Annotated in this window: 98 protein-coding genes, 1 tRNA gene and 5 pseudogenes (2 of these 104 running past the window's edge); 38 read left to right on the forward strand and 66 right to left on the reverse strand. The window is 72.0% G+C overall.

All coding sequences use genetic code 11. The annotated features are described in order from the left end of the window. On the reverse strand, window positions 1-261 hold the 5' end (the start) of the coding sequence (gene map / locus CC117_RS01760) for a type I methionyl aminopeptidase (protein WP_071081931.1). The gene continues 522 nt to the left of window position 1, outside the view; 261 of the gene's 783 nt are visible here — the first part of the coding sequence; its start codon is at window positions 259-261; the stop codon falls past the left edge of the window. A 66-nt stretch (window positions 262-327) separates the two neighbouring features. Between map and CC117_RS01765 the strand changes: the two genes are divergently transcribed. After that, window positions 328-630: a helix-turn-helix domain-containing protein gene (locus CC117_RS01765; RefSeq protein ID WP_071081932.1), complete on the forward strand. Its 303-nt coding sequence runs from the start codon at window positions 328-330 to the stop codon at window positions 628-630. Between the two features lie 3 nt (window positions 631-633). Here CC117_RS01765 and CC117_RS01770 read toward each other — a convergent pair whose 3' ends face one another. Next, window positions 634-1,176 carry a MarR family winged helix-turn-helix transcriptional regulator gene (locus CC117_RS01770; RefSeq protein ID WP_241829729.1) on the reverse strand — a complete coding sequence of 181 codons (543 nt, stop codon included), beginning with the start codon at window positions 1,174-1,176 and terminating at the stop codon, window positions 634-636. Between the two features lie 37 nt (window positions 1,177-1,213). Here CC117_RS01770 and CC117_RS01775 point away from each other — a divergent pair, with 37 nt between their 5' ends. Next, window positions 1,214-1,993 carry a pirin family protein gene (locus CC117_RS01775; RefSeq protein WP_071081933.1) on the forward strand — a complete coding sequence of 260 codons (780 nt, stop codon included), beginning with the start codon at window positions 1,214-1,216 and terminating at the stop codon, window positions 1,991-1,993. Window positions 1,994-2,175: 182 nt separating this feature from the next. On the opposite strand, the gene CC117_RS01780 is transcribed toward CC117_RS01775, so the two are convergent. The 4 genes from CC117_RS01780 to CC117_RS01795 all read right to left on the reverse strand — a co-directional run bounded on the left by CC117_RS01780 (window position 2,176) and on the right by CC117_RS01795 (window position 5,748). Then, window positions 2,176-3,312, reverse strand: a complete 1,137-nt coding sequence (locus CC117_RS01780; RefSeq protein WP_407673451.1) for an RNA-guided endonuclease InsQ/TnpB family protein — start codon at window positions 3,310-3,312, stop codon at window positions 2,176-2,178. A 111-nt stretch (window positions 3,313-3,423) separates the two neighbouring features. Then, the gene (locus CC117_RS01785) at window positions 3,424-3,735 is read right to left on the reverse strand and encodes a hypothetical protein (RefSeq protein WP_071081935.1); all 312 of its coding nucleotides are present in this window, start codon (window positions 3,733-3,735) and stop codon (window positions 3,424-3,426) included. Window positions 3,736-4,364: 629 nt separating this feature from the next. Continuing rightward, complete coding sequence (locus CC117_RS01790; RefSeq protein WP_018640283.1) at window positions 4,365-4,649, reverse strand: GNAT family N-acetyltransferase; 285 nt, start codon at window positions 4,647-4,649, stop codon at window positions 4,365-4,367. Window positions 4,650-4,677: 28 nt separating this feature from the next. Further along, complete coding sequence (locus tag CC117_RS01795; protein WP_071081936.1) at window positions 4,678-5,748, reverse strand: Acg family FMN-binding oxidoreductase; 1,071 nt, start codon at window positions 5,746-5,748, stop codon at window positions 4,678-4,680. A gap of 208 nt (window positions 5,749-5,956) precedes the next feature. Here CC117_RS01795 and CC117_RS01800 point away from each other — a divergent pair, with 208 nt between their 5' ends. Beyond that, a complete protein-coding gene (locus tag CC117_RS01800; RefSeq protein ID WP_071081937.1) occupies window positions 5,957-6,592 on the forward strand; it encodes a response regulator in 636 nt (211 codons plus the stop codon). An 84-nt stretch (window positions 6,593-6,676) separates the two neighbouring features. On the opposite strand, the gene CC117_RS01805 is transcribed toward CC117_RS01800, so the two are convergent. Together CC117_RS01805 and CC117_RS01810 are read right to left on the reverse strand one after the other, a co-directional pair. Beyond that, entirely contained in the window at window positions 6,677-8,314 is a 1,638-nt protein-coding gene (locus tag CC117_RS01805) for an AAA family ATPase (protein ID WP_071081938.1), read from the reverse strand. A 124-nt stretch (window positions 8,315-8,438) separates the two neighbouring features. Next, window positions 8,439-10,175, reverse strand: coding sequence for a sensor histidine kinase (locus CC117_RS01810; protein ID WP_241829730.1), 1,737 nt, complete (start codon window positions 10,173-10,175; stop codon window positions 8,439-8,441). A gap of 568 nt (window positions 10,176-10,743) precedes the next feature. Here CC117_RS01810 and CC117_RS01815 point away from each other — a divergent pair. Both CC117_RS01815 and CC117_RS01820 read left to right on the forward strand, forming a co-directional pair. Beyond that, on the forward strand, window positions 10,744-11,349 hold the full coding sequence (locus tag CC117_RS01815) for an NUDIX hydrolase (protein WP_071081939.1): 606 nt from the start codon (window positions 10,744-10,746) through the stop codon (window positions 11,347-11,349). Between the two features lie 268 nt (window positions 11,350-11,617). Continuing rightward, window positions 11,618-11,905: an FDXHR family putative zinc-binding protein gene (locus CC117_RS01820; protein WP_071082058.1), complete on the forward strand. Its 288-nt coding sequence runs from the start codon at window positions 11,618-11,620 to the stop codon at window positions 11,903-11,905. A gap of 140 nt (window positions 11,906-12,045) precedes the next feature. Here the strand turns inward: CC117_RS01820 and CC117_RS01825 are convergent, their stop codons facing one another. Next, entirely contained in the window at window positions 12,046-13,032 is a 987-nt protein-coding gene (locus CC117_RS01825; protein ID WP_071082059.1) for a helix-turn-helix transcriptional regulator, read from the reverse strand. 61 nt (window positions 13,033-13,093) lie between these two features. Between CC117_RS01825 and CC117_RS01830 the strand changes: the two genes are divergently transcribed. The 6 genes from CC117_RS01830 to CC117_RS01855 all read left to right on the forward strand — a co-directional run bounded on the left by CC117_RS01830 (window position 13,094) and on the right by CC117_RS01855 (window position 18,118). Beyond that, the gene (locus tag CC117_RS01830) at window positions 13,094-13,648 is read left to right on the forward strand and encodes a pyridoxamine 5'-phosphate oxidase family protein (protein ID WP_071081940.1); all 555 of its coding nucleotides are present in this window, start codon (window positions 13,094-13,096) and stop codon (window positions 13,646-13,648) included. A gap of 125 nt (window positions 13,649-13,773) precedes the next feature. Beyond that, entirely contained in the window at window positions 13,774-14,967 is a 1,194-nt protein-coding gene (locus tag CC117_RS01835) for a thiolase family protein (protein WP_071081941.1), read from the forward strand. Between the two features lie 88 nt (window positions 14,968-15,055). Next, entirely contained in the window at window positions 15,056-16,156 is a 1,101-nt protein-coding gene (locus CC117_RS01840) for a CaiB/BaiF CoA transferase family protein (RefSeq protein WP_071082060.1), read from the forward strand. A 101-nt stretch (window positions 16,157-16,257) separates the two neighbouring features. Beyond that, window positions 16,258-17,016, forward strand: coding sequence for a TetR/AcrR family transcriptional regulator (locus CC117_RS01845; RefSeq protein ID WP_084131250.1), 759 nt, complete (start codon window positions 16,258-16,260; stop codon window positions 17,014-17,016). Between the two features lie 20 nt (window positions 17,017-17,036). Continuing rightward, window positions 17,037-17,765, forward strand: coding sequence for a sulfite exporter TauE/SafE family protein (locus CC117_RS01850; RefSeq protein WP_071082062.1), 729 nt, complete (start codon window positions 17,037-17,039; stop codon window positions 17,763-17,765). A gap of 140 nt (window positions 17,766-17,905) precedes the next feature. After that, window positions 17,906-18,118 carry a hypothetical protein gene (locus tag CC117_RS01855; RefSeq protein ID WP_018639502.1) on the forward strand — a complete coding sequence of 71 codons (213 nt, stop codon included), beginning with the start codon at window positions 17,906-17,908 and terminating at the stop codon, window positions 18,116-18,118. 124 nt (window positions 18,119-18,242) lie between these two features. Here CC117_RS01855 and CC117_RS01860 read toward each other — a convergent pair whose 3' ends face one another. Then, window positions 18,243-18,971, reverse strand: coding sequence for a DUF4232 domain-containing protein (locus tag CC117_RS01860; RefSeq protein WP_071081942.1), 729 nt, complete (start codon window positions 18,969-18,971; stop codon window positions 18,243-18,245). Window positions 18,972-19,413: 442 nt separating this feature from the next. Between CC117_RS01860 and CC117_RS01865 the strand changes: the two genes are divergently transcribed. Both CC117_RS01865 and CC117_RS01870 read left to right on the forward strand, forming a co-directional pair. Beyond that, window positions 19,414-21,036, forward strand: coding sequence for a hemolysin family protein (locus CC117_RS01865; RefSeq protein WP_071081943.1), 1,623 nt, complete (start codon window positions 19,414-19,416; stop codon window positions 21,034-21,036). Then, window positions 21,033-22,079, forward strand: a complete 1,047-nt coding sequence (locus CC117_RS01870; RefSeq protein WP_071081944.1) for a hemolysin family protein — start codon at window positions 21,033-21,035, stop codon at window positions 22,077-22,079. Before CC117_RS01865 ends, CC117_RS01870 begins: the two co-directional genes overlap by 4 nt. 84 nt (window positions 22,080-22,163) lie before the next feature. Here the strand turns inward: CC117_RS01870 and CC117_RS01875 are convergent, their stop codons facing one another. Together CC117_RS01875 and CC117_RS01880 are read right to left on the reverse strand one after the other, a co-directional pair. Continuing rightward, entirely contained in the window at window positions 22,164-23,462 is a 1,299-nt protein-coding gene (locus CC117_RS01875; RefSeq protein ID WP_071081945.1) for an ABC transporter substrate-binding protein, read from the reverse strand. 249 nt (window positions 23,463-23,711) lie between these two features. Beyond that, window positions 23,712-24,524: a methyltransferase domain-containing protein gene (locus CC117_RS01880; RefSeq protein WP_071082063.1), complete on the reverse strand. Its 813-nt coding sequence runs from the start codon at window positions 24,522-24,524 to the stop codon at window positions 23,712-23,714. Between the two features lie 384 nt (window positions 24,525-24,908). Between CC117_RS01880 and CC117_RS01885 the strand changes: the two genes are divergently transcribed. Continuing rightward, window positions 24,909-27,578 (forward strand): WD40 repeat domain-containing serine/threonine protein kinase, encoded by a 2,670-nt coding sequence (locus CC117_RS01885; protein WP_071081946.1) that lies wholly within the window; start codon window positions 24,909-24,911, stop codon window positions 27,576-27,578. A 186-nt stretch (window positions 27,579-27,764) separates the two neighbouring features. Here the strand turns inward: CC117_RS01885 and CC117_RS01890 are convergent, their stop codons facing one another. From CC117_RS01890 to trpC, 15 genes are all read right to left on the reverse strand, one after another. Then, on the reverse strand, window positions 27,765-30,470 hold the full coding sequence (locus tag CC117_RS01890) for an Hsp70 family protein (protein ID WP_071081947.1): 2,706 nt from the start codon (window positions 30,468-30,470) through the stop codon (window positions 27,765-27,767). A gap of 542 nt (window positions 30,471-31,012) precedes the next feature. Further along, window positions 31,013-31,999 carry a methylmalonyl Co-A mutase-associated GTPase MeaB gene (gene meaB, locus CC117_RS01895; RefSeq protein ID WP_071081948.1) on the reverse strand — a complete coding sequence of 329 codons (987 nt, stop codon included), beginning with the start codon at window positions 31,997-31,999 and terminating at the stop codon, window positions 31,013-31,015. Window positions 32,000-32,004: 5 nt separating this feature from the next. Then, window positions 32,005-34,290, reverse strand: coding sequence for a methylmalonyl-CoA mutase (gene scpA, locus CC117_RS01900; RefSeq protein WP_071081949.1), 2,286 nt, complete (start codon window positions 34,288-34,290; stop codon window positions 32,005-32,007). Further along, entirely contained in the window at window positions 34,290-36,179 is a 1,890-nt protein-coding gene (gene mutA, locus CC117_RS01905; RefSeq protein WP_071081950.1) for a methylmalonyl-CoA mutase small subunit, read from the reverse strand. The genes scpA and mutA overlap by 1 nt, the downstream gene beginning before the upstream one ends. A gap of 393 nt (window positions 36,180-36,572) precedes the next feature. Then, window positions 36,573-36,872 carry a chorismate mutase gene (locus CC117_RS01910; protein WP_071081951.1) on the reverse strand — a complete coding sequence of 100 codons (300 nt, stop codon included), beginning with the start codon at window positions 36,870-36,872 and terminating at the stop codon, window positions 36,573-36,575. A gap of 162 nt (window positions 36,873-37,034) precedes the next feature. After that, a complete protein-coding gene (locus CC117_RS01915; protein WP_071081952.1) occupies window positions 37,035-37,907 on the reverse strand; it encodes a sulfite exporter TauE/SafE family protein in 873 nt (290 codons plus the stop codon). Window positions 37,908-38,107: 200 nt separating this feature from the next. Next, entirely contained in the window at window positions 38,108-38,563 is a 456-nt protein-coding gene (locus tag CC117_RS01920; protein WP_018638159.1) for a tellurite resistance TerB family protein, read from the reverse strand. A 149-nt stretch (window positions 38,564-38,712) separates the two neighbouring features. Continuing rightward, window positions 38,713-41,115, reverse strand: a complete 2,403-nt coding sequence (locus CC117_RS01925; protein ID WP_241829731.1) for a PI-PLC domain-containing protein — start codon at window positions 41,113-41,115, stop codon at window positions 38,713-38,715. Window positions 41,116-41,221: 106 nt separating this feature from the next. Next, complete coding sequence (locus CC117_RS01930) at window positions 41,222-41,821, reverse strand: adenylate kinase (protein ID WP_071081953.1); 600 nt, start codon at window positions 41,819-41,821, stop codon at window positions 41,222-41,224. Between the two features lie 253 nt (window positions 41,822-42,074). Then, on the reverse strand, window positions 42,075-43,520 hold the full coding sequence (locus CC117_RS01935; protein ID WP_071081954.1) for a glutamate synthase subunit beta: 1,446 nt from the start codon (window positions 43,518-43,520) through the stop codon (window positions 42,075-42,077). Between the two features lie 64 nt (window positions 43,521-43,584). Continuing rightward, the gene (gene gltB / locus CC117_RS01940; protein WP_071081955.1) at window positions 43,585-48,177 is read right to left on the reverse strand and encodes a glutamate synthase large subunit; all 4,593 of its coding nucleotides are present in this window, start codon (window positions 48,175-48,177) and stop codon (window positions 43,585-43,587) included. A 404-nt stretch (window positions 48,178-48,581) separates the two neighbouring features. Beyond that, the gene (gene lgt, locus CC117_RS01945) at window positions 48,582-49,805 is read right to left on the reverse strand and encodes a prolipoprotein diacylglyceryl transferase (protein WP_071081956.1); all 1,224 of its coding nucleotides are present in this window, start codon (window positions 49,803-49,805) and stop codon (window positions 48,582-48,584) included. Window positions 49,806-49,840: 35 nt separating this feature from the next. Next, window positions 49,841-50,758, reverse strand: coding sequence for a tryptophan synthase subunit alpha (trpA, locus tag CC117_RS01950; RefSeq protein WP_407673452.1), 918 nt, complete (start codon window positions 50,756-50,758; stop codon window positions 49,841-49,843). Window positions 50,759-50,839: 81 nt separating this feature from the next. Further along, window positions 50,840-52,159: a tryptophan synthase subunit beta gene (trpB, locus tag CC117_RS01955; RefSeq protein ID WP_321572568.1), complete on the reverse strand. Its 1,320-nt coding sequence runs from the start codon at window positions 52,157-52,159 to the stop codon at window positions 50,840-50,842. Window positions 52,160-52,263: 104 nt separating this feature from the next. Continuing rightward, a complete protein-coding gene (trpC, locus tag CC117_RS01960; RefSeq protein WP_071081957.1) occupies window positions 52,264-53,070 on the reverse strand; it encodes an indole-3-glycerol phosphate synthase TrpC in 807 nt (268 codons plus the stop codon). Between the two features lie 682 nt (window positions 53,071-53,752). Between trpC and CC117_RS01965 the strand changes: the two genes are divergently transcribed. Further along, on the forward strand, window positions 53,753-54,088 hold the full coding sequence (locus CC117_RS01965) for a hypothetical protein (protein ID WP_071081958.1): 336 nt from the start codon (window positions 53,753-53,755) through the stop codon (window positions 54,086-54,088). On the opposite strand, the gene CC117_RS01970 is transcribed toward CC117_RS01965, so the two are convergent. From CC117_RS01970 to priA, 7 genes are all read right to left on the reverse strand, one after another. Further along, a complete protein-coding gene (locus CC117_RS01970) occupies window positions 54,089-54,736 on the reverse strand; it encodes a Trp biosynthesis-associated membrane protein (RefSeq protein ID WP_071081959.1) in 648 nt (215 codons plus the stop codon). Continuing rightward, window positions 54,733-56,328, reverse strand: coding sequence for an anthranilate synthase component I (locus tag CC117_RS01975; RefSeq protein WP_071081960.1), 1,596 nt, complete (start codon window positions 56,326-56,328; stop codon window positions 54,733-54,735). Before CC117_RS01975 ends, CC117_RS01970 begins: the two co-directional genes overlap by 4 nt. Beyond that, window positions 56,325-56,747 carry a phosphoribosyl-AMP cyclohydrolase gene (gene hisI / locus CC117_RS01980; protein ID WP_071081961.1) on the reverse strand — a complete coding sequence of 141 codons (423 nt, stop codon included), beginning with the start codon at window positions 56,745-56,747 and terminating at the stop codon, window positions 56,325-56,327. The genes CC117_RS01975 and hisI overlap by 4 nt, the downstream gene beginning before the upstream one ends. 145 nt (window positions 56,748-56,892) lie before the next feature. After that, on the reverse strand, window positions 56,893-58,656 hold the full coding sequence (locus CC117_RS01985; RefSeq protein ID WP_071081962.1) for an ABC transporter ATP-binding protein: 1,764 nt from the start codon (window positions 58,654-58,656) through the stop codon (window positions 56,893-56,895). Beyond that, complete coding sequence (locus CC117_RS01990; protein ID WP_241829732.1) at window positions 58,653-60,962, reverse strand: ABC transporter ATP-binding protein; 2,310 nt, start codon at window positions 60,960-60,962, stop codon at window positions 58,653-58,655. The genes CC117_RS01985 and CC117_RS01990 overlap by 4 nt, the downstream gene beginning before the upstream one ends. 487 nt (window positions 60,963-61,449) lie before the next feature. Beyond that, complete coding sequence (gene hisF / locus CC117_RS01995) at window positions 61,450-62,214, reverse strand: imidazole glycerol phosphate synthase subunit HisF (RefSeq protein WP_071081964.1); 765 nt, start codon at window positions 62,212-62,214, stop codon at window positions 61,450-61,452. Then, entirely contained in the window at window positions 62,211-62,951 is a 741-nt protein-coding gene (gene priA / locus CC117_RS02000; RefSeq protein WP_071081965.1) for a bifunctional 1-(5-phosphoribosyl)-5-((5-phosphoribosylamino)methylideneamino)imidazole-4-carboxamide isomerase/phosphoribosylanthranilate isomerase PriA, read from the reverse strand. Before priA ends, hisF begins: the two co-directional genes overlap by 4 nt. Before the next feature lie 122 nt (window positions 62,952-63,073). Between priA and CC117_RS02005 the strand changes: the two genes are divergently transcribed. Genes CC117_RS02005 through CC117_RS02015 form a run of 3 tightly spaced genes read left to right on the forward strand, consistent with a single transcriptional unit; the run spans window position 63,074 to window position 65,819 of the window. After that, window positions 63,074-63,937 (forward strand): ABC transporter permease, encoded by an 864-nt coding sequence (locus tag CC117_RS02005; protein WP_084131259.1) that lies wholly within the window; start codon window positions 63,074-63,076, stop codon window positions 63,935-63,937. 6 nt (window positions 63,938-63,943) lie between these two features. Then, window positions 63,944-64,828 (forward strand): ABC transporter permease, encoded by an 885-nt coding sequence (locus tag CC117_RS02010; RefSeq protein ID WP_084131262.1) that lies wholly within the window; start codon window positions 63,944-63,946, stop codon window positions 64,826-64,828. Window positions 64,829-64,832: 4 nt separating this feature from the next. Beyond that, window positions 64,833-65,819, forward strand: coding sequence for an ABC transporter ATP-binding protein (locus tag CC117_RS02015; protein ID WP_071081966.1), 987 nt, complete (start codon window positions 64,833-64,835; stop codon window positions 65,817-65,819). Window positions 65,820-65,860: 41 nt separating this feature from the next. Here CC117_RS02015 and hisH read toward each other — a convergent pair whose 3' ends face one another. From hisH to hisD, 4 genes are read right to left on the reverse strand one after another with little or no spacing between them, the layout of a single operon-like run. Continuing rightward, the gene (gene hisH, locus CC117_RS02020) at window positions 65,861-66,475 is read right to left on the reverse strand and encodes an imidazole glycerol phosphate synthase subunit HisH (RefSeq protein WP_071081967.1); all 615 of its coding nucleotides are present in this window, start codon (window positions 66,473-66,475) and stop codon (window positions 65,861-65,863) included. Then, window positions 66,472-67,059, reverse strand: a complete 588-nt coding sequence (gene hisB, locus CC117_RS02025) for an imidazoleglycerol-phosphate dehydratase HisB (RefSeq protein ID WP_071081968.1) — start codon at window positions 67,057-67,059, stop codon at window positions 66,472-66,474. The genes hisH and hisB overlap by 4 nt, the downstream gene beginning before the upstream one ends. A 58-nt stretch (window positions 67,060-67,117) precedes the next feature. Further along, window positions 67,118-68,344 carry a histidinol-phosphate transaminase gene (locus CC117_RS02030; RefSeq protein WP_071081969.1) on the reverse strand — a complete coding sequence of 409 codons (1,227 nt, stop codon included), beginning with the start codon at window positions 68,342-68,344 and terminating at the stop codon, window positions 67,118-67,120. Then, entirely contained in the window at window positions 68,341-69,642 is a 1,302-nt protein-coding gene (hisD, locus tag CC117_RS02035) for a histidinol dehydrogenase (RefSeq protein WP_071081970.1), read from the reverse strand. The genes CC117_RS02030 and hisD overlap by 4 nt, the downstream gene beginning before the upstream one ends. 189 nt (window positions 69,643-69,831) lie before the next feature. Here hisD and CC117_RS02040 point away from each other — a divergent pair, with 189 nt between their 5' ends. Beyond that, window positions 69,832-70,533, forward strand: a complete 702-nt coding sequence (locus CC117_RS02040) for an O-methyltransferase (protein WP_198541685.1) — start codon at window positions 69,832-69,834, stop codon at window positions 70,531-70,533. Between the two features lie 52 nt (window positions 70,534-70,585). On the opposite strand, the gene CC117_RS02045 is transcribed toward CC117_RS02040, so the two are convergent. The 6 genes from CC117_RS02045 to CC117_RS02075 all read right to left on the reverse strand — a co-directional run bounded on the left by CC117_RS02045 (window position 70,586) and on the right by CC117_RS02075 (window position 77,426). Beyond that, complete coding sequence (locus CC117_RS02045) at window positions 70,586-71,413, reverse strand: YqjF family protein (protein WP_071081971.1); 828 nt, start codon at window positions 71,411-71,413, stop codon at window positions 70,586-70,588. Window positions 71,414-71,498: 85 nt separating this feature from the next. Then, window positions 71,499-72,983: an LPXTG cell wall anchor domain-containing protein gene (locus tag CC117_RS37215; protein WP_071081972.1), complete on the reverse strand. Its 1,485-nt coding sequence runs from the start codon at window positions 72,981-72,983 to the stop codon at window positions 71,499-71,501. Window positions 72,984-73,076: 93 nt separating this feature from the next. Next, window positions 73,077-74,048: a polyphosphate kinase 2 gene (gene ppk2 / locus CC117_RS02055; RefSeq protein ID WP_071081973.1), complete on the reverse strand. Its 972-nt coding sequence runs from the start codon at window positions 74,046-74,048 to the stop codon at window positions 73,077-73,079. 346 nt (window positions 74,049-74,394) lie between these two features. Continuing rightward, window positions 74,395-76,137, reverse strand: coding sequence for a serine/threonine protein kinase (locus CC117_RS33975; RefSeq protein ID WP_084131265.1), 1,743 nt, complete (start codon window positions 76,135-76,137; stop codon window positions 74,395-74,397). A 106-nt stretch (window positions 76,138-76,243) separates the two neighbouring features. Next, window positions 76,244-76,675 (reverse strand): PaaI family thioesterase, encoded by a 432-nt coding sequence (locus tag CC117_RS02070; RefSeq protein ID WP_198541686.1) that lies wholly within the window; start codon window positions 76,673-76,675, stop codon window positions 76,244-76,246. Window positions 76,676-76,934: 259 nt separating this feature from the next. Further along, window positions 76,935-77,426 carry a MazG-like family protein gene (locus CC117_RS02075; protein WP_131802993.1) on the reverse strand — a complete coding sequence of 164 codons (492 nt, stop codon included), beginning with the start codon at window positions 77,424-77,426 and terminating at the stop codon, window positions 76,935-76,937. On the opposite strand from CC117_RS02075, the gene CC117_RS02080 reads away from it, so the two are divergent. Beyond that, window positions 77,416-77,976: a hypothetical protein gene (locus CC117_RS02080; RefSeq protein ID WP_198541687.1), complete on the forward strand. Its 561-nt coding sequence runs from the start codon at window positions 77,416-77,418 to the stop codon at window positions 77,974-77,976. The two genes, CC117_RS02075 and CC117_RS02080, sit on opposite strands and share 11 nt — an antisense overlap. 18 nt (window positions 77,977-77,994) lie before the next feature. Here CC117_RS02080 and CC117_RS02085 read toward each other — a convergent pair whose 3' ends face one another. The 3 genes from CC117_RS02085 to CC117_RS02095 form a co-directional block, all read right to left on the reverse strand. Beyond that, complete coding sequence (locus CC117_RS02085; RefSeq protein WP_084131268.1) at window positions 77,995-79,392, reverse strand: lamin tail domain-containing protein; 1,398 nt, start codon at window positions 79,390-79,392, stop codon at window positions 77,995-77,997. 168 nt (window positions 79,393-79,560) lie between these two features. Next, the gene (locus CC117_RS02090) at window positions 79,561-79,923 is read right to left on the reverse strand and encodes a DUF6204 family protein (RefSeq protein ID WP_071082073.1); all 363 of its coding nucleotides are present in this window, start codon (window positions 79,921-79,923) and stop codon (window positions 79,561-79,563) included. Between the two features lie 88 nt (window positions 79,924-80,011). Further along, complete coding sequence (locus CC117_RS02095; protein WP_071082074.1) at window positions 80,012-80,899, reverse strand: TIGR03620 family F420-dependent LLM class oxidoreductase; 888 nt, start codon at window positions 80,897-80,899, stop codon at window positions 80,012-80,014. Between the two features lie 261 nt (window positions 80,900-81,160). Between CC117_RS02095 and CC117_RS02100 the strand changes: the two genes are divergently transcribed. Both CC117_RS02100 and CC117_RS02105 read left to right on the forward strand, forming a co-directional pair. Then, window positions 81,161-81,505, forward strand: a complete 345-nt coding sequence (locus tag CC117_RS02100; protein ID WP_071081976.1) for a PadR family transcriptional regulator — start codon at window positions 81,161-81,163, stop codon at window positions 81,503-81,505. After that, a complete protein-coding gene (locus CC117_RS02105) occupies window positions 81,502-82,554 on the forward strand; it encodes a hypothetical protein (protein WP_071081977.1) in 1,053 nt (350 codons plus the stop codon). The genes CC117_RS02100 and CC117_RS02105 overlap by 4 nt, the downstream gene beginning before the upstream one ends. Before the next feature lie 80 nt (window positions 82,555-82,634). Here the strand turns inward: CC117_RS02105 and CC117_RS40210 are convergent. Then, window positions 82,635-83,026 (reverse strand): annotated as a pseudogene (locus tag CC117_RS40210) (winged helix-turn-helix transcriptional regulator). Window positions 83,027-83,127: 101 nt separating this feature from the next. On the opposite strand from CC117_RS40210, the gene CC117_RS02115 reads away from it, so the two are divergent. The 4 genes from CC117_RS02115 (at window position 83,128) to CC117_RS02130 (ending at window position 88,254) form a co-directional block, all read left to right on the forward strand. Further along, window positions 83,128-84,024 carry a zinc-binding dehydrogenase gene (locus CC117_RS02115; protein WP_071081978.1) on the forward strand — a complete coding sequence of 299 codons (897 nt, stop codon included), beginning with the start codon at window positions 83,128-83,130 and terminating at the stop codon, window positions 84,022-84,024. 88 nt (window positions 84,025-84,112) lie between these two features. After that, window positions 84,113-87,154 (forward strand): helix-turn-helix transcriptional regulator, encoded by a 3,042-nt coding sequence (locus CC117_RS02120; RefSeq protein WP_071081979.1) that lies wholly within the window; start codon window positions 84,113-84,115, stop codon window positions 87,152-87,154. Window positions 87,155-87,283: 129 nt separating this feature from the next. Next, complete coding sequence (locus CC117_RS02125) at window positions 87,284-87,649, forward strand: hypothetical protein (RefSeq protein WP_071081980.1); 366 nt, start codon at window positions 87,284-87,286, stop codon at window positions 87,647-87,649. 164 nt (window positions 87,650-87,813) lie between these two features. Then, a complete protein-coding gene (locus CC117_RS02130) occupies window positions 87,814-88,254 on the forward strand; it encodes a VOC family protein (protein WP_198541688.1) in 441 nt (146 codons plus the stop codon). Window positions 88,255-88,261: 7 nt separating this feature from the next. On the opposite strand, the gene CC117_RS02135 is transcribed toward CC117_RS02130, so the two are convergent. Next, entirely contained in the window at window positions 88,262-88,699 is a 438-nt protein-coding gene (locus CC117_RS02135) for a WapI family immunity protein (protein WP_131802994.1), read from the reverse strand. A 239-nt stretch (window positions 88,700-88,938) separates the two neighbouring features. Here CC117_RS02135 and CC117_RS02140 point away from each other — a divergent pair, with 239 nt between their 5' ends. Beyond that, window positions 88,939-89,928, forward strand: a complete 990-nt coding sequence (locus CC117_RS02140; RefSeq protein ID WP_131802995.1) for a hypothetical protein — start codon at window positions 88,939-88,941, stop codon at window positions 89,926-89,928. 62 nt (window positions 89,929-89,990) lie between these two features. On the opposite strand, the pseudogene CC117_RS02145 reads toward CC117_RS02140, so the two are convergent. Then, a pseudogene (locus tag CC117_RS02145) lies at window positions 89,991-90,314 on the reverse strand (response regulator transcription factor); the annotation flags it as partial. Between the two features lie 65 nt (window positions 90,315-90,379). Continuing rightward, the gene (locus CC117_RS02150; protein WP_071082076.1) at window positions 90,380-91,030 is read right to left on the reverse strand and encodes a formylglycine-generating enzyme family protein; all 651 of its coding nucleotides are present in this window, start codon (window positions 91,028-91,030) and stop codon (window positions 90,380-90,382) included. A gap of 392 nt (window positions 91,031-91,422) precedes the next feature. Between CC117_RS02150 and CC117_RS02155 the strand changes: the two genes are divergently transcribed. The 3 genes from CC117_RS02155 to CC117_RS02165 all read left to right on the forward strand — a co-directional run bounded on the left by CC117_RS02155 (window position 91,423) and on the right by CC117_RS02165 (window position 94,327). After that, window positions 91,423-92,751, forward strand: a complete 1,329-nt coding sequence (locus CC117_RS02155) for a hypothetical protein (RefSeq protein ID WP_071081983.1) — start codon at window positions 91,423-91,425, stop codon at window positions 92,749-92,751. A 107-nt stretch (window positions 92,752-92,858) separates the two neighbouring features. After that, the gene (locus tag CC117_RS02160) at window positions 92,859-93,203 is read left to right on the forward strand and encodes a PadR family transcriptional regulator (protein ID WP_071081984.1); all 345 of its coding nucleotides are present in this window, start codon (window positions 92,859-92,861) and stop codon (window positions 93,201-93,203) included. Next, window positions 93,200-94,327 carry a serine/threonine-protein kinase gene (locus CC117_RS02165; RefSeq protein WP_241829734.1) on the forward strand — a complete coding sequence of 376 codons (1,128 nt, stop codon included), beginning with the start codon at window positions 93,200-93,202 and terminating at the stop codon, window positions 94,325-94,327. The genes CC117_RS02160 and CC117_RS02165 overlap by 4 nt, the downstream gene beginning before the upstream one ends. Window positions 94,328-94,992: 665 nt before the next feature. Here the strand turns inward: CC117_RS02165 and CC117_RS02170 are convergent. From CC117_RS02170 to CC117_RS02200, 7 genes are all read right to left on the reverse strand, one after another. Continuing rightward, on the reverse strand, window positions 94,993-95,205 hold the full coding sequence (locus CC117_RS02170) for a hypothetical protein (protein WP_071081985.1): 213 nt from the start codon (window positions 95,203-95,205) through the stop codon (window positions 94,993-94,995). Window positions 95,206-95,444: 239 nt separating this feature from the next. Further along, a complete protein-coding gene (gene lnt, locus CC117_RS02175) occupies window positions 95,445-97,112 on the reverse strand; it encodes an apolipoprotein N-acyltransferase (protein ID WP_071081986.1) in 1,668 nt (555 codons plus the stop codon). A gap of 72 nt (window positions 97,113-97,184) precedes the next feature. After that, the gene (locus CC117_RS02180; RefSeq protein WP_241829735.1) at window positions 97,185-97,850 is read right to left on the reverse strand and encodes a hypothetical protein; all 666 of its coding nucleotides are present in this window, start codon (window positions 97,848-97,850) and stop codon (window positions 97,185-97,187) included. Window positions 97,851-98,021: 171 nt separating this feature from the next. Further along, window positions 98,022-98,642: a TIGR03086 family metal-binding protein gene (locus CC117_RS33980; protein WP_321572573.1), complete on the reverse strand. Its 621-nt coding sequence runs from the start codon at window positions 98,640-98,642 to the stop codon at window positions 98,022-98,024. 467 nt (window positions 98,643-99,109) lie between these two features. Next, on the reverse strand, window positions 99,110-99,379 hold the full coding sequence (locus tag CC117_RS02190; protein ID WP_018635908.1) for a phosphopantetheine-binding protein: 270 nt from the start codon (window positions 99,377-99,379) through the stop codon (window positions 99,110-99,112). 41 nt (window positions 99,380-99,420) lie between these two features. Then, window positions 99,421-101,127: a pyridoxal-dependent decarboxylase gene (locus tag CC117_RS02195; RefSeq protein ID WP_071081989.1), complete on the reverse strand. Its 1,707-nt coding sequence runs from the start codon at window positions 101,125-101,127 to the stop codon at window positions 99,421-99,423. Window positions 101,128-101,150: 23 nt separating this feature from the next. Beyond that, on the reverse strand, window positions 101,151-101,825 hold the full coding sequence (locus tag CC117_RS02200) for a GNAT family N-acetyltransferase (protein WP_071081990.1): 675 nt from the start codon (window positions 101,823-101,825) through the stop codon (window positions 101,151-101,153). A 602-nt stretch (window positions 101,826-102,427) separates the two neighbouring features. Here CC117_RS02200 and CC117_RS02205 point away from each other — a divergent pair. Both CC117_RS02205 and CC117_RS02210 read left to right on the forward strand, forming a co-directional pair. Beyond that, window positions 102,428-103,183, forward strand: a complete 756-nt coding sequence (locus tag CC117_RS02205) for an AfsR/SARP family transcriptional regulator (RefSeq protein WP_071082078.1) — start codon at window positions 102,428-102,430, stop codon at window positions 103,181-103,183. A 268-nt stretch (window positions 103,184-103,451) separates the two neighbouring features. Further along, entirely contained in the window at window positions 103,452-103,772 is a 321-nt protein-coding gene (locus CC117_RS02210; RefSeq protein WP_198541689.1) for a hypothetical protein, read from the forward strand. 527 nt (window positions 103,773-104,299) lie between these two features. On the opposite strand, the gene CC117_RS02215 is transcribed toward CC117_RS02210, so the two are convergent. The 5 genes from CC117_RS02215 to CC117_RS02235 all read right to left on the reverse strand — a co-directional run bounded on the left by CC117_RS02215 (window position 104,300) and on the right by CC117_RS02235 (window position 108,949). After that, entirely contained in the window at window positions 104,300-104,578 is a 279-nt protein-coding gene (locus CC117_RS02215) for a ribbon-helix-helix protein, CopG family (protein ID WP_241829736.1), read from the reverse strand. Between the two features lie 14 nt (window positions 104,579-104,592). Continuing rightward, complete coding sequence (locus tag CC117_RS02220; RefSeq protein ID WP_241829737.1) at window positions 104,593-104,793, reverse strand: hypothetical protein; 201 nt, start codon at window positions 104,791-104,793, stop codon at window positions 104,593-104,595. 379 nt (window positions 104,794-105,172) lie between these two features. Beyond that, entirely contained in the window at window positions 105,173-106,216 is a 1,044-nt protein-coding gene (locus CC117_RS37805) for a hypothetical protein (RefSeq protein ID WP_198541690.1), read from the reverse strand. 68 nt (window positions 106,217-106,284) lie between these two features. Then, the gene (locus tag CC117_RS02230) at window positions 106,285-106,980 is read right to left on the reverse strand and encodes a vanadium-dependent haloperoxidase (RefSeq protein WP_241829738.1); all 696 of its coding nucleotides are present in this window, start codon (window positions 106,978-106,980) and stop codon (window positions 106,285-106,287) included. A gap of 145 nt (window positions 106,981-107,125) precedes the next feature. After that, the gene (locus tag CC117_RS02235; RefSeq protein ID WP_241829739.1) at window positions 107,126-108,949 is read right to left on the reverse strand and encodes a glycosyltransferase family 2 protein; all 1,824 of its coding nucleotides are present in this window, start codon (window positions 108,947-108,949) and stop codon (window positions 107,126-107,128) included. A gap of 691 nt (window positions 108,950-109,640) precedes the next feature. Here CC117_RS02235 and CC117_RS02240 point away from each other — a divergent pair. Continuing rightward, on the forward strand, window positions 109,641-110,768 hold the full coding sequence (locus tag CC117_RS02240) for a glycoside hydrolase family 53 protein (protein ID WP_241829740.1): 1,128 nt from the start codon (window positions 109,641-109,643) through the stop codon (window positions 110,766-110,768). A gap of 59 nt (window positions 110,769-110,827) precedes the next feature. On the opposite strand, the gene CC117_RS37220 is transcribed toward CC117_RS02240, so the two are convergent. After that, on the reverse strand, window positions 110,828-110,995 hold the full coding sequence (locus tag CC117_RS37220; protein WP_157905334.1) for a hypothetical protein: 168 nt from the start codon (window positions 110,993-110,995) through the stop codon (window positions 110,828-110,830). Between the two features lie 65 nt (window positions 110,996-111,060). Here CC117_RS37220 and CC117_RS33985 point away from each other — a divergent pair. The 5 genes and pseudogenes from CC117_RS33985 to CC117_RS02260 all read left to right on the forward strand — a co-directional run. After that, window positions 111,061-111,333: pseudogene (locus tag CC117_RS33985) on the forward strand (type II toxin-antitoxin system RelE/ParE family toxin); the annotation flags it as partial. Next, window positions 111,330-111,644: pseudogene (locus CC117_RS02245) on the forward strand (helix-turn-helix domain-containing protein); the annotation flags it as partial. The pseudogenes CC117_RS33985 and CC117_RS02245, both read left to right, overlap by 4 nt. A gap of 524 nt (window positions 111,645-112,168) precedes the next feature. Beyond that, window positions 112,169-112,525: a hypothetical protein gene (locus CC117_RS02250; protein WP_071081994.1), complete on the forward strand. Its 357-nt coding sequence runs from the start codon at window positions 112,169-112,171 to the stop codon at window positions 112,523-112,525. A 56-nt stretch (window positions 112,526-112,581) separates the two neighbouring features. Next, window positions 112,582-113,478 (forward strand): annotated as a pseudogene (locus CC117_RS02255) (tyrosine-type recombinase/integrase); the annotation flags it as partial. A gap of 145 nt (window positions 113,479-113,623) precedes the next feature. Beyond that, window positions 113,624-113,914 (forward strand): cell division protein SepF, encoded by a 291-nt coding sequence (locus tag CC117_RS02260; protein ID WP_071081995.1) that lies wholly within the window; start codon window positions 113,624-113,626, stop codon window positions 113,912-113,914. Between the two features lie 179 nt (window positions 113,915-114,093). On the opposite strand, the gene CC117_RS02265 is transcribed toward CC117_RS02260, so the two are convergent. Both CC117_RS02265 and CC117_RS02275 read right to left on the reverse strand, forming a co-directional pair. After that, window positions 114,094-114,165, reverse strand: a tRNA-Val gene (locus tag CC117_RS02265). A 921-nt stretch (window positions 114,166-115,086) separates the two neighbouring features. Further along, window positions 115,087-115,343: the 3' portion of a peroxiredoxin gene (locus CC117_RS02275; RefSeq protein ID WP_018635884.1), read on the reverse strand. 202 nt of this gene lie beyond the right edge of the window; only the last 257 of its 459 coding nucleotides appear in the window; the start codon falls outside the window, past its right edge; the stop codon is at window positions 115,087-115,089.

A 115,343-nucleotide genomic window follows, 5' to 3' on the forward strand; every position in this document is an offset into this window, starting at 1 on the left:
GTGGGGTAGCCCGTGGAGCACGGCGTCGTTGACGGCCGTGCAGATGTAGTGGCCGAACGGCCCACGCCCGAAGGACGGCGCGTAGTCGACGTAGCAGGACTGCGCTCCGGCCTGCGCGATCATGGCCTTGGTCCACCGATCGATGTCCAGGAGGCTCGTGCCGACCGCGCTACGGCTTCTCAGCGTCTGGAGAATGTCGGCGACGAGGGCACCTGTGTCCTTTGCTCGGGCCACTTTGGCGGGGCTCAGGATCTCGATCATGCGGCACCCCTCTCGCGCTACCAATAATTATCCCGGCCATATTATACCGGTACTATAATCGGAACCATGGTCAGGTTGCCGCTCACCCCTGCAGAGGTCGAGCGTGGGAAGCGCCTCGGTGCCTTCCTACGCCGGGCCAGGGGCGAGCGCTCGATACTCGACACCGCGCTGGACGCAGGTGTCTCACCGGAGACCCTTCGAAAGATCGAGTCCGGTCGCGTGGCCACCCCCGCCTTCCCGACCATCGCGGCGATCGCCGATGTCCTCGGGCTCTCCCTCGACGACGTGTGGGCAGAGATCAAGCAGCCCGGCAGCGAGGTCGAACCCACGGGCTCAGGCCGCGGYGCACGCGAGCGGTTGGCCTCGTAGGGCTCAGTCGGCGGCGGCGGGCGGGTGCCCGTCGGCGGCGAGGCTGTCGAGGACGGTGGTCGCGATCGCATCGAGGGCGTCGACCTGCGCGTCGGTGAGGGCGTCGAACACCCGCTCGCGGACGAAGGCGACATGGGCGGGGGCGGCGCGCTCGATCACGGCACGGCCCTGCGCGGTCAGCACGACGAGGGCCCCGCGGCCGTCCTCGGCGCACTCCTCGCGGGCGACCAGCCCGCGCCGCGTCATCCGCGCCACCTGATGGGACAGGCGGCTCTGCTCCCAGGACAGTTCCCGGGCGAGCCGGGTCACCCGCAGGCGGCCGCCCGGCGCCTCGCTCAGGTGGACCAGGATGTCGTAGTCGGCCAGCGAGATCCCGGCGTCCGCGGTGAGCTCGCGGCCCATCCGCGCGGACAGCTGGCTCGCCATCAGCAGGTAACGGCGCCAGGCCTGCTGCTCACGCGGGTCGAGCCAGCGCGGATCGCCCTGCCCCCGCCCGCCCGCCGGACCCTGGAATGCCCCGCCCCCGCCTCTGGTTGACACGCACATATCTTAATGACACATCATGGAATGGGAAGGGGCAGCCATGGCCGGCGCGACAACGAGGCCGCAGGTCGACATCCGCCGTGCGGACGACCGGGCGAAGACGAGGCTGCACTGGCTCGACTCCAAGCACTCGTTCTCGTTCGGCCATCACTACGACCCGTCGAACACCCATCACGGGCTGCTGCTGGTCAACAACGACGACAACGTCCGCGCCGGAACGGGCTTCGAGACCCACCCGCACACCGACATGGAGATCGTCACCTGGGTTCTGCAGGGCTCGCTGGTCCACCAGGACTCGACCGGGACCTCCGGGGTGATCTATCCGGGTCTCGCGCAGCGGATGAGTGCCGGGCGGGGCATCCTGCACTCCGAGAAGAACGACGCCTGGCGGCTCGCGGGCGGCGGCGACCCGCACGACGAGCCGGTGCACTTCGTCCAGATGTGGGTCCTCCCCGACGAGCAGGGCATCGACCCGGGGTACGAGCAGCTCGAGATCGACCACGAACTGCTCCGCGGCGGACTCGTCACCGTCGCTTCCGGGATGGACCGGCACGACGGCGCCACCGCCATCCGGATCAGGAACCGGCACGCGGCGCTGCACGTCGCCCGGCTCACGCCGGGGCAGAGCGTGGAGCTCCCCGACGCGCCTTACCTGCACCTTTTCGTCGCCCGCGGCGAGGTCGCGCTGGAAGGGGYCGGCCCCCTGCGGGAGGGGGACGCGGTGCGGTTCACCGCGGTCGGCGGCCAGCGGGTCACCGCCGTCGAGCCGGCCGAGGTGCTGGCCTGGGAGATGCACGCCGGCCTGGCCGTTTCCGCCTGAGGCGGCCGTCCGTCACCGCCCGCTGCTCCGCGGAGCCGCCGGTGGTGGCGGTGGCGGCGTGGAGCGTTGCCCGCGGGCACGTGGAGTCGCAGACTGCCGTCCCATTGACATCCTCTCCGGCCTGAAGGCCGAAGATTCCTGTACCTCGCGACACAGGTTCCTGCTTCACCAACGGACGCCTCTCACTCCTGGGAGCGAGGTGGTCTCACTCCCTCTCCACAGGCAGCAACCGCGAGCCCCGCGGCCAGAATGTTCGTCGCCGCGTTCACGTCCCGATCGTGGACCGTGCCACAGCGATGGCAGGCCCATTCCCGGACGTCGAGCGGCAGCTTCCCCACCCTCGACCCGCACACCGAACAGGTCTTGGACGACGGATAGAACCGGTCGATCGCGATGACGGTGCGGCCATACCAGTCGGCCTTGTACTCCAGCATCCGCCGCAGCTCCGACCAGGACGCATCGGAAATCGCGCGCGCCAGTGAGTGGTTGCGGACCATGGAACGCACAGACAGGTCCTCGATGACCACCGTTTGGTTCTCACGGATGATCCTCGTGGACAGCCTGTGCAGATGATCGCGCCGCCGGTCCGCGATCCGACCATGGATCCTCGACACCCGGGCGCGGGCCTTCGCCCGGTTCGCCGAACTCTTCTCCTTGCGGGACAGTACCCGCTGGGCGCGGGCGAGCCGGGCCCGGTCGGCCTTCTCATGCCGAGGGTTGGTCACCTTCTCCCCGGTGGAGAAGGTGACCAGTGACGTGATCCCCGCGTCGATCCCGACCTGCCCCGACGACACCGGCAGGCCGGCGACGGTCTCCTCGACCAGGATCGAGACGTGGTACTGGCCGCGGGCGTCGCGCGACACCGTCACCTGCGACGGCACAGCCCCCTCCGGCAGGGGACGCGACCAGACGACGTCCAACGGCTGCTCCTGCTTGGCCAGTCTTACCTGCCCGTCACGGAAAGAAAAGCAGTTACGGAAACAGGTCGCCGCGTCAAGCGCCCTGCCTTTCTTCTTGAACGACGGGGGGCCGTCCCGTTTCTCCCAGAAGTTCACGAACGCCGCCTGCAGATGCCGCAACGTCGCCTGCAACGGGCCCTTCGACGGCTCGGCGAGCCACGCCGTCCCGGGATCGCGTTTCCACCCGGTGAGCATCCTGTCCGTCTCGGCGTGGCTGATCCGACGCCGTTTCCCAACCCACGCCCGGCGCCGCTCGGACAACGCCCGATTGTACACGTAACGCACACAACCAAACGTTTTCGCTAACTGTTCCACCTGATCGGGGGTCGGGTAGAAACGGTACCGATACGCCCGCTTCACCACCCGACTCCCCACGACCGGCAGAATACACCTATCCACCGCCACCCTGATATCGGAGTTGACGCGCTATCCCTGCCCTGAAGGACGGGGCCTGCGCGCTACATTTCACGGTCACCCGGCTCCGCGCTCCCGCGGAGCCGTCCGGTCACCGCCACTGACCCGCGGCAGTCCGCCCGCCGGTGCGGCGGAGCCGAAAGGATCACAGGTGCGGGTAACACTCGCCTCGGCCATGTTGACGTCGGCGATGACGTCTGTCCTTGTCGCCCCGGCGGTGTCCGCCCCGGCGGTGTCCGCCGCGGCGACCGGGACGTCCGAGCCCAGGTCCTCCGGCAGCACGGCAGCCTCGGCCGGTGCGGCGGACGCGCTGGTCGTCGGGCTCGGCACCGAGGATCTGGTCGGGGACATCGACATCGAGGTGGACATCGATCCGTTTCACATCGACCTGGAACCCGACCGTGAACCGCCGGATCTGGCCGGCCTCCCCGGCCGTGTGGACGGCCAGCCGACCGGCACGCGCCCAGGGCCGGCCGGCCGGCCGACGCCCAGCGGCTCCACGCCCGCGCCCGCACCCGCACCCGCACCCGCGCCCGCGCCCGCGCCCGCGCCCGGACAGGCTGCCGGGCCGCTGCCGGGCCCCCGCGACAGGCCTCTGGACCCGGGCAGCCGTGAAATTGTCGGCGCCGCAGGCGCGACCAGCGTGGGTGGCTCCGCCCCTTCCACGAGCATCGCCGGTTCCGCTACCCGTGGGCCGGTTGGTCCGGTTGGTCCGGTTGGTCCGGTGGGCCGGGTCGAAGCGGCTTTTCAGGACGGCGACCGCACAGCCCCGGCCGCGGGCCGGGGAGGCGCGGGTGGTAAGGCGGAGCGCTCGCCGGCGGAGCGGGTACTGCTCGCCGGGACGAACTCCCTCGGGGTTGCGCTCGCCGCGCTCGGGCTGGCCGGCGCGCCGCTGGCCCGCGGTCTGCGTCGCGGGCCAGCGGGCCGCGGCAGCCGCCCGGCGTCGGGTGGTCACCCGGGCCGGGCCCTCGCCCGCGCCGCGGAGCCCACGACCCTGGTCAGTGCTGCACGAGGTCCGCGTATTCGGGGTGGCGGTCGATGTAAGCGCGGATGAACGGGCACTGCGGGATGACCGCGAGGCCCTCGGCGCGCACCGCGGCCAGCGCGGCGGCGGCCAGCGCGGAGCCGACCCCGGTCCCCTCGAAGGCCGGTTCGACCACGGTGTGGGTGAAGGTCACCGCCCGGTCCGAGCGGGTGTAGGCGGCGAAGCCCGCCACCTCCCCGGTCGGGGTGCGGGCCTCGAACCTGCGGGCGGCGGCGTTGTCGACAACAGTTACGTCCATGGGGTCATCCTGGCCCGCGTGCCTGCGCTCAGGCGACGTCCAGGATCTCGTCGACGGGGCGGCGCGGGGTTGCGGGCAGTGGCGGCAGGTCCGGATCGGGGCGGCCCACCCGCAGCAGCATCTGCACGTGCCCGGCGAGGCCGAAGGACGCACGCAGCTGCTCGCGGAGTGCGGGGAGGTCCAGGACCTGGCCGAGCGGCGAGGCTGCCAGGCCCCGTTCGGTCGCGGTGACGAGCACCCTGCCGGTGGCGGCCCCGCCGAGCAACCGGTCGACGGGCCGGTCGCTGTCGGTGCCGATGGCCAGGAGCACCGGATGCTCGACCGACGCCGACGCCGACGCCGACGCCGCTCCCCCGCCGGCTGGCGTGCCGCGGGACGGAGCCACCGAGGAGGTGTCGCCGCGGGCCACGTCGAAGTCGCGCAGCACGAACTCCGACTGGCGGGACTCCGCCACACCCCCGACCACCTCTGTGGGCAGGCCGTCCGCCGCGGTGGGCGAGTCGCGGCGCCAGCGCCGCAGCTCCTCGGCGTAGGCGGGGTCGTGGGTCTCCTGCCAGTCGGCGCGGGAGAGCAGGACCGACGCCGTGATCCGCGAGTCCGTGTCCTCGACGAACCAGGCCCAGGCCGCCTCGGTCTCGGCGGCGCGGCGCAGCGCGGACACGTCGTCCGGGCCGAGCCGGCCGCGTTCCCCCGCCAGGAACGGGCGCCGGTCGGTGTGCCGCGCGGCGATGGCCTGCGCCGGGTCCTTCTCGGCGGCGGTCGCCGGCTGGCGGCCGGTCACCGTGATCGTGGCGAGCGGGTCGCGGGCTGTCGGCGGGCCGGTCTCCTCGAGCGGCCCGTACGTCACCTCGGGCACCAGGCCGCGGGACCGCACCGCGAAGCGGGCGAAGGCCAGCGCCGCGCCGCAGCTGATCAGCAGTTGGCGCCCCTCGTGGTCGGCCACCTGCAACAGCCGTTCGGGATCGGCGAACAGGTGCAGGCCGGTGCCGTCCAGCCGCCACCGCCAGGGCTGGGTGTTGTGGATGGACGGCGCGAGCGCGGCCAGTTCGACGATCGCGCGGGCATCCTGCTCCGTGAGGCGTACGGCGGTGTCGACCATGGGCCCTCTCCTGTCCGTCAGTCCTCTCGCCGGGTGCTCCGGCTGGCATGCCCCCGGACCGGTCCCTACCCCGGAGTCCGCCGGATCCTCCTCCGCCGAGGAGGACACGCATGCGCGAAGGCGCGCACGCACGGATCGGCGCCCCCTGCTGCTGCCGACCATCGTTTCACCAGCACGGGGCCGATGCGCGGCGGTTATCGTTGCCGGAGTGGAAACGGTCCGTGTCTTCCTCCTCGACGATCACGAGATCGTGCGTCGGGGGATACGCGAGGTGCTCGCCGACGCCGGCGGGATCGAGGTGGTCGGCGAGGCCTCGACCGGCGCGGAGGCGGTCTGCCTGGTGCCGCGCCTGCGCCCGGACGTCGCCGTGCTCGACGCCCGGCTGGAGGACGGCAGCGGCATCGACGTCTGCCGTGACATCCGCGCGGCCTGCCCGGAGGTCGGCTGCCTGATCCTCACCTCGTTCGACGACGACGACGCGCTCTTCGCGTCGATCATGGCCGGGGCCGCGGGCTATCTGCTCAAGCAGATCCGGGGCACGGATCTGGTGGGCGCGGTCCGCACCGTGGCCGCCGGGCGCTCGCTTCTGGACCCCGCCGTCACCGACCGGGTGCTGCGCCGCCTGCGCGAGGGCTCCGGGGCCGACCGGGCCCAGAGCGCGCTTGGCGGGCGGGAGCAGGAGATCCTCCTGCTGATCGCCGAGGGACTGACCAACCGGCAGATCGCCGGGCGGGTCCAGCTCTCCGAGAAGACGGTCAAGAACTACGTCTCGTCCATCCTGGACAAGCTGGGCCTGACCAGCCGCACCCAGGCTGCCGTCTACGTGACCCGCCACCACTCCTGAGGCCTCCTCGGCGCGGCAGCCCTCCTCGGCCGGCACCGTGCCCGACCGCCCACGCGCCGGCGGCGACACTCAGACCACCGACACTCAGACCACGCAGCGCTCGGCGGCGTGGAACGCCTCGCCCTCCGGGACCGCCGTCTGGATCACCCGCGCTGTCGGCCACGGCTCGGCCCAGGAACTCATCGCCCGGTGGACGGCGGCCGTCGCGCCGGCCTGGTCTGCCTGGGTCGCCCCCGGACGACCGGCCGCGTCGCGGCGCACCAGGCGCGCCGCCGCCACCTCGGGCGAGGTGACGCACCGCAGCTCGATCAGCTCCGCGGAGGTGTCCCGCGCGAGGCGGGCAGCCGCCGCCCGGTGGCGCCCGTCCGACCAGGAGGCATCGATGACCACCGTCTCGCCGTCGTCCAGCGCGCGGCGGGCCTGGGCCAGCAGCTGCTCGTAGGTCCGCGCCGTGGTCTCCGACGCCAGTGGCCAGACGTACGACTCCGTGGCGTCGTCCGGGCCGTCGGAAGTCAGCCCTGCCCGCACCAGGTCGGAGCGCAGCAGCACCCGGCCCTCGTCACCGGCGGCGAGCCGGCCGGCCAGCGTCGTCTTCCCGGTGCCGGGCAGGCCACCGACCAGGACCAGCCGCACCCGGGCCCGGCGCAGATGCCGGTAGGCGATGTCGGCGAGCCGCCGTGCCTGCTCCCCCTCGCGCGGGTCGCCCGCGTACGTCGCCGCCGCCTCCTGCAGGGCACGACAGGCCAGGTGGAGGTGCTCCAGCGAGCGGGGGTGGGCCGCCCCGGCGTACTCGCGGTACCGGCGCAGGAGGGTGTCGGCGTCCTCGGGAGCACCGAGTCGCTCCAGGTCCACCGCGAGCAGGGCGATGTCGGCCAGGACGTCCCCCGCACGCCGGCCGCGGACGGGACGGCCCAGGATGCGCGGGCCGTCGTCGAGGCAGTAGACGGTGTCGGCCCGCAGGGCGCCGTGGCCGTCACGGATCCATCCGCCACGATCACGCCGGGCCAGCAGCCCGCGCCGGCCGGCCAGGTAGGCCTGGGCGAGCCGGCCGATCTCGTCGACCAGGTCGGCGTCGAGGACGGTGCCGCGCAGGGCCTGTGCGGCGACGAGCGCCTCCCGCCACTGCCGCTCCGCTCCGCTCTCCCCCGGCCCCACCACCGCGGCCGACGCCCCGACCACGTTCGGGCCGCCCACAGCGGCGGGGAGCGGGAGGGCGGCGATGYCGGGGCTGACGATGGCCGGGCAGATGGTGGCCGAGGTGATGACAGCCGGGGCGCACCGCTCGTGGAACGAGGCGATGGCACGGGCGACGTGCCGCAGCTGCTCGTTCAGCGGGGCACCGGCGCGGACCAGCGCGGACAGCTGCCGGCCGGCCGGCAGGCGCCGCATGACCACCGCGTGGTCGCACAGGGCGCCTCTGCTGTCCACGACGTCCGCCACGCCTGCGTAGACGCCCGGTGCGAGCGGCTGGTTCAGCCGCACCTCGGCCCGGCAGGCAGCCAGCCGCGCCAGCCGGCCGTGGAACGCCGGCGCCTCGGCTCCCGCCGTGGCGGGGACGCCGGGCGGGCCGGCGGGCGGGCCTGCGGGCCGGTGCCGCTTGAGGACGCGATCGGCGTCCAGGTAGAGCAGCGCGGTACCGGTCTCGATGACCCGCCCCGCGCTGCGCGGCCGAAACCACAGATCCGCCGGAACGGACGTCGCAGTCACCTGCTCGACCGGCATCGCACCTCCCCGTGCACGCCTGGCGCCAGGTACTCATCGTGGCGCTCCGACGTCCCGGCGGAGGCCTCTCCCAGGCACGGGTCGGGGGGCCTTTCGGACCCCGCAGAGCGGTCGTCCGGCCCGGTCAGCTCAGGGGAACCGACCAGCGCAGGCAGGTCCCACCGGCCGGCCCCGGGGCGATGTCGAACGTCCCGCCGAGCTCCTCGGCCCGGCTGCGCAGGTTCTGCAGGCCGCTGCGCCGACCGGTGCCGCCCAGGCCCACCCCGTCGTCGGTGACCTCGACGTGGAGCCGGCCGTCCCGGACCGACACCGACAGCTCCACCGCGCTGGCCCGCGCGTGCCGGGCGACGTTGGACAGGCTCTCCCGCACGACGGCGAGGAGATGGTCGACGACACCGCCCTCGAGGAGGGTGTCGAGCGGGCCGTCGATCCGCAGCCGCGGGCTGAACCCGAGCGCCTCGCCGACCTCCTCGACGATCTCGACGAGGCGGGAACGGACGCCCGGGCCCCCGGCGGTCCGCCGCCCACGCAGCTCGAACACGGTCGAGCGGATCTCCCGGATGGTCGCGTCGAGGTCGTCGACGTAGGTGGTGAGCCGCCCGGCCGACTGCGGGCGGTCCTCCGCCGCGGCCATGCCCTGCAGGCCGAGCGCGACCGCGTAGAGGCGTTGCATGACGTGGTCGTGCAGGTCACGGGCGATGCGGTCGCGGTCCTCGAGGACGAGTAGCCGGTCCCGGGTGGCGCGGGAGGTGGCCAGGTTGAGAGCGACCTGGACGTGCCCGGCGAACGTCGCCGCCATGTCGAGGTCACTGTCCGCGAACGGCCGGCTGCCCGGGCCGCGGGCCAGTACCACCGCGCCGGTCCGAGCCTGCGCCCCCACCAGCGGGATGACCATGAGCGGGCCGGTGGCGGCCGGGCCGACGCCCGAGGTGCCCGGCTCGGTCGCCGCGTCGTCGACGAGCAGCGGCCGCCCCTGGGCGACCGCCCGGCCGGCGAGGGTTCCGGCGAACGGGACGGCGGTGCCGATCAGGGCGTCGGCGACCGCGGTGTCGGCCGCGGCGGCGGCGTCGACCAGGAGCTCCCCGCTGACCTCGTCCGCCAGCAGGACGCAGGCCAGTTCGGCGTCCGCGACCTCACGGGCCCGGGCGACGATGAGGGAGAGCGGCTCGACGCCGTCCGCCAGCAGGTGGCGCATGATGTCCGCGGACGCCTGCAGCCACTGCTGCCGGCGCTGCGCGGCACCGAACAGGCGGGCGTTCTCGATCGCCACCCCGGCACTGGCGGCCAGGGCCAGCACCAGCTCCTCGTCCTGCGCGGTGAAGAGACGCCCACCGCGCTTCTCGGTCAGGTAGAGGTTGCCGAAGACCTCGCTGCGCACCTTGATCGGGACGCCGAGGAAGGTGCGCATCGGCGGATGCCCCGAAGGGAAGCCGACAGCGTGGCCGTGTGCGGCGATGTCGTCGAGCCGCACGGGCCGGGGCTCGGCTGTCAGCAGCCCGAGCACGCCGTCGCCCCGGGGCAGGTGGCCGATGTCGCGGACCAGGTCGGCGTCCATGCCGACGTGGATGAACTGTTCCAGCCGGCCGTCCCGGGCGATCACACCGAGGGCACCGTAGCGCGCGTCGACGAGCTCGCAGGCGGCTTCGGCGATCCGCCGCAGCACGACCTCCAGGCTCAGGTCGGCGGCCACCGCACGGTGCGCCCGCAGCAGGCCCCTCAGCCGGCCCTGCGTGGTCATCACCTCGTGGGCGCGTTCGACCAGCTGCGCCATCAGCTCGTCCAGTTCGAGACGCCCGGGCCGGGGCGCGGCGACGTCGCCGAGCAGATCCGGGACGTCCAGGAGCTTCGCACTCTCGATCATCCCCCTGTCCTCTTGTCCGTCCAGAAGCTCCGCGGACGGTGGACTGCTCCGCGGCTCCGGCGGCCCGCCGCCGGAGCCCTCACCGAGCCCGGCCGCGGCGGCGCCAGGGGCGGCTCCGGAACCGGCTACAGGGCCGGCGCCGCCGCCACCACGATGATCACCGCCCGCACGCTCGGGCCACGGGTCCATGGTCCAGACGCTATCGAACATCAGCGCGCGATCACCGCACTCCGCACAGGCCCGCGGCACTCCCGCGGCCACTCCGACGCGCCCGCGGACAGGACCCGGCTCCCGGCGGCCGGTGGAGTCGCTGGTCATCACCGCCGCCCCCGGGATACCGAGACAGGGACCACAGGGACCGTTTCCTCGGGCCTTCCGGCACCCCCGGCGACAGCGGCACCACTCACGGCGGCGCGACCGTGCGCTTGCACGTGCACGGCGAACCCGTGATGATCTGTCGTCGGGCCGAACCGTGACGGCGCCGATCGACCTGGAGGAAGCGTTGTCCCCTGATCGCCACCCGGCCCGCCGTGCCGCCGCACGGCCCGGGCCCCGCCGGTAGGCGGCCTTGTATCCGTCTCGCTCGCACTGCCTCCCCGTCGACCTGCGGCTGATCATCATCCGGGATGACGCCGTACTGCTCACCACCGGCGAGCCCGGGCCCGGGAGCGGTACCGGTACCCGCCCCGGCGGCCGGGCCCCGACCGGCACCGGAGCCCCGACCACCGCCGGGTATCCGCGTACTCCCGGCAGCACCGGCCCGCCGGAGCGACCCACGCAGGCCTGGCGGCTGCCCGGCGCGGCGCTGCGGCTGGGGGAACCGGCCCGCGAGACGGCGCTGCGGCTGGCCGCCGAGGTGGCCGGGATCAGGGTGAACGAGTCGGAGCTGATGCTGGCGCATGCGGCGCATCACCAGCTCGGCGGCGGCGAGCAGGTCTCGCTGTACTTCCTTCCACCGACGTGCGTTCCGCCGCAGCCGGCCGAAAGGCACGCGGACGGCGCCCGGGAGCACTGGCGGCCACTCGGTGATCTCCCCACCGGGCTGGACCCGCTGGACCAGGCCGTCCTCGCCTGCTGGCAGCGGACCGAGTCCTATTCCGAGCCCGGCTGGAACCCCGTCCGGCCACCGTCGCCCGGCGGCCTCTCCCCGTTGCCGGCGCTGCGCGCCCGCTGACCCCACCGGCGGCGCCGCGCGCTCCGCCGACCCCGGCATCGGCGGAGCGCCGGTCGCACACGTACAGTTCGCCCATACGCACCATGAGCGAAACAGCTACGGAAAGGTGCCCTCCCAGGCGCCCCGTATGGTGGACCGGCCAGTGAAATCGTTACGGTCGATGCCGCATATACGGCCCGGACCTGGCAGCAGGCGTAAAGAATCGGCTCGACGGCGACCGGTCCGTCGGAACGCGGATTCGTCCGTGAACAACGAGGGGGGGCGGCTCTTGCCCGGCCGCGACATCGACTATGACCGCCCGACCCTCATCGGATGCGGTCGCTGCGATGTACGTTGGACGGCGCTCACCGCGGCGCACTGCCCAACCTGCCATGAGACCTTCGTCGGGTGCGCCGGCTTCGACGCCCACCGGGACAGCGGGCACTGCCTGCCCCCCGGGGACGCGGGCCTCTGCGCGGACGGCGGCTACTGGCGCCGCCCGGACGAGCGGGCCCCGGGCCGCCTGCTCACCATCCCGCGGCAGATCGCGAACGCCCCGTTCGTCCGACCTGCCTGACCGCGGCGCGACGCGTCACCGGCAGGATTGCGAACACCGCAAGCCCCTCGTCTCGACCGAGCCCCCGGACGGGTGCAATGCCCACCGGTTCCGTGGGCATGGGTGACGCCATTGTCGCCGCCTTCCGGCGGGCGCGGAAATCAGTCGTCCGGCGCGTTCAGGGCCGCGGTCCGACGGGCCGCCGCGGCGAGGGCGGCCCGCAGGGAATCCGGGGCGAGCACGCGAACATGGGGGCCGAATGCCCAGAGCTGGGACTCGGCGACCTGCGGCCCCTCGAACCACACCTCCGCCTCACGCCAGCCGTCGGCGTCCGGCTCGCCGGCCGCCGCCAGCGCCCGCCGGGCGGCCAGCGGCTCGAGCACCTGCGGGAGGATCCGCATCCCGCGCGGTGACAGCGCCAGCCGCGCCGGCCAGCGCAGCAGCGAGCGGGCGAAGTCCTCGTTCGACGCCGCCCACCAGCGCGCCAGGTGAAAACCGTCAGGCCGGGTGAAGCGGTCGGACGGCCCCTCGCCGGCGCTGGCCGCGCCGATCCGGGCGACCCGGTAGCTGCGGATGTCGTCGCCGTGGCGGGCGACGAGGTACCAGACACCCGCCTTGAGGACGAGGCCGAGCGGGTCGACCCGACGCTCCACCACCCGGTCGGGCCGTCCGTACCGGAGGTCCAGCCGGTACCCGGACCAGACAGCGCCCGCGACCACCGCCAGCCACGGCGCCTCGTCCGCACCGGTGAACCAGCCGGGGGCGTCGAGGTGGAACCGCTCCTGGACCCGCCCCGCCCGGGACCGAAGCTCCGGCGGGAGGGTGGCCAGCACCTTGCTCTGGGCGGCCGCGGCGACCGCGTCGAGGCCCAGCCCGGCGAGGGCGTCACCGCCGGCGCCGGCGAGCAGCAGCGCGGACGCCTCGTCGCCGGTCAGGCCGTCCAGCCGGGTGCGCCACCCCGCGACGAGCCGGATCCCGCCGCGCGGCCCCGGCTCCGACCACACCGGCACCCCGGCCGCGGCCAGGGCGGCGACGTCACGCCGCACCGTGCGGACGGACACCTCGAACCGGGCGGCGAGGTCGGTGGCCGTCGCCCCGCCGTGGGCCTGCAGATGGAGCAGGAGTGCCATCAGGCGACTGGAGCGCACCTGGCGAACGTAGCCGCTGACCCTGACGGAAGATGTCAGGGTCAGCGGCGAGGCTGGGCCCATGACGACGACCGGGAACACTCCGACCCCGACATCCTGGAGCACGTTCGAGGCGGCCGAGCCGACCTTCGCCCGCGGTCTGGGCGAGCGGTTCACCGCCTTCCGCCACCACATCCTCGCGACCGTGCGGGCGGACGGCTCACCGCGGGCAAGCGGCATCGAGGCGATCTTCTCCCTGGGCGAGCTCTGGCTCGGCGGCATGCCGGGCGCACGGAAGTCGGCCGACCTGATCCGCGACCCGCGGTTCGCGCTGCACGCGAATCCCGGTCCGGGCACCGACATGCACGGCGGCGACGCACGGGTCGCCGGCCGAGCCCTGCTGGTCGACGATCCGGACGTCCGGCGCCGGTTCGTCGAGGAGGTGGATCCTCCGACGCCGTTCGACCTTTTCCGCGTCGAGCTCACCGAAGCCGTCCGGGTGCGGGTCGAGGGCGAGGAGATGGTGCTGGAGCTCTGGCGGCCGGACGGTCGTGGCCTGCGGGTCCTGCGCCGCGGCAACGACGACGCGCCCGCCCGGGAGGAGCCGGCCGCGCCGGCTACGCCGGCCGCGACCTGACAACCCGCCCAGACGGGACGTCCACGGCGCCGGTGGCATTTCTTGACCCTGCGACGGGCCGCTCATACGTTTCTGCTGAGCGAGCGCTAGAAAAGTTCCGTGTTGGCGTCCGGTGAGGGAGTGCCATGGAGAACGCAGTCATCGTCGACGTCGTGCGTACCGCGTCCGGTCGAGGCAAGCCGGGCGGTGCGCTGTCCGAGACGCACCCCGTGGAGCTCCTCGCGGCGACGCTGAAGGCTCTCGTCAGCCGCAACGACTTCGACCCGGCGATCATCGACGACGTGATCGCCGGATGTGTCAGCCAGGCGGGCGAGCAGACAGCGAACATCGCCCGCAACGCCGTGCTCTCCGCCGGCTACCCGGAGTCCGTGCCGGGAACGACCATCGACCGGCAGTGCGGATCGAGCCAGCAGGCGATGCACTTCGCCGCCCAGGGCGTCATCGCCGGCGCCTACGACGTGGCGATCGCCTGCGGCGTCGAGTCGATGAGCCGGGTACCGATGCGGTTCGCCGCGGTCGGTCGGGACGCTACCGGGCCGGGTGTCCGCGCCCGCTACCCCGAGGGCCTGGCCAACCAGGGTGTCGGCGCCGAACTGATCGCGGCGAAGTGGAAGCTGAGCCGCGAGGAGCTCGACGAGTTCTCCGCCCGGTCGCACCAGCTTGCGGCGGCGACCGCCGCGGCGGGTGGCTTCGACAACGAGATCATCCCGATCGAGGTCCTCGCGCCGGACGGCAGCACGATCGTCCACACCACCGACGAGACCGTCCGCCCGTCAACCACGCCGCAGGGCCTGGCCGGGCTGAAGCCGTCCTTCCACACCGAGCAGTTCGCGCAGCGGTTCCCGCAGATCGGCTGGCACATCACCCCGGGCAACTCCTCGCCGCTGACCGACGGGGCGTCCGCCGCGCTGATCATGAGCGAGTCGAAGGCCTCGGAGCTGGGGCTGCGTCCGCGGGCCCGTTTCCACGCCTTCTCCCTGGCCGGCGACGACCCGCTGTACATGCTGACCGCCCCGGCGCCGGCGACGCGCAAGATCCTCGCGCGCACCGGCCTGAAGATCGACGACATCGACGCCTACGAGGTCAACGAGGCGTTCGCGTCTGTGCCGCTGTTCTGGGCGAAGGAGCTGGACGCCGACCCGGCGAAGCTCAACCCGCGCGGTGGCGCGATCGCGCTGGGCCACCCGCTCGGCGGTTCCGGGGTGAAGCTGATGGCCACGCTCGTCAACCACCTCGAGGCCACCGGCGGACGCTTCGGCCTGCAGACGATGTGCGAGGGTGGCGGCATGGCCAACGCCACCATCATCGAGCGGCTCTGAGCCATCGCACGGATCCGCACCATCGCACGGCGCTGAACACCATCGCATGGCGCTGAACCATCGAACAGCGCTGAACAAGGAGGGCAGTGTGACCGGTCCGCTCAGCGGGCTGCGTGTCGTCGAGCTCGCGGGCATCGGCCCCGGCCCGCACGGAGCGATGATCCTCGCCGACCTCGGCGCGGATGTCGTGCGGATCCAGCGGCCGAAGCTCGGAGACGGGCCGGACGACTGGCTGCTGCGCGGCCGGCGCCTGCTGGAGATCGACCTGCGCGACCCGGACGGGCTCGCCCGAGCCCTGGACCTGATCGCGCGGGCCGACGTCCTCATCGAGGGCTACCGGCCCGGCGTCGCCGAGCGGCTCGGGCTCGGCCCCGACGAGTGCCTGGGCCGCAACCCCCGTCTGGTCTACGCCCGGATGACCGGATGGGGCCAGACGGGCCCGTTGGCCCGCCGCGCCGGGCACGACATCAACTACATCTCGCTGACCGGTGCGCTGCACGCCATGGGCAGCGCGGACGAGCGACCGCCCCCGCCGCTGAACCTCGTCGGCGACTACGGCGGCGGATCGATGTTCCTGCTGGTGGGGATCCTCTCCGCGCTGCTGGAGCGGGAACGGTCCGGCCAGGGGCAGGTCATCGACGCGGCGATCGTGGACGGCACCAGCGTCCTGCTGCAGATGATGTTCGCCTGGCGCGGCATGGGTGACTGGCACGGCTACGGCCCCTGGACCGACGAGCGCGGCACCAACCTGCTCGACGGCAGCCGACCTTTCTATGACACCTACACCTGCTCCGACGGCCGCCATGTGGCCGTGGGGCCGCTGGAGCCGCAGTTCTACGCCCAGCTCCTGAAAGGCCTGGGCCTGGCCGAGGCGGACCTGCCCGACCAGTTCGACCCGGCCGGCTGGCCGGTGCTGCGGGAGGCCTTCACGGCCGCTTTCGCCGCACGCACCCGCGACGAGTGGGCGGCGTTGTTCGACGGAACCGACGCCTGCGTCACCCCGGTGCTCACCCTCTCCGAGGCCGGCGAGCACCCGCATCTGGCCGCCCGGGGCGCGATCGTCGACGCCGACGGGGTGCCGCAGGCCGCTCCGGCACCGCGGTTCTCCCGCAGCGGCACGCCGCTGCCCGGCCCCGCGGCCTTCAGCGACGCCGGCGCCGTCCTGGCCGAATGGTCCACCGCGCCGTGAACCCACGCACCCCGGCTCCCCTGCCTGCGCCGCCGGGCCGGGCTGGTCGGCCCTGGGCCGCCCGGCCGTACCGGTACGTCTGACGGGCGGAAGATCACAGCATGGGGGCTGGCCTGAGCGCGAATCCGGAGCTCACGGGGCCTCCGCGGGCTGCCGGGCAGGCCCGGGCGGGGCTCGGTGCGGCCGAGGCCGCGGGTGCCGAGCTCGTGGGCATGGTCCCGACGGACTGGCGCAGCTATGACCCGCTCGACCTGCACCCCATTCTCACCGGCGCGCTGGCCGCCTTTCACGAGCACGGCTACCACGGCACCACCGTCCGCGACATCGCCCGGCGGGCCGGGGTGACGGTGCCCGCGCTGTACTACCACTACGAGAACAAGCAGGGCATCCTCGTCGCGCTCCTCGAGATCACGATCGCCGAGGTGCACGGGCGCGCCTGTGCCGCCGTCGCCGAGGCCGACGACGGCCCGGTGCCCCGGCTGACCCGGCTGATCGAGGCGGTCGTCCTGTTCATGTCGAACCGCTTCGACCTGGCCTACCTCGACACCGAGCTGCGCTACCTGGAGCCGCCGAACCGCCGTCGCTACGCGGCGCTGCGCAAGCGGCTGGAGAGCCTGCTGCTGGACATCGTGGAGGACGGCGCCGCCCGCGGCCAGATGGCGGTCGCCAGCCCGCGGGACACCGCCCGGGCTTTGCTGGGCATGTGCCAGGCCGTCGCGGGCTGGTACAAGCCGTCCGGCGAGCTCACACCCGCGCAGATCGCCGCCCGCTACGTCGACATCGCACTGCGCACCGTCGGCGCGGCAGGTTCGGTGGGTTCGGTGGGTTCGGTGGGTTCGGTGGGTTCGGTGGGTCGCTGAGCTCGGCAGAGGTCCTGCTACTGGTCGGCGCCGGCGTCCTCGCCGGAATCATCAGCACGGTCGCAGGTCTCGCCTCCCTCGTCTCCTATCCCGCGCTGCTCGCCGTCGGCCTGGAGCCGCGGACCGCGAACATGACGAACTCCGCCGCGCTGCTGTTCGTCGCCGTCGGCGCCGCGGTCGGCTCGCGGCCCGAGCTCGTCGGCCAGAGCGGGCGGGTGGCCCGTTTCGGCGCGGCGACACTCGTCGGCGGGGCGGTCGGCGCGGTCCTGCTGCTGACGACCCCGGGCCGCACCTTCGAACTGGTCGTGCCCTGGCTGATCGTCGCCGCGGCCGCGCTCCTGCTGCTGTCGCCGCGGATCGTGCCGGCGTCGGGCGGGGCGGCGTCCTCACCCAGCCCGCTGCCGCTGGCCGCGGTCTTCGCGGTCGCGATCTACACCGGCTACTTCGGTGCCGGCGCGGGCGTCGCGCTGCTGGCCGTGATGGCGGTGATGATCCCGGAGCCGCTGGCACGGGTGAACGCGGTGAAGAACGTCGCATCGGGCTTCTCGAACGCCGTGGCCGCCGCCCTGTTCACCCTGATGGGCTCGGTCGCCTGGGACGCCGCGGCCCCCCTCGCCGCCGGCCTGCTGGTCGGCGGCACCCTCGGGCCCCGGATCGTCCGCGTGCTGCCGGCCAGGCTGATGCGCTGGATCATCGCGGCCGCGGCGGTCGGCCTGGCGGCCTCGCTCGCCCTCGACGCCTACCGCTGACCCGACTGGACGTTCCACCGGAGCTCCGGACGGCAGGTGGCGGGGCCCGCACGGACCAGATCCACACCAGAAGATTAAGGCCGGCACATGCGGGTATTCGCCGGTTCAGCGGATAAATGCCCTTTCGAAAGGAGCCCCCGATGGCGACCCGGGTACGCACTCGGACCTACAGCAGCATCAGTCTCGGATTTCTTCTCTATCTGGCCATCGGACTCATCATCACGATCAGCCAGGACTACTGGGATGTCACTGACTGGGACGGCGCGACCCTGCGTCACTTCTTCACCGCGGTGGTGGCGACCCTGGGCTGGCCGCTCGCGATCTTCTACACCTTCGGTCTGGCTCCGCGGTAGGCGCCGACGCCGCCGACAGATGGACGACCGGTCCCGCCGGTGCGCCCGGGCGCACCGGCGGGACCAGGTATGAGAGCACGCACCGCAGGCCGGACCCGGGGCTCGGGATCCCGGTCCGAGGGGGTCACCCGGCGGCGAGGGCGGTGACCCGCATCATGGTCGGCTCGGGCTCCGCGCAGCCGCGGTCGGGCCCGGCGTCCGGCGCACCACCGGAGGTGTCCGCGAGGGTTGACGATCCCCCCGACGCCGGATTCCTCCCACCCTGCGCGGACCAGTCCGTCGGCAGAACATCAGCGAAGCCCGCCACCGGCAGGGCCCTCCGGCCCCCGGGCGGGATGACCTGCAGGTCGGCCACGTCGGCCACCGGGCCGCCATCCCCGCACCCCGGGAAGAGCCCCGCGGCGCTCAGCGTCAGCCCCGCAACGGCCCGCCCGCCTGCCGCCAGCAGCACCGGGGAGCCGTCCGGCCCGTCGGCCGCCGCCGGTGCCCCCAGCCGGCGGCCGGCCGCGTCGACCCGGAACACGGCGGGGTGCCCAGCTACCGTGCAGGACCGCCCGCTCATGTTGACCAGGACCAGTTCCGCGTGGGTCTGGCCTGCTCCGTGCTGCGCCCCGGTCAGCTCCGCCCGCAGGTCGCCGGAGGCGCAGGACGTCTCCGAGGTGGTCCGGTAGGCGGACGACGGGCGGGTGGGCAGGGTTGTCTCGGAACCCGCACCGGCAGACTCCGCACCGAAGAGTGAAAAGGCCGCGACAGCGGCCAGCGCGGTTCCGGCCGCGGTACGCCCAGGCCTTCTGCGCGGCATTTCCGCCGGATGAATCAGAAACAGGTCGAGGGTGCGCGGAGAAAGACGCATGTCGCCCTCCCGGATCCCCCGATCTGGGCTCCGCCCCGGAGTTCCCGGGGTGCTGATCACTTTCCCCGCCCGGGCTCGTGCCACACCCGACGGACGTCCTGTCTTCCGGCCGGGACCATCGACCGCGTAAAACGCCGCGGCGCGGGCAGGCCGATTCGGGCGGATACGGACAGGCACCGAGTGGCTGGCCGGGCGCCGTTCCGTGCCGATCCGCCCTGCCATGCTCAAGCCCTCTGGACCGATACACATCCCACAGGTCATCGTGAAACGGTCCGCTCCCGGCGAGCGTTGAACCTGCGCGACGGGGGTAGTCAGAATGCTGGGCGACTGGGCGGGCCCGACGGCCGTCCCACCCGACGGAAGGGATCATGAACAGTTCCGACGACGCCGGATGTAGTTCCGGCCGACCCACGCGTAGGGAAGCGCCCGCGGGGGTCGATCGGTGACAGAGGCGCTCCTACTGCTCCTGAGTCTTGTGCTGATCGCCGCCTGCGGCGTCTTCGTGGCGGCGGAGTTCGCGTTCGTGACGGTCGACCGGCCCACGGTCGAGCGGGCTGCCGCCGGCGGAGACAAAGCCGCCGCCGGGGTCCTGAGCGGGCTGCGAACCCTCTCCACCCAACTCTCCGGAGCACAGCTCGGCATCACCGTCACCAACCTGGCTATCGGTTTCCTCGCCGAGCCGGCCATCGCGGACCTCATCGAGGGGCCGATCATCGGCCTGGGCGCGTCCCGGAGTGTGGCCGGTGGTCTCTCGGTGGCACTGGCACTCGTCCTCGCGACCGGCTTCACGATGCTCTACGGGGAGCTCGTCCCGAAGAATCTCGCGATCGCGAAACCGCTGGGCACGGCGCGGGCCGTCCAACGCCCGCAGCGCCTGTTCACCCGGGTCACCGGGCCGGCGATCCGCTCGCTGAACAGCACGGCGAACTCGCTGCTGCGGCGGGTCAACATCGAGCCGCAGGAGGAGCTCGCGTCGGCGCGGTCGCCCCAGGAGCTGTTCTCGCTGCTCGGGCGGTCAGCCGAGCACGGCACCCTGCCGCGGGAGACCGCGACGCTCATGCAACGTTCCCTGACCTTCGGTGACCGCGTCGCCGAGGACGTCATGACCCCGCGGATGCGCATGCAGTCGATCGACGCGAACGCCCCGGTCGCCGAGGTGATCAGGGCGGTCCGGCGCACCGGCCACGCCCGGTTCCCGGTCATCGGGGACGGCAGCGACGACGTCGTCGGGCTCGTCCACGTCAAGCATGCGGTGAGCGTGCCCGAGGAGGCACGTGACAGCACGGCGGTGCACAGCGTGATGGTGCCCGCGGCCACGGTGCCGTCCTCGATGGCGCTCGAGCCACTGCTGGAGACCCTCCGTTCGGGCGGCCTGCAGATGGCCATCGTCGTCGACGAGTTCGGCGGAACGGACGGGCTGGTCACCGCGGAGGACCTGATCGAGGAGATCGTCGGCGACGTCATCGACGAGCACGACCGGGTCAGCCCCCGTGCCCTGCGCCGCCGGGACGGCAGCTGGCTGCTGTCCGGCCTGCTGCGGCCCGAGGAGGCCAGCGAGGTCACCGGCCTGCCCATCCCCGGCGACGACGCCTACCAGACCCTGGGCGGGCTGATGTCCAGCATGCTGGGGCGCATCCCCCGCGTGGGCGACACGACCACGGTGGACGGCATCCGTTACGAGGTCGAGCGGATGGACGGCCGGCGGGTCGACCGCGTCCGGCTCGCGGACGGGGCCGGGGCCGCGCCGGGAGGCGGAGCACTCCCAGCCCAGGGCCCTGACGCCGAGAGCGCCGAGGACGTCAGGAGCGCCGGCTCCACTCCCCCGGGCACGCCGCCGGGCAGGGCCGACGCAGCGGCGACCGACGGCGCACGGCCCACGGCGGACGCACCGGCGGCGAGCACCGCACCCGCGGACGACCACGCGCCCGCCTCGCCCGCCTCGCCCACCGCGGGCGGCGCACCGGTGGCCGACGGCGACGACGCGCGGGCGGCCGAAGGAGCACCGCGCCCGACCGACGGCGACGCGAGCGCGGTGCACGCCGGCACCCGCGGAGCGGGCCGATGAGCGATCTCCTGGCGTTGGCCGTCACCGTCCTGCTGCTGGCGGGCAACGCCTTCTTCGTCGGGGCGGAGTTCRCCCTCATCTCCGCGCGCCGCGACACCATCGAGCCGCGTGCGGAGGCCGGTTCCCGCGCGGCCAAGGTGACGCTGCACGCGATGGAGAACGTGTCGCTGATGCTGGCGGGCGCGCAGCTCGGCATCACCATCTGCACGCTCGGCCTCGGCGCGCTCAGCGAGCCCGCCATCGCGCACCTGCTGGAGGGCCCCTTCGAGGCGGTCGGGCTGCCGTCCTCGCTGCGCCACCCGATCGCGTTCGCCATCGCGCTCGGCCTGGTGACGTACCTGCACGTGGTGATCGGCGAGATGGTGCCGAAGAACCTCGCCCTGGCACTGCCGGACCGGGCGGTCCTGTTTCTCACCCCACTGCTGGTCGCCGTCGTCCGGGTGGTGAAGCCGGTGATCTCGATCCTGAACCTGATCGCGAACCTCACGCTGCGGGCGGTGCGGGTCGAGCCGAAGGACGAGGTGACCAACGTCTACACGCGGGACGAGGTGGCCGGACTGATCGAGGAGTCGCACCGGGAGGGCCTGCTCGCCGCGGACGAGCGCGACCTGCTCAACGGCGCGCTGTCGTTCGACGAGCGCACCGCGCGCAGCGTCCTGCTGCGCCCGGACGGGCTGGTCACCGTGCCGCCCACCATCACCCCCCGGGAGGTGGAGCAGCTCGCCGCCGAGACGGGGTTCACCCGGTTCCCCGTCCGCGGGGAGGGCGACGACCTCGTCGGCTACCTGCATCTCAAGGACGTCCTGGAGAACCGGGAGGACCGGCGGTCCGCACCCGTGGCCGCCAAGTGGATCCGGCCGCTGGTCCGGGTGGGGGCGGACGACAGCCTGCGCACCGCGCTGGCGACGATCCAGCGCTCCGGCTCGCACCTGGCGCGTCTGTCGGACCCGTCCGGCCACATCCTCGGTCTGGTGGCTCTGGAGGACATCCTGGAGGAGCTGGTGGGTGAGATCCGCGACGAATCGACCCGCCACCACGCCTGACGAATGACGCCTGACGTCACGCCGACGCCCCGCCCGGTTCGCCGGGCGGGGTGGGCGGGGGCGACCCTCGGAGCCGGACGTCGGCTAGCGGACGGTCTCTCCGCACAGGGCCATCGGCATCTGGACCTGGAAGGAGTCCCCGGCCTGGGACACCCGGACCATGCTGACGCAGGCCTTCGGCGCGGACTTGTCCGCGAGGTTCACCCCGCTGGGCAGCAGCCCGTCCGCGGCGTAGTCGCGCACGGCGCGCAGGCCGGCGATGTAGCCGGCCCGGGTCGGGCAGGGGCCGGCCTCGTCCAGGCCGCGCAGGAACAGGTCGGCGGTCATCCAGCCGACCAGGCCGGTGGTCTGCTCGGGCTGTTCGATCTGGGGCGCGTAGCGGGCCATCGCCTCGAGGTAGCGGCGATGCGCCGGGGTTCCCGCCTCGAACGGCACGAAGTCGACCAGGAAGAAGCTGCCGGCGAGCTCGGGCCGGGGCTTCGTCAGCAGGACCGGGTCGTAGCCGATCGGCTGCATGGCGACCTTGATCGTCGCGCCGGCCTGGCGCGCCGCGGCAAGCACGTCGGTGAAGGCCCGGACCGGCACCACTCCGGTGATCATGTCGGCGCCGACGGCCTGGACGCGGGCGGCCGCCGCGCCCAGGTCGAAGCCTGCCGGCGTCCAGTCGATCGTGTCGACGACCTCGACCGAGCCGGCGCGCAGGCTGCGGCCGAGGCGCTCGGCGATCTGCCCGGAAACCGGGATCGCCTCGGTGCGCAGGATCACCGCGCGGGTGGCACCGTGGGAACGGCCGAACACGCCGAAGACCGAGGTGCCGAGGTCGCCGCCGAGCACGTTCGAGTAGCCGAAGGTGTTCTCCCCGCCGGCGGTCAGGTCCTGGCCGATGGTCGGGACACCCCGCTCGGCCAGGTAACTGGCGGCATCGGCCGCGATGCCGCTGGTGCCGACGACCGCGAACGAGTGCGAGTGGTCCACCAGCATGCGCGCGGCGTCCAGGGCGCCGTCCGGGGTCGACTCGTCGTCGCGCCAGTCGTAGTGGACCTGCCGCCCGTGGATGCCACCGGCTGCGTTCGCCGCGCCCAGCCGGGCGTCGATGCCGGCCCGGAACGCCCGGGAGACCCCCGCCCCGGACCCGGTGTCCGGGTAGAGCGCGCCGAAGCGGACCTCCGACGGCGTCACACCCTCCTCGGCGGCGCAGCTCGGTGACGGCCTCGCCGCCGAGCTGTCGGCCGCGGAGTCCCCCACGCACCCACTGGCCAGGAGCGCGAGGGCCGCCCCCAGCGCCACCACGACGCCGGCCCGCCGGCGTGGGCCGGGTAAGCCGCGCCCGCTGGCGCCGCTGCCGCCGCGGTCCGGCGGGGCGGGGGGCGCTCCGGGGGTCATCGGCGTCTCCTGATGTCCGGGCGCCGCGGCGCGGCGCTCACAAGCCTCCTGCGGACCGGGCCCAGCCCTGCAACTTCAGGACAAAAAGGATTATTTGTACTTTAACCCTGATCAGGGGGCAAACCGGTGCGGCAACCGTACAACATCACGCGTACGGCGCACACCGTCCACCGCGCCGCGGCTCGCGGGCCCGCCGAGGTCATCCCCCCTGCCACCGGCCCCCCGGTCCCCCATCGCGGGGGATCCGGGTCACCGACGCGGACCCGAGGCCACGATCACCGCCATCGACGGGGCCCACCAGTAGCTGCAGTCCGCCGGGGGCCGCAGGCCATCCACCACCCGCACGGAGAACGTCTCGAAATGCCGCAGCAGGGAACGTTGGTGACGCCGGGAGACCGAGTCGATCTCGTTCGAGTAGTAGGTGAAGGACCCGCCGTCGGTCAGGTGAGCGGCGGCGTGCGGGAAGAAGTGCTCGGCGAAGGTGGCGTCGCGCACCACGTAGTCGTCGACCTCGCGTTCGTCCAACGGGTAGGTGTCGAACAGGATCCCGTCGAACCTGCCGAGGCCGGGCAGCACATCCTGCCAGCGGCCGACGGCGATCTCGGCCCCGGCCCGCCCCGCCGCCCACTCCCGCGCGGTCACCGCGACGTCCGGGTTCGCCTCGATGACCGTGTGACCGGAGGGGCCGTGTTCCTGGACGAATCCCGCCGAGATCCCGAGGCCGAACCCGACCTCGCACACGGTCCCGCCGGGCCGGGTGACGGCGGTGGCGAGGGTTCGCATCAGCGGCTCCTCCCAGGTCTGCATCACCTCCTGGCCGGAGACCAGCAGCGTTCCGCCGGTGACCGCCGGCACCGCCTCGTCCACGGCGACGTCGATCTTCGGACGGGTCCCCCCGGGGACCATCTGCCCGGCGACCTCGTCGAGCGCGCCGACATCGGCGGCGAACTCGTCCAGCGCCCGGCCCAGCAGCCACTGCCGCGGCTCGTCGGCCACCGGCGACAGCAGGGAGTCGGACGTCGGGGTGAGACTGACCTCGAACTTCGCCGCACGGCGGAGCACGTGACCTCCCAGATTCGACACGAGCGAACCGGCCGGGGAAATCCGGCGGAACCGGAGGCCGGCCGGATGCACGGTATATGGCGCGCGCGGGGAATCCGGCCCGTTCGGGAATGACGTTCACGGATCACTTCTCCGGCCCGGCACGCACCTGTCCGGGAACCCGTCAGGCCGTCGAACGGAGGGCGAAGGATCATGCCGTAGGATCGGTCACGGTGTGATGTGTGCAGGCGTTCGCACCGACCACCAGTRCCGGCCGCACGAGTGCCAGACCGAACGAGTACCAGGTCGCACGGGTACCAGATCGGTCATGCTCAACGGCCCCGGGCCCGGTCGTCGGCCCCGGTAATCTGAGGGCAACCGTGACGAACGCAGGAGTGGGGCCGCGTGACCGGGTATACGCCACCACCGGTGTCCGGCAACACCGCGCGACCGCTGCGTGCGGAGGACCCCGTCCAGCTCGGGGCCTACCGCGTCGTGGGCCGCCTCGGCCAGGGCGGGATGGGTGYGGTCTTCCTCGGTCAGGCGCCGGACGGCACCRCGGTCGCCATCAAGGTCATCCGGCCTGAGCTGGCGTCCCGTCCGGAGTTCCGGGCCCGGTTCGCCCGGGAGGCCGAAAGCGCGCGCCGGGTGCGACGGTTCACCACCGCGGCCGTCCTCGACGCCGACCCTGACGGCCCCCAGCCGTATCTGGTGACGGAGTTCGTCGAGGGCCCGACATTGTCGCGGCATGTCTCGGCCCGCGGGCCGATGCGCCCCGCCGATCTCGAACAGCTCGCGGTCAGCGTCGCCACCGCGCTGTCGGCGATCCACGCGGCCGGCATCGTCCACCGGGATCTCACCCCGGCGAACGTCCTGCTTTCCCCGGTCGGCCCGAAGGTGATCGATTTCGGGCTCGCCCGGGAGTACGACACCGTCAGCGACCTGTCCCGCAACGTGAAGCAGGCGATCGGCACCCCCGGGTACATGTCGCCGGAGCAGATTCTCGATCAGCCGATCACCGCCGCGGTCGACATCTTCGCCTGGGGCTCGATCATGATCTTCGCGGCGACCGGGCAGCCGCCGTTCGGGCAGGGCCGGGTGGAGGCCGTCCTCTACCGCATCGTGAACGAGCAGCCCCGGCTGGACGGCGTGACCGGCGAGCTGCGGGAACTCGTCGAGCTGGCGATGCGCAAGGAGTTCGCGACCCGTCCGACCGCCGAGGAGCTGCGCGCGGCGCTGATCGGCGGCGTGCCGATCCCCGACCGGGCAGCGGGCCCGGCAGCTGCCGACAGCGCCGAGAGCGCGGGTGACGCCGGCCCGGGACGCGGACGCCGGTGGTCGCTGGGCGGCCGCAGATCCGCGGCGGCAGCGCCCTCGTCCACCGCGGCCGGAGTCGCCGGAGTCGCCGGAGCGGCTGATGGTGGTTCGGCCGCGCCGCTCTCCCCCGCCCCGCAGGCGCACCCCGTCCCGCAGCCGCACCCGGCGCCGCCTTCACCGGTCTCCCGGGCGGGCACTCCGCCGCCCTCGGCGGCCTCCTTCCCGTCACTCCCCTCCGTCCCGCCGTCGCAGGTCCCACCGGTGTCCCGGCCGCCGGCACCACCCCATCCGGGTGCATCGCCGTACTCGCCCGCGCCCCACACCTCGTGGGCGCCCCAGCACTCGCCGGCACCCCAGCACTCGCCGGCACCGCAGCACCCGTCAGCACCGCAGCATCCGCCGGTGCCCGGGGCTCCCGCCGCCTTCGGCGGCAGTCGCGGCGGGCCGGAGCAGCCGGCTCCGGACGCCGGCACCGGCCGCCACCGGACGGGCCGAACGGTCGCCCTGGCCGGCTTCGCGGCGGCACTGGCCGCGGCCATCACCATCCCGCTGGTCACCCTCGGCGGTGACGACACCCCGTCGAGCGCCGACCGGGCGGCCGTCGCGGCCCGGCTCGCCGCCGAGGCGGCGGGCAGCCGCGCCACCGATCCAGCCCTGGCCGCGCGGCTGAGTCTCGCGGCCTACCGCATCGCGCCTGCCGGCGCCGCCCGGGATGCGCTGATCGCCTCGTTCGGCGCGAGCACGGCGGCACAGACACCAGCGGCGGGCAGCCCCGCCCGGGATGTCGCGTTCAGCCCGTCAGGCTCGGTGCTCGCCACGGCCGGGCCGGATGGTGTCCTGCGGCTCTACCGGCTGGCCGACGGCGCCGAGCCGGCGCTGCTCAGCGAGCGGCCGACCGAGGACCCGGCCATGGCCCTCGCCTTCGACCAGGACGGTGACCGGCTGGCCGTCAGCGGCACCGCGGACCCGGCGCGGCTGTGGGACGTCCGCGACCCGGCGGACCCGCGGCGGCTGGCCGTGCTGGCCGGGCTGGGCACGCCGCTCCAGGTGGCGCTGTCCGCGGACGGGACGCTGCTCGCCGCGGCGACCGGGGACGGTACGTTCGCCCTCTGGCGGCTCACCGACCCGGCGACGCCGGACCCACCGCGGCTGCAGCGCACCATGTCCGTCCGGACGGACATGGCGCTGAGCCCCGCCGGCGACCTGCTGGCGGTGGCGGGCATCGGCGGCGAGGTCCAGCTCTGGAACATCACCGACCCGGAGCGCCCGGTCCGCGCCGGGGTGGCCAGCGGTGCGGGGGGCGCGGTCAACGCGATCGCCTTCAGCGCCGACGGGAAGCGCCTGGCCACCGGCGGCGACGACCGGACCGTTCGGGTCTGGGATGTCGGCAACCCCCAGGAGAGCCGCGTCACCGCCGAGCTGACAGGGCACGACACGCCTGTCACCGCGCTCGCGTTCGGCGCCGCCGGCCAGATCGTGAGCGGTGACCAGGCCGGCGTCATCACCTACTGGAGCGACTCCGGGCCGTCCGCGATGGCACGCGTCGACGATGTCGGCAGCTCGGTCCTGGCCCTGGCGGTCGACCAGACCGGTGACCGGCTGGCGACGACCACCGAGGACGGCCAGACCACGGTGTGGTCGGTCAACCCCGACCGGCTCACCGCCGCCGCCTGCGCGGACCCGGCGGCGCGGATCAGCCAGGACGAGTGGGACGAGCGCATCCCGGAGCTTCCGTACACCGATCCCTGCCGCGTCTGACCCCTTCCCCGCCACGCCTGACCCGCTCGGCCCAGCCGGCTGCGGGCCGCGACTGCCGTCTGAAACACCCTCCCCCGCAAGCCACCGCAACGACGTCCGGCCGCCACGCCCTGGAGCTGCGTGACGGCCGGACGAGGACTGCGAGAGTCCCGGCAGGGATGACGGGCGGCGGCGCCCGCCGGGCGGTCAGGCCGTGACGGCGGGTACGCCCTGGGTCAGCTCGTCGACGCGGGCGACGTTCTCGCTGATCGTGCTGTCGGTCCGCGGGACGTAGTGCGCATCGAACGCGATGTCCTTGCCGTTCTCCATGTAGTAGCGCATGAAGGCGGCGGTGCCGGGCTCGCGCAGCGCGTCCTTGCGGGCGTAGACGAACACCGGCTTGCACAGTGGCAGGTAGAAGCCCGTTCCGGCGGTCACGGCGTTCGGCTCGACGCAACCGTCACCATTGTTGATCTCCAGGCCGCGCAGGCGCGGCCCGAACGTCTCGTAGGTCGGGAAGTCGAGGAAGCCCATCGCCAGGCGGTCGCCAGCCACGTCGTTCGCCACGCCGCTGAGGTCGGTCTCCTGATACTGGCGGGAGCGGTCGCTGGCGTCGTTCACGGTCGCGTTGAACACCTGGGCCTGCACGGTGTCGCGCGACGGCCCGACGAAGGTGATCGGCTCGTCCGGGAAGGAGGAGTCGATCTGGCTCCACCGGGTGATGCTCGAGCCGGCGTCCCAGATCTCACGGACCTGGTCGAGGGTCATGCACTGGGCCCAGGTGTTCTCCGGGTTCACCACGATCGGCAGGGTGTGGTGGGCGACCTCGAAGCCGACGATCTGGTCCGCGCACCCCGCGTCCTGCGAGAAGCTGGGATCGAACTCGAAGGACGCACCGGCGACGTCGACGTCACCCGCGCACAGCTTCGCGAAACCGTCCTCGGTGGTCGAGGCGTTGACGCTGACCGTCACGTTCGGCTGTACCTGGCGGAAGCCGGCGTAGGCGGTCTCGCTGATCGGCGCGACCTCGGCGGAACCGGCGACCAGCACCGTGTTCGGCCCCCGGGTAACCGGGGTGGGCGCAGCGCTCGCCACCGGCTGCTGCGTGACCTGCGGCGCGGCGGCGGGCAGCACGCTGCTCGGCGACTCGTCATCGTCGCCACCGGCCAGGACCAGGCCGAAGGTCGTGGCCGCGGCGACGAACACGACCGCGGCCGCCGCGGCGGCGATCGTCGTCCGTGACCAGCCCGCGAACGGGCCGCCACGGGCGGCCGACGACCGCCGCGCGGCCCTGCCCCCGGGACCCCCGGCACCCCCGGCACCCCCGGCACCGGCCGCGGCCGTGTTCCCGGGCCCTGCGCCGGTCCAGGACGCCCCGGGGGGAACCGGCCCCGACCCGGTACCGGCGCCGGTCGGGTGGCCGCCCGACGGTGCGACGACCTCCATGCCGCCGAGCACCGTGGCCATGCTCGTGTCGTAGGCGCCGGCGGACGTCGCCGCCGTGTCGCCGGACCCCCACAGGCCCCCGGAGGTGCCCGCGCCGGCAGCCTGGCCGGAGCGGTCGCCGCCGCCGATCACCGTCGCGTCGGGGTCGGATCCCTGGTGGCCGGGCACCGGCCCGGTCGACGGGTAGGACCCGGCCGGCGGGACGGACGTCACCGGCGGAAGCGAGAACGCGGGGGGCACGGAACCCATCGGCGGGACGGAGGCCAGCGGCGGCACGGAACCCGCGGGCGGGTAGGCGCCCGGCTGCGACACCGGGCCCCACGGCGGCACGGAGGAGGGCGCCGGCGCGTTGGCGGGCGGCCGGATGATCGAGGTGATGTCCTCGCCCGACGCGCGTTCGGCGAGCCCGGCGGCGATCAGCGCGGCTCCGGTGGCGATGTCGTCGTCCGAGCCGTACTGCCAGCGGCCGACGGTCGGGAACGCCGCCCGCATCTGGGCTCCGACCAGCGGCATCCGCGCGGTGCCGCCGTAGAGGATGACGGTCGACAGGTCGGCGGCGTCGGCCTGGCCGCTGCGCAGCGCCTGCCGGAACGCCCGCACCGTGTCCTCCACGACCGGGGCGACGAGCATCTCCAGGTCGGCCCGCCGCAGGGTGGCCGAGGTCCCCGTGACACCGGGAACGGCGAACGCGACCTCGACCTCGTCATCCTCGGCGAGGTACTCCTTGGCCTGCGCGCACTCGTCCCGCAGCCGGCCGAGCGCCACCACGACAGCGGTGTCGGCGAGGTCGAGCCGGTCGCGGCTGCTGCCCGCCTGGGCCAGTACCCGGTCAACCAGCAGGTCGTCGATGGCGGTGCCGCCGGCGCGGCTCAGGCCGGCCGGGGACCCGAGCTTGTCGAACCCGAAGGGGCTGAAGGACAGCACCGCCGTGTCGAGATGGCCGGCGCCGAAGTCGTAGAAGCCGACCAGGTCGACGGTCCGGGCCGACCGGCGGCTCAGCAGCAGCGTGCCGATCGCGTCCGCCGAGGCGCAGGTCGTGACGGGCGCGGAGACGTCCGACAGCTGGCTGACCGCCTCGGCGAACGCCTCGCGGCGGTGCTCGGGCCAGAAGGTCGGGTGCGCGATGACGATGTGGTCGGGCTCCTCGCCGCGGGCCGCGACGACCTGGCTGACCAGATGCCCGACGAGCCGGGCCAGCAGGCCCTCCGGGCTGTAGGCCGCGCCGCCGACCAGGATGTGGCCGGTCTCCCCGACCCGGTRCAGGAAGCCGCTCGCCGCCCGGTCCGGGTCGGCCGTGGCCCGCCGTGCGGCGGACCGGCCGACCAGCACGCCCCCCGCCGGGGGCATGTAGAGCACGGACGGCACCTCCCGCCCACCGCCCACGGCGAGCACAGCGGGCCAGCCTCCGTCGGCAACCGCGAGAACCGTCGTCGCCGACCCGACATCGATACCTAGTTGGTAGCCCACTGGATCCTCCGGCTTTCATTCGTCCGCCGTCCGCCGTGGCTGATGCGGACGGACGCCGCGTGCTCCCCCCGGTTCCCCTCGGTGCATCCGACGCCATCGGCATCCGATCGGGTCGTTCACACAACGACGAAAGATCCGGCGGCCACATCGTAGGCCTTCCGACCAGGTGCGCCGTATCCGGTAGCGGACATCCGTATCAGAAGGCGGACACCATCAGGAGTCCCGCGCCCGACCGGCCACGCGGGCTCGGTGTATGTCGTCGGGTCGGAAACGACGCCGGAGAAATGCCGCAGGCCGGCAGCGACACGATGAAGCAGAGACGCGGCGCGGAGTATCGGGTGCGGATCCGCGCTAATCAGTCCCGTTCGCGGCGATCAGGGTGCACAAACGAAAAGACCTCCGTGTCGACCAGGATCTTTTCCGTGCACCGGCGCCGGCCGGTGTCCGGGTCGACATCCGCGAATGCGCGACGCTTCGACACACCTCGATACCCACGCCCAGCTTCTCACTCCCGTCCGCGGCCGCACGGGCACGGACGGTGCCTACGCGTCGAACGCCTCGAGGATCGCGTCGGCGGCGAGGCTGGGGGTCAGCACGCCGTCGCGGACCCGGCGCTCGATGTCGGCGGTCACCGCCTGGACGCCGGGGTGGTCGCGCAGGCGGGTCAGCAGCCGGTCCTGGACCATCGCCCACGTCCAGTCGACCTGCTGGCGGCGGCGGCGGGCGGCGAGCTCACCGGAGGCGTCCAGGGTGTCCTGATGCTTGATGACCTGCGCCCACACCGTGTCCAGGCCGGTCCGCTCCGCGGMGCTGCAGGTCAGTACCGGTGTCTGCCAGTCGCGGGCGCCGCCCTGCAGGAGCCGGATCGCGCCGGCGAGCTCGCGGGCGGCCCGGCGGGCGTCCAGCTCGTGTGGCCCGTCGGCCTTGTTGACGGCGATGACGTCCGCCAGCTCCAGGACGCCCTTCTTGATGCCCTGGAGCTGGTCGCCGGTCCGGGCCAGGGTCAGGAACAGGAACGTGTCGACCATGTCGGCGACCGTGGTCTCGGACTGGCCGACCCCGACCGTCTCGACGAGGACCACGTCGTAGCCGGCCGCCTCCATGATGACCATGGCCTCACGGGTGGCCTTGGCGACACCGCCCAGCGTTCCCGCGGTCGGCGACGGGCGGATGAAGGCCGCCGGGTCGGCTGACAGATCCGCCATCCGCGTCTTGTCACCGAGGATGCTGCCGCCGGTGCGGGTGGAGGACGGGTCGACCGCGAGCACGGCCACCTGGTGGCCCTTCGCGGTGAGCGTCGTCCCGAGCGCGTCGATGAACGTCGACTTGCCCACCCCGGGCACGCCGGTGATCCCCACCCGCCGCGCCTTGCCGGCATGCGGGAGGAGGGTCACCAGCAGCTTCTGCGCGGCCTCGCGGTGGTCGGGCCGGCTCGACTCGACCAGCGTGACGGCCCGCGCGATCCACATCCTGGACGACGCGAGGACGCCGTCGGCGTACTCGGCGACGTCGACGACCCGCCGTGCCACCGCGGTCAGGAGGCCTCGACGGGCCCGGCCGCCCCAGCCGAACCAGCCCGCTCGGCCGGCTCGTCGTGGCCGAGCTGCTCGGACAGGGTCGCCAGCAGCTCGATCGCCGCGTCCGCGATGACCGTCCCCGGCGGGAAGATCGCGGCCGCGCCGGCGGCCCGCAGCGCGTCGAAGTCCTGCGGCGGGATGACCCCGCCGACGACGACGAGAATGTCGTCGCGTTCGAGCGCGGCGAGCTCCTCCTTCAGCGCCGGGACCAGCGTGAGGTGCCCGGCGGCCAGCGAGTTCACGCCGATGATCTGAACGTCCGCCTCGACGGCCTGGCGGGCCACCTCGGCGGGCGTCTGGAACAGCGGGCCGACGTCCACATCGAAGCCGATGTCGGCGAAGGCCGTGGCGATCACCTTCTGGCCGCGGTCGTGGCCGTCCTGGCCCATCTTCGCGACGAGGATGCGGGGGCGCCGGCCCTCGGCCCGTTCGAAGGCGGCGGCGGCATCGCGGGCCGCCGCGAGGTTCCCGGCCGGCCCGGCTTCGTCCCGGTACACACCGGAGATCGTACGGATCTGGCCGGAGTGGCGCCCGTAGACCTTCTCCAACGCGTCGGAGATCTCCCCGACGGTGGCCTTGGCGCGGGCGGCGTCCACGGCGAGCGCGAGCAGGTTGTGGGCCAGGTCGGCCGGCCGGCCACCACCCCGGGCCGCGTCCGCGGAGGCGGTGAGGGCGTTCAGGGCCGCCTCCACGGCGGTGCTGTCACGCTCCTCGCGCAGACGGCGCAGCTTCTCGACCTGACCCACCCGGACAGCCGAGTTGTCGACCTTGAGGACGTCGATCGCCTCGTCCGCGGCCACCCGGTACTTGTTGACGCCGACCAGCGGCTGGCGGCCGGCGTCGATGCGGGCCTGGGTGCGGGCCGCGGCCTCCTCGATGCGCATCTTGGGGATGCCGGCGTCGATCGCCTGCGCCATGCCGCCGGTGGACTCGACCTCGCTGATGTGCGCCCAGGCCTTGCGGGCCAGGTCGTAGGTCAGCCGCTCGACATAGTGGCTGCCGCCCCACGGGTCGACCACCCGGGTGGTGCCGGACTCCTGCTGCAGCAGCAGCTGGGTGTTGCGGGCGATCCGCGCGGAGAAGTCGGTGGGCAGCGCCAGCGCCTCGTCCAGGGCGTTGGTGTGCAGGGACTGGGTGTGCCCCTGGGTGGCCGCCATCGCCTCGACGCAGGTGCGTACCACGTTGTTGAAGACGTCCTGCGCGGTCAGCGACCAGCCGGAGGTCTGCGAATGGGTGCGCAGGGACGTCGAGCGCGGGTTCTTCGGCTCGAACTGGTTGACGAGGCGCGCCCACAGCAGCCGGGCGGCGCGCATCTTGGCGACTTCCATGAAGAAGTTCATGCCGATCGCCCAGAAGAACGACAGCCGCGGCGCGAAGGCGTCGATCGCGAGCCCGGCGCCCAGGCCGGCACGGATGTACTCGACGCCGTCGGCGAGGGTGTAGGCGAGCTCCAGGTCGGCGGTCGCTCCCGCCTCCTGCATGTGGTAGCCGGAGATGGAGATCGAGTTGAACTTCGGCATCCGCTGCGAGGTGTACGCGAAGATGTCCGAGATGATCTGCATCGACGGCTGCGGCGGATAGATGTAGGTGTTGCGGACCATGAATTCTTTGAGGATGTCGTTCTGGATGGTCCCGGCGAGCTGCTCCGGTGCCACTCCCTGCTCCTCGGCCGCCACGATGTAGAGCGCCAGCACCGGCAGCACGGCGCCGTTCATGGTCATCGAGACGCTCATGCGGTCCAGCGGGATGCCCTCGAACAGCTGGCGCATGTCGTAGATCGAGTCGATGGCGACGCCGGCCATGCCCACGTCACCGGTGACCCGCGGGTGGTCGCTGTCGTAGCCACGGTGCGTCGGCAGGTCGAAGGCCACCGAGAGGCCCTTCTGGCCGGCGGCCAGGTTGCGCCGGTAGAAGGCGTTCGACTCGGCGGCGGTGGAGAAGCCGGCGTACTGGCGGATCGTCCACGGCTGGGTCACGTACATCGCCGGGTAGGGACCGCGCAGGTAGGGAGCCATACCCGGGTAGGTGCCCAGGAAGTCGAGGCCGGCGGTGTCGGCCGCGGTGTAGAGCGGCTTCACCGCGATGCCCTCGGGGGTGTCCCAGGTCAGGGCGTCGACGTCCTTGCCGGTGGCCTCCTCCAGCGCGGCCCGCCAGCGGGCCTCGTCGGCGTCGGCCCCCGCGGGCGCGCCGAGGGCGATCTCGGAGAAGTCGGGGATCCCGGAGAAGTCGGAGATCGAGGACATCAGGCCACTCCCGCCTCTGCCAGTGTCGTGCGCAGCACCTCGACGGCGTTGCAGCCGGCGAAGACGTACCCGGTCACCCCGGCGGCGGCATCGGTCTCCGCCCGGGCACCGGCCTTGCCGGCCAGCCACACCCGCGCGGCCCCCGCCGCACGCAGCGCCTCGGCGACCGGGGCCGCCCATTCGGCGTACACCTTGTCCGCCGAGCACAGGCAGGCGACCTTCGCGCCGGACGCCGTGAACGCGGCGGCGACGGCTGCCGGGTCCGTGCCCGGACCCCCGGCCGGGGTCTCCAGGCCGCCCGCCTGGAACAGGTTCGCGGCGAACGTCGACCGGCCGGTGAACGCCGACACGCTGCCGATCGTCGCCAGGAAGACCACTGGACGGGCACCAGTCGCCGCGAGGTGGGCGTCGGAGCGGGCCCGCAGCTCCTCGTAGTCCTGGTCATAGGTGATCGCCGGCAGGCCACCGGCCGCCACCGGTTCCGCCGGGGCAACCGTGCGGCTGGGAAGAGACTCGGCCAGGTTCGGGAACTCGCTCACCCCGGTCAGCGGATCCCGGCGATGCGCCAGCGCGTCCGCGCGGGCCGCCCAGGTGGCGGCCAGGCGGGCCCGCAGCGACCCGTCGGCCAGCGCGGCCGCGATGCCGCCGGCCCGCTCGATCTCGGTGAAGACGGCCCAGGCCGCCGCCGCGAGCTGGTCGGTGAGCGACTCGACGTACCAGGACCCGCCGGCCGGGTCGACCACCCGGATCAGACTCGACTCCTCCTGGAGCAGCGTCTGGGTGTTGCGCGCGATCCGTCGGGAGAAGTCGTCGGCGAGCCCGAGGCGGGCGTCGAACGGCAGGACCGTCACCGCGTCCGCGCCGCCGACCCCGGCGCCGAAGCACGCCACCGTCGTGCGCAGCATGTTCACCCAGGGATCGCGGCGCGTCATCATCGCCGACGAGGTGACCGCGTGCTGGCGCTGGGCCCGCTGCTCGGGCGCCGCCCCGCAGACCTCCGCCACCCGCGCCCACAGCCGCCGCGCCGCCCGCAGCTTCGCGATCGTGAGGAACTGGTCGGCGCTCACCGCGTAGCGGAACTCCAGCTGGCCCAGCGCCTCGGCCAGCCCCAGCCCAGCCCCGGTCAGCTCACGCAGGTAGGCGACCCCGGCGGCGATCGAGGCACCGAGCTCCTCGGCGTCGCTGCCACCGGCATCGTGGTACGCGCGGGCGTCGACGACCACCGTGCGCAGCCGCGGGTACTCCGCGGCCACCCGCGGCGCCAGCGCCCGGACCGCCGTGAAGTCGGGCGCGGCCCCCGTCCGCGCCGTCAGCCCCAACGGGTCAGCGCCGAGCACTCCGCTCAGCTGGGACGCCGGGACACCCCGCTCGCCGGCCAGCGCCAGGAACGCCTCCGCGGCCGGCCCGGTGAGCGGGCCGGCGTCCAGAACGACCGGGGCCAGGTCGAGGTAGACCTCGCGCAGCACCTCGGCGAGCCCGTCCACCGGCAGGCCCGCCGGACCGAGCCGCAGCCACAGGGACGTCACGCCGTTCTCCAGGTCGGCGAGAACCGCCTGGGCCGTGGCCTTCGGATCAGGATGCGCGTGCAGGGCACGGACGTCCCAGCCGTCGGTGTTCGCGCCCTGCGGTCGCCCGCCGCGCACGAACGGGGCCAGGCCCGGCAGGCCGGCCGGGTCGAGCGCCGCGCCATCGGCCGCGTCGTAGAGCGGGCGGATGCTGATTCCCTCGTAGGTCGAGGTCGCGATCAGGTCCTCGGCCTCGCCCGGGCCGGTGCCCTCACCCGCGATCCCGGATTTACGCAGCACGCCGAGGACGAGGCGGCGCCACTCGTCCCTCGTCACGTCCGGAAAATCGGCGGCCAACTCCAGCTCCACCGGTGGAACGGTCATGGGACGGAATCGTAGGGGCCCGTGGCCCCACGAGCCCGGAATGTTCTTCCCGTCACAACCCGTCGGGCCCGGTCAGAAGCCTGCCGGGCGGCCACTGACGCACCGCGGCGGACGCCAGCCGTCGGCGCCCAGCCACGCACGAGCAGCACCGGTGGGACGACGACGCCCGGAACGACGACAGCACGACCCGCCGCACCGAGGCAGGAAGAAGCAGGTCACCCGGGCGCCCAGGGCGCCGCGCCGCACGCGGGCGTCACCAGCCAGCGTCCCGGCGAGCGCCCAGAAAGCCTGTGCGGTCACCAGGAACACCACGACACCGGATCGCGTCCACACCGGACGACAGCAGTGCCCTGAGCCCGCTCGCCCGCCTGTCCTTCCGAGGTGACATTCCGCCTATCCGGGGTGGCGATCGGCGCGATGGACAGCCAGCTCCAGGTCGATGAAGGCCGAGATCATCGCACGGTAGATGCGGTCGACGACCTCCGGGGAGGCACCTGCCTCCTTCGCCAGACCGCGGACACGCTGGACGACCTGTTCCACACGGTCGGGCGCCCGGACCGCCGCGGTGTCCGACTTGAGCCGGCCGGCCGCCCGGACCAGATCCTCCCGCGCGGCGAGCAGCTGGACGATCTGTTGGTCAAGGAGGTCTATACGCGAGCGGATGTCACGGAGCACGTTGCCAGCATCGGTCACCGTGACATTAACACCCACGGGCGCCTTTCAGGTCACGAGCGGCGACCACGCCTCCCTGGTCGCGTAGCGCGTTGCCGGTCCTGCGGCGGACGACGTCGACGGCGTGTCCGCTGTCGGCGGCCCCGTCTTCGGCCGGCGGTGGCCCGCGCGATTCCCGCCGGGTCAGCCGCGAATCAGCAGCACCGCGGCGACGACGACACCCAGTACGACCACGGCCGTGCGCAGGACCGCCGCGGGCAGCAGCCGCGCCACCCGTGCCCCGAGCACCCCGCCGCAGGCCGAGGTCACCAGCAGGATCCCGGCGAACGCCCAGGCCACCTGCGCCGTCACCAGGAACACCACGACCCCGACCGCGTTCACGCCGAACGAGAGCAGGGTCTTGAGCGCGTTCGTCCGCTGCAGCTCGTCGACGAGCAGGATGCCGAGGACACCGAGCAGCAGCACCCCGAGCCCGGCGCCGAAGTAGGACCCGTACGCCCCGGCGACGAACACGCCGATCCTCGTCGGCCAGGTGATGCCGGAGCCCGCGGCCGCCGCGATGGGAGGGTCAGCCGCCCCGGTGGCCGCTGCCGCCGGTGCCGCCGACGCTGGCGTGCCGCTCAGTGCCGCGGCGGGAGGGCGGGCGGCGGTCGGCGCCACCGCGGCGGCCCGGCGGCGCGCGACCAGCGCGGCCAGCCTGGACTGCACGGCCAGCAGCAGGCAGGCGGCCAGGACGAGGAACGGTGCGGCGGTCTTGAAACCGTCGGACGGCGTCTGCAGCAGGATGACGGCACCCACCAGGCCGCCCAGCAACGCGGCCGGGCCCAGCGCCTTCAACCGGTAGGCCTGCCCGCGCAGCTCGTTGCGGTAGCCGAGCGCGCCGCCGGCGTAGCCGGTGACGAGACCGACCGAGGAGGTGATGTTGGCGGTCAGCGCCGGCATTCCGGTGGCCAGCAACGCCGGGAAGGCGATCAGGGTGCCTCCGCCGGCGATGGCGTTCACGGCACCGGCGAGCAGCCCACCCCCCGCGACGAGGGCCGCGTCGGCTGGTCCCACGGGTACTCCGTCCGGTCGTGGCGGGCCGCTGTGGGCCCGCCACGCGCCGGACCCGCCGCGGCGCAGCCACGCGTCGGTGACCGCCGGCCTCACCCTGGTCCGATGGCTCCGCTTCTGCCAGGGATTGCGGCCCAGTTCACGGACCCACCGGCCCGGAAGACCCAGGCGGTCACCGAGACCACCAGCGACCTGGCACTGGGTCAGAGATCGAACTCCTCCGGGTTGATCCCCACGGCGAAGCACGCCTCGCGGACGATCGCCTGCTCGGTCTTGTCGAAGTTGCCGTCGGCGCCGCCGATGACGATCCCGATCTGGATCACCGCGCGCGCCTCGGTCGGCTTCTTCTTGACCTTGCCGATCTCCTGCAGGACGGACACCTTGCCGAAGTCGAAGTCGGCCTGCAGCTTGCCGAGGTAGTCGTTGAACCGGCGCTGAAGATCGTCCGCGGCGAAGTTGGACAGGACGTCGTTGCTGACGATCAACGAGGCGACCCGCTGGCGCTCGGCCGGGTCGATGGTGCCGTCCGCGGCGGCGACGAGCGCGCACATCGCCATGCTCGCGTCCCGGAACGCGCCGCTCTTGAGGTCGTTCTTCTTCGCGTTGAGCTGGCCCTGCATGCTCTGCGCGGACTGCCGTAGCTGGTTCCAGATCGGCACCTGTGCTCCTTTGCCGGTGGCGTGTCCGGTGTCGGTGGAGACCCAGCGGTCTCCGGTACGGATCAGGTCAGGGCCGGGCCCCGCCCGAGCCAGGTCAAGCGTCCCACGAGGTCAACGGACGACAACCGGGCATCGCTCCCCCGCCGTGATCATCCCGCACCGTTCAGGCGGTCGATCGCCAGCGAGGCGTTGCCGATGTTCACGAAGTCGACGGCGATGAACGTCGGGCGCCGGCCCTGCGCGGACTCGCAGGCCCGCGCACGGCCGAGGATGCTTTCGGCGCTGTTCGCGACCAGCGCCGCCTGGCGGCTCGGCGCCGCGTCTGTCACCCAGTGGTTGAGCAGGAGCAGCGGGGCGCCCGCGGGGCCGCGTTCCCGGGCGCAGCCGGTGAGCTTGTCTGTCGTGTCGATGGAGAACGGTGTGTCGGAGGCGTAGCGGTAGAAGCTGCGCAGGAAGGTCCCGGGCAGATCCTGGCTCTCGGTGAAGACGACCAGCCGCCGCCCGCTCTCGATCATCTCCCGCAGGCGGGGCCACCGGTCCCCCTCGGCGGGCGGCGTGACGACCAGGGGTGACAGGCCGGCCTGCGCCACCGCGCCGGCGATCTCCGGCGCGGGCACCTGATCCTGGATGAGGAGGGTGACCACCTCGGTCGGGTTGCGGGCCATCCACTCCCCGACCCGGGCGAGCTCGGCGGAGAGCTCCAGGGCGCCGAGCTGGCACAGGTTGTGACACAGCCACAGCCCGGGCCGCGACGACCGCGCGTTGCGGGTCAGCGGCTCGATCGCGGACCGGGTCGACGGCGGCAGGGTCGCGAGGACCGCGTCGACCTGCTCCGGTGTCGTCCAGTGGTGGACGTCGATCAGCAGCCCGCGCACGCCGAGATCAAGCTGGTGCACCAGCGACGGGTCCTGGGTCGGGCCGAGGAAGCGGTCCTCGCTGGTCGCCATGGCGTTGTGGGCGGCGAGGTTGGTCACCTCGTCGTAGCGCCGGTCACACAGCGCCGTCTGGCTGTTGCACAGGTCGCGCGCGTTGGCCGCGGCGCCCGGGAACGCGAGCCAGGTCAGCGCGGTCATCACCGGCACGGTCACCGCGAGGCCGGCGACCAGCCGACGCCGGCGGCCCGCCTGGCTCCACGCCCGCGACACCCGCAGCAGGAACGCGGCGCCGAGGACCACCCCGCCGACGGCCAGCGTCCAGCCGACGATGCGCAGGTAGTCGGCCTCGATGTCGCCGTAGGCGTGCCGGGAGAAGTCCGCGAGGACGGCGCCGGCGCCCGGCGGCAGCGGGCCGCCCGGCTTCTCCAGCGCCAGCAGCGGATTCGGCAGCGCGATCCGTAGGGCGAGCCCGAGCAGGGCCGCCCCGACGCCGGCGGTGAGCACGGCGCCCGCCACCGCGCGGATCCGCGAGCGCCCGCGCGCGCCCGCGACCATGACGATGCCCGCCCCGATCATCCCGACCAGCGCGAGCAGGGCCACCGTCAGCCCGTCGAGCGCCGCCGCCACGTCGTGCAGCCGGGACACGGTGCTGATCGCGGGTTCGTCGCGCAGGTCGGAAAGCCGCAGCCCCAGGTCAAGCACGGCGCCGTCGGCGAGGTGCGTCTGGAGCTGGCTGATCGCCTGCTCGTCGCCCTGGAACAGCAGCGGTCCGATCAGCGCCAGTGCGCCGGCGATGTTCCCGGACCGCAGGTCCGCACGCAGCGGGCCGGCCACCTCCTCGCGCTCGGCGGGCGGCAACCGGCCGAGGACTGCGTCGATCACCCGGTCGGTGTCCTGCGCCGACAGCTCCATCGTGGGCAGGTCCGCAGGGGGGCGGCCCGCCATGATCTCGTCGATGGCGGTCAGCACGGCGCGGGTGAACTCGGTCACGGACTCGACCTGGTAACTGGTTCCCGACCCGAGCTCGCCGGCGATGTACCGGTTGGCGAGACCGGAGATGTTGCCGAAGATCGGGGTCAGGTCGACGCTGAACGCCAGGTCGTCCTCACGCGCGGCCAGGTAGTCGACGACCCGCCGGATCTGTTCGTTGGTCATCTCCTCCACCGTCGACGGCGGGAGGACCGTCCGCAGGTTCGCGGTGACGAGCGTCGAGTCGATCGGCAGGCCGGAGAGCAGCCCGTCCACCGCCGGGTCGGGCAGGACCTCGGTGTAGAGGCGGTCGTAGGCGTCCGCCCGGCTCAGCGCCTGGGAGTAGAAGTCGGCGCTCAGCACCGTGGTGCGGGCAGTGGTCAGCACGACCACCGGTAGCCACACCAGGGCGAGCAGCACGGCGAGGGCCCACTGCGCGACCCGGAGCCGCTTTCCGCCCGTCGGCGGCTCGCCACCCGCGGCACGCGGGCGGCCCGGGCCCCCGCCTCGCCGCGGCCGGCCCTGCGCGCTCTGCCCGCGGCCACCGCCACCGGCACCGGGCCCGGCCTGTCGGCGTGGTTCGGGAACCGCGGCCACCCCGGAGCCAGGCTCGGCCGCGGGGCCGGGCGTCTCCGTCGAGAAGCCCCCGGCGGCGGGACCAGGCGGCGTGGAGCGGCGCAGGAGACGCCCACGGAGCCCAGAAGCCATCGGTCATCCCCGACCTGTCACCGTGTCCGTCACTGACGGCTCCAACTTATCCCGCATCTCCCGGTCCGAGATCACCTGACCGGTTTCGGGGCACGGGAAGGCCACCTCAGGGACGGCTGGCCCGTACCTCCGGGTGCGCCACGGCGGCGAGCACCTCCTCGATACGGGCAAAGACCTCGTCCGGTGACCCGGAGCCGTCGACGCTGCGCAGCAGGCCCTGGTCCGCGTAGTGGCTGCGCAGCGGGGCCGTCTCCGCGGCGAAGACCTTCAGCCGCCGGCGCGCTGTCTGCTCGGTGTCGTCCCGCCGCCCCTCGGAGACGGCACGCCGGCTGATCCGCTTGAGCACCTCGTCCTCGCCGACCACGAGGTCGACCACGAGGTCGAGCGGGCCGCAGGAGGCGTCGAGCATCCGGTCCAGCGCCTCGGCCTGGGGCAGCGTCCGCGGGAAGCCGTCGAGCAGGAAGCCCACCTCGCAGTCGACGCCGGTGGTGAGACGCTCCGCGACGATGTCCAGCACGATCTCGTCAGGGACCAGCTCGCCGGCCCGGACGTAGTGCTCGGCCCGGCGGCCCAGCGCCGTACCGGCGGAGATCTGCTGGTCGAAGAGCTGACCTGTCGAGATCGCCGGGACGCCGTGCCGCGCGCTGATGCGGGTGGCCTGGGTTCCCTTGCCTGCGCCGGGCGGGCCGAGCAGCACGAGCCTCATGRCCAGCACGTTACCGGCAGTTGAGCACGCGGTAGCCGCACGGGAGGAGACCGTCGCCCCCGGACCGGATCCGAGGCGCTCCGACACACCCTGCTCATCCGGGCGTGAGCACGGCATATCGGCCGGTCCGCCCCGGCCGGGACCCGGCCGGGGATCACCCCGCGGGGGCAGTGGGGACGCCCGGACAGGTGGAGCCAGGTGGCAGGGCCGTCTGGGCCGGGCCGACCGGCGGTGGCTCGGGGACGGCGGTGGCTCAGGGACGGCGGGTGGGCAGAATCGGCGCGGGCAGGTCGGTCGACCCGGTCAGGTAGCGGTCGACAGCCGACGCCGCCGACCGTCCCTCGGCGATCGCCCAGACGATCAGCGACTGGCCACGGCCCATGTCCCCGGCGACGAACACGCCGGGGACAGAGGTCGACCAGCCGAGGTCGCGGGCCACGTTGCCGCGCGCGTCCAGCTCGACGCCGAGCTGCTCCAGCAGCCCGGCCCGGTCCGGCCCGACGAAGCCCATCGCCAGCAGTACCAGGTCGCACGGCAGCTCGATGTCGGTGCCCTCGACCTTCTGGAAGCGGCCGTCGACCATCTCGACCTCGTGCATGAGCAGCGCCCGCACATTGCCCTCGTCGTCACCGAGGAACCGCTCGGTGGACACGGCGAAGACCCGCTCGCCGCCCTCCTCGTGCGCGCTGGAGACCCGGTAGATGATCGGGAACGATGGCCACGGGTTCGCCGGCGGCCGGCTGGCCGGCGGCCGGGGCATGATCTCGAGCTGGTGGACGGAGGCGGCGCCCTGGCGCAGCGAGGTTCCCAGGCAGTCCGCCCCGGTGTCACCGCCGCCGATGATCACGASCCGCTTGCCGGCGGCGGAGATGGTCGTCTCGGCCAGGTCCCCCTGCTGGACCCGGTTCGCGGGGACCAGGAACTCCATCGCGAGGTGGATGCCCCTGAACTCGCGCCCGGGCACGGGCAGGTCACGGCCGACCGTCGACCCGCCGGCGAGGACCACCGCGTCGTAGGAGGAGCGCAGCTCGTCCGCGGTGATGTCGACACCGACGTTGCAGGATGTGACGAACGAGGTGCCCTCGGCCTCCATCTGGGCGAGCCGGGTGTCGAGGACCCGCTTCTCCATCTTGAACTCGGGGATGCCGTAGCGGAGCAGCCCGCCGACCCGGTCCGCGCGCTCGTAGACGACCACCTCGTGGCCGGCGCGGGTGAGCTGCTGGGCGGCGGCCAGGCCGGCCGGCCCGGAGCCGACCACCGCGACCCGCCGGCCGGTCCGCGCGGACGGCGGGATCGGTACCACCGTCCCGTCCGCGAGGGCGCGGTCGATGATGGTGACCTCGATCTGCTTGATCGTCACCGGGTCGTCGCCGATCCCCAGCACGCAGGCCGCCTCGCAGGGGGCCGGGCACAGCCGCCCGGTGAACTCCGGGAAGTTGTTCGTCGCGTGCAGCCGCTCGATGGCGTCGGTCCAGTCCGACCGCCGGGCGAGGTCGTTCCACTCGGGGATGATGTTCCCGAGCGGGCAGCCCTGGTGGCAGAACGGGATGCCGCAGTCCATGCACCGGCCCGCCTGGTCACGCAACGCCGGCTCCGGGAACGGCTCGTACACCTCGCGCCAGTCGGTGATGCGCACGTCCACCGGCCGGCGGGTGGGCAGTTCCCGGCGGTGCTTGAGAAAGCCAGTCGGGTCAGCCATGCCGCTCCTGTCGGTTCCATGGGTCGGTCGTGTCGATGGTGCCCTGGTCCGGCGGGGCCAGCCGTCAGATCCGGGCCGAGGCCATGATCTCCTCGTCGACCGAGAGGCCCTGTTCCTCGGCCCGCCGCTTCGCCGCGAGCACCCGCTTGTAGTCCCGCGGCATGACCTTGACGAAGTGGTCCTGCTCGGTCGCCCACTTCGCGATCAGGCGCGCCGCGACCGCGGACCCGGTCTCCCGGTAGTGCTTCTCCACGATGCCGCGCAGCGCGGCGAGGTCGTCCTCGGTGAGCGGGTCGACGTCCACCATCTCGGTGTTGATCCGCTGCCGCACCGGCTTGTACAGGTAGGCCACGCCGCCGCTCATGCCGGCGGCGAAGTTGCGCCCGATCGACCCGAGGACGACCACGACCCCGCCGGTCATGTACTCGCACCCGTGGTCACCGACGCCCTCGACGACGGCGACGGCGCCGGAGTTGCGCACGCAGAAGCGCTCCCCGACGATCCCGCGGAAGTAGGCCTCACCGGCGGTCGCGCCGTAGAGCAGCACGTTGCCGGCGACGGTGTTCTCCTCCGCCCGCAGCGGCGACTCCTTCGGCGGGAAGACGATGATCCGCCCACCGGACAGCCCCTTGCCGGCGTAGTCGTTGACGTCACCCTCCAGGGTGAGGGTCATCCCGCGCGGGACGAACGCGCCGAAGCTCTGCCCCGCCGACCCCGTGAAGCGCAGCGAGATCGTGTCGTCGGGCAGACCGGCCGCGCCGTACCTCTTCGTGACCTCGTAGCCCAGCATCGTGCCGACCGTCCGGTTGACGTTGCGGATCGGCATCTCCAGCCAGACCGGCCGGCCGTCCTCGATCGCGCTCTCGCAGAGCTGGATCAGCGAGTTGTCCAGGGCCTTGTCCAGCCCGTGGTCCTGGCTGGCGGTGCAGTGCAGCGCCCCGCCGAACGGCCGCTCCGGGATGTGCAGCAGCGGCGTGATGTCGAGCCCGGACGCCTTCCAGTGGTCGATGGCCGCACGGGCGTCGAGCAGGTCGACCCGCCCGACGGCCTCGGCGATGCTGCGCAGCCCCAGGGCGGCCAGGTACTCGCGCACCTCCTCGGCGATGAAGGTGAAGAACGCCTCGACGAACTCGGGGCGCCCGGTGAACCGCGCCCGCAGCTCCGGGTTCTGCGTCGCCACGCCGACCGGACAGGTGTCGAGGTGACAGACCCGCATCATCACGCAGCCGGCGACGACCAGCGGCGCGGTGGCGAAACCGAACTCCTCGGCGCCCAGCAGGGCACCGATCAGTACGTCCCGCCCGGTCTTCATCTGGCCGTCGACCTGCACGACGATGCGGTCCCGCAGGCCGTTGAGCAGCAGCGTCTGCTGGGTCTCGGCCAGCCCCAGCTCCCAGGGGGCGCCGGCGTGCTTGAGCGAGGTCAGCGGGGAGGCGCCGGTGCCGCCGTCATGCCCGGAGATCAGCACGACGTCCGCGTGGGCCTTCGAGACGCCCGCCGCGACCGTGCCGACCCCGACCTCGGCGACCAGCTTGACGTGCACCCGCGCCTTCGGGTTGGCGTTCTTCAGGTCGTGGATGAGCTGCGCGAGGTCCTCGATCGAGTAGATGTCGTGGTGCGGCGGCGGGGAGATCAGGCCGACGCCCGGGGTGGAGTGGCGGGTCTTCGCGATCCACGGGTAGACCTTGTGCCCGGGGAGCTGACCGCCCTCCCCCGGCTTCGCGCCCTGCGCCATCTTGATCTGGATGTCGTCGGCGTTCGCCAGGTACTCGCTGGTCACCCCGAACCGCCCGCTGGCGACCTGCTTGACCGCGGAACGACGCAGGTCACCGTTCTCGTCGGGGGTGAAGCGGCGGGCGTCCTCGCCGCCCTCGCCCGTGTTCGACTTGCCGCCCAGGCGGTTCATCGCGATCGCCAGCGTCTCGTGCGCCTCGGCGCTGATCGAGCCGTACGACATGGCGCCGGTGGCGAACCGCTTCACGATCTCCGACGCCGGCTCGACCTGGTCGATCGGGATCGGGCCGCGCCCGGTCTCGCGCAGCTCGAACAGCCCGCGCAGGGTCGCGTTCTGCCGAGCCAGGTCGTCGATCGTGCCGGTGTACTCGCGGAACAGGTCGTACTGGCGGCTGCGGGTGGCGTGCTGGAGCAGGAAGACCGTCTCCGGGTTGAACAGGTGCAGTTCACCCTCACGCCGCCACTGGTACTCGCCGCCGACCTCCAGGTTGCGGTGCGCGAGCTCGGACGGGACCGCCGGGTAGGCGCGCCGGTGCCGGGCCGCGACCTCCTCGGCGATGATGTCGATGCCGACGCCGTCCAGCCGGGTCGGGGTGCCGGCGAAGTACTGGTCGACCAGCTCCTGGGACAGCCCGATGGCCTCGAAGACCTGGGCGCCGGTGTAGCTCGCCACGGTCGAGATGCCCATCTTGGACATCACCTTGAGCAGGCCCTTGCCCAGAGCCTTGATCATGTTCTTCTCGGCCTGCTCACGCTCGATGCCGCTGAGCTCGCCGCAGGCCAGCAGGTCGTCGATCGACTCGAAGGCCAGGTACGGGTTCACCGCCGCGGCGCCGTACCCGGTGAGCAGCGCGATGTGATGCACCTCGCGGGCGTCGCCGCACTCGACGATGAGGCCGACCTTGGTCCGGGTCTTCTCCCGGATCAGGTGGTGGTGCACCGCCGCGGTCAGCAGCAGCGACGGGATCGGCGCCTTGTGCTCGTCGGAGTCACGGTCGGACAGGACCACGATGCGGGCACCGTCGGCGATCGCCTCGCTGACCCCGGCGCAGATCTCCGCCAGTCGCGCGGCCAGCGCGGCCCCGCCACCCGTGACGTCGTAGAGACCACGTACGGTCACCGACGCGAAGCCGGGCATGTCACCGTCGTCGTTGATACCGACGATGCGCGCGAGCTGGGTGTTGCTGATCACCGGGAACGGCAGGTGGACCATGCGCGCCGACGCGGGCGACGGCGCGAGCAGGTTCCCCTCCGGGCCGAGGGTGCGCGCCAGGCTGGTGACCAGCTCCTCCCGGATCGCGTCGAGGGGCGGGTTGGTCACCTGGGCGAACAGCTGGGTGAAGTAGTCGAACAGCAGCCGCGGCCGGTTGGAGAGCACGGCGACCGGCGTGTCGGTGCCCATCGAGCCGATCGGCTCGGCGCCGACACGCGCCATCGGGCTGATGATGATCCGCAGCTCCTCCTCGGTGTACCCGAAGACCTGCTGGCGGCGCATGACAGACGAGTGCCCGTAAAGGACGTGCTCCCGCTCGGGCAGATCGTCCAGCGAGATGACGCCGGCGTGCAGCCACTCCTCGTACGGCGCGGCGTGGGCCAGCTCCGACTTGATCTCGTCGTCGCTGACGATCCGGCCCTTGCCGGTGTCGACGAGGAACATCCGGCCCGGCTGCAGGCGACCCTTGCGCACCACTCGGTGCGGCGGGATGTCCAGCACGCCGACCTCGGAGGCCATCACGACCAGCCCGTCGTCGGTCACCCAGTACCGGGACGGGCGCAGGCCGTTGCGGTCCAGCACCGCGCCGATGACCGTACCGTCGGTGAACGCGATGGACGCCGGGCCGTCCCACGGCTCCATGAGCGCGGAGTGGAACCGGTAGAAGGCCCGGCGGGCCGGGTCCATCTCCTCGTGGTTCTCCCAGGCCTCCGGGATCATCATCAGCACGGCGTGCGGCAGCGACCGCCCGCCCAGATGCAGGAGCTCCAGGACCTCGTCGAAGCTGGCCGAGTCGCTGGCGCCGTCCGCGCAGATCGGGAACAGCCGGGACAGGTCACCGGGGATGAGGTCGCTGGCCAGCAGCGCCTCGCGCGCCCGCATCCAGTTCCGGTTGCCGCGCACCGTGTTGATCTCACCGTTGTGGGCGATCAGCCGGTACGGGTGGGCCAGCGGCCAGCTCGGGAACGTGTTGGTGGAGAACCGGCTGTGTACGAGCGCGATGGCGCTGGCGAACCGCGGGTCGTCCAGGTCCGGGAAGTAGGCGGACAGCTGGTGGGTGGTCAGCATGCCCTTGTAGACGATGGTGCGGGACGACAGTGAGGGCATGTACACGCCGATCTCACGGCGCACCCGCTTGCGCACGCAGAACGCGCGGCGTTCCAGATCCATCACGTCGAAGTCGGCGCCGCTGCCGGTCGCGGCCTCGCCCGCCGCACCGGCACCCGCGGCGGCCTCGGCCGCCGCGGCACCGACCGGGACGCCGGGCCGGGTGAGGAAGATCTGCCGCATCCACGGCTCCACCTCGCGGGCGGCGTGGCCGACCAGGTGCCCGACGGTCGGGACGTCGCGCCACCCGAGAAGGCGCAGGCCCTCCTGGCGAACGATGCGGCTGATCGTCCGGACCGCGTCGTCGCGCTCGCCCGCCACCTGCGGGAGGAACACGGTGCCGACGGCGTACCGCCCGGGTGCGGGCAGCGCGAACTCCACGACGTCGCGGAAGAACCCGTCCGGGACCTGGACGAGAATTCCCGCGCCGTCACCGGTGTCGGGGTCGCTGCCGGACGCACCACGATGATCAAGATTGCGCAGTACCGTCAGCCCCTGATCGACCAGCTCATGACTGCGCCGGCCGTGCACATCGACAACGAAGCCGACGCCACAGGCGTCGTGTTCGAACGTGGGGTCGTACAGACCTTGCGCAGTCGACATCCGGAGGTGTCCTGTCCATCTTCAGGGGCCGATGGGGGCGGACGACGCTGTCCGGAGGGCGGCGCGACTTCATGACGGGCTGGTCGTCAGCTCCGCGCCTCTCTCGAGTGTGCCATGTGTGCGCCCCATCCGCCGTGATCGCTCATGTCCGCCAGGTCACAGGGATATTTCGACAGATTTCCTGGACGATCAACGAACCTCCGGTAGAAGGCCCGTCAGGCGAAACATGTCACAGGAACGCAACATTCTCGTCACCGAGAGCACCATCTGGGGGCAGAGCATCCCGAAGCGGTCGGGCAGCGTGAGGATATCCTGCCCATCCGCAGTGTGCGGATCCAGTTTGCCGTGGATCCGCCCCCAGCCCGCCCGATCTTCGCTGCGGACGTCCGACTGAGGCCCGGGGCCTAACGCCCGTCCTGCGCCGCCGGGCCGGCCGGCTCGGCAGCCCGGTCGCCGGGCCGCTCCCCGTCACTCGGGGCGGTGGCGCCGCCAGCACCCGTGTCCGCGACCGCGGTCGCACCGGACCCACCCGCCGGCGAGCCGGTCACGACCGAGGTCGCGGTGGACGCCGGAGCGGCGGCTGTCGGGCCCCCGGTCGGCGGCGTGATGGTCTTCGGCGTGGTCCCCGGTGCGGGGTCGGCGGCGGCGCCCGGCGCGGTCTCCGCACCGGCGGCGTCGACGGGGTCCTCGGTGGAACCCGTGGAGCCGGTGGAACCCGTGGAACCGGTGGAGCCCGTGGAACCGGTGTCGGAACCGGAACCGTCGGTGTCGCCCGCCTGCTGCCCGCCGGTGCGCCTGGCGCCTCCCGCCGAGGCCGGGGGCGTCCAGCCGACGTCCGGGTCGATCGGACGGCGGATCAGGGCGAGTGCCAGCAACGCGAGCAGGAAGACCACGATCGAGACCCAGATGTTCACCCGGAGCCCGAGGACCTTCTCGGCGGTGTCGATCCGCAGCGCCTCGATCCACAACCGGCCGGTCGTGTACAGCGCCACGTACAGGAAGAACAGCCGCCCGCGGCCCAGCCGCCACCGGCGGTCGACCAGCAGCAGCAGCCCGGCGACGGCCAGGTTCCACAGCGACTCGTAGAGGAAGGTCGGGTGGTAGGTCTCGACCCCCGGGATCATCTGGTGGGCCGGGTCGATGCGGACCGCCCAGGGCAGGTCCGTCGCCCGGCCGTACAGCTCCTGGTTGAACCAGTTACCCCACCGGCCGATCGCCTGGGCGAGGGCCAGCCCGGGGGCCATCGCGTCCGCGAACAGGCCGAACGGGACGTTCATGCGCCGGCAGGCGAGCCACGCACCGAGCGCGCCACCGGCGACGGCCCCCCAGATCGCCAGACCGCCGTTCCAGACCTCGAAGACGGCGAGGGGGTCGCCGTCCTCGCCGAAGTAGGCGTCGGGGCTGCTGATGACGTGGTAGATCCGCGCGCCGACAATGCCGAACGGGACCGCCCAGTACGCGACCTCGCTGGCGACCACGGGATCCACTCCGCGGGCCCGCAGCCGCCGGGCGGTCACGACGACCGCCACGATGATCCCGACGACGATCATCAGGGCATAGGCGCGCAACGGGACGGGTCCCAGATGCACGACCCCTCGGGATGGGCTGGGGATAGCTGCGAGCACCACGAGCGTCAGGCTATCCCCGTCCCTGCCGGCGCCTGTCAGGCGGATGCCGCGCGCACGCCGGCGGCGAGCTCGGCCGCGAGCCGGGCGACTGCCTCGACACCATCCCCGCCGCCTTCACCGTCACCGGTGGCGAGGGCGCGGACGAGCGCGGAGCCCACGATCACACCGTCGGCGAAGCCGGCGACCTCCGCGGCCTGCGCCCCGGTACTCACGCCCAGGCCGACAGCCACCGGCAGGGTCGTCACCTCGCGTACCCGGGTGACGAGGTCACCGGCCCGGGCCCCGACCGCCGCCCGGGCACCGGTGACGCCCATCGTCGACGCCGCGTAGACAAAGCCGCGGCTGTGCGACGTGACCAGGCGCAGTCGCTGCGGAGTCGAGCTCGGCGCGACCAGAAAGACGGGGTCGATCGCCTGGGTGGCGCAGGCCGCGAGCCAGGAGTCGGCTTCCTCCGGCGGCAGGTCGGGCGTGATCGCCCCGGCCCCTCCGGCCGACGCCAGGTCGGCGGCGAACGCCTCCAGGCCATACCTCTCCACCGGGTTCCAGTAGGTCATGACCAGGGTGGGGGCGCCCGTGTCGGCGACCGCCTCGACCGTGCGCAGCACGTCCCGGGTGGTGACGCCGCCGCGCAGCGCCACGTCCGCGGCGTCCTGGATGACCGGGCCGTCCATGGTCGGGTCCGAGTAGGGCAGGCCGACCTCGACGACGTCCACGCCTGCCGCGACCATCGCCCGCATCGCGGCGATGCCCCGCTCCACGGTCGGGAACCCGGCGGGGAGGTAGCCCACCAGGACAGCCCGCCCCTGCGCCCGTGCCGCCGCGAAGACCTCGTCCAGCGGGCTGCGCCCGGCCCTGGCCGCCTCCCGCCCGGCCGGGACCGGCCGGGCCGCCGCTGCCGGGCCGCCGGCAGGCTGCCCCTGGGCCGGCTGGTCGTGTGCCAACTGACTGCGCACCGTGGGTCCGTTCCTCGTCGTGATGATCAGGCGGGGGATGATCGGGCGGAGATGGGGGCACCGGGTCGGGGCCCCACCCGGCTACCCGGCGTCCGGGTCCAGCAGGTCGAACCAGCGGGCGGCGGTGTCGACGTCCTTGTCGCCGCGGCCCGAGCAGTTGACCAGGACGACGCCGTCGGGGCCGAGCTCGCGGGCCACCTCGAACGCGCCGGCGAAGGCGTGGGCGCTCTCGATCGCGACGAGGATGCCCTCCGTACGCGCCACCAGCGCCAGCGCCTCCATCGCGGCCGCGTCGTCGACCACCCGGTAGCTGGCGCGGCCGGTCTCGTGCAGCAGCGCGTGCTCGGGGCCGATGCCGGGGTAGTCGAGCCCGGCCGAGATCGAGTGCGAGACCTGGGTCTGCCCGTCGGCGTCCTGCAGCAGGAAGGTCCGCATGCCGTGCAGCACTCCGGGCGCCCCGCCGGCGATCGCGGCCGCGTGGCGGCCGCTGGCCACTCCGTCGCCACCGGCCTCGCAGCCGATCAGTGCCACCTCGGCGTCCGGGATGAAGCGGTGGAAGACGCCCATGGCGTTGGACCCGCCGCCGACGCAGGCGACCACCGCGTCAGGGAGCCGGCCGAGCAGGTCGAGGGTCTGCTGGCGGGCCTCGACGCCGATGACGCGCTGGAAGTCCCGCACCATCATCGGGAAGGGGTGGGGCCCCATGACCGACCCGATGCAGTAGTGGGTCGAGTCGACCGTGGCCACCCAGTCGCGCATGGCCTCGTTGATGGCGTCCTTCAGGGTGCGGCTGCCCGACGCGACGGCGACGACCTCCGCGCCGAGCAGGCGCATCCGGGCCACGTTGAGGGCCTGCCGGCGGGTGTCCTCCTCGCCCATGTAGACGACGCACTCCAGCCCCAGCAGGGCGCAGGCGGTCGCCGTGGCCACCCCGTGCTGGCCGGCGCCCGTCTCGGCGATGACGCGTGTCTTGCCCATCCGGCGGGTGAGCAGGCACTGGCCGAGCACATTGTTGATCTTGTGTGAGCCGGTGTGCGCGAGGTCCTCCCGCTTGAGCAGGATGCGCGCGCCACCGATCCGCTCGGTCAGCCGGTCCGCCGAGGTCAGCGGGGTCGGCCGACCGGCGTAGGACGCCAGCAGGCCGTCCAGCTCGGCGGTGAACACCGGGTCGAACCGGGCGGCCTCGTAGGCGGCCGAGAGCTCGTCGAGGGCGGCGAACAGCGCCTCCGGCACGAACCGGCCACCGAACCGGCCGAAGTGGCCGGACGTGTCCGGCACCGCCTGCCAGCTCTCGGCGGCTCGGGCGGGCGACCAGTCGCCGGCCGCGCCCGCGGCATGCTGGTCGGCCGCGCCGGCGGCGCGGGAGGACTCGGCGAACGTTCCGGTGGGTCGAGCTGTCACGGCCCCGACTGTACCGGCGCCCACCCCCACCGAGGTGGTGTGCACCACCGGCCGAGCGGCCAGGGGCACCCCGCCGGCCGGTCGGCCGGCGGGGCAGCCGTGACTCAGTGAGCGATGCGGGTGGCCGGATGGGTTCCGGCGGTCACCAGGTCGGCGACGAACTGGCGCGGGTCCCCGCCCGTCACGGCGGCCTCCCCGACCAGGACGGCATCCGCACCAGCGCCCGCGAAGTGGAGCAGGTCGTGCGGCCCGCGCACACCGGACTCCGCCACCTTCAGCACGCCGGGCGGAACCATCGGGGCGAGGCRCCCGAACGTGTCCCGGTCGACCTCGAGCGTCCGCAGGTTGCGGGCGTTGATCCCGATCAGCCGGGCGCCCGCGTCCAGTGCCCGCACCATCTCGGCCTCGTCGTGCACCTCGATCAGCGCGGTCATGCCGAGCGACTCGATCCGCTCCAGCAGGCCGATCAGCCGAGGCTGGTCGAGCGCGGCCACGATCAGCAGGACCATGTCCGCACCGTGGGCCCGTGCCTCGAGTACCTGGTACGGGGAGACCACGAAGTCCTTGCGCAGCACCGGTATGTCCACCGCGACCCGGACAGCGTCCAGGTCGGCGAGCGAACCGCCGAAGCGTCGCCGTTCCGTGAGGACGCTCACCGCCGCCGCACCCGCCTGCTCGTAGAGCGAGGCGAGCCCGGCCGGGTCGCTGATCGTCGCCAGCGCACCCTTCGACGGTGAGCGGCGCTTGATCTCCGCGATCACCGATACCCGGGGTGCACGCAGCACCGCCAGCGCGTCCCGTGCATCCGGTACGCGTTCCACTCGTTGCTTGAGAGCTGCCAGGGACGTTGCTCGCTCGCGTTCGGCCAGATCTGCTCTGACCCCGTCGAGGATCTCGTCGAGAGCGTTCATCGCCCCGCGCTCGCGCCACTCACGGCCATGCCGCCGATGGTAGGGCAGGCACGCGGCGCTGGCCCGCCGCCCCCGCCCATGGCGCCGCCCGGTCACCACCCGTTGTTGTTCTCGTGTTGACCCGACCGATGTGCGGCCTCCTGACATCGACGTCGAGGCCAGACGAAGCAGACGTATCCCCCGACAGGTGACAGCCTGGGCCATTTCCGTAGTCGTGGGCCCGTTGCTAGTACCACCCGCAGCGCCTGTGCGGACACGCCACGACACAGGCACCGATCGGCCACTCGACACGCCTGCGACCTCACTTCGTTGACGGCCCGCAGCCCGCCCGTATCATCGAACACACGTTCGAAGACGGGTGCTACCGGGAGGCGTGATGAGGRAACTGGCCGACGTGCCGCGGGACGACCAGTCGACGGGCCAGGGTGCCGCCATCCCGGCACCAGGGTCAGATCCGGCCGGTCCRGCGTCGTGGGGCGGAGGGTCCGCGGAGCCCCTGACGGGGTGGGCCACGGCCGCCTCGCGGGTCGCTCGGCGCGCTGGCGCCCCTCGCGGAGGTCCCTACGGGCGGCCCGGTCCGGACGGGCCGGAAGGTGGTACGGAGGAGAGGACGGAACGGAATGCACGATCATCGCCCCACGCGCCGGGCGGGCCGCCGCGCGGCCTCGCGCCCCGGGTTCCGGTGGGTGTCACGGCTACCGAGCCCACGGGCGCGCCAGCGCCCGGCGCAGCGGCCACCACGGCCCCCGGCCCGATGGCGGGCCCCGCGAAGGCTGCCGGCGGCCCGGCGGACCACACCCGGCTCAGGGCCCGGCTCGAGGAGCTCGACCAGCGCATCGCCCGGATCGACGTGCTCATCGGTCTGATCGAGGCGGACGTCGAGCGCAACCGTCTGCTGCTCGGGGCGGTCGGGGCGGTCGGCGGCTACCAGCCACGCCGGTTCCCGGCGCCGCGGGTCGCCGGCGGGCCAGGCTCGGGGTCTCCGCTCCGCCCGGGCGGAGCGGAGGTGCCCCGATGATCAGGTGGGGTCCTGGCCCCGCTCGATGGCATCCCAGGCGTCGACGGGTGCGGCTACGCGGGCCTGGTAACGGCCGGACATGGCCGGCCAGGTCCCGGCGCGGGCGACGACGATCGCGCCCGTGACCGCCAGCACGAGCCCGCCCAGCACCGCGAACCACGGCCCGGCACCGCTCGACAGCCCGAGGATGGCCGGTTCCCCCACGGGCACCACGGCCTGGACCTCGTCCGTGCCGCGAACCGCTCCCCCAGGGTCGAGAGCGATGCCCCCGGCGGTCAGCACGATGCCGATGCCGGCGAGCACGACCAGCACACCGACCACGATCCGCCCCAGGCGCCGGGTGGCGATGATCGCCACGGTCCCGGCGAGACCCAGCAGTGCCAGCCCGGTGACAGCCGGCGCCAGGGATCCGCCTGACCAGCTGACGGGCAGCGGCGCAGCCACCACCTCGTTTCCCGCTCCGGTCGCTGCCTGCACCCGGGCGGAGACCCAGGTGGAGCCGGTGCTGAACAGGACGGCGGCGGAACCGACCAGGCAGGCGACGACGGCGAGTGCCCGCTCCCGGCGGGCGCGCCGGCCCGGCCCGGAGATCGGGGCCGGGCCGGGCGGCGTCGCGTCGGCGGGCGACGCCCCGGAGGGGGGTGTCATACCGGCGGGCGGAGGGACTCCGCCACCTCGACCGCACGGAGCACCGCGGCGGCCTTGGTCCGGCTCTCCAGGTCCTCCGACGCGGGCACGGAGTCCGCGACGATCCCCGCGCCGGCCTGCACGTAGGCCATGCCGGACCGCAGCACCGCGGTGCGGATGGCGATGGCGGTGTCCAGGTCACCGCCGAAGTCGAGATACCCGACCACACCCCCGTAGAGGCCCCGCCGCGTCGGCTCGAGCTCGTCGATGATCTCCATGGCCCGCACCTTGGGTGCACCGGACAGGGTGCCCGCGGGGAAGGTCGCCGCGAGCACGTCGATGGCGCTGCGGTCGGGCTCGACCTGACCGATCACCGTGGAGACGATGTGCATGATGTGCGAGAACCGCTCGACCGCGGCGAACTCGACCACCCGTACCGAGCCGGGAACGCAGACCCGCCCCAGGTCGTTGCGAACCAGATCGACCAGCATGACGTGCTCGGATCGTTCCTTGGGGTCGGCGAGCAGCTGGGCGRCCAGTTCGGCGTCGCGTTCCGGGGTGCCGCCGCGCGGCCGGCTGCCGGCGATCGGGTGCAGCAGTGCCCGCCGTCCCGTGACCTTGACGTGCGCCTCCGGCGAGGAGCCCACCACGTCATGATCCGCGAACCGCAGCAGGTACATGTACGGGCTGGGGTTGGAGGCGCGCAGCACCCGGTAGACGTCGAGCGCGTCCGCGGTGGTGGGGCGCTCGAACCGCTGGGAGATGACGACCTGGAAGCACTCCCCGGCCTGGATCTCCTCGATGGACCGCTCGACGGCGCGGTGGAACCCGCCGGGTTCGGTGGCCGAGACGAAGTCACGGACACCCGTGACCGCTCCCGTGGTGGTCGCGACGGTCGGCTCGCTCCACTTGCCGAGATCTGCCGTCATCACCTCGATGCGGTGCACCGCGTCGTCGTAGGCCGCGTCGAGCTCGGCCAGCCGGGTGGCGGCCTGCCGCCCCGTCCGCGGGTCGCCCGGCTGGCCGTCGCCCGGCTCCGGCGGCGGATCCGCGGTGACCCGCGGGCGGGGCGCGCCGGTGAAGACGTTCGCGACCAGCTGGCAGGAGCCGTCGGTGTGGTCGAGGACGGCGAGATCCGTCGTCAGCAGCATCCTCAGTTCGGGGATGCCGAGATCGTCGGCAGCGTTCGCGGGCAGCCGCTCGATGCGCCGGACGATGTCGTAGGACAGGTAGCCGACCAGCCCGCCGAGCAGGGGCGGGGTGCCCTCTGGCCGCGGCGAGCAGAGCTGACGCTCCACCGCGCGCAGAACCTCGAGCGGGTCGCCACCCTCGGGAACGCCGGGCGGCGGGACGCCGTCCACCCACATGGCCTGACCATCACGCTCGGTGAGAGTGGCCGCGGCCCGGACGCCGACGAACGAGTACCGCGACCACATCCCGCCGTGCTCGGCGGACTCCAGCAGGAAGGTTCCCGGGCCGCCGGCCAGCTTGCGGTAGACCCCGACCGGGGTCTCGCCGTCGGCGAGCAGGCGCCGTGACACCGCCACGACGGCCTGCCGGGCCGCGAGCTCGTGGAACTCCTCCCGACTCGGGCTGATCTCGCCGGTCGTCATCGAGTCGCTCCCGTCGTCGCCACGGGCGCCTGGCTCGCGGCCGGTGCCGCGTCGGGCCGTTCTGGGCCGAGCGGGAGATCTCGGCCGGTGAAGCAGGTCCGCTCCCCGGTATGGCAGGCGGGGCCGGTCTGGTCCACCCGGACGAGCACGGTGTCGCCGTCACAGTCGAGGGCAACCGAACGCACCTGTTGGACGTGCCCGCTGGTGTCACCCTTGACCCAGTACTCGGAGCGGCTCCGGCTCCAGTAGGTGGCGCGGCCGGTGGTGAGCGTGCGGTGCAGCGCCTCGTCGTCCATCCAGCCGACCATGAGGACCTCCCCGGTGTCGTGCTGCTGGGCAACGGCCGGGAACAGGCCGGCGCTGTCGCGCTTGAGCCGGCGGGCGATGGCGGGATCCAGACGGGAGGCGCGTGCGGTCACCCGCCCATTCTGCCCGCCGCGGCCCGGCCGGCCATGTCCCCGCCGGCACCGGCCGGCCGCAGACGCGGCCGGCCGTCGGCCGGGCACCCGTCGAGCCGCCTCCGCGTGGGCCGCCGCGCGCGACCCACGCGCGGGCCGGCAGTGGTCAGCTGGCCGCGACTCCGGCGGCCCAGGATTCGTGCAGGCGCCGGTAGACGCCGGGGACGGCGACGAGATCGGCATGCGCCCCGCGCTGGACCGCCCGGCCGGCATCCATCACGATCACGTCGTCGGCCGCTTCGGCGGTCGACAGCCGGTGCGCGATCGTGACCGAGGTCCGGTGCCGGGTCAGCGCGAGCAGCGCTGCGGCGATCCGCACCTCGGTTGCGGGATCGACGGCGGAGGTCGCCTCGTCGAGGACGAGCAGGTCGGGGTCGGCCAGCTGGGCGCGGGCCAGCGCGACGAGCTGTCGTTCGCCGGCGGAGAGCAGCTCTCCCCGTTCGCCGACCGGTGTGCGGATCCCGGCGGGCAGGCCGGCGAGCCATTCCCCGAGCCCCAGCTCCACGAATGCCGCCTCGATCTGCGCGTCGGTGGCGTCGGGCCGCCCGTAGCGGGCGTTGTCCGCGATGGAGAGGTCGAACAGGAAGCCGTCCTGCGGCACCATGACCACGCGGCGGCGTAGCGAGTCGAAGCGCACGTCGGAGAGGGGGACACCGCCGATCAGCACTGTTCCGCTGGTCGGGTCCATGAGGCGGGTCAGCAGCTTGGCCAGGGTCGTCTTGCCGGAGCCGGTCTCGCCGACGACGGCCACCCGGCTGCGCGGCGCGAGGTCGAGGGTGACCTCGTGCAGGACCGGAGGGCCGCCGGGGTAGGCGAAGCCGACCTGGTCGAAGCGGACACCGAGTGGTCCGGCGGGCAGTGCGCGGCCCGCGCCGTCCGCGGCCGGGTCACGGATGTCCGTGGGAGTGTCCAGGACGTCGAGGACACGGCGAAGCCCCGCGAAGGCGTTGGAGCCGTCGTTGAGCACCTCGGTCAGCGACTGGATCGGCATGATGAACAGGGTGAGCAGGAACAGGAACGCCACCAGCTGACCGGTGGTCAGCGAACCGTCGACACCGAGCAGCACGCCCACCACGACCACCGCCGCCGTGGTCAGCGACGCGACGCCCTCGACACCCGCGAACACCCCGGCCACCAGCGTCTGCGCGCCGGTCTGCGCGGAGCGGTAGTTCTCCACCGTGGTGTCGATGCGGCGGGCGGTGCGGCCCTGCGATCCGTAGGCCCGCACGACCTGGGCGCCGACCACCGACTCGGCGATCGCACCGAGCATGTCACCGACCCGCTCGCGGACCACGCCGTACCGGCGGGCCAGCCGCCGCTGGAAGCGGTGGGTGGCCAGGACCAGCGGGACGAAGAAGGCGTACACGAGCAGGGCGAGCTGCCAGGAGTAGACGAACATCAGGATCGTGGCGATCAGCATCTGCCCCGACGCGACGATCAGCATCACGCCGCCGAACTGCAGGAACTGCGACATCGTGTCGACGTCGCTGGTCACCCGCGAGGTCAGCGACCCGCGCCGCTGCTCGGACTGGCTCAGCATCGACAGGTCGTGGACATGGCGGAACGCACGGATCCGCAGCGTGGCCAGCGCGCTCTCCGAGATCCGGTAGAGCCGCACGTTCATCCGGAACGCCGCGAAGCCGGTGATCAGGATCGCGACGGCCGCGACGGCGACGGATGTACCGACCAGGCCGAGGTCGGCGCCGTCGTCCCCGACACCACGGTCGAGCGTCTGCTGGATGACCACCGGAATGACAACCTTGCCGACGGTGGCGAGGGCGGCCAGCGCGAGCGTCCCGCGGATACCGGCGGTCAGCTCCGGCACCAGCCGGCGCAGGCGGCCGGCAGTCGCCACCAGGCCGTCGCTCATCGGGCCCCGTCCTTGTCTGCCACCGGCACCCGGTGGTCGGCGGTCGGGACCGGCTCCGCCGCCGGATCCACGGCCAGGTCCGACGGCTGCGCCGGCACCGTTCCGTCCGCCGAGCCGGCAGCAGCCACGGACGATGCGAGGCCAGTCGCCTGGGTGGGTGCTGGCGGGACAGCCGGGGCGGGCGCCGCCGCCAGCGCGTCCGCGCGCGCCTGCGCGGCGCTGTCGTAGGCAGTGAGCAGCTCGGCGTAACCGGGCGAGCGGCCCAGCAGTTCGGCGTGGGTTCCCTGGGCGGCGACCCGGCCGTTGGCGAGGAACACGACCTCGTCGGCGAGCTCGACCGTCGAACGGCGGTAGGCGACGATCACGACGGTGGACGCCCCCGCCCGCTGCCGCAGATCGGCGAGGATGGACGCCTCGATCCGCGGGTCGACGCTGGATGTCGCGTCGTCCAGGATGAGCATCCGCGGTTGGCGCACCAGCGCGCGGGCCAGGCCGATCCGCTGCCGCTGACCGCCGGAGAGCGTGGTGCCCCGCTCCCCGACCCGGGTGTCGAGGCCAGCGGGAAGGGCGCGGACGAACCGGTCCGCCTGGGCCCGCCGCAGCGCCTCCCACACCTCGTCGTCGTCCAGGTCAAGCCCCAGGGTGACGTTCGCGCGCACGGTGTCGTCGAACAGGAAGGTCTGCTGGGGGACGAGCGCGACCGTGCGGGCCACTTCGCCGGCAGCGAGGTCGCGCAGGTCCGTGCCGTCGACGCGGACCGTGCCGACATCGGGGTCGACGAGGCGGGCCAGCAGGTTGACCAGAGTCGACTTGCCGGCTCCGGTGCGGCCGGTCAGCGCCACCACCCGGCCGGGACGTACCTCGAAGGTGACCGCGGCCAGCGCCTGCCGGTCGGCGTCGGCATCGGCATCGGTGGCAGCGGCAGCCACGGAGGCGGAGGCGCCGGTCGCGTCGACGGACGACGTGTCGGTGGCGGCCTCGGGGGGGAGCAGATCGGTGGCGAGTGCTTCGGGGCCCGTGGGCGGGGCCGGCGCCGCCGCCGGCTGCGGATAGGCGTAGCCGACGCCGGTGACACGCAGTGTGGCCGGGTCGGTCCCGTGCAGGGCGGCCGTCCCGTGGCTGAGCCCGCCGCGGGCCGCAAGCACCGCCGCCACCCGCTCGTAGCCGACGACGGACCTCGGAAGCTCACCGAAGACCCATCCGATCGACCTGATCGGGAAGGCCAGCAGGGTGAACAGATAGGCGACCCGCACCAGCTCCCCCACCGTGAGGGAGCCGTTGTCGATGCGCACCGCGCCGACCAGGATCACCGTGAGCACGCCCAGGTTGGGCAGCGCCTCCATGACCGGGTCGAACAGGCCACGGATCCGGCCGGCGCGGACCATCGCGTCCCGCAGCTCGTGTGCCTTGCCGGTGAAGCGCTCCGTCTCGTCGGTCTCCCGGCCGAGGGTCTTGACGACGAGCGCCCCGTCGAACGACTCGTGGGCGACCGCGCTGACCTCGCCGCGCAGCCGCTGGACCCGGCCGTACAGCGGTGACACCCAGCGGCCGTAGACGATGTTCACCACCCCGAAGGCGGGGAACACGACACATCCCACCAGGGCGAGAAGCGGATCGGTGAGGATCAGCAGGACGAGCGCGGCGGCCAGCATCACCAGCACACCGACGGCGAAGGGCAGCGGGGCGATCGGCGCCCAGGTGGCCTCGACGTCCGCGTTCGCGTTCGACAGCAGCGAGCCGGTCGGGTGCCGCTGGTGCCAGGCCAGCGGCAGGTGAAGGTACTGGCGCGTGACGCGGCGCCGGTAGGTGGCCTGGAGCCGATACTGCATCATGCCGGAGACCAGGCGACGGAAGAACAACCCGCAGGCTCGCGCGAGCCCGATCCCGACCATGATCGCCCCGACCGCGAGGACGGTGCTCCAGTCGGCGTGCTCGTTCCGGATGCTCGGCACGATCACCCGCTCGGTGATCTCGCCCAGCGCGAGTGAGCTCGCCACTGTCGCGAGAGCGTAGAGCGAGCTTCCAGCCACCGCCGCGACGAAGATCCGCGGCTCCTCGCGTACCGCGATCGCGAGGACACCCAGCCCGCGCCGGATCACCCCGTCCTGGGCTCCCCCTGCCGACGTGCCCTCGGCCGAGGCGTCCCCGGCCGCAGCACCCCCGGGTGCGTTCGGGGCCGCCTGTGGGGTCACCTCGGACACCGCGGCGGAGCGCGTCACGCGGCGGGGAGGCCGCCTGCCGGCGGTGGTGGCGGCGATCGGTGCCCCCTGACCGGACACCAGGCTGGATGCGGGTTCACCGGGCAATGCTGCTCCTCCGTTTCACCATCGCTACCGGATCGCTACCGCTGTGGGACGCGACGGCCCCGGCCCGTCCAACAACACGGCCGACCAGCACAAAAGTCCCGCCCGCCTGGGAGGACGGGCCAGGCATCCGGCCTGCGGCCGGCGAGCAGCGGTGCTCGTGCCAGTGCCGGTACGCGCCGCCATACTGGCCCGGTGGCCGGGCCCTGACCGCCACGATCGGCGACCTGACCGCTGCTGGACAACCGATGTTCGGTCGGTGTTCGCGGGCCGCTCCCTGGCCTCCCGGCGCCCCCTGCGCCCGGCCGCGGACAGCCGCGAGGCACCTCGACCGGCCAGCGGCGACCGACCCAGCAGGCACCGGCGATCGGGCAGCAGCCTCCCGGTGGCAGCGGCAGGGCCAGAGCGCCGGTGCCGACGCGACGGGAGGGCCAGCACGCTGGGGTCGGCACGCCGGGGGTCAGCGCACCGGGGGTCAGCGCACCGGGGGTCAGCGCACCGGGATGGCCGCGTCTCTCAGGCGCTCCTTCACCTCGGAGATCCGCATCCGGCCGAAGTGGAAGACGCTGGCGGCGAGCACGGCGTCCGCGCCGGCGCCGACGGCGGGGGCGAAGTGGTCGAGCTTCCCCGCGCCGCCACTGGCGATCACCGGGACATCCACCACCGCGCGGACCGCACTGATCATCTGCAGGTCGTAGCCGTCCTGGGTGCCGTCGGCATCCATCGAGTTCAGCAGGATCTCGCCGGCGCCCAGCTCGACGGCGCGGGCGGCCCACTCCACCGCGTCGATGCCGGTGCCGCGACGGCCGCCGTGCGTGGTCACCTCGAACAACGGGCCGCCAGGCTCGCTGGAGCGCCGGGCGTCGACTGACAGCACGATGCACTGGCTGCCGAACTGCAGCGCGCACTCGCGCACGAGCTCGGGGCGGGCCACCGCGGCCGTGTTGATCCCGACCTTGTCGGCCCCGGCGCGCAGGAGACGGTCGACGTCCTCGACGGCGCGCACTCCCCCGCCGACGGTCAGCGGGATGAAGACCTGCTCGGCGGTCCGCCGGACGATGTCGTAGGTGGTCTCCCGGTTGCCGCTGGACGCGGTGATGTCCAGGAAGGTCAGCTCGTCGGCGCCTTCGGCGTCGTAGAGACGGGCCATCTCCACCGGGTCACCGGCATCCCGGAGATCGGTGAAGTTCACGCCCTTGACCACCCGGCCGCCGTCGACGTCGAGGCAGGGGATCACCCGGACGGCGACCGTCACGGCGTGCCCGGGACCGCGGGTTCCCGCGCCGCCACTGCCAGCGCCTCGGGCAGTGTGAACGCGCCGGCGTACAGCGCCTTGCCGATGATGGCGCCCTCGACGCCGGGGACCGCGGCGATCGCGCTGAGGTCCGCCAGGGAGGAGACTCCGCCGCTGGCGACCACCGGGCGGTTCGTCACGGCGGTCACCGACCGCAGCAGCTCGACGTTGGGGCCGGTCAGCGTCCCGTCGCGTCGCACGTCGGTGACGACGTAGCGGGCGCAGCCATCGGCGTCGAGGCGGGCGAGCACCTCGAACAGCTCGCCGCCGTCGCGCGTCCAGCCGCGGGCGGAGAGGGTGGTGCCGCGCACGTCGAGGCCGACCGCGATCCGGTCGCCGACCCGGTCGATGGCCGCGCGGACCCAGTCCGGGTTCTCCAGCGCGGCGGTGCCGATGTTGACCCGGGCGGCGCCGGTCGCCAGTGCGGCATCGAGCGTCTCGTCGTCACGAATGCCGCCGGAGAGCTCGACAGCCACGTCGACGGAGCGCACGACCTCGGCGATCAGGTCACGGTTGGAGCCGCGGCCGAAGGCGGCGTCGAGGTCGACGAGGTGGATCCACTCGGCGCCGTCGCGCTGCCAGGTCAGCGCCGCCTCGCGGGGGTCGCCGTAGGAGGTCTCGGATCCGGCCTCGCCCTGGACCAGGCGGACGGCCTGGCCGTCGGCCACGTCCACCGCGGGTAGCAGCGTCAGCGTCACGTGACCACCCTACGGGTCCGCCGACGGGGCCGGCCGTGGTCTCCCCCGCGAACGCCTGGCCGCGCCGCCTACACGTTGACCAGAATCGCCGGTGTGCCGGACCCGCGGGCCCTAGGTTGGCTGTGGTGATCTCCGACCTGGCGAGTCCGGTCGCGGCGGCCGCACGCCCGTTCGGGGCCGGCGCCGTGGGCTGCGCGCGAATGTGGTGCGCGGTCGCGTCCGCCGCCGCGCGCCGGTTGCTCTGCTACCGCGCGACAGTCGCGGCGTCCATCCTGTCGAGCATCATCCTGATCGTGCTGCGCGGGCACGTGGCGCTTGCCGTCTGGGCGGAGCGGCCCGACCTCGCCGGCTACGACAGCACGGCCGCCATCACCTTCACCGTGCTCGGGCAGTCGCTGGTGACGACCTTCGCCGTGTTCGGCGGCATGATCGACATGCCCTGGCGGATCCGGAACGGGTCGATCGAGGTCGACCTGGTCCGCCCGGTGGGCTTCCAGCGCTGGTGGCTCGGGCTGGAGGTGGGCCGGGCCGCGGTCTACTTCGCCAGCCGGGCGGTGCCGGCCGCCGTCGTCGGCGCGCTCCTGTTCGATCTGCGCCGGCCCGCGTCGACCGGCGCCTGTGCCGCCTTCGCGGCGAGCCTCGGCCTCGCCCTGCTCGTCAGCTTCGGGCTGCGCTATCTGGTGGGTCTCAGTGCGTTCTGGATGACGGACGCCCGGGGCGTGCAGGCGGTCTCCGCGCTCGTGATGATGTTCTTCTCCGGGGCGGTGCTCCCCCTCTCCCTGTTTCCCGGGCCACTCGGCACGATCGCCGGGCTGGCGCCGTTCGGGGCCGTGGTGCAGGTCCCGATGGATCTCTACCTCGGCACGGCGGACGGTGGGGCCCTGCAGGCGCTCGCGTTCCAGGCCGTCTGGGCCGTGCTCCTGCTGCTCTCCGCCAGGGCGCTGACGACCGCGGGCCTGCGCCGCCTCGTCGTGCAGGGTGGATGAGCGCCGATGAACGAACGGACCGACGAACGGACCGACGAACGGACCGGCGAGCGGACCGGCGAGCGGATCGGCGAGCGGATCGGGCTGCTGCGCACGGAGGCCGGCAGCTACCTGCTGCTGGTCGGCGCGGCGTTCCGCTCGGCCGCGCAGTACCGCGTCTCGCTGGTGCTGTACACCCTGGTGGAGATGGCGGGCGCGGCCCTGGACCTCGCCACGATCAGCATCATCTTCGCCCACCTGTCGGACCTCGACGGCTTCTCGTTGACCGAGGTCGCGTTCCTCTACGGGACGTCCGCGCTGGCGTTCGCCCTCGCCGAGGCCATGGCCGGCCCGCTCGACCAGCTCGGCTGGCATATCAAGGAGGGCAGGATGGACGCGGTACTCATCCGCCCGGTCAGCGTGCTCGTGCAGTGCGCGACGATGGACTTCTCGCCGCAGCGTCTCAGCCGGATCGTCCAGCCGGTCGCCGTTCTCGCGGTCAGTGTCGCCGCACTGGACGTCGACTGGACCCCGGCCCGCGTCGCGCTGCTCCCCGCGATGATCGCCTGCGGGACGCTGATCAGTATCAGTCTCGCTGTCGGCATCGCAGCCGTTCTGTTCGTCGCGCCGGACTCGAGCCTCGCGGTCAGCGCCGTCCGGCAGGGCTCGGCACTGGCGACGCAGTACCCGCTCACGGTCTACGGGCGCCGCGCCGCCCTGCTGATGACCGTGGTCCTCCCGATCGCCTTCGTGAACTGGCAGCCGGCACTGTTCGTCCTCGACCGGCCGGACCCGTTCGGCCTGCCGGCGTTCACCCGCTTCCTCTCCCTGCCCGTCGCCRTCGTCTGCGCCGCCGCCRCCGCGACGGCGTGGCGGTCGGGGATCCGTCACTACCGCGGCGTGGGGGGCTGAGCCGATGCCTGACAGCGACACCGCGATCGACGTCCAGAACGTCACCCGGACGTTCGTGCTGCGGCGGCGCACCGGCTGGATGCGCCGGGAGAGATCCGTCCTGCACGCCGTCTCGGACCTGTCGTTCACCGTGCGGGCCGGCGAGATGGTGGGCTACCTCGGGCCCAACGGGGCGGGCAAGAGCACCACGATCAAGATGCTGGTCGGCATTCTCACCCCGTCCGGCGGGCGGTTGCGGGTGGCCGGGTTCGATCCGTCCCGGCAGCGGCTGCGGCTCGCCCGGCGCATCGGCGTCGTGTTCGGCCAGCGCTCGGCTCTGTGGTACGACCTCCCGCTCCGCGACAGCTTCGAACTGGTCCGCCGCATCTACCGGATCCCGCCCGAGCGGTACCGCCGGAACCTCGACGAGTTCGTCGACCTGCTGGACCTGGGGCCGTTCGTCGACACCCCGGTGCGCCAGCTCTCGCTGGGACAGCGGATGCGCGGGACCATCACCGCGGCCTTCCTCCCCAACCCCGAGGTCGTCTACCTGGACGAACCGACGATCGGTCTGGACGTGGTCTCCAAGGCCGCCGTCCGTTCGTTCCTGGAGCGGACGAACCGCGAGCAGGGGACGACGATCCTGCTGACAACCCACGACATGGGCGACGTCGAGCAGCTCTGCCGCCGGGTGATGGTCATCGACCACGGCCGGCTCGGCTTCGACGGTGAGCTGGCGGCGCTGCGGGCGCGCATCGGCGGCGTGCGGACGCTGCGGGTCGACCTGGCCGTGTCGATGCCGGCGATGGCTGTGGAGGGAGCCGAGGTCGTGCGCGTGGAAGGGACTCGGCAGTGGCTGCAGTTCCCGGCGGACACGAGCGCGGCACCGTTGGTCAGCGAGGTGGCGGCCCGCTATCCGCTGGTGGATCTGACCGTCGGCGAGCCGGCGATCGAGGACATCGTCGCGCGCCTCTACACGACCGACCGCCTCCCGGCGCCGAGAGTCGGGTAGACCTCCGCAGGAGGTGGCCGACGACAGGAGGTGGCGTGCGATCAGTTCAGGGTGCGCAGCCAGTTCTCCAGGACGTGGGCTCCGGCGTCCCCGGACTTCTCCGGGTGGAACTGGGTCGCCGTCAGTGGCCCGCGCTCGACCGCGGCGGCGAAGGCCTCGCCGTGCTCGGCAACAGTGTCCCCGGGCCGCGGCCGGGCGGCGTAGGAGTGCACGAAGTAGAAACGCGTGCYGGCATCGACCCCCGCGAACAGGACGGACGCAGGCGGCGGCGCGACGACGTTCCAGCCCATGTGCGGCAGGACGGGCGCGGACAGCCGCTCCACGCTGCCGGCGAGCACGCCGAGGCCTTTTGTCCGCACCCCGTGCTCGTCGCCGAGCTCGTAGAGGATCTGCATGCCGACGCAGATCCCGAGGACGGGCCGCCCGGCCGCGAGCCGCTCGTGCACGACGGCCCCGCCACCGACCGCCGTCAGGCCGGCCATGCAGGCCGCGAAGGCACCCACGCCGGGGACGACGAGGCCGTCCGCGGCCCGCGCGGCGTCGAGATCAGCCGTCACGGTCACCTGGGCACCGACGCGGGCGACGGCCCGCTCGGCGGACCGCAGGTTCCCCGAGCCGTAGTCGAGGACGACGACGTTCGGCTGCCCGCCGCTCACAGCACACCCTTGGTGGACGGGACGCCGGCCACCCGGGCGTCGAGGGCCACCGCGTCACGCATCGCGCGGGCGACGGACTTGAACTGGGCCTCGACGACGTGGTGCGCGTTACGCCCGGACAGCACCCGCACGTGCAGCGCGATCCGCGCCGAGGCGGTGATCGACTCGAAGACGTGCCGGGTGAGGGTCGTGTCGTAGGTGCCGATCAGCCCGACCAGCTCCGGTTCGACGTGGACGCAGTAGGGCCGGCCGGACAGGTCCACCGCGGACTGCACGAGCGCCTCGTCGAGCGGCACGGTCGCGTCCCCGAACCGCCGGATCCCGGCCTTGTCACCGAGAGCCTCCCGCAGCGCCGCCCCGAAGGCGATGGACGTGTCCTCGACCGTGTGATGGGCGTCGATGTGCAGGTCGCCCTTGGTCCGCACGGTGAGGTCGAAGCCGCCGTGCTTGCCGAGCTGCTCCATCATGTGATCGAAGAACGGGACGCCGGTCTCGGACGACGCCCGGCCCGTCCCGTCGAGGTCGAGCTCGATGAGGACGTGCGATTCCTTGGTGCTGCGCTCGATCCGGGCGGTGCGTGCCATGCGGGTCCCTTGCGGCTTCTGTCGGGTCTGCGGTGACGGTTTCGGGGCTGGTGTTCGCTCAGCCGACCGGCGGGCTCACCGGTGCTGGGCGCAGCAGGGACGGGCGGTCGGCGAGCACCGTGYGCAGCGCGGCGAGGAAGGCGTCCGTCTCGGCCGGCAGCCCGGCGGTGACCCGCAGCCAGCCGTCGAGGCCGAGGTCCCGCACGAGCACGCCGGCGTCGAGCAGGCCCTGCCACACGGCGTGCTGGTCGGTGAACCGGCCGAACAGGACGAAGTTCGCGTCGCTCGGCGCCACCTCGCAGCCCAGTTCCGGCAGGGACCGTACCAGCAGGTCACGCTGGGCCTTGACCGCGTCGACGGTGCCGAGCAGCTCGTCGGCGTGCGCCAGCGCGGTGCGCGCGACCGCCTGGGTGAACGAGGAGAGATGGTAGGGCAGCCGCACCAGCTGCAGCGCGTCGACGACAGCCGGGTGCGCCGCCAGGTACCCGACCCGGGCACCCGCGAGCGCGAACGCCTTGCTCATCGTGCGGGTGACCACCAGCCGGGGCTGCGCCGGCAGCAGGGTGAGGGCGCTGTGCACACCGGCCCGGCGGAACTCCCCGTAGGCCTCGTCGACCACCACCACGCCCGATCCGACCTCGCCCATCGCCTCACAGGCGGCGGTGATGACGTCCAGGTCGATCGCGGTGGCAGTGGGGTTGTTCGGTGAGCACAGGAACAGCAGAGCCGGGCGGTGCCGGCGGATCGCGCCGGCGACCTGGTCGGCGCTGAGAGTGAAGTCCGCCGCCCGCTGCTCGGCGACCCAGCCGGTGGCCGTGGCCAGCGCGATCAGCCGGTGCATCGAGTAGGACGGCTCGAAGCCGACGGCGCTGCGCCCAGGACCGCCGAAGACCTGGCACAGCTGCTGGATGATCTCGTTCGACCCGTTGGCGGCCCAGACCTGGGCGGCCGTCACCCCGAAGCCGGCATCCGGGGTCAGGTAGTAGGCGAGGTCGGCGCGCAGCGCCTCGGCCTCGCGGTCCGGATAGCGGTTCGCCTCGGTCGCGGCCAGCGTCGCGGCCTTGCCCAGGGCGTCGACGAGCCCGGGCGACGGCGGGTGCGGGTTCTCGTTCGTGTTCAGCCGCACCGGGACGTCGATCTGCGGCGCCCCGTAGGGCGACAGCCCGCGCAGGTCATCGCGCAGGGGCAGGTCGTCCAGTGTGACGACCCGCCTGGCGGCACGTTCGCCACCGGCGACGGCCGTGCCGGCGGCGGCGCCTCCCGCCGCGTTGGTGCTGCTGGTCATCGCGCCCGAACCTCCACCGCATCGACGTGCCCGATCAGATCCTCGGCGCCGCCGAGCGCGGCAATGCGCGGCGCGATGTCGGCGAGCGCCTCGTCCGTGCACTCCACGACGTGAACCTGGCGCTGGAACGCGGACACGGCAAGACCACCGGAGTGCCGCGCCGTGCCACCGGTCGGCAGAACGTGGTTGGAACCGGCCAGGTAGTCACCCAGCGGCACCGGCGCGTACGGCCCCACGAAGATCGCACCCGCGTTCCGCACCCGGGCTGCGACCGCCGCGGCGTCCACCGTCTGGATCTCCAGGTGCTCCGCGGCCCACGCGTCGACGACGGCCAGGCCGGCGTCAAGGTCGGCGACGAGCGCCACCCCGCCCTGGCCGGCCAGGGCCTCGGCCACCCGGTCTCGGTGCCGGGTGACGGGGACCTGCTTGTCGAGCTCGACGTCCACCGTGTCGGCAAGCTCGACCGACGTCGTGACCAGCAGGCACGCCGCCATCGGGTCGTGCTCCGCCTGGGCGATCAGGTCGGCGGCGACGAAGTCCGCCCGGGCCGAACCGTCGGCGAGGATGGCGACCTCGGTCGGCCCTGCCTCGGCGTCGACCCCGACGATGCCGCGGAGCAGGCGCTTCGCCGCCGTCACGTAGACGTTGCCCGGGCCGGTGACCACATCGACCGGCGGGCAGCTCTCGGTGCCGTGGGCGAACATCGCCACGGCCTGGGCGCCCCCGGCCGCGTAGACCTCGTCGACGCCGAGCAGCGCGCAGGCCGCCAGCACGACCGGGTGCGGCAGCCCGCCGTTGTCGACCTGCGGCGGAGAGGCGACGGCCAGCGACCCCACTCCGGCCTCCTGGGCCGGGACCACGTTCATGACCACACTGCTGGGGTAGGCGACCCGCCCGCCCGGCACGTAGAGCCCGACCCGCTCGACCGGAATCCACCTCTCGGTGACCGTCGTTCCCGGAGCGACCTCGACGGCGACCGGTTCCCGCAGCTGCGCGCGATGGACCAGCCGGGCCCGCCGGATCGCCTCGGTCAGCGCGTCGCGGACCGCCGGGTCGAGCTCGGCGAGCGCCGTGGCGAGGACCTCGGCCGGCACCCGCAGGCCCGCGGGGCGCACCCGGTCGAACCGCTCGGCCGCGTCGAGAACGGCCGCGTCACCGCGGTCGCGGACGTCGTCGCAGACGGGGCGGACCGCCTCGATCGCCACGTCGACATCGACGGCTGCCCGCGGGAACAGCCGGCGGACCTCCGCGGCGCTGGGAGTCGTGGAACGCAGATCGAGCCTTCTGAGCACGCCCATGAGCGTATCGGCCCGGCCGCCGATCCGAGGAGTGGAATTCTTCGGGAATACCACAACACGACACGACAATGCGTCCGATCCGACAGATTCGGTGCGAGGAACGGATCAGCTTCGACACCGCGTCGGCAGCCGCGTCGACCGACCGGTGGGCTGACGCCGGCGGCAGATCAGGTCCGATAGCCTCGGCCGGTGACTGACAGCGCGGACGTTGCCCCGACCAGCGGGAACACCTACTCCGGCAAGTCGGGCTTCCTGCCGCCGGCCCTGCACGGCTACCTGGTCGCCCACGGTTCACCGCCGGACGACATCCTGGCCGATCTCGCCGCCGAGACGGCAGCGCTCGGCGACGCCGCGCGGATGCAGATTCCCGCCGAGCAGGGCGCGCTCCTGACGATTCTGACCGCGGCGCTCGCGCCGTCCCGGGCGATCGAGATCGGGACGTTCACCGGGTACTCGTCTCTGTGCATGGCCCGGGGCCTGCCACCGGGCGGGCACCTGCTGTGCCTCGACGTCAACGACGAGTGGACGTCCGTCGCGCGTCGCTACTGGGAGCGGGCCGGGGTGAGTGACCGGGTCGAGCTGCGCCTGGGGCCGGCCGCCGAGGCGCTGGCGGCGCTGCCCGAGGAGCCCACCTTCGACCTGGCCTTCATCGACGCCGACAAGCAGTCGTACCCCGCCTACTTCGAACTGCTGCTCCCCCGGATGAACACCAACGGGCTGATCATCGTGGACAACGTGCTGCAGTCCGGGCGCGTGCTGGACGAGCAGGAGGACAGTCCCAATGTCGTCGCGGTCCGTGGCTTCAACGCGGCGCTCGCCGCCGACGCCCGCGTGCAGGTCGTCTTCCTCCCCGTCGCGGACGGGCTGACGATCGCGCGGAAGCTGCCGTAGAGGCCGGAACAGCCGTCCGCCGTACGGTGGTCCGGGCCCGGGCCCGGGCACATCACAACAGGTACTGCTCCGGGCGGCCGATCCTGACGTCGACGCCCGGCGAGTAGTGCGCGAGCGGGTCGCCCGGCGGCGGGGTGAGCCCGGCCGCCCGCAGCAACCCGTCATCGAGCTCCGTCACCTGGGCCCGGTACAGCGGCCACGGGTCGTGGCTGGCCCGGATCGCCCGGTGGGCCGGCCCGGTCGCGCTGTACAGCCGCCAGCGGGCGGTGAGGAAATGGTCCAGCGGGCCCAGCTCGTCATCGCGGTAGGCCGCACCGATCCGCACCCGCAGCCGGCAGGACGTACCTCGCGGGCCGGGCCAGCGGCGACGGCTCCCGTACCGGACCTCGCCGGGCCCCGGCCGGGGCCCGGGCCCCGCAGGCAGCCCGTCAGGTCCGGAGAGCGTCATCGCGGACCACAGATAGGGCAACCGGTAACCGCTCCGAGCCACCAGGACGGCGCCGAGCCGGGCCGCGTCCAGGGAGAAGAACCAGACACCGCGCCGGCCCAGGCGGTCCACGACATACGTCCGGACGTTCGTCTCCGGAAACGTGGACACCCACGGAACCGACCAGCCCCGACCGGTCGCCACCCGCATGGTGAAGGGCACCAGGCTGACCCAGGCGCGACCGTCGATGGCATCGACCTCCAGCTCCGGCGGCAGCAGTGCGCGCACCAGGTCGGGTTCGAACGGCCAGTGCACGAACGTCAGCCGCTCCCAGCGCTGGAGCGAGGCGGGCCGCTCGACCGTGAACGGGCAGACCGGCCCGACAGCGGGCCGGTCCGAGGTCGGCAGAACGGAGCCCTCCGCTCCTTCCGGATTCGTTTCATCCGTATACATAAGGGTGATAATGGACGTCTCGCGCTCCTGGGGCGTCCTGGAGGGTGCCAGCGACCGGCCGGCGACCAGCCGTGATCAGACTCGGTCAGACTCGGTCAGACCCACCGGAGTCGTTCGGCGCAGCCTGGCGTCCACCGGGCGGGCCAGGTTCAGCTGGCCACCACCATGAGGAGCCGGGTCCGCCCACCGTCGGCCCATCCTGCGGATCCTGGCCATCAGGTCTGCTGGGCGGGCCGGGCCAGGACCCGTCCTGCGACCCCTGCCAGCCCGGCATTCCCTGCCAGCCCTGCATTCCCTGCCAGCCCGGCCAGCCCGGCCAGCCCGGCCAGCCGCCGGGCCCCCAGCCCGCCGGTGGCACGGGGCCCACCGGCCCCGGCGGGCCCCACGGCACAGCGGGCCCGCCCGCGAACTGCCGCACGTAGAACTCGCGGCGACGGCGCAGCCACCAGAACCCGCCGGCGAGCAGTCCGCCGGCGAGCAGCGTCAGGGCGGTCCCCGAGACGCCGGTCAGCGGAAGCTCGCCGCCGGGGTCGGCGGTGACGGCGGGCTGCGCGGTCGCCGCACCAGCGACCGCGCCGGCACCCGCAACGGGCGCCGACGGCGCAGGCGGCTGTGCGGCCGGCACCGGCTCTCCGGCCACGGCCTCCTCCTCGGCGGCCACCTCCTCAGCCCCGAGCAGGTCACCCAGCGCGAAGTCCCCCAGGTCGGGCGTTCCCGTGCCGCTCACGACGGCGGAGCCCCGCTGGTTCGCCTGGCTCTGCAGCAACGCGAGCAGCGCCAGAACATCGGTCGGGGTCAGCCCGCTGGACTGCGGGGGCGGCCAGGCGCCGTCCGGGGCCCCGCCGCCGGCACCGGCACCGGCACCGCCGAGGGCACCAGCACCAGCACCAGCACGGCCACCAGTGGCGCCGGCGGCACCGGTGGCACCGGTGGYACCGGTCAGCCCGATCACGAGCACCGTCGCGGACAGCGTGCGCGGCGCGGCCATCGCCGGCGAGGTTCCCGGCGACAGCACCTGTCCCAGCCCTGCGCCCGATCCGGAGGCAGGGGTGAGGCCGTAAGGACCCGGCGGGCCGGCACCCGCGGAGCCTGGGCCGGCATGACCCGTACCCACTGGGGTGAGGCCGGGCGAGGCGCCCCCCGGCAGCGGAGGCGGGCTTCCGGTGGCTACGGCGGATGGCGCACCCACACCACGGGCAGTGATCACCTTGACGCCCGGCGACGCGAAGGAGATCTGTGCCGAAACCCGTCCGGCCCCGTCTGCCGTCACCGTCTGCAGCACCCGACCGCCAGAGGCGATCTCGACCGCCGTCCCGGGCCCGAAGCCGCATCCGTCAAAGGTCGTGATCTCCCCGACCAGCAGGCGGGAATGGCCGACCCCGGTTCCCAGGCACCCCGCGCCGGCCAGGCCTGTCGCCGGGCCGGCGGCGCCGACGGCGGGAGCTGCAGCCGCAGCGGCACCAGCACCGGCGAGGAGCACGAACGCGGCCAGGACCAGGCAGAGCGCGACACGCAGTCGCAGGCGGCACCAGGGGGATGGGGCTGCGACCGGCTCCACACGCACGCCCATCGACCGACCACCCCCACCCGTCGCGGCTGACGGCGAAGACGTCAACAGCAGAGAGCTTAGAAACGACTACTCTCCGTGTCCATAGCCTGCGGCTCAGAGCCGGGGAAACTCCCGGCCGGCCTGCTCACCCGTCTCCAGTAGGCCCGCCGCCGGTCCGACGATGCGCGGGTCAGGGTGCCCGATGACCGAGTCGTCCCGGCCGGCGTAGTCAAGCCGGGACAGGACATGGCGCAGTGCCTCCACCCGGGCGCGGCGCTTGTCGTTGCTTTTGATGACGGTCCACGGAGCCTCGGGAATGTCCGTGTAGAAGAACATGGACTCCTTCGCCTCGGTGTAGGCGTCCCACCGATCGAGGGCGGCCAGGTCGACGGGGCTCAGCTTCCACTGYCGGACCGGGTCGATCTGACGGATAAGAAAACGGGTCTGCTGCTCGCTGCGCGAGACGGAGAACCACAGCTTGATGAGATGAATGCCGCTCCGGACCAGCATCCGCTCGAGCTCGGGTGTCTGGCGGAGAAACTCGCGGTACTCCTCCTGGGTGCAGAACCCCATCACCCGCTCGACCCCGGCGCGGTTGTACCAGGACCGGTCGAACATGACGATCTCGCCGGCCGTGGGAAGGTGCGCGACATAACGCTGGAAATACCAGGACCCGCGCTCGGTCTCGGTCGGCTTCTCCAGCGCCACGACCCTCGCCCCGCGCGGGTTCAGGTGCTCGGTGAACCGTTTGATGGTGCCGCCCTTGCCGGCCGCGTCCCGCCCCTCGAAGACGAGGACCACCCGCTGACCGGTCTCCTTCACCCAGTACTGCAGCTTCAGCAGCTCGATCTGCAGCAGCCGCTTCTCCTTCTCGTAGGCGTCACGTGACAGCCGCTGCGTGTACGGGTAGTTCTCCCGCCAGGTGTCGACGGAGGTCCCGTCCGGACGCAGCAGGGTGGCGTCGTCGGCATCTTCCTCAACCACCTGCAGCTCGTCGACATTCACGCCGAGGTACTCGATCGGTAGCTCGCGGGGAAGTGTCCCGACAGGCCGCGGACCGAATGTTTCCGTGATCAGATCGCTCATCGCAGCCTCCGGTGGCGTCTCGCTCGGCAACGCGGGCGGCACACGTCCGTCAGTCAGTGCCGTACCCGTTCCGGGCGTGCGGATGGGGGCGTGCCGGACCGGACCCGGTCACGCCTGGTCAGGCYCGGATGTGTCGTGCCCGATCCCATCACCAGCCCGGCCGGATGGGTCTCCCCCGAGCTGGGTGTTCATCACCTGTTTGCTGAGGAAGCACCTCGTCGGGCCCTTCCGGACGCCGGCTCCCGGGCCTGGACGAGCCGGACGGACCTGCGCCCAGGCCTGGCCGTCCATCTGCTCCGGGTGATCTTCCGCCTGCTCCGCGTCGCCCGGAGGGGCCCGGTCGCTCTCAGAGGCRCCGGTCCCACACCGTGAACCGGATGGTGCTGACCCCGCCGTCGTAGGACTGCACCTCTCCCGCGGCGATGAGGGGTGTCTCCGTCCCGAGCACGCAGAACCGAGCCCCGGGATGGTTGGCGAGCGAGTCCACCGGACGCAGACGCAGCTCCTGGGCACAGCCGGCGGCAGTCGGCGCACCGGGGTCGCTCCACGCGGCGAGCCGCTTCCCGAGCAGTTTCCCCGACAGCACGTGGAAACTCGCGGACGCGTCCGTGACGACCAGCGGCAGCGAGTCGATGACCAGCGAATCCCGGTCGTAGGCGTCCTCATGCAGCAGCAGCACCTCGTCTGCCAGAAGCCCCGCCTGCGCCGTCCCGGCCGGCCCGGATCCCGACGGCACAGTGGCGTCCGGTTCCGTTCCCCCGGTCGACAGACCCGTCTCGGACGCCACCGCAGGCCCCGACCCCGACGGGGAGTCCGACAGTGCGACGACCGGCGGGTCCGCCGCCGGCTGCCCGTCCGGGTCGTCGGACGACCAGCCTGCGAGCGCCACAGCTATACCCACCGCCAGCAGGAGCAGGAACGCGCCTGACCCGCCGAGGATCCACGGCACCCAGACCGGCCGCCGGGGCGCAGGCGGCGTTTCGGCGTCCGCGGCCGTGTCTCCCCCGGCAAGCTCGCCCGCGGCGGCTTCGGCGGAATCACCGGAGGGGGTGGCGGTGGCGATGATCTCCACGGTGGAGCGTTCGGCGGGCACCGCCGGCGAAGCCTGAGATGGCGAGGGAACCGGACCCGCGCCGGGTTCCGCTACCGCGAGTGGAGCAAGCTGGTAGCGGGTGATCTCGCCGGCGACCGTGGCGGGCAGCCAGCCCTCGCCGACCCGCAGCCGTTCATCCGTGGACGCCTGCCGGCACAGCTCGATGAGTTCCGCCGGACGCGGACGATCCCCCGGCGCCTTCTCCACACACCGGGCCAGTACCGCCCGGATCTGGTCGGGGCAGCGCCGCCAGTTCGGGCTCTCGTACGCGATCCGGTGGAACACCGCGCTGTCGACGCCGAACGGCAGCTCGCCGGTGGCGGCATAGTAGGCCGTCGACCCCAGCGCGAACACGTCACCAGCGGGACCCAGATCGTCGCCGCGCACCCGCTCCGGGGCCATGAACGCGGGCGTCCCGAAAAGGACGCTCGGATGGGTGCGTGAACTCGAGCCCTCGACAGCCCGGGAGATTCCGAAATCGATCACCCTGGGGCCGTCAGCAGCCAGAATAATGTTGCCTGGTTTCAGATCGCGGTGGATCACGCCGGCACCGTGGATCGACTCCAGCGCCTCCGCCACCCCGGCCACCAGCATCAGGACGCTCTCGACCGGCAGCGGGCCGTGGCGGGCGATCACCACGGCGAGCGACGGCGCGGCCACGTAGGCCGTGGCCAGCCACGGCAGGCGGGCGTCGGCGTCCGCGGCGACGACCGGCGCGGTGAACAGGCCCTGCACCCGCGCGGCGATGGCGACCTCACGCGCGAAACGGCGCCGGAACTCCAGGTCGGCGCCGAACTCCGCGCGGGCCTGCTTGAGTGCGACCGGCCGCCCGCCCGGGGTGTAGGAGAGGTAGACCGTGCCCATGCCGCCCTCGCCGATCCGGGCCCGGGTCAGAAACCCGCCGATCTCCCGGGGATCCTGCGGCGTGAGCGGAGTCAGGACGGCTTCCCACTCCGGTTCCGATTCTCCAGGGGAATCCCGCGGGGCACTGGTCATCGTCGTCCTTCGGGGGCAGGCGCAGCCGACGCCACACAATGAAATTATAGGCAAGTACCGTCAGCGGCCGACCCGCCCGGGTGCCCTCCGCCGGAGCCGGGACGGATCAGGGCTCCATGACGAGGCAGGTGGTGCTGGCCGTGGCCACGACGCGGCCGTCCACGTCCCGGACATCGCCTTCGGCAAACGCGGCCCGGCGGCCGGGCCGAACAATCCATCCGTGCGCGGTCAGCGTGTTCGCCCGGCCCGGGATGACGCGGACGGGACGCACATAACTGACCTTGAGCTCCAGGGAGGTGTAGGCGACTCCGGCGGCCAGGGTGGTGTGCACCGCGCAGGCGGTGGCTGTGTCCAGCAGAGTGCAGACGAGCCCGCCGTGCACAACGCCGATCGGGTTGTACGCGGACTCGTCCGGCTCGCAGGTGAACACCACGTCGCCGACCTCGACCGAGACCGGGCGGAAATCGAAAACCCGGGAGATGGGCGCGGGCGGAACCGTCCCGGCGACTATGCCGCGCAGAAACTCCAGGCCGGACATGCCCATACCCAGCGCAGCGGTGGCGGCAGGGTCGTCCCAGCTGATGGTTTTCTGCCGCCGACCAGCGGTGCGCTGTTCCCCGATCCCTCCGGGGGGAGACGTTTCCGGTGACGCTCCGCCGTGCCCCGGCTCGGGGGGCTGCGGCTCGACGGGTACACGCGTTTCCGGGGTCGGCGATGGCATGGTCCGGAGCCTAACCCGGGCTGGCGGGCCATTCGAACGGATGCGGACGGTCATCGGCACCCGCCCGCACGGACCGTTAGTCGGCCGCGGCTCCGGCGCCGGATGCGGCGCCACCCAGTGCGGCGTCACCCGGTGCGCCGCCGTCGACGGCGGCGATCAGCCGGGACGTCCTGGCGGTCACGTGGGCGGCGAAGCGGTCAGCCCAGTCATCGGTCACGGAGGCGGCGGCGACCAGCGCGGACAGCGCGACGTCCAACAGTTCGTCCACCAGATGCTGCTCGGAGGAAAGCCCCTTGCGCGGGTTCTGGCCCCGCAGGCCGATCAGCGCCGCGCTCGCCTCGCCGCACTCCTCCGCGACCTTGACCACCCGCAGCGCCAGCGCCTCGTCGGGGCCGATCGACCGCCGGCCGTCGTTCACGTCGAGCGCACGCACGGCGGCGTCGATCGCGGCGGCAGGCAGCGGGGCGCCCGGCCTCGCCGGACTGCTCGGGGGGATGTCCACCGTCCCGACGGTACCGGCCCGGGCAGACCCGCCCGCCGCACCGCGACGAGCAAGAATGGGTGCCATGCGCCTGGGCATCGCCCATCACTTCGGCTGGGCCGTGGCGGTCGCGGCCGGCGCCGACCTCAGGGTCGCCGACCGCAGGCGGATCGAGCTGATCGAGCCCGGCATGGCGACCGCACCGATCCACCACGAGGGCAGGGCCCTCGACGACGCCGCCGCCGCGGCCCTGGTCGCGCACGTCCGGGCATCGGCTCTTCGAACAGCGGCGGCGGCGCTGGACGAACTCGCCGCCGCCCTGCCCGAACCGGTCGTCTCGATCTCGCTCCGAGCCTGGCCGGCGGACTTCCCCACCGACATCGCCGTCCAGCGCCGGGCTCCGTACGAGAGCCAGGCCGACTCGGTGATGTACCGCCAGGTGCTGGCGGAACTTGCCCGCGACCGCCACTGGGACGTCCACTTCTTCGACGCCAGGGACGTGGAGCAGCGTGCGGTCAGGCTGCTCGCCGGGCGCGCGCACGACGTCCTGCACGGCCCGCGGGCGACGCTCGGGCCGCCCTGGTCGAAGGACCACCGGATGGCCCTCGCCGCCACGATCCTCGCCGGCCAGATGTAGGACTGAGAAGCCTGGCGGTCAGCCTGAGCAGGTGACGGCGCCCCGCCGCAGCGCGTGGCTGGCGTCGTTGCTGTCATCGGACCAGACAACCGGCTTGCGTCCCGCCGAGCAGGTCTCCGCCGGCGCGATGGCGAATCCCTCGTTGTTGTAGTTCGACATGCCCGTGGGACGCGCGTACACCGCGGTGGCGGCGAACCGGCCCTGGGCGTTGACGTCCAGCGTCGCGGTGCGGCCCTGGCAGGTGTCGTCGCAGGCCGCCCACAGGTGGCCGGTCGCCGGCTCGAACTCCAGGTCCATGACGCCCGCGAGACCGCTGGTGATCGTGGCGATCCGGGTGTAGCCGCCGCCGGCCTGGTCGAGCGCGTAGGCGTAGACGGTGCCGTTGGCCTCCAGTCCGACGAAGTACAGGCCGCTGCCGTGGCCCGGGTACGCGGCCGGGGTGTAGGCGGCGCCGGCATGCTCGTCGTGGAAGCCGTGCGCGGTGAGGTAGGAGTCCGGGATCCACGAGATGGCCTCGAGCCCGCTGTTGGCCGCCACCGCGGGCAGATCGGCGGTGAGGTTCCACTCCGCGGTCGCGTTCAGCGAGGTCGCCGTGGAGGCGATGTCGTAGCGGAGCACCTTCAGCAGGCTGGTGCTGCCGCTGCTGTTGTTGCGCTCGGTGGCGACCAGCGCGCCGTCCGGGGTGATRACGACGCCTTCCGCGTCAGGGTCGCCGGACCCGTTCGCATAACGCAGGGTCTTCCCGCTCGCCCAGCCGCCGGTCGTGTCCGGAGCCCAGTTCGTGCCACTCGGGACGAGACGGTAGAGGCGCCCGGCGCCGTTCTTCACCGCCCAGAGAACAGTGGAGCTCTGGAAGGACAGCCCACTGAGGTTGGTTCCGAACACGTTCGTGCCGTCCGCGACGGCCACGGCGGAATCACCGGGCCAGGCGGTGACGGGCACCGGGCAGGAGTTCGCCGCTCCGCGGGTCGGCGTCGTCGTCGTGGCGAAGGCTCCGGTGCCATCCGGGCAACGCCCGTAGGTCGTCGACGCGTGCGACGTCCAGGAGTAGGAGTCCACCAGCGACGTGCCGCCGGCCTGGTACAGACGCACCGAATCCGAACTGCCGAGGCCGAACTCCGGGTCGACGTCGAGGACCACCCGGCCGCCGGGCGCGAGCGACGTTCCCGACGCGACCGTGAAAGCATGCGAGTCGTCGTTGTCCTTCACGACCCAGCCGGAAACACTCACCGACGTCCCGCCGGTGTTCACGAGCTCCACCCAGTCACCGGGCGAACCCCCGCTCGACTCGACCTCGTTGATCCGGATGCTGGCCGGACCGTCCGCCGAGGCCGGCAGGACAGACAGGCCGAGTGAGACAAAAGCCAGGAAGACAGCGATGGCCAGTCGCGTTCTTCCACGGGAGGATCCGGACACGCAGCCACTCCTTCTCGCGGGTCAACCGGCAGGAGAAAGCACACTGTGCTCACTGCCGAGCCTCTCGCGCCCCGCGGGCCGGAGTCTTAACCCGCGGCCAACACGACCCGCAGTCTGGATGACCACGCGTCGCGGTGACCCAGGGTCGGCCCGTCAGGGTCGGGCCTGTCAGGCCCGCTGGTTGCGGCGCTGCTCGCGGCGAGCCCGGGCGCCGGGCGGCGTCTGCGGGACCTCGTCGGCGCGGCTCATCAGGTGCTTGTGGCGGTAGCCACGCTCATCCAGCCAGGCCAGCGCGCGGGTCTCACCCCGCGCTGCGACCGCGGCCGCTTCGGTGTCGGTGTCGGCGGCGATCTCGAACCGGAAGGTGAAGAACGGCCGGGCGTCGATCTCGTAGGTGAGGGTGCCGTCGGGGGTGAAGGCGGCACGCAGCGGTTCATGCTCCGCGGCGTGCGCCGCCAGCCCGGCACGCTGCTCCGCCGTGAGATCGGCGAAGGCACCACGGACGATGACGCGGAAGGTTCGGGCACTCACCGGACCCACGGAACCATCCCGACGCGCCCACGTCCATGGAGTTTCGGGCGGTCAGCGAACGCCTGAGCCGAGAGGCACGGCCGGCGCGTCAGGGCAGCAGAGCCTCGGCGAAGCGCTGCAGCAACCCGCTCCCCACGCCCGCATCCTTCCCTGCATCGCCGGTGAAACGCAGGACAACCTGGTCGGCGCCGGCGGTGTGATACTCGCGGAGACGGGCTGCAATCGAGTCGAAATCCCCCCACACGGTCATCGCGTCGAGAAACCTCGGTGCGAGGCCGTCGATCTCCGGCTCTGTGAAACCCATCCGGAGGAAGTTGCGCCGGTAGCCGGGAATGGTGCCGAAGAACCGCACGCTGTCGGCGGCCGTCGCCCGCGCGGTCGCGGGGTCGGTCTCGGCAATGATCGGCAGCAGCACCGCCAGCGCCGGTCCCGTTCCGAGCGCCCCCCGTGCCTGTGCGACATAGTCCGGGGTGACCAGGTAGGGGTAGGCGCCGGACGCCCGGTCGCGGGCGAGCGCGAGGAGGTTCGGGCCGAGCGCGGCGAGAACCCGCGCCGAGGCGGGCACACCCCGGAGTTCACCGTCATGCCGTTCGGCGGTGCCACCGGAGCTGTCGGGTCCGTCCGGACTGTCGAGGATGTCGAGGTAGGCGTTCAGGGTCCGCAGCGGTCGGGGCCCGTGCGYGCCGCCGAGACCCACGACGAACCGACCGGGGAACGCCCTCTCCAGCCCGGCGAAAGTACGCGCCACCTCGCCTGCCGGCACCACATCCACCGAGAGGATGCCGCTGGCCACCTGGATCCGCTCCGTCGCCCGCACCACCCGGTCGATGACGGGCAGGTTGTTGCCCTGGCCGCCCGCCAGCCACACCGTGGAGTAGCCGGCCGCCTCCGCCTCCCGCGCGAGAGCGATCTCGGCGTCAGGACGGTCCGCCACAAGCCCGGAAGCCGCGATTCCCAGGGGTCCAAGAGTCACCACGCTCCGCACAACCGCGGCCCGTCCGGCCGTGTTCCCCGTCACCCGGCCGGGGTCAGCTCGCCCCGTCCCCCGCCCCCCGTCCCCGTCACCTCGACGAGAAGCGCACGAAGGTCGATGCCCTCCTCCGCGCGCACCCGGCACCGAGTGTTCGCCTCGTCCCCGGGAAAGCAACGGCTCGACCACAAGCGCGAGAAGGATGTCCGACCCGTCAGTGGCAGCGACCGCCATCCAACACTAAGATCAACGGTATACTCTGTCGATATGAGCATCGAGGAGATCCGTGAGCCGACCTTCCTGGTCCTCGCGGCGCTCACCGACGGGGCGAAGCACGGCTACGCGTTGATCAAGGAAGTCGAAAGCATCTCCGCAGGTCGGGTGACACTGCGGGCGGGAACCCTCTACGCCGCCCTCGGCCGACTCGCCGAGGGCGGGTTGGTACACCAGAGCGGCGAGGAGGTGGTCGACGGGCGGCTCCGGCGCTACTACGACCTCACCGACGCGGGCGCCGAGGTGCTTGCCGCGCAGACCACCCGCCTGCGGCAGAACGTCGCCGAGGCCGACCGCCGGCTACGCGCCCGGGCTCGGCTGGGAACGGCACCGGCGTGACCGCGCGCCTGGAGGCTGTCTACCGCCGGCTGTTGACGTGCTATCCGCCCAGGTGGCGGCAGGAGCACGAGGACGAGATCGTCGCCACCCTGCTGGACGTCGCGGATGCCGGCGGACGGACCAGACCGAGCGCCGGTGAGGTCGCGAACCTGGTTGCCCACGGCCTCGCCGCCCGACTCGGCGCCACCCGCGGTCTGGTACCCGCCGTGGTGTGGCACCGTGTCGCAGTCCTGGCCCTCGCCTCGGTGGCGACTCTGTCGTTGAGCTTGTTCATCGTGGCGGAGGTACTGCCTGTGCCGTTCTCCGCGGTCGGAGGCTACGTACCGGACCGCTCCGGGCTGACCTTCGGCCCGTTCGTCACCCTCGGCGCGGCCCTCTACCCACTGCCGGTCCTCGCCTTCGTCGCCGCCGCGGTCGGCGCCCGGCGCACTACCCGAGCACTGTTGGGGCTCACCTGCCTCGCGGTGTGTGCCCTGCTGCCGGCCGCGGCGTGGAGCGACGCCGAACGGCCCATGTTGTACCTGCTCGTGACGTTGGGTCTGCTGGCGGGGATGGCGGCGGTCGGCATGCCACCGGCGGTCCCCCGCCGCGACCTGTTCGCAGCCACGGCGCTGTTCGGCCTGCTGCTGGCCGGCGCGGCCGTCTACGGTGTCGTGTACTACCGCCAGCCCTACCCTGGTGCCGGCTGGAACCTGCCGCTCGTCGCCTACCGCGGCCCCTACGGACTTCTCTCCGCGGTCGGGTCGATCGTGCCGGCCGTCGTCGTCGTCGGTGCCGCCGTCGCGACCGCGGCCAGTGTGCGGCGCCCCGGCTGGATCGTGGCGACCTTCGTGGTCGGCGGGTCGTGGTCAGTGATACCCGTGGCGGCGTCGATCCGCTACCCCCGCTGGGGATGGGGGTACGACAACTACTCCATCCTCGGATTCGTGTTCACCTTCGGCCTCATCGCCCTGGCCGCCGCCGTCGACCTGTTTCGCGCCGCGGACCTGAGAATCGTGCGGAACCCGGGCCTGTCATCAGCCGGTCGCGAGGCCGCCGAACCCGAGTAGCACGCGCGGGCGAAGCCGCGAACACGGCTCCGCCGGCGACAACCCCACCCCGTTTCGCATCATCGTCGCGACATCCGCTGTCAACCACGATTCCGGTCGTACTCCGCCCGTGCCGCGTCGACCTCGGACATGTGTGCCTCGGCCCATTCCTTGAGGTGGCGCATCGTGTCCAGAAGTGAGTAACCGAGCGGGGTGAGCTCGTAGTCGACGCGGACGGGCACCGTCGGGGTCACCGTGCGGGTGAGCAGCCCGTCCCGTTCGAGGCCGCGCAGGGTCTGGGTCAGCATCTTCTGGCTCACCCCGCGATCCGGGCGGAGAGCTCGGTGTAGCGCATCCGGCCCTCCAGCCCCAGTGCCACGATCACCAGGCTGGCCCACTTGTCGCCGATGGTGTCGAGCAACCGCCGGCTGGGGCAGGACGCGGCGAAGACGTCGAACCGCGGTGTCGACGTGTCAGCAGAGGCCACGTTCATGACTTACCTCCGGGTTCCTACCCCACTGTGAAGTGCCTACTTCCCAATAGAGAGTAGGTCACCGATGGTGGTGCTGTCGAACCATCGGAAGGGAATCCCTCATGACACTCGCGCTCGTCTCCAGGCCCGACTCCTCCGCCCCGGCCCTCGAGGAGGTGACGCTGCCCCCGCTGGGACCCGGCGACCTGCGGGTCCGCGTCACGGCGGCCTCGGTCGACCCCATCGACACCCTCTACGCCGGCGGACCCGCCCGGGCGATCTTCGGCCTGAGCGGCACCGTCGGCCTCGGGTTCTCCCTCACCGGCGTCGTTGTCGGCACCGGCGCCGAGACCACCGGCTTCTCCGTCGGCGACCCGGTCGCCGCCGTACACGACGACGTCACCGCACCCGTCCGCGCGCATGCGGAGGAGACCATCGTGTCGGCGGCCGCCGCCGCGCTCCTGCCGGACGGCCTCGACCCGGTCGACGCGGCGTCCCTCCCTGTCAACGCCCTGACCGCGGCGCAGATGGTGGACCGTCTCGGCCCCGCCGACGGACGGACCCTGCTGGTCACCGGCGCTGCCGGCGCCGTAGGCGGCTACGCCGTCGCGCTGGCCGCCCACGCCGGCTGGAGCGTCACCGGCCTGGCCCGCGAGTCCGACCGCGATTTCGTCCGCAGAGCGGGCGCCCGCGCACTCGTCACCGACCTGCCCGGCCCGTCTTTCGACGCCGTCGTCGACGGCGCCGTCCTGCAGGCCCAGGCCCTTCCCGCGCTCCGCGACGGCGGGACGTTCGTCGGCGTGACCTCGGCGTCTCCCGCAACGACCGAGCGGGGCATCGAGATCGCCATCGTGAACGTGCGACCCGACGCCCCCCAGCTCACCGGACTGCTTGCCCTCGCCGCCGACGGCACCCTGGAGCTGAGGGTGGCCGGCCGGGTACCGCTGGCCGAGGCCATGACGGCGTACGACAAGGTCGCCGGCGGCGGCCAGCGCGGCCGGTGGCTGCTGGTGCCCTGACCCGACGGACAACCGTCACTGCGTCGCGCGGGCGCCCTGTTCGGCCGGGTCGACGTCAGCCCGGGTCGACACGCGGCACAATTACCCGGTGAGTTCCCGGCTGGTCGGCCGTCGCCGCGAGCGGGCCGAGCTGGATCGCCTTCGCCTGGCCGCGACCCTGGGCGGGGATGGGGCCACGGGCGCGTTCGCGCTGGTGACCGGCGAGGCCGGGATCGGGAAGACCGCGCTGCTGGCGCGGATGCGTCTCGACGCCGAGCACGCCGGGATACCGGTACTCACCGGCCGAGCGGTCCAGGACGATGGTGTTCCGCCTTTCTGGCCGTGGCTGCGGATGCTCGAACAGGGCTCCCGGCCTGGCCTGGTGCCGCTCTCCCCGCGACTGCTCGACCTGGGAGACGGCCCGCCGGAGACGGCCCGTTTCCTCGCCCTCGACCGCACCGTCCGGGCGCTGCTCGCCGCTGCCGAACCGGCGGGCCTGGTCATCGCTCTCGACGACCTGCAGTGGGCCGACGACGGTTCGCTGCGGCTGTTGCGGCACCTGTGCGCCGAACTGGACGGCTCGCGTCTGTTCCTGGCCGGCGCCACCCGGGAGGTGACAGCCGCCCTCGCCGGCCTCCAGCCACACGTCGTCCCCCTCGGCCCGCTCTCCGAGTCCGACATCGCCGACCACCTGGCTGCCGTGGGCGCGGGCCCGACCGCCGTTCACGCCTCCTGGCCGCCGCTCGTGCACCGGCAGACCGGCGGCATCCCGCTGCTGGTCCGAGAGCTCGTCCGGGTGCTGGCTCACGAGACGCGGCTCGCGGGCCCGGCGGAGGGACCCGGGCTGGTGGTGCCGGTCGAGATCCGCCGGCTGGCGGCGCAGCGGCTCGGACGGCTGTCCCCGGCCTGCCGTCGGTTTCTCGGCGGGGCCAGCGCGCTCGGCGACGAGATCGACGTCGGTGTGCTCACGGCCGCTGCGGTGCGGGTGGACCGCGCGGAGCCGGCTGACGGGCACGCACCGTCGGCTGGGGCGACGCCGGCTGGGGCGACGCCGGACGGTGAGGCGGATCTGACGGACCTGCTCGGTGAGGCGGTGTCCGCCGGGATTCTCGAGGACCAGCCGGACGCGCCGGATCGGCTGCGCTTCACCCACGCGCTCATCCAGGACGCCTGCTACGAGGAGCTGCCCCGCGCAGACCGGGTCTCCTGGCACCGCCGGATCGCCGACGTCCTGCAGACGCAGCCCGCCGGTGACCGCCGGGCTGGCGACATCGCGCGGCACCGGGTGCGCGCGGCAGTCGACGCGACCAGCCGTGCCGCCGCGGTGGTGGCGTGCCGGGAGGCATCCGCCGTCGCGACCTCCGCGCTGGACTTCGCCGCGGCGACCCGCTGGACCCGCCGCGCTCTGGAGCTGATCGACGACGTTGCGATCGACCCCGCTGACCGCGCCGTCCTGCTGCTGGACCTTGCGGAGGCCGGCTATCAGAACGGCCAGGTGACCGAGGCGATCGCACAGTGCGTGCGGGTCGGCGCGCTCGCGGCGCGCCTGGGGCGGGCTGATCTGGCGGTACGCGCCGCCCTGGTCGTGCGCGGCATCGAGAGCCCGGCGGCGAACGAGGAGATCATCGCGTTGTGCGAGCGGGCGCGGGCGCTCCTCGAAGGGTTCCCTGCCGCCGACGGGAGCACCTGCGCCGACGGGGCCTCCGCTGCCGACCGGAGCCCAGCGGCGGAGACCACGCCGCCTGCCGGGATCCCGGCAGGCGGCGTGGACGGGCCGTACGCACAGGTGCTGGCCCGCCAGGCCGTCGCGCTGACAGAGATCGGCGGCGCGGACGCGGCCGACACCCTGAGCCGTCGGGCACTGGCCCACGCCGAGCGCAGCGCCGACTCCTCGGCGCTCGTCGACGCGCTGCACGCCCGGGAACGCCTGGTGACCGGCCCGGACGGCGTCCACGAACGCCTCCGGCTCGGTGCCCGGCTGCGGGAACTCGGGAGCGGGCCGACCACCGGGCCGACCACCGGATCGACCGCTGCGCGGCCCGACGCGGCCCTGTGGGGTGGTGTGTGGCGGATCGACGCCGCGTTCCAGCTCGGCGCGGTGGCCGTCGTCGACGACGAGATCCTCGCTCTGGAGCGGGTGGTGGGCCGCCTCGGCTGGCCGCTCGCCCAGTGGCATCTGCTGCGTGCCCGGACGACGCGGGCCGTGCTCGCCGCCCAGTACGCGCAGGCGGAGGAGCTGGCTCTCGACGCGCTGTCCGCCGCCCGCCGGACCCAGGACTTCACCGCGGTCATCCAGTCCTACGCGCTGCTGCAGGAGCCACTGCGGCACACCGGACGCTTCACGGCGCACGAACCGGAACTGAGCACCGGGGCACTCGGCGTCCTGGTCCCCGTCGTCTGCGCGATCTTCGGTCTCTACCTGCTGGACGCCGGCGAGGTGGACCGGGCGGCCGAGCTGTTCGACCGGCTCCGTCCCGCGCTGGAGACTCTGCCGGTCGACGGCCGGTGGCTGCCGACCGTGGCCGGCGCCGGCGAGCTCGCCGCGCACTTCGGCGACCAGGACACGGCCGGCCGCTGCTACCGCGCCCTGCTCCCCCACGACGGCTACCACCTGGGCTCCGCGTCGGGTTACCGCGGCACGGTCGCCCGCGTCCTCGGCGTGCTCGCGGTGGCCCTGAACGAGCAGGACCTGGCCGATCAGCACCTCGACCGGGCAGCCACGATGGAACAGCGGGCCGGTGCCCCGGGCGAGCTCGCCCGCGCCTGGCTCGCGCACGCCAGGGTGCTGCGCACGCGAAGTGGCCCCGGTGACCGGGCCCGGGCCCTCTTCCTCGCCGACCAGTGCGCGCGGTCCGCCCGACGGCTGGGCATGGCGCCGGTGCTCACCTCGGTGACCGCCCTCGTGGACGACCTGAGCGGGGTGTCCCCAGGAGCCGCGAACACCCTGACGCGACGTGAGCGTGAGATCGCCGCACTCCTCGCCGACGGCCTGGCCAACCGGGCGATCGCGGATCGGCTGGTGCTGTCCGAGCGGACGGTGGAGACACACGTCCGCAATCTGCTCACGAAGCTCGGCCTGACCAACCGGACCCAGGTGGCCGCCTGGGCGGTCCGCGCCGGGCTACGTGCCGAATCTACGCGCCAGCACTGATTTCCTGGCGGTCGTCCCGGCCGATCATCGTCACGACAGATCAGCCCAGGCGACGACGACAGATCCGGACGACCACGCGACGTCGGCCGGACGGTGCCGAGATCGCCGCCGGACCCACGAAGGAACCCCATGTCCCTCTCCCGTGCCCAGACCTCCGGCCTGGTGCTCTGTGTCCTGCTCGGTATCGCGGACGTCGTCTCCCTGGCCGGGCTCGGCGCCGACGACGGCCCGCCCGCCGGTGTCCTGCTCGCGGGCGGCATCCTCGGCCTGATCACCCTGGCCGGCACGGTCCGGCGCCGTACCCGAGGCGGCCTCCTCACGATCGTCGTCTCGCGGGTGCTCTCGGCCCTGCTCGCGATCCCCGTGTTCTTCGTCGACGACGCCCCGGACGCAGCAGTGCCCGTGAGCGCCGTCTTCCTGGTCCTCACCGCGATCGCCCTGGGCCTGCTCGCTCCGGCCCTGCGCCACCCCCAGCCGGTACCGGCCGTCTCATGACGTCCGCACCTGAGCGCCAGCCGAGTACAGGGGGCTCGGCTGGCGCTTCCCCCGGCCAACGGCCTCCACGGAACGAGAAGACGAAGCCGGGCCACGCTGGCCACGCAGGCCACGCAGGCCACGCAGGCCACGCAGGACTTTCGGTTCCGACTGGGATACGGGGCGTGAAACTGCCGGTCAGCGACCTGCCGCGCAGCCTGGCCTGGTACCGGATGGTGTTCGGCGCGCAACCGATCCTGGAGTTCCCGGACGAGGACGACGTGGTGCGCGGCGTCGCCTGCACACTGCCGGGGCTGGGGTCGAGCGGCGTGTCGCTGCGGGAGAACCCGGCCGCGGCTGCGGCCATCGCCGGCTTMAACGCGCTGGTCCTCGCGGTCGAGGACCGAGCCGCGATCGAGGCGTGGACCCGCCGCCTCGACGACCTGGGCGTCGCCCACTCACCGGTCATCGACGCGACCGTCGGCTGGCTGCTGGTGCTCCATGACCCGGACGGAATCGAGATCCACCTCTACAGCGAGGAACACCACGGCATCGACCAGACCGGACGCCCCGGCTACGGCCGCCCGGTCAGACCCTCCGACGAACCCGCACCGCCCGCCCACTGAGGGCCCGTCAGAGCCTGCCTACGACCGGAAACCGTTGTTCAACAGCCAAAAGGGCATCAATCAACGGCGGAAGATCGGTCTGGTCAAGACCGGGTAACGAAAACAGGAGCTTGTTACGCGTCGCCGAGCCATCGCCGAGTTCTCCACCTACCGTCAGATGCCCGTTCCGCTCGCACAGCACATTGAGAGCGATCCACTCCTCCGTCGAGACGAGTTCGGCGCGGCCACAGATCTTCCGGTGAACGCACTGCAGCTGCTCCCGAAACGAGCGCAACTCGTCGCCCCGGAGGGCCGCGTCAAGGTCTGCGGTGAAGCCACGAAGGCGAGCCGTGATGGGACTCGTCAGCCAGTTGCCGTCCCAGTAGTCCCCGACCTCCGGGAACATCCGCCCGACGACCCGAATCAGAACGTGATCAGAGCTTCGCCGGCCGACAATGATCTCCAAGTGCTCCGTCCGCACACTGTCAGCATGCCAGGCTGCCCACGCCAGGGCGGCCCTGGCGGCACCTACGCCATCAGGCGGTCGCCTCGCTCCGCACGCGTGAAGCTGATCGATCTCGCCGCCAGGACCCTCACCTGTTCACCGAACTCCGCGAACTCCAGACGGTTCCACCACCGACTGTACTCAACTGGTCGCATGCAACAGTCAGGTTCGCTACTCTTGGAATCCAAGCTGATACCTGGATGATGGGAACCGGAGCGATCAGAGCAGAGATGCACTATCAGAAGCTGACCCCTGACGATAGGCGCATTTGGCAGGAGCTTGCCGCAGCTCTGGCTGAAAGCTGGCAGGGGCGCGCGGTGACTGCCCAGCTGGGCGCCGACCGAACGGCTGGCGTCGAGTCATTGCGCGCGCTGCTCACATCGGCCCCATCACCCACCCTGGCCAACCTCGTCTCGACATACGGCATCGACAGACTTGTCAACATCGCCGGCGTGGTCGCCTACCCGCGGTTCTCTCGGCCGATGTTGGCTGGGGGCTGCGTTCTCGCAGTGGTCCTCATCGTGACAGTCGCCGTCGTCACCCTGTCCGGTGGACAGTCAGGCGGGACCGCGGTCGCACCGACCCCCACCGAGAACCGCTCGCACGAGGCTTCGCCGCCTGCGAGCGGCACGAGCAGCACCCCCCGGCCCTCGGCCACAGCGGCCGCCGGAAGTCTGGACAACGCCCGGCGGGTGCAGTTTACCGAGAATGGCTTTTCGTACGAGGCGCGGGCGGTAATGATGCGCACGCTGACCGATGGCGCAGAAAGCGCCCGCCCCTCTTTTCACAAACTTCTTTTCGTTTTCCAGATACACAATCTCCAGAAGGACCGACCAGCTCCGGTCCCTGTCATCACCAGCTACACGGCCGCAGACATCCACGTTCCGCGACAGTTTGTGYTCGATTCAGACAGCAGGTGCGCCTATCCGTTCCGCGAGGAGTGGAGCTCCCTAGGCGACGCCGAAAACAGTAACAGCCGGTGCAACCTGTCCCTGAAACCGGCCGCACAACGGGAGCGGTTTCAGTTCTCCGACCTGAGAATTCTCGCCGACCGAGCCGTCACCTTCAACATGATCACCGAAGGTGACGTTCCCGACACGGTTCCTGACAGCACGATCAGCCTCACCATCGAGAATGACGGAGAGCCCGGTACCGCCGATGCCGACCACGTGGACGTTCCCCTGCGCTGAGGTCGCGACCTGTGCCCAGCGAAACCGTCTACCGACCAGCGGACTGCCGGGTCGGGTCCTGATCAGATCTGGGTAGCCCGCCCGTCCCAGCCGTCCCGTGCGGCCGTCGTTCCGCCCGGCGTGACCAGTCCGGTCTCATAGGCGACGACCACCGCCTGGGCGCGGTCCCGGAGCCGGAGCTTGGCCATGATCCGTGCGACGTGTGTCTTGACGGTCGCCTCGCTCAGCCGCAGGCTCACCGCCAGCTCCGCGTTGCTCAGGCCGCTAGCCAGCAGCTGGAGCACCTCCACTTCCCGTGGGGTCAGTGTGGACAGCTCACGATGCAGGGCCGTGCCGCGGTCGGCGCGGGCGAAGCGCTCGACTGCCTCCCGCCGGGTGGGCGGCGCGGACCCGCACCGCGACAGCGCTGCGCACCGAATGATCACCAGCAGCCGGCCGGAACGGGAACGAGTCAGCTCACGATGGAACGAGCGAGACGGAATCCCACATCGTCGATCCTGAAGGTCGGATGGCTGCGACGCCGTACCGATGCCCGGCAGCTCCAGTGCTCGTCACACCACCCGCCGCCGCGCAGCACCCGGTAGGCGCCGTAGACCTCGGCATCGTAGATGTCCCAACACCATTCCCAGACGTTTCCGAGCATGTCGTAAAGGCCCCAGGCATTGGGTTTCCGGCCTCCGACATCGTGAATACGATCGTCCGAGTTACCGCGATACCAGGCGATCTCGTCGAGCGGCCCGTATCGCGCGCCTGCCGCACCGGCACGACAGGCATGCTCCCACTCCGCCTCGGTCGGCAGCCGGTAACCGCCACTGGATGGATCCCACTCGACGTGCTCACCGTCATCATCCACGCGATAGGCGGGAACCAGCCGCTCGCGTCGCGACAGGGCGTTGCAGAACCGGACGGCGTCCCACCACGAAACGCCCTCGACGGGCAGTCGATCGCCGTGGGCAGCACTCGGCTGCTGGCCGGTGACCTGCTCGTACTTCGCCTGGGTGACAGGAAAGACCGCAAGCCGGTACGGCCCGAGCTCGACCGGCCACGTGCGCTGCGTTCGCCGGTCCGACAGCGTCACCCGCCCCGACGGGATGGTGATCATCGACAGAACTATATATGACCTGCACGGATGCAGGTCACCCCGCTGYGTCGGTGCCCCATCCGGGAAATATCCGAGCTGCTCGGACCGCACCCGGACACGCTCGGCGAGAACGGCGCGGATGCGCTCAGGAGTGACGCCGGGCTCGGCCAGCACGTCGCGAACCCCGGAGGGCTCGACCGCGAGCGCCAACAGAATGTCAATTCCGTCGACGGAACTCCCACCGGACTGCTGGACCTGCGCAAACGCATGTCGGATGACGGTCACGGATGTCCGGTCCATGAGAGCACGCTACCGTGTTTCCGTTCTGCCGCCTGTTTGCGAGTTCATCGATCCCACCACCATCTGTCCCCGTATCCATCTGTTCCTGTATCGCGAAGGACTTCGTTCTGCCCATGGCGACTCTGATCCGCGCCCTCGACTCCGATATCAGGGTGGAGTACAGCGTCTTTCACCTGGTCGGTCTCGGCGACCCCGGCGGCCTCGGCGACTTCGAGGAACCCCTGCTCCCGGACACCGTTCTCGCGCGGCACACCCAGATCCACGTGCGCAGCGACGGAAGCCATCACCTGCCCACCGTCCGGCTGGAAGCATGGGACGCCGAACCCGCGCGGCCCGCCCCACCCGAAGGAGACTCCGCATGGGACTACGCCGAGGATCTCCGGCTGGTGTCGGACACCGGAATCCTGCGGCTCGTGACGCTCAACGGTCAGGGGGTACGCAGCCTGCTGATCGGTCCGCCGCTGTTCCGCTACGGAGTTCGCGTACTCCGCGCGGGCGGCGCCCGAGCGCGCGCCCTGCCGCAGTTCTCCGACGAGACAGGGGCGGAAACCTATCTCGTGCAGACCTGGCCGCTTGAGGACGTCTTCGACTCCGCGGAGTACCTCCGCCCGCAGGGCATACCTTCGGAGACGGCGGAYGGCGGCACCGAGGCCGGTTCCGGCGGCTACCGACCGAGCCATGCAGCCGACTGGCCGTCGATGCGTCCCACGAACACCGACACGAATGCGTCTGCCGGTGTCGTACGAGCCAGTCGAATTTCCTACCGGACCAGCACCGACACCAACCGCAGCACCGGCACCGATCAGCCTCGGCCTGTCACCCCCGGATTCCGGGACCTGTCGACGGTCTCTCCCGAAGAGTTCTCCCGTATCACCGGCCTGCCGATGCCGACACGCCCAGCGCCACGGCCCGGGACTACCCGCGGGTCGGCAGGTCCGCGCAGGAAATCGTACGTCCCCGGGGTCATCTACGAGATCCAACCGGGTCCGAAGGAGGAACTGTTCCAGGCACACCCGGAGCTGGCCAGACATCCCGAACGGCTCCCTTCCGACTTCTTCACCTGGCCGGAGAACCGGCGCCGCGACCTGCTCACGCGTTGGCAGGACGACATCGCGATCATGGACGGCTTGTCAGAGCRCACCGAGCCTCGGCGCACCCTGCAACCGGCAGACTTYCCGACCAAAGCCGATCAGGCGTCGCCGGGAATTGCACTACGCACCTGGCTGTGGCTGCACCCCCGGGAACTGGACGCCGCTCCGTCCGGCGCGCTACGGACCGAGCTCGCGTTCGGGGCCCGGGACGCCCTCAGCGGCAAGGTGTTCACCAGCGCCATCGTCACGATCCTCATGGCCAGCGCTGCCGGCATCACCGTGCGAGCCGCCTACCCGGTGGAAGCCGCCCGCCTGCTTGCCGCCGAGCGGGTGCACTCCCCCCGCACCTGAGCCACCCGCTCCCGCGACCGACGGCCATCAGTCATCCGGCACCGGCGCCACCAGCCACCGGCACCGGCACCGGCAGCACATATCGATAGTCGATATATTCTGATGAAGTGGGTATTGAGGACATCCGCGAGCCGACCTTCCTGGTCCTCGCGGCACTCGCTGACGGGGCCAAACACGGGTACGCGGTGATCCGGGAGGTCGAGGCCATCTCCGACGGCCGGGTGACGCTGCGGGCGGGCACCCTCTACGCCGCTCTCGGCCGGCTGGCCGGCCAGGGGCTGGTGCGCCAGAGTGGCGAGGAGGTGGTCGACGGGCGACTCCGGCGCTACTACGACCTCACCGACGCCGGCGCCGAGGTTCTCGCCGCGCAGGCCGCCCGCCTGCGACAGAACGCCGCCGAGGCCGACCGCCGACTCCGCGCGCGGGCTCGCCTGGGAACGGCGCCGGCATGACGGCCCCGCGGCTCGAGATCGTCTACCGCCGTCTGCTGAGGTGCTACCCGCCCGGGTGGCGGCAGCAGCACGCGGACGAGGTCGTCGCCACGCTCCTGGACGTCGCCGACGCGGAGGGACGCACCAGGCCGAGCCCCGGCGAAGCCGCGAACCTGCTCGCGCACGGCCTCGCCGCCCGGTTCGGCGCCTCACTCGGCCTGCTGCCCGCGACGGTGCGGAACCGCGTCGCGGCCATGGCGTTCGCCTCCGTCGCCACGCTCTCCTGCACCCTGTTCGTCGTGGCTGAGGTGCTGCCCGGACCGTGGCCGGCCGACGGGGGTGCCGACGGGGGTTACTGGCTGGACGAGGATGGTCTGACCTTCGGCCCGTTCGTCACCGTGGGCGCGGCCCTCTATCCCCTGCCGGTCCTCGCCTTTGTCGCGGCCGCGGTGAATGCTCGCCGCGTCGCCCGCGCCATGCTGGGGCTCACCTGCCTCGCGGTCCTCGCGATCCTTGTGGCGCCGCTGGCCGCCCCTTCGATCGACGCCGAACGGCCCCAGTTGTATCTGCTCGTCGTGCTGGGCCTGTTGGCAGCACTGGCGGCGGCCGGATACTCGGCGACGGCTTCCCGCCGCGAGCTGTTCGGCGCCGTGGCGACACACGGTCTGCTCCTCGCGGGTGCGACAGCTCTCAGCGTGTCGTCGTTCCACCGGACCTACCCCGGTTCCCCCTGGAACCGGCCTCTTCACGCCTACCGTGGCTACGGCGGACTGCTCGACACCGTCGAGATGATCGTGCCGGCCGCCGTCACCGTCGGGGCTCTCCTGGCAACCGCGGCCAGCGTGCGGCGACCCGGCTGGATCGTGGCGACCTTCACCATCGGCGGAATCTGGTCGATTCTCCCGATCGCGGAATCCATCCGCTACGACCGCTGGGGCTGGGAGAGCAACTACACCGGGCTCGGATTCGCGTTCGTCTTCGGGCTCATCACCCTGGCGGCGGTCGTCGATCTCTTCCGCGCGGCCGGGCTGAAGGTCGTGCGGACCTCGGATCTGCCGCACAAAATCCCCGGCTCGCCGACCCGGCCCGAGCCGAACACCTTCACCGCGAGGTCGACGCCGCCGGGGCCGCCGCCAGCTCCGTAAAGCCCTGACCGAATCTACAATGGGATCACGGAATCGATCCCATGAGCGCCTCCGCTCGCGCGGGCGCTCTGGCTTCCGGTGGACCGCTCGACGGCCGACGTCTCGGTGACGTCCATACCGCGGAGTTCGAGGTCGTGATGGCCGACCGTTCGCGTCACGGGGCCTTCCGAATATCGAGCGATAATCAGACGCATTCGCGGCCACCCGAATTTTCCGATATTGACGAGGACCGCCGCCACAATGTCTTCATCATGAACGGCGCGAACCACCGCATGGGACCCRCCCCCGCGGGCTGCTTGAGCCGTGTGCCGCGACGAGTGGCACGCACGGTTCCGAGAGAGGGGGACCGCAGCAATGCGGTCCCCCTAGTCGGCGGCGAGACCATGTCGCCGCCGGGCAGGTGGGCCGGCCCGATGAGCACGCCACATCCGCGGCCACGGGCCGCCGGAGATGCACTGCTGGCGGATGACCCTCGCCCCTCCACGGACATCGGCTGACCCCGTCTCGCCTCCGTTCCGGCCGGGGCACCCGGATGACGGYCGTCACGGATCAGGCCGGGGACGCGTGACCCGGCGACCGGGCTGCCCGCAGGCCGGCTCAACGCCATCCTCCGCGAGTCCAGCCCCGCATACCCTGCCCAGCCGGGGCGGGGTATGCGGCGGATATCAGTCGAACCACCCGCCCAGATAGACCGCGATTCCCAGGGCGGCCACGATGATGGCCGAGATCACGAAGGACAGCCCGGCCAAGGCGGAGATTGCCAGTGCCACGAGGGTGACCACACCGGCAAACGCGAGGAGGACCAGCAGAGGTTCGATCAGAAACGAGATGACGACGATAACACCGACGATGGCGAGTACGGCGATAATCGCTTCCATGGCACGCCCCCGCCCGGAAAGGAGTGGCGGTTCGCCGRAAACTGTATCTTTCGCTGATAGCCCTGTCACTGTCGGTTTCCCGACTTCAGCGGCTGCCCTCGGTTCCTGCGTCCCACCAGGGCTCGCCGTGTGGGGCCGGAGGAGCGAGGCCAAGGGCGGAACCAACAGAAGCCAACGGTTTCCTCAGCCGCACGACTCGCCAGCGCCGCACGCAGCTCGGGCCGCCCTGCCACCCCGGATCACCGCGTCGTGGCGCGGCGGTGCCGGCGGAGCGCCCGCACCGCGGCACCGAGTGCGACGGCCGCGACGACGGCGAGCGAGCCGAGCGGTACCCAGTCACCGAGGCAGGCGTACAGGGTGCTGGTCGCACCGGCCAGCGGCAGGTCGACGACGTAGGCGCCGCGCTCGTCCGTGCCCAGGCGGAACAGCTGCCGGCCCGAGGTGTCGAAGGCGGTGGACACGCCGGTCAGCGTGGCGTGCAGGACGGGCCGCCCCGACTCCACCGCCCGCAGCGCTGCCAGGCTCGCATGCTGGTCGGGTGCCCAGCTGTCCTGGAATGTCGAGGTGGCCGACTGGACGACGATCACATCCGCGCCGTCGTTTGCCAGATGGCGGGCCATGTCCGGGAAGGCCGACTCGAAGCAGATCAGCGGACCGAGCCGGACCGTCCTGCCGTTCAGTTCCCCTGCGTCGAGCACGGTGAGCCGGTCACCCCTGCGGCGGTTCTCGGCGGCCGCCTCGGTCACTGCGGTCAGCCAGCCGAGGACGGGGCGCAGCGGGATGTACTCCCCGAAGGGCACCAGCCGCATCTTGTCGTACCGCCCCCGCGGGCCGTCCGGTCCGACCAGTACCGCCGACTTGTAGATCCCCCCGCCCCCGTCGTCGGGGCTGGCGTCCTCGCCGGCACGACGCGCGTCGGTGTTGACCAGGATCTGGACACCGAGCGCGCGGGACAGCTCCTCGATCTGGCGCAGCCGTGCCTGATCATCGACGAGGTCGAACCCGACGCTGCTCTCCCCCCACACGACCAGGTCGACTCCGGCGCCGGCCAGGGTCCTGGTGGCCTCCACACCGTCGGTGAACCGCGCGTCGGCACCGTGGACGACGCCTGGCTGGACGACGCCGACAGCGAGCGTGCCGGTGGTGGCCGGGATGGGCATGGCCGCCGCGCATGCCACCATCGCGGTGACGAGGAGGCCGGCGGCGAACGCGGGGCCGGCCCGACGCCAGTCCCGGGACGGTCCCCGCCGCGGCGACCGCGCGCCTGGCATGACCGCGGCGGCCACCAGCAGGTTGACGGCGGCGAGCAGGAAGCTCAGGAGCCATGTCCCGCCGACGGCGGCCAGCGGCAGGACCGGTCGGGCATTCCACTGGCTGGCACCGAGCAGCGCCCAGGGCCCGCCAAAGCCCTCCCACGACCGGACGAACTCGCCGACCACCCATGCAGACGGGACGACCAGCACCCAGCCGAGACGGCACACCCCGGGCAGGCGGGGGGGCAGCCGCGGACGCAGCGCCGTCCAGACCAGGACGCCCCATGGCATCCAGGTGGCGCCGAGAGCCAGGCCGAGGACGACGAGAAACGGACCGGTGGTGGGCGCGAGCCAGTAACAGGTCGCCACAAAGAACCCGGTGCCGCTGCACCAGGCACGGATCGCAGCCTCCCGCCAGGCGACAGCTGCCACGATCACCAGGGTTGCCGGCACCAGTCCGACGAGACCGACCGGCCACGCCGACGGCGCGGGGAACGCCACCGCGGGCACCGCCCCGAACAACGCGGACAGCACCCGGTACCGCCACCTGGCCCGCCGGGTCGGCACCAGCCACGCATGCTCGCCCGCGCCGCCGCGGGCTACCTGGTCAGGAGCCCCGCCGACGGACACGGGGCGGCCGGTGCCGTTGGCCATATCTCGATGGTGCTGCCTGGTCCGGCGACGTGCAGAGATGACGTCAGGAAGCGCATCGTTGCCAGGTCGTCGTCACGCGGCGGTGGATGTCTCCGAGCAGGTGCGGGCGTACTCCTGCGGGTCGCGGATCTCCCAGACCGCTTGCCCGATCGCAAGGACGCCGCGGGCTGGAAGCGGGACGTCGCCGATCGTCGGGTTCTCTCCCAGCCGAGCCGGACGGCCGAGGTCGGTGCCGTCGAGGGTGGCGGTCGCGTCGTCGATGAGATACATCCGCTGTGGCATCAGGATGCCGGTGTGTCCGCTGGGCATGACGCCGGCCAGGTGCAGCCGGCCAATGCCCAGGGCACTCGCCAGCCGTTCCCGGATGTGCAGCATTGTGGTGGATCGCCACGTGGACAGCGGCAACGTGCCATTGACACTGTTGAGGAGCCGCAGCAGCGGTGTCTCCACCGCGGTGAGCCGCCAGTCCAGGACCGGCGAGTCCAAGCGCACCCTGAGCGTGGCCGGACCGACCCACTCCAGGTCGAGGCGACCGTGGCCAGTGTGGTCACACGCAGGGCCGTAGTAGCGCGGGCAGGCCGTGTCGAGCCGGGGACCATCGACGTAGATCGACCAATGCCCTCCCGGATCGCGGTGCCACAGCGTCCGGTAGGGACCGAAATCGTTCTCCGGGAAGACCCGCAGCGCCAGCACATGGCCGGTGTCGAAGGGCAGCCCGAACACCCCCCAACCCTTCACGTGCTCATATCCCGGCCATGGCGCCTGGCCCCGAACGGCGGGAAGGTCACCAAGCCGGTGGCGTAGATCCAGCATCTTCCCTCGCCTCCCCTCGCCTCCCCTCGCCTCCGTCCAGGCTGGCAGGCCAGGCCTCGGCCGGCAAAGGGAACCTGACCACCCTGACGACGGCTGTCAGCGCATCGCCCGGCCGGCGAGGGCGAGCATGCGCTCCTGCGCCCCGGCTTCCTGCGGCATCGGGATGATGTGACCGTAGCGTCCCGATGCTCGCATCTGCTCGGTGATCGCGGGCATGTCCGCGAGCACAGCCCCCACCAGATCATCTGGCAGCCGGTCGTCCCCGCCGACGGCGCGGGCGAGATCCCAGGCGTGGATCGTCACGTCCCGCACGAGTGCGACCAGCAGGAACTCGACGGAGACCATCTCCTGTCCAACCCGCACCTGCGTGTCAGGGATCCCTCGTGCTTCGAAGGCAGCAAGGTCGGTCAGAGCTCGGTCCCGAGCGAGAACCCATGCTCGGTGTGGATCCAGGCCCGCCGGGGTTTCCGCAACGCGGTAGTCACCGCCCCGCAGAGCCTCCGAGAACCCCAGGAGGTTACGCGCAACATGCGCCACGACATCCGCGCCCGTCCACCCCTCACACGGGGACAGACCCGCCAACGCCGCCGGGTCGGCGGCGTCCAACCGTCCGCCGAAGACGTCGACAGCCTGCCTGAGCCTGTCGGGCGCGGACCATAGGAAGCCAGGCATGGACGCACCCTGTGTTGGGGACTCCGCCCCAGGAGATAGTGGCATATGGATGTTCTACCGCGCGCCCCGCAGAAGAGCGCGCCAAAACTCTGTCATCTACCGGGACCGGTCGCAGGGTGCCGCTGAGCGCGCTGCTACAAAAGTCCGATTGCCCGACCCCAGAGGGCCCCGTCGGGGGGCTCGGGAGGTCGTCCCCCGGCTGGCGTTACGGCTGTGCCGCAGGCGATCTCAAGATCGACAATCAGGGAGCCGGTGCGTGGGCGCGGCAGGGATCGAACGTGCGACCACCCGCCGGCAAGGCGCCAGAAGGCGAACACTGCGCCTGACCTGCATATACGCAGGTCACGAAAGAGCGTCGACGACACAATTGTGTTGTTTCCAAACAATCTCCATTGGCCAGACCCCGGCCGGGCTGGCCCCGGAGGCGTCGGCCGGCGCCTGGGCACCGTCCACGGCACGTGGCCGAGGGTACCCAGGCGCCGGCCGACCCGGCTCGGAACGGAGCCGTCAGATCAGCGCTCGGGAAGGTCCCGGGCACGCGCCCGCTCGAGCAGCGCACTGATGCCGTTCAGGGTCTGGAGATGCTCGCGATTCGTGGTGGTCAGGTCGATGGGAGATTCGGTGATCTCCTCCAGCAACTGCAAGAATTCCACCATGGTCAGCGAGTCGAGGACTCCTGTCTCAACGAGGTCCTGGTCCCAGGCGATCGCCTCCGTGGAGTCGGTGAACCGTCCAAGAAGCTCGGTCACCGGACGCATGATTTCGCTGTCAGCCTGTGTCACTGCCGTTCTCCCTGTTCTGCGAAGGATTTCTTTCGCGACAACTACGTGTTTACGGAATCGGGTGAAAAGGCCCCGGGTGCGGCGAGGTCACGGATCAGCGCGTCTATCAGGTCCCGGGTCACGTGCGGCATGGCGTACAGGTGGGCGTACGGTCGCACCAGCCCGGCAACGCGCGTCGTCTCGCACGACAGCGAGTACCGAGTGACGATCAAGGTGCTGGGGCGACGGAAACGGACCGCGAGGGAGAACGGGCTGCGGGCCACCCACAGGTCCCGCCCCGACTCCGCCTGGAGGTCCCGCAGCCGGTCATGGGCGTAGCGGGCGACGCGGTCGCACTCGACAGCCGCGCGGATCTGGTCGTCGTAGGAGCGGCGGGCGAGATGGTCCCACATGACGAGCGGTGAGAAACCGTTGCGCGATCCGCCGAACGTGGTGTCCGCGGAGCCGATGTACTCCGAGTCCGCCGGCGGGAGCATCTGCAGTCTGGTCCGGGTCATGTAGACGCCGCACGGCCAGGGCGTACCCATCCACTTGTGACCGCTGGTCGTGATCGAGTGGACCTGCGGAAGCCGGAAGTCGAACAGCGGCGGGGCCGCCGCCACCAGCCCGGCCTGGTGGGCCATCTGCAGGTAGGGTGCGTACCCGGCGCCAAGAGCACCGTCCACATGCAGCCAGTAGCCGGTCCGGACGTCCGTGGGGCCGGGCCTGCCGTGGTCGACGTCGCGTTCGTCGAGGCCGTGTTCCGCGCAGATGTCGTGCACCATCCGGGCGACGGACGCGACGTCGTCGTAGGCGCCTTTGAACGCCGAGCCGTAGTTCAGGTTGACGATGACGGGGAATCCGCGGGCGGCGAAGAACCGCACGATCACCGCGAGCCGGTCGACGTCGATCGTGCCGTCTCCGTCGCCGTCGCCGCCCCTTTTCCCGTCCGCGCCGCCGGCCGAAGGCACCGCCGCCGGCCAGGGGGTTCCGCGACCCAGCGGATTCTCACCGGGAAAACGCCGCTCGCCGAGAGACCRCATGGTGTCGAGGCCCAGCAGCCGGGTCGCCTTCGTCACCGAGTAGTGCGTGTCCGCGGAGAAGAGGACGACCGGATGGAAGGAGTCGGAGCCCTGCTCGCGGTGGGCGGCGGCCAGCATGTTCCGGGCGGTTCCCGGGGCGGACGGGCCCGGGGTCGGGGTCGGGTGCAGCAGCGGGCTTCCGGACAGGTATTCCCGTGCGTTCCACAGCGCGTACAGGTTCCCTTCGCTCGCGCCCATGGTCAGCGTGTAGCCCCAGTACGACTCGGGATCATCGTCCCGATGCGGCCAGCGGGCGTTCCACAGGGACGCGAAGTAGTCGAGGACCGCCCGTTCGAGGATCTTGGTGTTGTGCGTGACCGAACCCGTCCGGTAGGGGTCACCCGCGTTGTTGACGGGCAGGTCCAGGTATGGCGCCAGCCGATGCTGGTAGTCGAGGTCGCCGTTCAGCTGGAATCCCACCGAGTTCCGGCACTGCCGCTGCAGGTGGGCCCGTAGCAGGGACTCCGCCTCGGTGTACTGCTCCTCGGTGAGAGCACAGGCCGGCAGCTGGAACCCGGCGTAGGGAATCCCGGGGACGTCGTCGTAGGTCTCCCGGGGATCGCTGCTCGGGGGCGTCACCGTGGGTGTACCGCCAAGCGTGTGCAGGCTGCTGAACGCCTTCTGCCAGGGGACGTCCGCCGGCCCGAACGGAATGTCGGTGGGAACGGACCTCGCCGGCCCCGTCATGTCTGCTCCTCCGTCCGACGAGGTCACGCCCGGGGGGCTGACGCGTCCCGCCAGAGCGGGTAGAGGGACGGGCCGCCGTCGGGCAGGGTGATCTCATCGCCGATCGGGCGCATGCCCATCCCCTGCCACAGGTCCCGGTTCTGCGGGGTGGAGGCCTCCGCGTAGATCCCGTGGCCGCCCAGGTGCTCCGTCCGCAGCAGCGTGTGCACGAGGAGGACCGCGCTGCCACTGGCCCCCGGCTCGGGGCGGGTCGCGGAGAACATCACGTGGAAGTGCGGCGGCAGGTCCGTCGGGTAGTGCTCGTCCAGGGCTCGCATCAGGGCCACCGCCCGATCGCCGTGGGGTCCGCAGGCCGCGGCCAGGCGCTCGTCGAAGCGTGCCTGCTCGGCGTCGTCCAGCGCGGGCTCCCCGGGCGGGGACCAGACCGTCAGCGCCGAGTAACCCGGTGTGGAGCCGACAAGCCCCCGATGGTCGAGCAGCATCCCGGTGACGGTCCGGAAGAATCCCGCGAGCCACCGGTCACGCTCGGCGGACCCGCGCGGGATCGCCCAGTCGAGGATCGGATCGGCGGCGAAGGCGAGGGTGAGAGTCCGGGTCACAGCGTCCAGGTCCGGTGTGCCGGTCACCTCGAACTGAGTGCGCTGGCGCGCCGAGGTCGGGCCGCCTCCCGGGCTCGTTCCGGTGATTGATGTCGTCATCACGCCTCCTCCGGTGGGGTGCGCCGCATGGCGCGGGAGCTGTGTTCGCCTGGCCGGCGACGCCTCGACCGGCCGCTGCCCGGGGGCGGCGGCGTCCACGAGAAGAAGTCCCGGGCCGCGGCTGGAACCAACGATGCTTTCGTGCCCTGGCGGAACCCTGACCTCAGCCTGACAGGTGACCGCAAAGCACGCGGCGAATAAAATCGGAAGGTTGTGCGCCATCCACACCCGATACCAGGCGAGGTTCCCCGGGAGGGGGCCACAGGGAACGTCTTTGCCTCCGGGGCGCGGAATTTCCGGCGACAGCCGGCCACCTGTTCACGAGTGGACGGRCGGACCCGACCGGGCAGCCCGACAAGAGGATCCCGGCGGCGGTCAGATATCCGGAGATCCGTCTCGACCTTTTTGTGCACCGTGAGGAAACTAACAAGCCCGGAAAGGGTTTCCGGGATACGGCATGGGTGCGCGCGCACCGTCTTATGCTGACCACGTGGCGGCCGGGTGTTGCGCGGTGCGGACGACAGCGGTACGGAGTGGCCGACGATGCGCCAGGGGGCCGGTGTTTCCGTTTCGAGGATGTCGCGCGGCAGGAGAAGCCTGAGGTGAAGTTCAGGGTGCTCGGGTCCGTGGAGGTCGAGGTCGATGGCAGGGCACACCGGATTCCCGGGGCACGCCAGCGGCTGCTGCTGGCGACACTCCTGGTCAGCGGCCGACGTCCGGTGCCCGCCAAGCTGCTCCAAGCCGAGCTGTGGGGCGAGAATTCACCGCCGACCGTCGAGAACTCGCTGCATGTCACCGTCTCCCGGTTACGCAGGACGCTGAGGAAGATCGGCGGAGGGCGGCCTCCCGAGCTGCTCACCTGCGCGCTCGGCTACCTGCTCGACGTCGACACGGACGATCTCGACCTGACTGTCTTCCGCGCCGGTGTCGCCCGGGCCCGGGTCACGCGCCTCACCGACCCCGAGCGGGCTCACGCCATCCTGCAGGAATCGCTGGGGCTGTGGCGGGGGGCTCCGTTACAGAACATCACCGCCGGCCCGGTCTGCCGCGCCACCGTGCTGCAGCTTGAGGAGGAGTACCTGACCGCCGTCGAGGACGGTCTGCGGTTCAGCGTCGAGCACCGGGATCCGGCGTACGTCGTCGGCGAGCTGCGGCGGATGAGTTTCACGCACCCGTGGCATGAACGTTTCATCGACCTGCTGATGATCTCGCTCTATCGGTGCGGCCGGCAGGCGGAGGCCATCCTGACCTACCACGATGTACGTGAGCGGTTGTCCCGGGAGCTCGGAGTGGAGCCCTCCGCGCTGCTCCGGAACCGTTTGGAGGAGATCCTGAACCACGCGCCGTCGCTGGGCTGAGCCTCCTGTCGGGAAGATGTCCGATGTCGCATGGGACGACGTGCGCCCCTACTTTGATCCCGGTATCAACGGGACCTTGCCCGACGTCGTCATCGAGCCAGCGGGGATGGACGGGTCGAGCGTGCACAGGTCGCGACTTCCACCGACGTCCATGGTCGTCCGTCGACTTACGCGGTCGTGCCACGCCCAAGCGGGGCCAAGTCCCGCCCGCAGCAACCCCGCCGAAGAGAAGCCAGCCAGCGCGCCACAGCTACGCAACGATGACCCAGTGAGCGACGGACCTGTCTTTGTCGACCCCTGGCTCGACCTCCGCGGAGGTGGAGCCACCGGACGTCAACAGCGTGAAACGATCGCCAGAGAGCTTCGTAAGGAGATCGCTGCTGACCATCCTCTTTACAGTCGACAGGCCGAGGTCATCGCGCGGTCTCTCGCCTCGGACGACATCGTCGTCGAGTTGGCCTCCGGCCCCGGCCGCTGGGCCCAGGTGCATCTGACCTGGAAAGGCGCCGCCGAGACACCTCCCTGGCCTACCACGACCTTCTACGACACCATCGGGACTCTCGAAGAGGACCTTCATCGGGCCCGCTGACTACCCAACTGCAAGATCCACATACTTTGTCCGTGGACGTCCGCGGGAGCATGGCTCGGGTTTCAGGAGCTCGCTGCCGCCGACGCACGAACGCCAGACAGCATGATCAACTGTGCACATGATCGCACAGTTGAGTTGCGCCTAACTGCCGCCAGCCGCCGGAGCCTGGAAGCTCCGCAGGCGCATTATCGGGGGCTCGACCCCCGACAGATAAAGCGCCGGTCACGAGCTTGATCGAAAAGCAACGAGCACGCGGAACCAGCATGTGGGCGCGGCAGGGATCGAACCTGCGACCACTCGCCTGTAAGGCGCTATGGGGCCAACGCTGTACTTGACCTGCATTTATGCAGGTCACCAAGGAGCGTCCGGCGCACAATTGAGTTGTGTCTAAACGATCTCTATCGATATGATCCCGAAGCATCCGGCATGACGCGAATCACACACCTCGCAGCGCTGCCAGACCTCCCGGACGAGCGGCATGGGGTCACTCGATGGGAACGAACRCTCCACCCACGAGTCTCGCGCCGTCAGGCGACGTCGAGCCAGGCGCGGAGGGCCTGCCGGATCACCTCGCTGGCATTCGTGTGATCCGCAGCCGCGCGGCTCGCCAGGGCCGCACGCAGCTCCGGATCAAGCCGCACCRGCACGACCTCCCCCGGCGCCGACCCGATCGGCCGCCGCCCACCCCGGCGCCGCAGAACCTCCACGTCATAGCCGGACTCGGCCTCCCCAGCAAGCCGCGCCACGAGCTCGTCGGTTACCGGCACCCCACCTGACGTGGGGACACGCCCTGTCTCATCTGTCATCTCACCCCTCCTTGTCACGGCAGGAGACCCCGGTACTTCGGACGCATCCGCATCGCGCGGATGATCAGTTCGGTGCCACCGTCAAGGAGCAGGACGACGATCTCCAGAAGGTTGCCCGCCCGATCCGGACCCAGCCGAAGCTCCCGCTGCGGGTTCTCGTCATCGAGCGAGTAGCTCGACCAGGTACCCCGTCGCAGCGTGGATGATGTCCGCATCGGCCACGCCGTGCTTACGCGCCGAACGGTGGATCTCCACATCCAATATCGTAATACGAAACCTAGACCTGCGGCCAGATCGCCACAGAGCGCGGCGCACCCGAGGGTCCGGAAGCGTCGAGACCGGACCAGCGCGCCCACTGGACCACCCGGAGCGAGTCCGATGAGCCGGCCGCCATCCGCCAGGATGCACCGATGACGCCGATTCGTCGGCGCGATGGGCGACTGTCGCACGGCATGCACGCCCTACCGCGTCGAGCGCACCTCCACTCGCGACCTTCTCCTGCGGCAGCGGGTCGACCAGATCCTGCGCCGCATCCTCGGACATTAGACGCGAGCCAGCGAACACCAGCGCGTTCGATCGCTGAGCACGCGCTGGTCAGCTTCGAGGGCGACGTTGCCACAGTTGTGTGGTGCCTAAACAATCCCTAGTACAGCTGGGCCCGAAACGCGAAATGGCGGATATCATTCGTCTCCGGCCAGTGGCACCGCTTCGAACAGCTCGCCTGAGCCATGAGCGTCCGTACAACCTCGTCGGCGCGGACAGCCCCGCCCTGCCACCCCGAATCACCCCGTCGTGAAGCGCCTGGCGCGGTGCAGACGGACCACCCGCAGCACCGTGGCACCCGACGCTGCTCTCCCCCCACACGACCAGGTCGACCCCGGCGCCGACCAGGCTTCTGGTGGCCGCCTCCCCGTCGGCGAACCGCACGTCGGCACCGTGGACGACGCCTGGCTGGACGCCACCAACGGTGAGCGTGCCGGTGTTGGCCGGGGTGGGCACGGCCGCCATCACGGCAACGAGCAGGCCGGCTACGAGCGCGACGCCGGCCCGCCACGGCCGCCGCCGTCCCGGTTGCAGGCCCGGCATGACCGCGGCAGCAACCAGCAGGTTGACAGCGGCGAGCAGGAAGCTCAGCAGCCACACCCCACCGACGGCGGCCAGCGGCAGAAACGGTCGGGCGTTCCACTGGCTGGCACCGAGCAGCGCCCACGGCCCACCGAAGCCCTCCCGCGACCGGGCGAACTCCCCGATCACCCAGCCGGACGGGACTGCGCCCAGCGCCCAGGCAAGACGGCGGTACCCAGGCGGTTGGGAGGGCAGCCGGGGGCGCGGCGCGGTCCAGACCAGGACGCCCCACGGCATCCAGGTGACGCCGGGCGCCAGGCCGAGGACGACGATGTACGGACCGGTGTTCGGAACCAGCCAATAGCAGGTCGCCAGGAAGAACCCGGTACCGCCGCACCAGGCGCGGATCGCCGCCTCCCGCGGGACGGCGGCCGCCACGATCACCAGGGTTGCCGGCACCACCCCGAGGAAGCCGACCGGGCACGCCGACAGCGCGGGGAACGCCACGGCGGGCACCGCCCCGAGCAATGCGGACAGCGCCCGGTACCGCCACCGGGACCACCGGGTCGGCACCAGCCACGCCTGCCGCCCGCGTCGACGGACACGGGGCGGCCGGTGCTACTGGCCATGTCTCGATGGTGCTACCAGGCCAGGCGGCGCGCGCCCGGAGAAGCCCGCCCGGCCACTCCCGCTCGTCGCGGGCTTTCGGTCACCGCCGTACGAGTGTGGATGCCACCCCAGATGCGAGCCTCGATCACTTCGGCGACGGCCCGCGAGAAGCCCCGGAAATGCCGGGTGGTGCCCGAAGCCGCACTGTAGGCGCTGAAGGCGATGTCGTCCCGGCCAAAGAAGTACGCCAGCGCCGACCTGCTCGCCGCCGTAAAGCAGGTGTGCCCGGACGTGAAGTCGGGGTGCGGTGGCGTGACGAGCAGCGACATCCAGCTCGGGTCGGCCGCGGTGGCCGGGTTGCCGTCGGTGTCCGCCAGCTGGATGGCGGTGACCGGCCGCCAGAACGTCCAGGCCGCCTTCTCGTTGAAGCAGGCGGTGGTGGCGTCGGCCTCGGCGAGGTCGACCATCGCGAACATCCGAGCCGTCTGCAGGATGTTCAGACGCTGGCCCGTGGTGAGCTGACGTTTGATCTCCCATTCGCCCAGGTGCCGGTCGTGCCACCAGATCGCGGCCTGCGTCTGGTCGGCCGTCCGGGTTGTGCTGTTCACCGCGCCGATCGTCTTGACCTCGTTGAAGTCCCGGGCGTACTGGGCGGAGGTCAGCGCAGGCGGGCCGGCCGAACGGAACATCGACGCGGTCGGGATGAGGAACGGCCTGAGGTTCGCCACCCATGCCGTGGCACCTTGCGACGCCGCACCGTGCTGGTGCTTCCGCCGCCGCCCACCCCGACGTCGCAGGGCTTCCACGTCATAGCGCCCGGTCAGGCGCTGTCGACAACGGCATCCGTTGAGGCGCGCACCCGCCCGCACGCCCTCACGCAGAGGAGAGCGCCACCCAGATCGGGTGCCAGGAGGCGATCGCGGTGGCAACTGTCGCGGCCGTGAGCAGTCCCGTCGTAGCCAACGGCGCCGCCGCGCGGCGCAGCCGAACGGCGAGCGGCGTACCCCCGTCTCCGGACAGCCGGACCTCCTGCAGGATCACGACGGACAGGACCAGCAGGAAGGTCAGGGAGTCCTGCAGGGCGAACAAAAGATAGCCCGATCTYCCGCCCGCGTGATGGACGATGAGATAGGTCCAGCAGGCCGCGAGCGGGACGACCACCATCGCGACGTAGGGAGCCAAGGGTCGCAGCGAGACGGCTCCGGCCTCACCCCCCACCCCCTTCTTCGTGATCATGTATGGCTTCTTGACCTTGAGGACGACCTGGACGAGGGCTGAGAGGACCACGATCCAACGGGCGGYATGCAGGACGATCCCGCGCCAGGTCAGCCGTATACCGGTCGGCACGTGCCACGGCCGGCTCCACCACCAGATCAGCAGCGAGGCGACGCTCAGCGGAACGCTGTGGGCGAGGAAGTCCAGATAGTGGACCTTCGCGATGGCCTGGTTCAGGCAGAGCGCGAGAAGCGGCAGCGCGAAGAGGATCAGCATCGACAGCGACCAGAGCGTGTACCAGGTCTGAGCGAAGAGAAACTGGACGGCCTGCCGCAGTCCGTACCGGCGGAGCAGTCGGGGCGTGTGCCGCAGGAGGACCTCGATCATCGAGTACGCCCACGCGAACTGCTGCGACAGATAAGTCTCGAACGTCTCGGGCCCGTCACCGGTCGCGATGACATCCGGGACGAAGACGCCCTGGWATCCGCGCGCCGCCAGGCAGACGGTGTCGAGGTGGTCCTCCGCCCTGGTCGGCTGGAACCCGCCGATCTCGAGGATGCCGGCCGTGTCGTAGGTGCAGTGACTCCCGATGATGAAGGGCGTCCGCGAGAACCCGAAGAACCCCATCTGAAGCGGTCCCTGCAGACCCAGTTCCTGCTCGGCCGCGCCCCGGGCGGTCCAGTGTTCGAAATTCCCATACACACTCGGCGCCTGCACCCACTTGACCTTTGGGTCGGCGAAGTAGCCGAGCACCCGGTCCAGGTAGTCGGGGTTCGGTATGTGATCGATGTCGAGCTGGGTGAAGTGGCTGTACTCGTGGCCGTGGGCATCCAGCCAGCTGTTGACGTTGCCGGCCTTGGTCTTGCGTTTGAACGGCGGGAGCCGGCGATTCCAGCCGACCACCCCCTCCCGCCCCCAGCGGGCCTCGTCATGCCGCGAGAAGTATCGGACACCTACCGACCGGGCGAGCTCCTCGATCTCCGGTGAGGAAACCTTGTCGACGAGTATCCAGCTGTCGTGCGGATATCTGATCCTGCTCATCGCCACCAGTTGGCGACGGACGATCTCGAGGGACTCCGAGCCGGGGACGGTGAGGCTGATGACGGCAACCCGCCGGATCGGCGCCGAGATCTCCGCCTGGCGCACCGGCATGGGAACGGGCCGCCGCATGTGCCCGACAAAGATCAGATACATCCCCGCCAGGAGGGTACCCACGTAGAAGAAGGACACCGACATCAGCACGAACAGCACGGTCGAGCCGATGTTGTCGGCGCGTAGCCACCACCACCAGAAGAACACCGTGGCAGCCAGCCACCCCACCGTGATCAGCCAGTACTGCAGTTTCTGCCACCGGCTCATCACGGACGTCGACCGGACCCGGTTCCCGGCATGGTCCCACACCGTTTCCAGGAGGCTTGGCGTTAACCTCTGGTACTGCAGGGGGACGGTCAGCGGCCCGGCACCACCTGCCAGATCCTCCAAAACGTACGCCTCGCGCACCGGACCATTCACCGGTCTCCCCCAGAAGAATGCGCGCGCTCGTTTCGACGAGCGGCGAAGAAAAGAGCCACCATGCGTCCCCGCACACAAGGTGCACGGAGAGGACGAGCGCCCCCGCCGGTCACACGGAAGAAAGGCGAGGCCACAGAGGCGAAGGGATCACCCGCGAGTAGAAGCACCCCGCTCCGGCGAACGCCTCCGCGACAAACGGTGATTTCTCATCGTCATGACCAACACTGACGATCAGCTCGTCGCCCGATTACCTGCCACCGCAAGTCCGCCCCCCAAGCCCAGGCATGCGACCGGGACACCCACACAAATGTCAACATAGCCCGGATGATGTGCGAGGCTAGACCACTATCATCCGACTGGCAACGCTTGGCGCCTTTCGCGACCACCTCAGTGCCCAGCGTGACCGCCGACACCGACGGTCCGGCGTCACCGGGCGAGAGTCCATATAGACCAGCAACCAAGATCGAGGATCGGAAAGTCGGTGAAGCGTATATTTCACCGTCGGTACGCGCGCCGAGCGCGCTCCACGACAATGCGGTGAATCGGCGGCCCGGAGTCAYCGTCCCCGGGCACGCACACGGCGGACGGCTGGCGGGCGAGCGACCTGCGGGAAGAGGAACCGAGACCCATGCGTGGCAGCGCCGTGCGCGTGATTCACATCGTGAGCCTGATCGTGRCCGCGGGTACGGTGGCGGTAACGGTCACCGTCCTGACCGGGCGCGACAGACCGTCACGCGAGGCCCTCGGCGTCCGGGGCGCGGACATCTCGTTCACGCTCCAGGAGGAGGCTGCTGGGACCGGCCTCTCCGACGGCGGGCGGCGTCTCCCCATCGAAAGGATCCTTGCGGCGCACGGCGCGAACTACGTCCGGCTCCGGGTCTGGGTCGATCCGCCCGTCGGATACAGCGACGAGCAGTCTGTCCTCACCCTGGCACGCCGCGCGACGGACGCGGGGTTAAAAATAGTACTTAATCCACACTATTCCGACTTCTGGGCGGACCCGCATTTACAGGAGATCCCGGTGGCGTGGCGTGGCGCTGATCTCGTGACGACGGCAGCGAAGGTCCGGGAATACACACGCGGGCTGGTCGCCAGACTGGCGGCGCAGGGAACACCCGTCGACATGGTTCAGATCGGCAACGAGATCACCAATGGGATGCTCTGGCCGCTCGGCGATGTCCGGGACGGCACACGAACACAGTGGTCACGCCTCGCGGAGCTGGTCAACAGCGCGATCGAGGGTGCCCGCGAAGGCGCGTCGGGCCGGCCCGTGGCCATCGTCCTCCACGTCGACAGCGGGGGCGACCTCGGCCGCTCGGAGTATTTCTTCGGCAACCTCATCCAGGCGGGVGTCACCGCGTTCGACGTCATCGGAGTGAGTTACTACCCGTACTGGAACGGCTCCCTGGCGGCGCTACGGGCGACGCTCGACGGCCTGGCCCGGCAGTACCACCGGAACATCCTCATCGCGGAGACCGCGTATCCGTGGACGTTGGTCGACCCCGGGCCAGGCGACTGGGTCACGTCCCCCGACCAGCTACCGGACGCCATGACAGTGCCGGCGACGCCGGCCGGGCAGGCAGCCTTCTTCGCCGAGCTGCGGCAGATCCTCCACGACGTTCCGGACGGCCGAGGCCTGGGGTTCCTCGCCTGGGAGCCCGGCTGGCTCACAGTTGCCCCCAAACCCGGCGAGCCGATCCCCGGAGCGAACCTCGCGATGTTCGACCGGGACGGGGTCGGGCTGCCCAGCCTCGCCGCGTTCGCACCCCCCGACGCCGCCGGCCTGTGAACGCAGATCACACCAGGCGACGAAGCGCGCGACCGCCGGGACGACGCCTCAGAATCGTCTCAGCGCGGGGCACCTGGTATCCCGTCCCGCGTGTCCTCGGGAGAGACCCGAACCTCACCGGGAACGACACCACGTCGCTCCCCTGCGGCGCGCAGGCGGGACCAGGCCGCCCGGGTGGCGTCGTCGCTGAGGAAGAACGACTCCAGTCGTAGTTCCTGCGCGGTCACATCGATCCGTTCTCGCCGGCGGCGGCACCGTCTTCGCCTTCGCCGCGGCCTGTGACGGGAATTCAGCAATCGATCTTCTCGCAGAGGTCGGCCCAGGTCTGGGTAGACCGCTCGTCGACACGATCAGCGGCTCGTCGCTGCCGAACCTGAAGGAACTCAGGCCGGGGACGGTCCGGATCTTGTTCTGCTTCGATCCGTGGCGTTCGAGCATCCTGCTCGTCGCCGGGGACAAGGCTGGGCAGTGGAACGCCTGGTATGCCGAGGCGATCCCGCCGGCGGAGCAGCGTTACAAGAGCTATCTGGTGGAACGCGGTCAGGAAGATAGCGATCGGCGATGAGCGATTGCACACGGTGGTCTGACATCCGTGCTGAGCAGGTAGCCCGGGCCGGTGGGGAGGACGCGGTCGCTGCCGGCAGGCAGGAGCTTCTCGCGGTCGCGGTGGGCCATCGGCTTGCTGAGGTGCGTCGGGCGCGGGGTCTCACCCAGCAACAGGTGGCGGAGCGAATGAGTGTGACCAAGGGGCGGATCTCGCAGATCGAGCAGGGTTCGCTGTCCGGTCAGGACGTGGTTGCGCGCTACGCCGCTGCTCTCGGTGGCCGGCTGCACCAGGCGATCTACTTCGACGACGGGGACATCGCGGCGATCGCGTCAGCCGCAGTTTCGCCACGACCGTTTGATCAGTCCGACTGCAGTACTCGAGCCCCGGCAAGCACAGAGCCCCGCGCCGTGTGATCGGCTGCAGGGCTCTGACCTGTCTCAACCTGACGTGCACTCGGAGCGTGGCGTGTGAGCAGGAGCGCCCAGATCTCCTGTTCGACGAGTGCGGGGAGTTTCGATCGAAGTACCCGTTTCTCGCCACGCTGGTGAGTCTGCACGCGCTCCTCCCAACGCGCCCGCGCCACGGACCCGGGTCCACTCCACCACATGCGAGGAGAACAATCCTTCCCTGCGCGATTTCCTACTCCGACGGCGCGGCTGACGACCCACGGGCCCGGATTCCGTCGAGTACAGATCACGGAAGACTGACTGTCTCCAGCACCTGCCCCTGGTATGCGGCCGGTGCGGGTTGCGGATCTCCGAGAGCGGCCGGTAGAATTAGACGGGTCGAGCACCCAGTGTGGTCATCGTGACGGGACTGCCGTCGCGACACAAAGAAGACCGGGGAGCTACCCGTGGGTCAGATCATGGTTCCCGTCATCGGGCTGGTGTTCTGGCTCGCGCACATGGCACGCCAACTGTCGGGTCGACCTCTGGACTGGCTTTTCTGGRCTTGGATTGCCGGTCTCCCGGCGGCGGCAGGATTCTGCTTTTTCTACTTCATCCGTTTACCCGGCCCGATTCCTGCGTCCGAAATAAATGCTCAGAATTTCCTCTCCTTCTCCCCCGAGCAAATTTTCTGGCTCACCAACGCAGCATACGGCCTGGCCGAGTGGATAATCTTCCTGGTGGTCGAACCAATACTGCTCTACGCGAGCGACCTGGTGCGCCGCCGCCTGGACAGAACCGCTCCCCCGCACCGACCCGAGTAGGCGCCGTCAGCTCACCGGTGTCCACCTACGTCCGTCGGCTCGGGTTCAGCGATGGGTACACGGTTACCGGGCTTCCCAGGTGCCGAAAGCACAGCCGGCCTGGGCAGATGGAGAACTCCTGCCTGTGCTGCCGGCGCGGGCTCGACACCCGGCGGCGGGTGGAGAACCGGCGGTGCTGCGCGATCGGCCAGTGCTGCCGGTCGCTCCCGTCCCGGCGACTGGTGCAGCAGGCGCACTCGGTGCTGCGCAACGGCCTGCAGGCAGCCGTCCGCGAGGAACTGATCCGCCGCAACGTCGCGAAGCTCGTGAAGATCACACCACCGCAGTACGGCATCAACCGCGGCCTGACCGTCGAGCAGGCGCGGGCACTGCTCGACGCGGCGGCCGGTGACCGGCTCTACGCGCTCGTGGTCCTGGCGCTCTTCCTCGGCCTACGCCGCGGGGAGCTCCTCGGACTCCAGTGGGCCGACATCGACACCGACCGCGGCACCCTCACGATCCGCCGCACCCTCCAGCGCACCGGCCGCGCGCTCCGCCTGGTGACCCCCAAGACAGACACGTCGTTCCGCACCCTGCCGCTGATCGGCTTCGTCGCCGACGCCCTCGCCGAACACCGCAAGCTCCAGGACGCCGAACGAGACGCTGCCGGCGACCGCTGGACRCACACCGATCACGTGTTCACCACGAAGATCGGAACAATGATCGACCCCGGCAACCTGCGCCGAACCTGGGACCCACTCCGTCAGGCGGCCGGCATCGATGAGGTGGTCTTCCACGGCCTCCGCCACACCTGCGTCACGCTGCTCCTGAACCTCGGCGTCCCACCCCACACCGTCCGCGAGATCGCCGGCCACTCCGCCATCGAAGTCACCATGACGATCTACGCCCACTCCTCGATGGCGGAGAAGCGCACTGCCCTGGCCCGCCTCGACGATCACCTGATCGGAGGCTGACGAGCAGGTACCCCGGCGGCAGCCATCGGCGATCGGTTTCGGAGGGCGACAGCAACCTTGTCTCCTCCGAAACCATGCGGAGGTGGGTGCAATGGGGCTTCAGGTGGTGACGTTGACGGACAATCTGCGTATGAGACCTGCTGGGGTGACCAATCCCAACGAGCCGAACGAGCCGAACGAGCCAGACACGATCATGGTCGAGACGCTCTCCGACTGCAGCCGGATCGTGGAGACCATCCGCGACAAGGGCCCTGTCATCATGGATCTACGCGCCATCGAGGCCGCGGATGCCCAGCGAGTCCGCGACTACGTCATCGGCGCGGCCTTCGCGCTGCGCGCCGAGGCATCCACACTCGGCGTCGGCGTCTACCTGGTCGCCGGACAAGATCTTCCCGCAGAGCAGGAACAGCAGCTCCGTCACCGCTACAGCTCCTGATCAACTCCACCCAGGACCCGCCCCAGCCACGGCAGGGGTTGCTACAAACGGCCGATTTCCTGGGCCACAGAGGCGCCGCAGGCGCCCGTCGGGGGGCTTCGGGGGGACGTCCCCCCGGCTAGCATTACGGCTGCGCCGCAGGCGATCCGAAGGATCGACAAGCACGCGGAATCAGCGCGTGGGCGCGGCAGGGATCGAACCTGCGACCACTCGCTTGTAAGGCGAGCGCTCTCCCGCTGAGCTACGCGCCCGGGATGGTGCCAGCCTACGCAACGCAGGGCCAGCACCGGTGACATCTGGCTGCTCGCGCGGCTCTCCTCCGCATCAGGAGGTTCACCGTGCCAGGAGGCAACGTTAGCGGATGATCGCGAGCCGTGGGTCAGGAGACGGGACGAGGCCTGCCGAACATACGGGTGAGGGCCGCGTCGACATCGGCTGCCAGGTCGCTGGAGCGCGCCGCCGGCTCGGCCGAACGATCTGCGGGCGGCGGCGCATCCACCCGAGGTTCTCCGGTGGTCTCCTTGTCCTTCTGGGCGCCTGCCGCGCTCACGTCCACTACGCACGAGTCCGCTGGGTTGACATCGGCAGGGCGGGCAGCGGCGGGCTGCGGCGGATTGGCCGCAGGTGGCGTGGACGGTTCCAGAAGGTGGAGTTGGGCGGTTGCCGACGCCGGACGTCGGGACGTCTGCAGCTGCGGTGATCGCGGTGACGGTGGGCGCTGATGCAGCGGGAGGTGGCCGGACCCGTCGGGCGGTCCGGACGCCTCCGGAGCCGGCAACGGGGAGGCAGGCGTGGGCTCCTTGCGCGCCCCGCAGTCGCGGCAGAGGACTGTTCCGAGGGCCTTGGCGAGGCGGGTGGAGGCACACCGGTCGCACCGGTCAAGGACCGTGTCCCATTCCGGGGCGGGGCGGCAGGTCGGGCAGACCAGGACCTGCTCGCCGTTGACGACCACACGGTGCCAGGGGCTCGCTCCCCGGACCGGGTCGGTCTGACGTGAGCTGCAGCGGAAACACGGCATGAGGTTCACCGTCCTCGGAGTCCGGCGGAGCACGTGGCCGCACCCGACCTCGCGGGGCTCCCACACGGGCCCCGCACGGGGCCCGTGGGCCCACATGAGGTTTCCGTGCGGGAGCCCGACGGAGCAGGGTAACCCGCCCGCCGGCTCGTCAGAGCTACAGCGAGGCGAGTGCCTTGAGGTACTCGGCCTGGTCACGTGCGTCCGGAATGTTGTTGACGACCTTCCAGCGCACCTTGCCCTCCTTGTCGATGATGAAGGTCCCGCGCAGGGAGATGCCCTTCTCCTCGTTGAAGACTCCGTAGGCCTTGGCCACCTCACCGTGCGGCCAGAAGTCGGCGAGCAGGGGGAACTCGTAGCCCTGCTGGTCGGCCCACACCTTGTGGGCGAAGGCGGAGTCGACGGAGATGGCCA

Source organism: Parafrankia colletiae (assembly GCF_001854655.1).
In the GTDB taxonomy this organism is placed as follows: Bacteria; Actinomycetota; Actinomycetes; order Frankiales; family Frankiaceae; genus Parafrankia; species Parafrankia colletiae.

What these genes read in the sequence shown, in the direction of transcription:
- CC117_RS01770 (WP_241829729.1), bottom strand. Translation starts at nt 1,176, where the DNA reads ATGTGCGTGTCAACCAGAGGCGGGGGCGGGGCATTCCAGGGTCCGGCG.
- CC117_RS01785 (WP_071081935.1), bottom strand. Translation starts at nt 3,735, where the DNA reads ATGTCCACCTCGATGTCGATGTCCCCGACCAGATCCTCGGTGCCGAGC.
- CC117_RS01790 (WP_018640283.1), bottom strand. Translation starts at nt 4,649, where the DNA reads ATGGACGTAACTGTTGTCGACAACGCCGCCGCCCGCAGGTTCGAGGCC.
- CC117_RS01795 (WP_071081936.1), bottom strand. Translation starts at nt 5,748, where the DNA reads ATGGTCGACACCGCCGTACGCCTCACGGAGCAGGATGCCCGCGCGATC.
- CC117_RS01810 (WP_241829730.1), bottom strand. Translation starts at nt 10,175, where the DNA reads ATGATCGAGAGTGCGAAGCTCCTGGACGTCCCGGATCTGCTCGGCGAC.
- CC117_RS01830 (WP_071081940.1), top strand. Translation starts at nt 13,094, where the DNA reads ATGACGACGACCGGGAACACTCCGACCCCGACATCCTGGAGCACGTTC.
- CC117_RS01835 (WP_071081941.1), top strand. Translation starts at nt 13,774, where the DNA reads ATGGAGAACGCAGTCATCGTCGACGTCGTGCGTACCGCGTCCGGTCGA.
- CC117_RS01845 (WP_084131250.1), top strand. Translation starts at nt 16,258, where the DNA reads ATGGGGGCTGGCCTGAGCGCGAATCCGGAGCTCACGGGGCCTCCGCGG.
- CC117_RS01855 (WP_018639502.1), top strand. Translation starts at nt 17,906, where the DNA reads ATGGCGACCCGGGTACGCACTCGGACCTACAGCAGCATCAGTCTCGGA.
- CC117_RS01860 (WP_071081942.1), bottom strand. Translation starts at nt 18,971, where the DNA reads ATGCGTCTTTCTCCGCGCACCCTCGACCTGTTTCTGATTCATCCGGCG.
- CC117_RS01875 (WP_071081945.1), bottom strand. Translation starts at nt 23,462, where the DNA reads ATGACCCCCGGAGCGCCCCCCGCCCCGCCGGACCGCGGCGGCAGCGGC.
- scpA (WP_071081949.1), bottom strand. Translation starts at nt 34,290, where the DNA reads ATGTCCTCGATCTCCGACTTCTCCGGGATCCCCGACTTCTCCGAGATC.
- mutA (WP_071081950.1), bottom strand. Translation starts at nt 36,179, where the DNA reads ATGACCGTTCCACCGGTGGAGCTGGAGTTGGCCGCCGATTTTCCGGAC.
- CC117_RS01925 (WP_241829731.1), bottom strand. Translation starts at nt 41,115, where the DNA reads ATGGCTTCTGGGCTCCGTGGGCGTCTCCTGCGCCGCTCCACGCCGCCT.
- CC117_RS01930 (WP_071081953.1), bottom strand. Translation starts at nt 41,821, where the DNA reads ATGAGGCTCGTGCTGCTCGGCCCGCCCGGCGCAGGCAAGGGAACCCAG.
- gltB (WP_071081955.1), bottom strand. Translation starts at nt 48,177, where the DNA reads ATGTCGACTGCGCAAGGTCTGTACGACCCCACGTTCGAACACGACGCC.
- CC117_RS01970 (WP_071081959.1), bottom strand. Translation starts at nt 54,736, where the DNA reads ATGACACCCCCCTCCGGGGCGTCGCCCGCCGACGCGACGCCGCCCGGC.
- CC117_RS01985 (WP_071081962.1), bottom strand. Translation starts at nt 58,656, where the DNA reads ATGAGCGACGGCCTGGTGGCGACTGCCGGCCGCCTGCGCCGGCTGGTG.
- CC117_RS02015 (WP_071081966.1), top strand. Translation starts at nt 64,833, where the DNA reads ATGCCTGACAGCGACACCGCGATCGACGTCCAGAACGTCACCCGGACG.
- hisB (WP_071081968.1), bottom strand. Translation starts at nt 67,059, where the DNA reads ATGGCACGCACCGCCCGGATCGAGCGCAGCACCAAGGAATCGCACGTC.
- hisD (WP_071081970.1), bottom strand. Translation starts at nt 69,642, where the DNA reads ATGGGCGTGCTCAGAAGGCTCGATCTGCGTTCCACGACTCCCAGCGCC.
- CC117_RS02045 (WP_071081971.1), bottom strand. Translation starts at nt 71,413, where the DNA reads ATGTATACGGATGAAACGAATCCGGAAGGAGCGGAGGGCTCCGTTCTG.
- CC117_RS02070 (WP_198541686.1), bottom strand. Translation starts at nt 76,675, where the DNA reads ATGTCCGGCCTGGAGTTTCTGCGCGGCATAGTCGCCGGGACGGTTCCG.
- CC117_RS02080 (WP_198541687.1), top strand. Translation starts at nt 77,416, where the DNA reads ATGGGTGCCATGCGCCTGGGCATCGCCCATCACTTCGGCTGGGCCGTG.
- CC117_RS02075 (WP_131802993.1), bottom strand. Translation starts at nt 77,426, where the DNA reads ATGGCACCCATTCTTGCTCGTCGCGGTGCGGCGGGCGGGTCTGCCCGG.
- CC117_RS02100 (WP_071081976.1), top strand. Translation starts at nt 81,161, where the DNA reads ATGAGCATCGAGGAGATCCGTGAGCCGACCTTCCTGGTCCTCGCGGCG.
- CC117_RS02115 (WP_071081978.1), top strand. Translation starts at nt 83,128, where the DNA reads ATGACACTCGCGCTCGTCTCCAGGCCCGACTCCTCCGCCCCGGCCCTC.
- CC117_RS02125 (WP_071081980.1), top strand. Translation starts at nt 87,284, where the DNA reads ATGTCCCTCTCCCGTGCCCAGACCTCCGGCCTGGTGCTCTGTGTCCTG.
- CC117_RS02150 (WP_071082076.1), bottom strand. Translation starts at nt 91,030, where the DNA reads ATGATCACCATCCCGTCGGGGCGGGTGACGCTGTCGGACCGGCGAACG.
- CC117_RS02165 (WP_241829734.1), top strand. Translation starts at nt 93,200, where the DNA reads ATGACGGCCCCGCGGCTCGAGATCGTCTACCGCCGTCTGCTGAGGTGC.
- CC117_RS02170 (WP_071081985.1), bottom strand. Translation starts at nt 95,205, where the DNA reads ATGGAAGCGATTATCGCCGTACTCGCCATCGTCGGTGTTATCGTCGTC.
- lnt (WP_071081986.1), bottom strand. Translation starts at nt 97,112, where the DNA reads ATGGCCAACGGCACCGGCCGCCCCGTGTCCGTCGGCGGGGCTCCTGAC.
- CC117_RS33980 (WP_321572573.1), bottom strand. Translation starts at nt 98,642, where the DNA reads ATGCCACTATCTCCTGGGGCGGAGTCCCCAACACAGGGTGCGTCCATG.
- CC117_RS02200 (WP_071081990.1), bottom strand. Translation starts at nt 101,825, where the DNA reads ATGACGACATCAATCACCGGAACGAGCCCGGGAGGCGGCCCGACCTCG.
- CC117_RS02220 (WP_241829737.1), bottom strand. Translation starts at nt 104,793, where the DNA reads ATGCGGACATCATCCACGCTGCGACGGGGTACCTGGTCGAGCTACTCG.